Consider the following 114,897-nt stretch of genomic DNA (forward strand, 5'->3'; position numbering starts at 1 on the left):
GCATGTTCGCCCAGGTGATGACGGATCTGCACACTATGCCGCCGGCGATGCGGCGCTTGGCGTGGGTGCAATTCTTCTCCTGGTTTGCGATGTTTGCCATGTGGATCTACACCACGGCAGGCGTGGCGCAGGTGCACTTCAGCAGCACCGATCCGCACTCGGCGGCCTACAACAATGGCGCGAACTGGGTGGGCGTGCTCTTTGCGGCCTACAACGGTTTTGCGGCGCTGGCCGCGTTGGTGATTCCGTTGATGGTGCGCCGCTGGGGCCTTCGCATCAGCCATCTGATCAACCTGTGGCTGGGTGGCGCGGGCCTGGTGGCCTTCCTGCTGATCCGCGATCCGGATTGGCTGTTGCTGCCTATGGTGGGTGTGGGTTTTGCCTGGGCTTCCATTCTCTCGCTGCCCTATGCGCTGCTGTCAGACAACTTGCCGGCGGAGAAGATGGGTGTGTACATGGGCATCTTCAATTTCTTCATCGTGATTCCGCAGTTGCTCGCTGCCAGCGTGTTAGGTGTGCTGTTGCGGGTGTTTTTTCATGGGCAGCCGATTTATGCGTTGGTGCTGGGTGGGGTAAGTTTGTTGGTGGCGGGGTTGAGTGTTTTGCGAGTCAGTGAGCCCGCTGGCGAAGGTTGATATACGCATGTGGTGAGTTGAGTTGGCGCAATGTAGCCAGATGTGTTTGGTCGCTTCGTTGTGCATTTCGCAGGCAATGTCCCAACCTACGACATGCAAAACCGAAAGCGGAGCACGCACGAAATGCGCAGCTCGCTCACACCGAGCGAGCCACAACCTAATCATTACGCCGAGTCTGAAGCCTGCGCACAAGCCGCAGCACGTTGCTGCAGTAAATGCCGTTCCCTCGCATTGCGTGCCAGCGACGCAGCACGCTCGAATTCGCTACGTGCCTCGTCATGGCGTTGCAGGCGGCTCAACAAATCGCCACGCACGCTGGGTAGCAAGTGATAGTTGCGTAGCAGCGGTTCGTCGGCGAGTGCATCAACCAACGCGAGACCTTCGGCTGGGCCAGAGGCCATCGCAACAGCGACAGCCCGGTTTAGTTCGACCACGGGCGAAGGCATGATGCTGGCAAGTCCGGCATAGAGCGCGGCGATACGTGCCCAGTCGGTTTCTTCCACGACGCGTGCGCGCGCGTGACAGGCTGCTATGGCTGCTTGCAGGGCATAGGGGCCATTGGCGCCGCCGAGTCGTCCGATGCGATCCAGCGCGGCCAGTCCACGCCGGATCAGCAATGGATCCCAGCGGCTGCGGTCTTGGTCTGGTAACAGGATGGGTTCGCCTGTCGGCGTGGTGCGTGCACGCAGGCGTGAGGCTTGGATTTCCATCAGCGCCAGCAGTCCGAGCACTTCGGGTTCCAGCGGCGCGAGGCCGGCGAGTATGCGTCCAAGACGCATGGCTTCGCTGCATAGCTCAGGCCGCATCCAGTCGTCACCGGATGTAGCGGCGTAGCCTTCGTTGAAGATCAGATAGATGACTTCCAGCACCGACGCGAGCCGTTCGTCGCGTTCTTCGCCGCGCGGTACCTCGAACGGGATCTGCTTGTCGGCCAACATGCGCTTGGCGCGAACGATGCGTTGCGCGATGGTGGGTTCGGGAACGAGAAAGGCGCGCGCGATTTCATCCGTGGTGAGGCCGCCGAGCAGGCGCAGCGTCAACGCCGCGCGTGCTTCGGCAGAAAGTACCGGATGGCAGGCGGTGAAGATCAGTCGCAGCAGATCGTCGCCAATGTCGTCATCGAGCATGGTTTCCAGCTCCAGCCGTTCATCCGTGGCTTCGAACTCCGGTTCGTGGGCAAGGGCTTCATGCTTACGTTCGATCAGTTTCTTGCGGCGCAACTGGTCGATGGCGCGGTGCTTGGCTGCGGTCATCAACCAGGCGCCGGGATTGTCCGGGATGCCGTTCTCGGGCCAGCGCTCCAGGGCGGCGACTAGCGCATCCTGCGCCAGTTCCTCGGCCAGCCCCACGTCGCGCACCATGCGTGCGAGACCAGCGATAAGCCGTGCCGATTCGATGCGCCAGACTGCGTCGATCGCGCGATGGATGTCGGGAGCCGTCATGGCGATCGATCACAGCACTTGCCCGCACGCGACGCAAGCGACAAAGGTCCCATCAGGCGGCCGTCTGCCGCGGATCCTGGAAGCCTTCCGCTGCTTCCTGCACATCGGCCGGAAAATCGGCCATCTCGAACACCTGGCGTATTTCGATGGTGTCGCCTGGCGAGAACGGACAGCGCGATGCCCAGGCGACGGCTTCGTCGCGCGAGCTGACATCGATCATCCAATAGCCGCCGACCACTTCCTTGGCTTCGGCGAAGGGACCATCGGCAACTTTCACCTTGCCTTGCTCCAGATTGACGCGCACCCCGGCTGATGGTGGGTGCAGTCCATCGAGCGCCAGCAAGACGCCAGCTTCCTGCAGCGATTTGTTGAAGCGCATCATTTTTGCAACGGCTTCGGCGCTGGGCCTGGCATCGGGTGCGGCGGTGCATTGGCCGGCAGGCAACATCAACATCATAAATCGCATGGTGGGCTCTCCTGTTCGTGCGCGCGCTGTTACTGCGGAATAATGACCATCCAGTTGATGCCGAATCGATCAGCCACCATGCCAAAATACGGTGAAAAGAACGTCTTGGTCAGCGCGCAATGCACTTGGCCGCCATCGGCCAGCGCCGCAAACACGCGATCGGCCTCAGCGACATCCTTGACGGTGAGCGAGAGCGAAAAGCCCTGGAATTTGACGTCGGGATTAACGCAATCATCCGACGCCATCATCACGGAATCACCGACGGTGAAGTTGCAGTACATGATGTGCTCGCCGTTCGCCTTGGCTGCCATGCTGTCGCCTGGTGGCGCTTCCTTGTAGCGCATCTGCATGTTGAGCTTTGCATCCAGATGCTTCTGGTAATACTGGATAGCTTCTTCGCAGCGACCGTTGAAGAACAGATAAGGCTGAACGTACATGGTCTTCCTCCATGAGGGTGATGACGGTGTGAATTCGGATGGAGAACGTGCTTTTCTGGTTCTCTGATGGGACGACGAAGCACATGTCCGTAAATCGACACATGGTAGAGATGTCAGCCGGGCGGGTTAGTTTCCTAGGGCGGGTCATCGGTGTCGCCCGCACAATGGTTCGACCCCCGCCGGTCATGACGAAGGGGCTTCCGTGAAGGAACTGGCGCGAACCAAAGGTTCGATCGAATCGAGGCCGCGGGAAGCTGCAAGGGGCGGCGGGCTAGCGCGGCTCTCTAAACGTGGTCGGCAGGCTGGGAGAACTGGCTGGAACGCCGCACCACCAGCTTCACCGGCAGCAGGTGCGTTTCCACGGGTTCGTTGCGGATCAGGCACAGCAGGTTGTCGACCAGAGTCTCGCCGGCCAGTTTGGTGTCTTGCAGCACCGTGGTCAGCGGTGGATTGAGGAAGCGGGCCATCGGGATATCGTCGAAGCCTGCTACGGCGACTTGCTCGGGCACCTTGATGTTGTGGTCGGCCAATGCGCGCATGGCGCCGATGGCGATCAAGTCGCTGGCAGCGAAGACGGCGTCGAAAGGTTCGGCACGTTCGAGCAACGTTTCCAGCGCGTTATAACCTGCTTGTTCGGTGCTTTCGGCAGCATCCACCTGCAGCGCGGGATCCATGGTGATGCCGGCCTGTTGCAGCGTCGCGGCGTAACCACGGTAGCGTTCGAAGAATTCCGGGTAATGGCTGGACGCGTCGCCAAGGAACGCGATGCGTCTGCATCCTTGCTCCAGCAGATGCGTGGCGATGGCCTGGCCGCCCTGATAGTTGTCACAGCCGATGGACACGTCCGGCTGGTCCGGCAGTACGGCGCCCCAGCGGATGGACCGCGTGCCCTGGGCCACCAGTTTCTGCAGCTTGTCCAGGTAGGCCAGGTAGTCGCCGTAGCCAAGCAGGATGATGCCGTCCGCCTTCTTGGTATCGGCGTAGTCGGCATGCCAGTCGTAGGAAAGCTGCTGGAACGAAATCAGCAAGTCGTAGCCGCGCAGGGCGCAGGCCCGGGTGATCGAGCCGAGCATGGACAGGAAGAACGGGTTGATGTGCGAGTCATCTGCCGTGGGATCTTCGAACAGCAGCAGGGCCAGCGTGCCCGAATGCTGAGAACGAAGGTTCGACGCGTTCTTGTCGACTTTATAGTTGAGCTGCTCGGCGGCCTCCCTGATCCGACGACGGGTTTCCTCGCTGACCAGAGGGCTGTCGCGCAAGGCGCGTGACACCGTGGATTGCGAAACCCCGGTCAGGTGGGCGATGTCGAAAGAGGTAGCTTTCCCTTTGATGGACACTGCAGAGGAACTCTTTGCGTGGGTGGCGGGCGGGCAGCGGCCATCCCTATAACGCTATCCTAACGGCTGGGTCGCCCCATGTCCTGACGCAGGGCAAGAAAAGACTTGGGCCGGTGCGTAGGCAAAAAAAAGCCCCGAGAACTTAGGGGGAGTCCTCGGGGCCGGGGAATCGGAACCCAGGGGAGAGGTCCGATTCCGGATTGGCGACCCAGGGAGGTGGGGCGCCGGAGGATGCCGTTGCGTGCATCCGAAGGATTAGAGTGCGCCTGAGCGCAAAAGTTGCACGGTTCGGTATGAAAATTCGGAACTGGTCAGCCACTATTCATCTGCGTGACACGCATGCGTGACCTTTGGCATACGGACGTCTCAGTTTAGACGTCTAAATAACTCAGTCGCCCCAGTGCCAGCCTGGCGGTTCGCCTTTCTTGTAGACCACATAAAGCAGCAAGACAGTGATGGCGCCTGCAAACAGGAAGGCGTCGGGTTTGCCAGCACGCGCCGTTATAAGCGGGATCATCACGGCCAGTCCTGCCACGTAGACCAGCAGAACAGCCCAGCCTTGCCAGCAAGAGGGTAAACCCCAACCCCAGCCATAGCGTTTGGCCGGAAACCAATACTGCGGGCGACGATCATTCATGGCCTTGCTCCTTCAAGCCGTTTTACAGAAAAGTTAGTGCGCCTCGTCCCAATTCTTGCCGACACCGACATCCACAATCAGCGGCACATGCAACTTGGCCGCGCCCGACATGCGTTCGCGCACCGCGTCGCGCACGGTATCGATCGCATCGGCACGCACCTCGAACACCAGTTCATCGTGCACCTGCATCAGCATGTGAGCGTCGTCGCGATCTTTCAGCCAATCGGCTACGGAAATCATGGCGCGCTTGATGATGTCGGCAGCGGTGCCTTGCATCGGGGCGTTGACAGCCGCGCGCTCGGCGCCGGCACGCAACGCCTGATTGCGTGCACTGAGGTTCTCCAGATACAAACGGCGGCCAAATAGCGTTTCGACATAGCCGTCGCGATGTGCGCGTTCACGCGTGGCTTCCATAAACGCATGCACGCCCGGATAGCGCGAGAAGTAACGCGCCATGTAATCACTGGCTTCACCACGATCAACACCCAGCTGGCGCGCGAGCCCGAATGCGCTCATGCCGTACATCAGGCCAAAGTTGATCGCTTTCGCGGCGCGACGCTGATTGCTGGTGACGTCAGCGGGATCGAGGCCGAACACTTCCGCAGCGGTGGCGCGATGGATATCGCCGCCTTCCTGGAAGGCGCGCACCAGGCCTTCATCACCGGATAGGTGCGCCATGATACGCAGCTCGATCTGCGAATAGTCCGCGGCCATCACCATCCAGCCTTTCGGCGCGACGAACGCCTGGCGGATGCGACGGCCTTCCTCGGTGCGCACGGGAATGTTTTGCAGGTTCGGATCGGTGGAGGAAATACGTCCGGTGGCGACTGCACCCTGGTGATAGCTGGTGTGCACACGGCCGGTGCGCGGATTGACGATCTCGGCCAGTTTCTCGGTATAGGTCGAGCGCAACTTGGCGAGGCCGCGATAATCGAGGATCAGACGCGGCAACGCATGATCGTCAGCGATCGCTTCCATTGCTTCTTCGTTGGTGGAGGGCTGGCCAGTGGGTGTTTTCAGTTTCGCTGGCAGGCCGAGTTCGTCGAACAGGATGACTTGCAACTGCTTGGGCGAGTCGAGATTGAACTCGCGTCCGGCCGACCGCCACGCTTCCTGTTGCAATTCGTGCATGCGCTTGCCCAGGTGCTGGCTTTGCCGGCGTAGTTCGTCTACGTCGATCAGCACGCCATGTTGTTCCATGCTGGCCAGCACAGGTATCAGCGGAATTTCGATGTCTTCATAGACCTTCAGCAGTTTCGGCTCGCCTTCCAGCAACGGCCAGAGTGCGTGGTGCAGGCGCAAGGTGACGTCGGCATCCTCGGCGGCATAGCGGCAAGCGGTGTCGAGATCGACCTGCGAGAACGAAATCTGCTTGGCGCCCTTGCCGGCGACTTCCTCGTATTTCACGGTTTCGTAGCCGAGGTATTTCCTGGCCAGCGAATCCATGTCATGACGCGTGGCGGTTGCGTTCCACACGTAGGATTCCAACATGGTGTCATGCTTCAGACCCTGCACGGCGATGCCGTAGTGCGACAGGATGTTCATGTCGTACTTGGCATGTTGCCCCACCTTCGGACGCCGGGGATCTTCAAGCATCGGCTTCAACGCCGCGAGCACCTTGTCGCGCGGCAATTGCGCCGGCACGCCTGGATAGTCGTGCGTAAGAGGGATGTAGCAGGCGTAGCCCGGTTGAATCGAAAGGCTAAGGCCGACGATGTCCGCCTGCATGGAATCAACGCTGGTGGTTTCGGTGTCGAAAGCGATCAGCGGTGCGTCGTGAAGGCGTGCAAGCCAGCTATCGAATTGCGCCTGGGTGGTGACGAGTTCGTATTGGCCTTCACCGCTGAGTTCCACCGACGCCGCGGAGGTATCGGTGTGGGCAGGGGGCGCCGGTGTGGTGTTTGTGGATGTGGGTGCGGGCGCGACAGTGTTCGCGACAGCATTATCCATTTCCTTCAGCGCCGCCTTGAATTCGTAGCGTGTGAACAAATCGCGCAAGGTGTCCGTATCGCGTGAGCGCAGCGTGAGGTCTGTGACGGTCTTGTCTAGCGGTACATCGGTCTTGATGGTGACGAGCTCGCGTGACAGCGGCAAGGAAGGCAGCGCCTCGCGCAGATATTCGCCAATCTTGCCGCCGATCTTGTCGGCGTGAGCGATCACGCCATCCAGCGAATGGTATTCGGCCAGCCACTTGGCGGCGGTCTTGGGTCCGCATTTGGTGACGCCGGGAACGTTGTCGACGGTGTCGCCGGTGAGGCTGAGGAAATCGATGATCTGCTCCGGCTTCACGCCGAATTTTTCCATCACACCGGCGGGATCCATGGTGCTGTTGGTCATCGTATTGATCAGCGTGATACCGGGACGCACCAGCTGTGCCAGATCCTTGTCACCGGTGGAGATCAGCACATCGATACCTTGTTCGTGTGCTTGCGTCGCCAATGTGCCGATCACGTCATCGGCTTCCACGCCGCTGACTCGCAGGATGGGAAAACCCAGTGCGCTGACGATCGCCAGCATCGGCTCGATCTGCGCGCGCAGTTCGTCCGGCATTGGTGGACGGTTCGCCTTGTACTTGTCGTACAGCACGTTGCGGAACGTCGGCCCCGAGGCATCGCTGACAAATGCGACGTAATCAGGCTTGGCCTTGAGTGTGGAGCGCAGCATGTTGACCACACCGAACAGGGCACCGGTGGGTTCGCCCTGGGCGTTGCTCAATGGCGGCAGCGCGTGGAAGGCGCGGAAGAGATAGGAGGAGCCGTCGATCAGCGTAAGGTTTGGCATGCCGGGGATTCTAAGGGAACGCAGCGTACGGGGCGGGAAATACAACATCTGGCGTTCGTGAGACAGTGCTTCAACCATTCACCGCCCGGCGAACCTTGCGCTGTTATGCTTTGAGGCCCTGATGAGGTGTCTGACATGAAACACGCTGCCTGTCTCTATGCCCTTGCTGTCCTGGCCGTGGCGCCGGTTTTTGCGCAGACCTCTTCCTCCTCCTCATCCGCGCCGCCGCATTTCGCTCCCGCCCCACCGCCGCCCGGCATGAATGACCCGGGTGTGGACCCCTCCAAGGCGCCGCCGCCCGCGCCAGAGTCGAGCACCGCTTTGCCGGCGTCGAGCCCCGCCGAACTGGAACCCAGTCATATGGCCGGCAAGCCGATCCCGATGCCCAGCGTGCCGGGCGCACCGGCGAGTAAGGACGCCAATGGTGACGACGCGCCCGATGTGAGCGTGCGCAAGGAGGGCGATAACACCATTCAGGAGTACCGGTCGAACGGCAAGGTCTACATGGTGGTGGTGACCCCGAAGTTTGGTCCGCAACAGATCTACAACGTGGATCCGGACGGTCGTGTCACGGGTCAGAATGGGCAGCCTCCGATCAAGCCGGTGATGTACAAGATCATGCAGTGGGGTGGCAGCAAGCCGGCCTCGGCATCCTCGTCGGAAGACAGCGGTTCCTGATCCCTTTCTGCCTGCCTCCCGGGAGCGTGCATGAACCTGCGCGAAAGCTGGTTGCTGTTCGCCCTGGGGTCGGCGTTCTTCGCAGCGCTTACGGCGCTGTTCGGCAAGCTTGGTGTGGCGGGCATCAATTCCAATCTCGCCACCTTCATTCGCACCGTGGTGATCCTCGCGGTGACGGCGGGCATCCTCAGTCTGCGTGCCGAGTGGGCTAAGCCTTCGGGCTTGCCGTGGCATAGCTGGATGTTTCTGGTGTTGTCCGGTGTGGCAACCGGACTTTCGTGGCTGTGCTACTACCGGGCGCTGCAGCTTGGGCCGATCACCAAGGTGGCGCCGATCGACAAATTGAGCGTGGCCATCGCGATTGTGCTGGGCTTGCTCGTGCTGGGCGAAAAGCCGAGCTGGCCCGTGCTGATTGGTGGTGTGTTGATCGTGGCGGGCTCGCTGGTGATCGCCTTCTTTTAGGTTTACGTGCTGGTTGTGATGATTGCCTTTGCCTCACCGTCATTCCGGCGAAGCAAGATGAAGCTTCGCGTGCGAGTCACCATTTGACTCGCAGTTCTTCCGTTGAAAGCCGTTCTAACGCGCAGGATCAAGCTCCGGATAATGACGAAATACTCCGTCTTCATTGAACGGAATCCGTCGCGGCGATGCGAGATAGGCAGCGATATTCGGACGTTCCGCAATACGCTCGGCCAGCGCACGCAAATGGGGAATGCGGCTTTGCATGCGTTTCATCGCGTTGGGGAAAGCGTAGTCGAGTCCGCTGACCAGTTGGAATAACGAAAGATCGACATACGAGTGACGCGATAGAGCCTGTCTGCCATTGCCGCGCGTAAGCACATTTTCGAAGTAGCCGAGAAATTTCGGCAGGCGTTCTTCGCGGAAAGCTTGTGTGCGTTTACGTGCAGCAGGGCGCTGCTCTTCGTAGTACAGATTTGCTGCGACCGGATGATGCGTATCGTGGATCTCGGCCATGAAGTCGGTGACCGTGGCTTGTAATTGCTGTGCGTAGATTTCTGCTGAAAGGCCGCCGAGGACCAGGCCAAGACGCGGTCCCAGGTAAGCGAGAATGGTGGCAGTTTGCGCGATCACCATGCGACCGGCCTTGAGAAACGGTGGTGCGAAGGGCAGTGCGCCCTCCTGCTTGCCGCGCAGAAACGGCATCATGGCGTTGTCACCGCGTTTGCGGGCAACGTCAACGTAATCGGCGCCGGCATCTTCCAGCGCCAGGCGCACGAATTCACCGCGGCCCTGGACACCGCTCCAGTAGTAAAGCTCGTAACGCATGACGGGTTCTCCTCATGAGCAGGGCGATATTAACGATGCTGCGCTCAATACGAAGTGAGCTGATTGTTGGTGCTGAGTTCGCGCAGTCGATTCCAAACCAGGCTGGCCAACGGCGACAGTGAGCGTTGCCGGCGGTGGATCAGCATGACGGTGCGGTGCTCCATCGGCGTGAGAGGGCGCACGGCCAATGAAGATGGCGGTGAGGAGAGTACGGGCGTGATAGTGATGCCGAGTCCAGCCTCGACCATGCGAAATGCGGTATGCGTGTGGCCGGTTTGCTGCACGACCATCGCGTTGACGCCATGCTTGTGCAAAGCCAGATCGATCAGACGTCGGCTGCCCGAGGAGTAGTCCAGCAACACCAGCGGCTGGTCCTGCAGTTTTTTCCACGGGACCGTTTTCAATGCGGCCAACGGATGATCGGGCGGGCAGACCAGGCAGAACGGATCCCGCATGATGGTCTCGCAATCGAAGTCGCCCGCTTCCGGCGGGTCGATGGCGATGCCGAAATCCACTTCGCCGCCGCGCACGCTGTCCAGTACCAGCGTCTGCGCCTGATCGTGCAATTGGATAGTCAGTTCCGGGTATTCGCGCGCGCAATCGGCAATACAAAGCGGCATCAGGCTGGCCGACAAGGTTGGTACCGAGGCAATCCGCACCTTGCCGCGCCGCCGCTCGCCTTCCGAATGCACGTGGCCGAGCACGCCTTCGAGTTCATCCAGCACCCGTTCGATGGCGCTCTCCAGATAACGACCTGTCTCGGTGGGGACGACTTCGCGGGTGGTGCGATCGAATAAGCGCACGCCCAGTTCAGCCTCCAGTTCGGCGATATGACGGCTCACGGCGGGCTGGCTGAGATGCAGGTATTCGGCGGCACGGCGGAAATGGCGCTGCCGTGCCACAGCCAGGAAGGCACGCAGTTGGCGCAGGCTGATATTCATGCTCATATTGAATCAATCTATTAAATAAAACTATTTGAATTATCAATAGAGTAGCAGTGAAATACGCCCATCCCAACTGTCTGATCGCCGCCTGCCGGCCTATACGCCATGCCACTGCGCCGCTTCCTGCCTGACAACTTCACGCTCTGCCTGATCGCGACGGTGATCACGGCCAGCCTGTTGCCATGCCGCGGTTCGGTTGCTCATGTGTTCGACGGGCTGACCGATCTGGCCATCGCCCTGTTGTTCTTCCTGCACGGGGCGAAGCTCTCGCGCGAAGCGGTGGTCTCCGGTCTCACCAATTGGCGCCTGCATCTCACCGTACTGGCCAGCACCTTTGTGTTGTTCCCCATCCTGGGAATGCTGCTGAAGCCGGTGCTGGTGCCCTTGGTGACCCCATCGCTGTATGTGGGCATCCTGTTCCTGTGCACCTTGCCTTCGACGGTGCAGTCATCGATTGCGTTTACGTCGATCGCGCGTGGCAACGTTTCCGCAGCGGTGTGTTCGGCCTCTGCCTCCAGCCTGCTTGGCATCGTCATCACGCCGTTATTGACGGGGCTGGTGTTGCAGGCGCATGGCGCAGGCGCGATGTCATGGCGTTCGGTGGGCGAGATCGTATTGCAGCTGTTCGTGCCGTTCGTGCTGGGCCAGGTCGCACAGCGCTGGATTGGCGGCTGGGTGCAGCGTCATCGTCCGCTGGTCGGCCTGGTGGATCAGGGTTCGATCTTGCTGGTGGTGTACACCGCTTTCAGTGCGGCGGTGCTGCAAGGTTTGTGGAAGCAGTTGCCGCTGTCGGTGCTGGGTGGTCTGCTGGTCATCAATGCAGTGTTGCTGGCCTGCATCTTGCTGATCACGCGCTATGGATCAAGGGCGCTCGGCTTTGATCACGAAGATGAAATCACCATCGTGTTCTGCGGCTCGAAGAAGAGCCTTGCCAGTGGTGTGCCGATGGCGAACGTTCTGTTTCCGGCGCATGCGATCGGCATGATCGTGTTGCCACTGATGCTGTTCCATCAGATGCAGTTGATGACGTGTGCAGTGCTGGCGCGACGTTATGCGCAGCGTGCGGGCGTCAACAAGCGCAAGGCCGCATCGACGGCGGCGGAGATCGCTGCGGCTGATTGATGCTGCTGAAACCTTCTTCCGTGTTTCAACGTCCGTCATCCCGGCCTTCGCCGGGAAGACGGTACACAGGGCTGAAGTTAAGCGCTGATCAGCGGCTGCACAGGATCGGCATCAATGACGGAAGTGACGCATCCCGGTGAACACCATGGCCATATCGTGCTCATCGGCAGCCGCAATCACCTCGGCATCACGCATCGAGCCACCAGGCTGAATCACTGCACGAATACCCGCCGCCGCAGCTGCATCGATGCCATCGCGGAATGGGAAGAACGCATCGGATGCCATCACCGAACCACGCACTTCCAGCTTTTCATCCGCAGCCTTGATGCCTGCAATGCGCGCGCTGTAGACGCGACTCATCTGGCCGGCGCCGATGCCAATGGTCTGGCGATCGCGGGCGTAGACGATGGCGTTGCTTTTGACGTACTTGGCGACTTTCCAGGCGAAGATCAAATCGTTGATCTCTGCTTCGGTCGGTGCGCGGCGCGTAACGATCTTCAGATCCTGTGCGGTGACCATGCCGCGGTCGGCCGTCTGGATCAGCAGGCCTGAGCCCACGCGGCGACTGTCGTTGCCAGGATGCGCCTTGCCGAGTTCGCCATCGGCGGGCAACGGGATTTCCAGCACGCGCACATTGGTCTTCTTGGCGAAAGCTTTCAGTGCATCATCGGCATAACCCGGAGCCAGTACCACTTCCACAAACTGGCGTTCGACGATGGCGCGTGCGGTCGCGCCGTCGACCTCGCGATTGAAGGCGATGATGCCGCCAAACGCGGAGGTGGGGTCGGTCTGGTAAGCAAGATCGTAAGCACGGCCGATGCCGTCCAGGCTTACCGCGACGCCGCACGGATTGGCATGCTTGACGATGACGCATGCCGGCTTGCTAAAGCTGCGCACGCATTCCCAGGCTGCATCGGAATCGGCGATGTTGTTGAACGACAGTTCCTTGCCTTGCAGCTGACGGAACGTGGCGAGCGTGCCCGGTGCCGGATACAGGTCTCGATAGAACGCAGCCTGCTGATGCGGATTTTCGCCGTAGCGCAGATCCATCAGTTTCACGAAGCGGCTGTTCATCTGGCCGGGGAAGGCATCGTGGCCGGCGATGGTGTCCTGCGTGTCGTTGAGCTGCAGGCCCGAGAGGTAATCGCTGATCGCACCGTCGTAGTTCGACACGCGATTGAACGCGGCAACGGCAAGCTTGAAGCGCGTAGCGCGGCTGAGGCCACCGCTTTGTTCGATTTCGGCAAGCGCTTCGTCGTATTGATCGGGCGAGGTGAGTACGCCGACATCATTCCAGTTCTTCGCCGCGGAGCGCAGCATCGCCGGGCCGCCGATGTCGATATTTTCGATGGCCTGTTCCAGCGTGCAGTCCGGCTTGGCGACGGTCGCTTCGAATGGATAGAGATTCAGCACCAGCAGATCGATCGGCGCGATGTCCAGCTCGGCCATCACCTTGTCGTCGGTGCCGCGACGGCCCAGCAGGCCGCCGTGGACCTTGGGATGCAGGGTTTTGACGCGGCCATCCATGATTTCCGGGAAACCCGTGACATCACTGACATCTTTGACCGCGATACCGGCCTCCCGCAGGGCCTTGGCACTGCCGCCGGTGGAAAGCAGCTCCACCTTCGCGGCCGCCAGCCGGCGTCCCAGTTCAATCAGCCCGGTTTTGTCCGAAACGCTGATCAGGGCGCGGCGGACAGGGGTGAGGACAGGTGCGGGCATGGCGGCTTCCAGAGCTGTAAAGCCGCATATTATAACGCGCCCGGGCCTGCATGGCCGGGCGCGTCATGACGTGGTGTTTGGACGGCTAAATGAAGCGAAGTGCGTGGCGCTTCAGAGCAGGCCGTGAGCGGCGAGCTTCTTGCGCAAGGTGGCGCGATTGATGCCGAGCACCGCGGCAGCGCGGCTCTGGTTGCCGTCGTGGAATGCGAGTACTTCGCGCAACAGCGGTCCTTCGACTTCGCGAATGACAAGCGCATGCAGACCTTCGTCGCATGACGTATCACCGATGTCCGCAAGGTAGCGGCGTACGGTGCGGCTGACGCATTCACTCAGTGCGCTCTGCGACGAGGTTTCGCGAACAGCCTCGTTGACAGGCAATCTGACGGCGTTCAAGGACATTTCCCCTCACGTACTCACGCAACGGCTGCATGGGCCGTCGCCATGTTTATGGCAGTTACCGCTTTCGCGGCGGATCGGCAGTCGCGCCATCTTTCTTTTGCGCGAGGGACCGAGTGTACTCGCGACGCGCGACAAAATTAAGAGCCTTCGGACAAGAAAAATCATAAGCCTATGCCGAACAGGCACTAAGCGAGTCTATCTACGATGAGTCCGTAGCTGGGCCGGCCTTATTCGAAACCAAGATCGAAGGCAACGGCCTGATGCCCCGGATCTTCCACTTCGAAGACAAGGGCTGAATTGGCACCGGGCGCAAGGCCGCGATGGAATGTGTCAGCGTCGTCCAGGTACTCGTCAGGATTCAAACGCCGCATGGCAATCACTTTGCCATTCCCATCGGACAGGCGGATGGTGACAACCGGCCATGGCTGTGTGAAGGCAGCATCATTGCGCAAGGTGGCGCTGATCAGCAGGGCCCCGGGCACGGTTGGGTGCGTTTGCACATCACGTGCCAGCAAGCGCAGCTTTCCAACGTCGCGTACAGGTGGCAGTTGACATTGCAACATGGCGCAAGCCTCGCGTAATAGCGGCCCTGTGCTGGGATCGGAAATCAATGGCTCGCGTAATGCCCAGGCAAGCTGCGCAGCCAAGCCGAGCAGCAACAGCGAGCAAGCCAGCACCCATGGCCAACGCCGGGGCCTGTCGACGTCGCGATCACGTGCGAAGCGTGGCGTGACGACGAGACTGGCGAATTCGTCCTCGATGGATCGCTGGGGCTCGTCTTGCGGGGTGGCTTGCGGCGCGTCTGGCTGTGGCCGGTAGACGACCGACTCAAGGCGCGGTGGTTCTACGCCCGGTTCGTGTGATGGCAGTTCGTTGAAGGGCTCAGGCGGCAGTTGCTCGGCCAGCGTACTGATGCAGTCGAAGCCCGCGCCGCAGTGCCCGCACATGACAAAGCCGTGTGCCTGCGCAATGGTGCGCGCATCGACTGAAAAGACGGAGAGACATTCAGGGCATTGCGTATACATGTGGTGCGCTTGGGCAGCTCTTCAGCAAGCTTAGCAGGGCTGCAGCATTCGCCGGATCACTTGCGGCGACAGCCACTGATACGTACCCAATCTTCGCGCGTATCCACCCGCAATGCTTCGAACCATTCGCCATAACGCGCCACCAATTCATCCTGCTGGCCTTGCAGGATGCCGGAGATCGCAAACGGCGCACCGGGTTTTGTGGCGGATGCAAACGTGGGTGCAAGCTCGCCCAGCGGCCCTGCGAGGATGTTGGCGACGAAGACATCAGCGGGCGACGCGCATGGATGCGCTAGTGCCGCGGGCGCAGGATGCGCAGGAGCGGCTTCAAGCATGAAATCCTCGGGCAGGAACAGCGCCAGTCGGTCGGCAACGTTGTTGCGCTCGGCATTGTCTGCGGAAGCCGTAAGGGCTTGCGGATCGTTGTCTACGCCGATGGCCGAGGCGGCCCCCAGCTTGAGCGCAGCAATTGCCAGGATGCCAGAGCCGCAGCCATAGTCGACGACGCGCTTACCGGAAAGGTTCTGGCCGTCCAGCCATTCCAGGCATAGCGCGGTCGTGGGATGGGTGCCGCTGCCGAAGGCCAGGCCCGGATCAAGGCGCACCACGACGCTGTCATCATCGGGTGGCTCGATGTTCCACGGATAGATCCACAGCCTCTGCCCGAACGGCATCGGCTTGAATTGGTCCATCCATGCGCGTTCCCAGTCTTCGTCGGCGACGTCGCGGAAGTTGATCTGATCGGGCTCGAGCCAGGGCAGGAGTTCGCTCAAGGCCTCGGTCAGTCCGCGGCGATCGGTGTCAGCGTCAAACAGCGCGTTCAAGGTGATCGTTGGCCACAACGGCAGCTCGCCCACACCGGGTTCGAAGATGGCCTGCTCATCCGGCGTTTCCGCATCGGCATCCTGCAGCGTGATCGATAGTGCGCCCAGATCGTCCAGCGCTTCTTCCACACGAGGTTGCTGTTCGGCGCGTGCGATTAGGGAGAGTTCGAGCCAGGGCATCGGCGTTCCGGGAAGTAGCGTGATACGGCGATTTTCTCTCGCCTCTTGGGGAGAGGGTAGGGTGATGGGTCAATCTTGCGATGACGTTCACTCAATGCCACGCCGTCATTCCGGCGAAGGCCGGAATCCATGCTTCGCTTTGACGATGGATTCCGGCCTTCGCCGGAATGACGATGAGGCCTTATTTAGCATCGTGAAAGGTGCTGATGCTGATGATTCTAGTGCCCGCTATGCGGATGCTCTTTATGCTCCGCCATGCGCTTTTCCAGATAGTGGATGTTCTGTCCACCCTGCTGGAAACCCACATCCGACATGATGCGTTGCTGCAACGGGATATTGCACTTCACGCCTTCGATCACCGTTTCGGCCAGCGCCAGACGCATGCGTGCGATGGCTGTTTCGCGATCCGGACCGTGCACAATCAGCTTGCCGATCATCGAGTCATAGTTCGGCGGAATCTTGTAACCGTCGTACAGATGCGTATCCACGCGCACGCCAGGGCCGCCTGGTGCTTCGAAGCGCTTCACTGTGCCAGGTGAAGGCATGAAGGTATCGGGATCTTCAGCGTTGATGCGGCATTCGATCGCGTGGCCCTGGATCTTGATGTTTTCCTGCTTGATCGAGAGCTTTTCGCCAGCGGCGATGAGCAATTGCTCGCGCACCAGATCCACGCCGGTGATCAGTTCCGTCACCGGGTGTTCCACCTGGATGCGCGTGTTCATTTCGATGAAGTAGAACTGACCGTTCTCGAACAGGAACTCGAACGTGCCGGCGCCGCGATAACCGATACGCAGACAGGCATCCACGCACACCTTGCCGATCTGCGCGCGCAGTTCCGGGGTGATGCCGGGAGCGGGCGCTTCTTCCACCACTTTCTGATGGCGGCGCTGCATCGAGCAATCGCGTTCGCCCAGGTGAATGGCGTTGCCCTGGCCATCAGCCAGTACCTGGATTTCCACGTGGCGCGGATTCTCCAGAAACTTCTCCATGTACACCTGATCGTTGCCGAATGCCGCTTTGGCTTCCTGCTTGGTCATGGTGATGGCATTGCCCAGATGCGCTTCGGTGCGCACCACGCGCATGCCGCGGCCACCGCCGCCGCCAGAGGCTTTGATGATGACCGGATAGCCGATCTCGCGCGCAATGCGCATGTTTTCTTCGACGTTGTCGCCGAGTGGACCGCCCGAGCCAGGCACGCACGGCACACCTGCGGACTTCATCGCGCGAATCGCCTGGACCTTGTCGCCCATCATGCGAATCACATCGGCGGTCGGGCCGATGAAAATGAAGCCCGATTGCTCCACCTGTTCGGCAAAATCCGCGCGTTCGGCAAGGAAGCCGTAACCCGGATGAATCGCATTGGCGTCGGTGATTTCGGCCGCCGCAATGATGCGCGGAATGTTGAGATAACTGTCGGTCGACGGCGCGGGACCGATGCAGATGGATTCATCTGCCAGTCCCACGTGCTTGAGATTGCGATCCGCGGTCGAATGCACAGCAACGGTTTTGATGCCGAGGCTGTTACATGCGCGCAGGATACGCAACGCGATTTCGCCGCGATTGGCGATAACGACCTTTTCGAGCTTCTGCATAGTCGTCAGGCCGTTCAGGCGATCACGAACATCGGTTGATCAAATTCCACCGGTTGACCGTTGTCGATCAGGATGGCCTGTACGGTGCCGCCTACGTCGGCCTCGATTTGATTGAACATCTTCATCGCTTCGATGATGCCCAGCGTCTCGCCGGCCTTTACCTGCTGGCCGACCTTCACGAATGCCGGTGCGCCCGGGCTGGCCGAGGCATAGAAGGTGCCGACCATCGGCGCCTTGACCACGTGGCCGGCCGGCAGGCTGCTGACGGCTTCGGTGGGCGCTGCCACCGGAGCCGCCGCTGGTGCGGCGACGGGTGCCGGCACATGTACGGCGGCCGGCGCGGCGACCGTAACGGTCCCCTTGGGAACGCGCGACAGGCGGACGACTTCTTCGCCCTCCTTGATTTCCAGTTCGGCGAGGTTGGACTCCTCGAGCAGGTCGATCAGTTTTTTGATCTTGCGCAGATCCATAAGTCTTGCCTTCTCAGGGTCTGAGGCCGCAGCTTGGCGACCGGAAAGTGAAAGAAAGGGGTATGGGCGAACTAGCCGGCAGGCTTTGGTTCAAGTTTGGCCATCGCGGCGTCCAGCCCTAAGCGGTAGCTGTCGCTGCCGAAGCCGCAGATCACGCCCACCGCCAGATCGGACAGGTAGGAGTGCCGGCGGAAGGGCTCGCGGGCATGCACATTGCTCATGTGCGCTTCGATGAACGGAATGGCCACCGCAGCCAGCGCATCGCGCAGGGCGACGCTGGTATGCGTAAACGCGCCCGGGTTGATCAGAATGTAAGCGACCTGCTCATCACGGGCCTGGTGGATGCGCCCGATCAGCTCGTGCTCGGCATTGGACTGATACCAGGTCAGCTCGTGACCCGCAGCCTGCGCACGTTGCGCCAACTGGTTGTTGATATCGGCCAGCGTTTCCCGGCCATAGATCTCCGGTTCGCGCACGCCAAGCAGGTTGAGATTGGGTCCATGCAGGACCAACAGCTTTGCCATGATGGGCTCTAGGGGTGATCTGACCAATTCTGCGCAGGTGTCACCAGTTCTGTCCGTCCGCAGGCCACAGGACCATCGGCGAAGGCAGACTGGCCGTCTGTCGAGGCGATGGGCCGAAGGGATGCGGGCGGACAGAACTGGCCCCAACGTATTACTTTCAAATGATGGGGTGATGTCCAGAAGGCTCTCAGCCTGCGCCGCGCGGCTTGAACAGACGGCCGGTCTGCCCTGTGCCGCGCAACACATCCTGAGAGCCTTCTGGACATCATGCCACCTACGCAGAATTGGTCAGAGCACCCCTACCCCCAGGCGCCTCGGAATGCGCGCAGTGTGCGCGTTGCCGTGGATGTTGTCCAGTTCGACGCAGTTCGGCGATGTTTGAAGGAGAAGCGCCGACTAAACCGTGCGTGGACGTATGTGGCCCGGAAACCGCATCAGGGCGCGGCTGCCGCGGACAGCCACTTGTTCAGTTGTCCGGCGTCGAGAGGGCCGCGATGGATAACCAGCACTTGCCCATGTTCGTCCAGCAATACGCTGAAGGGCAGAACCTCGTCCAGGTCGCCGAAGCGCAGCGAGGTGCTGGGTGAGCTTAATTCCCCCAGCAGGATCGGGTAATCGACGGGGTGGGCTGCCAGAAACGCCTGTGTCCGGGATGGATCATCCATGGCAATACCCAGCACGATGGCACCCTGATCGGCGAACTTCCGTTGTGCATCGTTCAAAGCCGGCATTTCTTTCAGACAGGGCACACACCAGCTTGCCCAGAAATTGATCAGCACCCGCTTGCCGTGAAATTTGGAAAGCCGATGTTCCTTCCCTTGCAGATCAAGAAGGGCAAGGTCCGGACGAAGATCGCCGACGTTCACGACATGTACGCCATCAGGCGCCCGCACTTGCTGGCTTCGATGCTGCAGCCAGCCGCCCGCCACCGCTGCAAGCACCGCCAAACCCAGGATGAAAAGATTGCCGCGACTCAGCATGTTGTTGCGCGCACCGCTCTCTCCCCTGCGAGCAGGGTGAGGGGAGGATAGGGCTGCGCCAGAAAGATCACTTCGACGCCTCGGTCAGCGCTTCTTCGACCAACGACGAGGTCAGCACTGTCGGCAACTGCTTCCCTGGGCCGCCGTTCTTTGGGAAAACCACATAAAGCGGTACGCCCGGCGAGTGATATTCCTGCAGGAAGGCGGAGATGGTGGGGTTCACGTCGGTCCAGTCCCCTTTCATATAGACAGTGCCGGTGCGCTTGAGCAGGGCCTGGAACGTTTCGCCGTCGAGCACGGCATGCTCGTTTGCCTTGCAGGTCACGCACCAGTCGGCGGTCATGTCGACGAAAACGGGTGTGCCGGCCTTTCGTAGTTCAGCGAGCTTCTCTGGCGAATAGGCGACCGTGCCCCCGTCTTCCCTGGCCACTTGTGCAGTGGCCGGCAACGTCGTGAGGTAGTACAGCGGAGCCAGCGTGATGGCGGCCAGCAGCACAACCAGCAGGCGGCTAAAGACGCCGCGCCCGCGACTCCGCTCAAACCACCAGAGCGTCATCGCAAGCAGTACGGCTGCAATCAGCAGCAATCCCACCGCATCGGCGTCGCGCTGATGCGCCAGCACCCATGCCAGCCACGCAGCGGTCAGATACATCGGGAACGCCAGCACCTCCTTGAGCGTTTCCATCCAGCGTCCCGGGCGTGGCAGCAGGCGCGACACTGCCGGGATAAATCCTACGGCCAGGAACGGCAGCGCCAGGCCGAGGCCCAGGGCTACGAAAACCAGCAAGGCATCCAGCATCGGCGCAACGAACGCATACGCCAGCGCGGTGCCCATGAAAGGTGCGGTGCATGGACTGGCGACGACGACAGCCAGCACGCCAGTAAAGAAGTCGCCTGCGGCTCCTGAGCGGTTCGCCAGCGAGCTACCGGTGTTGCCCAGCGAAGCCCCGAATTGCACAACACCCGACATCGACAGCGCCACGGCCAGCATCAACAGCGCCAGCACGGCGACCACCAGTGGACTTTGCAGATGAGCGCCCCACGCGGTTTTGAGCGCGATGATGATCGAGCCCAGCACGATAAAACTGACCAGCACGCCCGCGGTATACATCAAGGCATGGGTGCGGCGGCGCTCAGGATTCTCACCACTTTCCAGCAGACCGATGGCCTTGATCGAAAGCACCGGCAGCACGCAGGGCATCAAATTGAGAATCAGACCGCCACCAAGGGCGAGCAGTAGCGCATACCACAGGCTCGTACCCATCCCGCTAGCTTTTGCATCGGCAGGCGGCATCTCGGGAGCCGGACTTTGCGCAGGCTCGCCGGTCGCAGTACCGCCATGGACGACATCGATGTTCGCCTGGCGCGTCATCAGCGGATAGCACAGGCCGGCATCCTGGCAACCCTGGAAACTGGCCACCAACGTCAGCGTTTTCAGTCCCGACGCATCGCCATGCACCGATACGGGTACATCCACTTCATTGAAGTACACCGTGGTGTTGCCGAAGTGTGCATCCTGATGCAGCGTGCCAGCGGGCCACGACGGCGTCAGCGAAAGCTGCGGTGCATCTTTGACAGATAGCGTGGTCTGGTCGCGATACAGGTAGTAACCCTTGGGCATCGTCCAGCGCAGCAGCAAATGTTGCGCGTCCTGTGCGATGGCGCTGAACTGGAAAGCCTGTTCGGCCGGCAGCGGCGTGCCGTTGTTATCCAGCGACTGTGGGCGCGCGCTCAGCAGATCGTTGAGTTTGTTGCTTGGCCCGGCAGCAGGAGCAGGTAAGTCGAGGTGCGCAGTCTGTGGCGGATAGCAGATCTTGGGATCCGTCTCATGGCAGCCCTGATAGCGCACGGTAAGCGCAATCGTGGCCGTGCCGGGCGCCAGCGTGTAGGGAATCGTGGCGTCGACGCTGTGATGGTAGGTCTCTACCGGGCCCAGATACGGATCGTCGTGCTTTTCGCCATCGGGCAGCTGCGCCGTCCCCAGCGTGACGCCATCGCCACCCTTGAAGTTCATGCGGCCGCGATAGAGGTAGTAATCCTGTGCGATAGCCCAGTGCAGCTTGATCACGCCGGGCGTGCTGCTGTCGGCCGTGAGCTTGTAGGCCTCGTTCACCGGTAGCAGGTTTTGGGTGTCCTGGGCAAAGGCTGCAGAGACACCCGACAGCAACGTCATCAGAACCAGCAAAGTGGCGGCGACCCCGCCAAAACGAAACGAACGCATTCCAACTCCAGCGTCATGGGTCGCGCCTTGGCGCGGCATAAGGGGATTATGGCGCAGCTTTCGCTGCGGCCCTTATGCCTTTTCGACGGTACCCCATGCTCGGGTTACACCACGCAGGCGGAGCATGCCGGTCGTCAGGGCGATACCCAGCAGGATCACCACACAGCCGCCCGCCATCGCCAGGGTGACCGGCTCACGCAGGAAGGTGGCGCCCCAGATCACCCCGAACACCGGAATCAGATAGAGCACGGCCATTGCCCGCGCGGAGCCAACGTGGGCCAGCAGGCGGTAGAACAGGACATAAGCCAACGAGGTGCAGCCGGCAGCAAGCCCGAGCATGGCGATCCATGCCTGCGCGTCGGGCGCTTTGGCAGGCCAAAACCAAAGGGTGAAGGGCAGCAGCATGATTGCCGCGGCGAACTGGCTGCCGATCGCGACTGTCAGTGGTGTCACGGTCTGCATGCGACGGTGGCTGTAATGGGTTCCGAAGGTGTAGCAGACATTGGCGCCCACACACGCCGCCATCGCCCAACCCACCGGCGCGCCACCATGTCCAAACCCCATGCTGCCGCCGATCAGCCACACCACGCCCGCAAGGCCGATCACCAGCCCGCAGGCGCGTGATGCATTGAGCTTCTCGCCCAGCCAGAGCCAGCCGGATGCAGCGACCAGCAACGGCGCGATGGCGTCAAAGATGGCAGACAAGCCCGCTGGCAAGCTTTGGGCAGCGTACGAGAACAGCACGAACGGCAGTGCCGAATTGCTCAACCCGATCAGCGTGACCGGCCACCAATTGGCGCGCAATTCCGCCAGGCGTTCGCGCGAAGCCAGCAGCGGAATCGAGCAAATTGCTGCGCCGATGGCCCGCATGCCGGCCAGCGCCATGCTGCCGAACTGGCTTGCGCCCATGCGCATGAACAGAAACGATGCACCCCACAGGGCACCCAGCAGGACCAGGATGGCGAAGTCGGATTTCTTCATGGTCGTGTGATCCTGAAAGCGATGCTTGAATGTAGATCGGGGCAGTGACAGAACCTGTCAGTAGCTTTGCTTTTGCTCGTCACTCCGGCGAAGGCCGGAATCCATCGTCAGCACGAAGCATGGATTCCGGTCTTCGCCGGAATGACGGGCCATGGAACTAAACGCGAGAATTGCTGCTCGCGCTCTGTCCAAACAGCACGCGCCGTTCTTCCTCTGATAGCGCTGGTTGTTTAGGCGCATACACGTTCTCGACATCCTGATAAACGCGTAACGTCGCCGGGCGCGCTGCCATCGTTTCGAACCAGCGTTTGAGGTGGGGAAACGCCTGCAGTTCCTGGCCGTGCGCTTCATGCGGCACGATCCACGGATAGCAGGCGATATCGGCAATCGAAAAGTCGCCTGCGATAAAGACGCGATCAGCCAGTTGCTGGTTGAGCACCCCGTAGAGTCGGCTGGTCTCGCGGGTATAGCGATCGATCGCGTACGGCACTTTTTCCGGCGCGTAGATATTGAAGTGGCCGATCTGCCCAGCCATCGGCCCCAGTCCAGCCATTTGCCAGAACAGCCACTGCAACACCTCGGCGCGGCCGCGTGCGTCGGCAGGAATCAGGCGGCCGGTTTTCTCGGCCAGATAAAGCATGATCGCGCCCGACTCGAACATCATGATCGGCTCCCCGCCGCCGGCAGGCTCATGATCGACGATGGCCGGAATCTTGTTGTTCGGCGAAATGGCCAGGAATTCCGGCTTGAATTGCTCGCCTTTGCTCAGGCTCACGGTGATCAGGCGATAGGGCAGTTGCGCTTCTTCCATGAACAGCCGGGCCTTCAGGCCGTTCGGGGTGGCTGCAAAGTACAGGTCGATCATGGGGGCGTCCTGGTTCTTCGTTGACCACAGGCTAGAGGCTGGCGTGGTCGTATGAAATGGCCACATTAGGACAAATTTGCATGACCACTTTGCGCTGCGTTTCGATCAGTCCTCACCCGCTGCGCGCACCCAATCCAGATAGGCGGTATGGCCACGCTCCACCGGCACGGCAATCAATTCCGGCAGCTCATAGGGGTGCAGCGCGAGCAGGCGTTCCTTCAATGCTTCGAATCGCTCGGCAGTAGTCTTGATCAATAGCAACTCTTCCGTATCGGTCGTGACCTCGCCCTTCCAGCGATAAGTGGACTGAATCCCGGGAATGCGATTCACGCAGGCAGCCAGCGATTCGCCAACTAGCGCTTCAGCCAGACGCTGCGCACTTGCTGCGTTGGGGCAGGTGCAGTAGCAGAGCAGCACGCGGTTGGATTCGGTCATGGCATTGACTCAGTGGGAAGAGGCGGCCTGCCTATACATCAGTGCTGCGAACTTAAACCTGCGAGAAGCATCCAGCTGCCTCACCGTCATCCCGGCTTTCGCCGGGATGACGGTCGGTTTGATGGACGTTAGAAGCAAGCACGCGATGTATTCAGATGCGGAAATACTATGTCCGCGGTGTTGGTCGGGACATCAACCCGTAATTACCGAATTTTTCCAGCGCTTGAATGACTTCCGCATTGGTCAGCAGCACGGGATCGCCGATCTGCAGGGCCAGCGTGTACTGCCGGGCCAGCGTTTCCACTTCAACGGCGCGCCACATGGCCTGTTCCATGGTCGCGCCGGTGGCGATCATGCCGTGATTGGCCATCAGGCAGGCCAGGCGTCCTTCCAGCGCCCGAACCACAGCGTCGGAGAGCTCCTGCGTGCCGTAGGTGTAGTAGTCGGAACAGCGGATCGAGTCGCCGCCGCTCACCGCGATCATGTAGTGGATCGCGGGGATGGCTTTCCGGCACATCGCCAGCGCGGTGCTATAGGGCGGATGGGCATGGACCACGGCATGGGCATCCGGGCGTGCGGCATAGATATCCCGATGGAAGCGCCATTCGCTGGATGGGCGGCGTGCATGCTCATAGTGGCCGTCCATCGCCACGTAAACGACGTCATCCGGGGTAACTTCGCCGTAGGGCACGCCGCTGGGCGTGACCAGGAATCCCTCTCCAAAGCGGATGCTCAGGTTGCCCGAGGTGCCCTGGCTCAGGCCGGACGGGGTCAGTTTCAAACCGTTGGCGACGATTTCCTCGCGAAGCGAGCGCTCGTTACTCACTGCCGATAGCCTTTGTGGTTCATGCAATGGGTAATCGTTGACGTTTCGGGCGCCGGTGTCGATAGGGGGGATTCCGTCGCCAGGGGCTAATCCCTAGATCCAGCCACTCAAAGACCCCGGACCCCGGACCCCGGCCGGTGCCGGGGCGATGGCGATGAACGTATTTGTTCATCAAAGCCCTTGAAAGCCGCCAAGCCACCCTTATCCAATCCCTTAGTCCCGACCGCCCCCTGTTGCAGGGGTTTTTTTGGTGGCTAGAATTGGCACTCACCCTCCCCGAGTGCTAACAGCTCACCACAGCAGGCCGGTCGGGGGCAAAACTTTATCCATCCCAAGCCATAGCTGGAGTTCATCCCATGAGCAAACTGCGTCCGCTGCACGATCGCATCATCGTCAAGCGCCTGGAAGAGGAGCGTGTCTCCGCCGGCGGCATCGTCATTCCTGATAGCGCCACTGAAAAGCAGACCCGCGGCAAGGTCATCGCCGCCGGTGAAGGCCGCATCCTCGAAGACGGCAAGGTCCGTCCGATGTCGGTGAAGGTCGGCGAAGTGGTGTTGTTCGGCAAGTACTCGGGCCAGGACATCAAGATCGATGGCGAAGAGCTGGTCTTCCTGAAGGAAGACGACATCGTGGCTGTTATCGAAGGCTGATTTGACGCGACACGTGCGAAAAACAAAATCGCACCTCGTCGCCTTCGGCTCCTTCCGCAGTTTCTCGCAAGATTTTCCGTATTCAATTTAAATTTTTTGAGGCAAAAAATTTATGGCCGCTAAAGAAGTCCGCTTCGGCGAAGACGCCCGCGCTCGCATCCTCAAGGGTGTGAACACTCTCGCGAACGCCGTCAAAGTCACCCTCGGCCCGAAGGGCCGCAACGTCGTGCTCCAGAAGAGCTTCGGCGCCCCGACCGTCACCAAGGACGGCGTGTCTGTCGCCAAGGAAATCGAACTGGCCGACGCCTACGAGAACATGGGCGCCCAGATCGTCAAGGAAGCCGCTTCCAAGACTTCCGACAACGCCGGTGACGGCACCACCACCGCCACCGTGCTGGCCCAGGCGTTCGTGCGCGAAGGCCTGAAGGCGGTTGCCGCCGGCATGAACCCGATGGACCTCAAGCGCGGCATCGACAAGGCCGTGACGGCTGCTGTGGAAGAGCTCAAGAAGCTCTCCAAGCCCACCGCTGACGACAAGGCGATTGCCCAGGTCGGCACCATCTCCGCCAACTCCGACGTCGCCATCGGCGACATCATTGCCACCGCCATGAAGAAGGTCGGCAAGGAAGGCGTGATCACGGTGGAAGAAGGTTCGGGTCTGGAAAACGAACTCGACGTGGTTGAAGGCATGCAGTTCGATCGCGGCTACCTGTCGCCGTACTTCATCAACAACCAGCAGAGCCAGCAGGTCGAGTTGGAAGATCCCTTCATCCTGCTGTACGACAAGAAGATCTCCAACGTCCGCGAAATGCTGCCGATCCTCGAAGGCGTCGCAAAGGCTGGCAAGCCGCTGCTGATCGTCGCCGAAGAAGTGGAAGGCGAAGCGCTGGCCACCCTGGTGGTCAACACCATCCGCGGCATCGTGAAGGTTGCTGCTGTGAAGGCCCCGGGCTTCGGCGATCGCCGCAAGGCGATGCTGGAAGACATGGCCATCCTCACCAACGGCCAGGTCATTTCCGAAGAAGTCGGCCTGCAGCTTGAGAAGGCCACGATCCAGGATCTGGGTCGCGCCAAGAAGGTCGTCGTGACCAAGGAAAACACCACCCTCATCGACGGTGCTGGTGAAGCCGCGAAGATCCAGTCGCGCATCGGCCAGATCAAAGCACAGATCGAAGAGACCTCGTCCGACTACGATCGCGAGAAACTGCAGGAACGCGTGGCCAAGCTGGCCGGCGGTGTTGCCGTGATCAAGGTTGGCGCTGCGACCGAAATCGAAATGAAGGAAAAGAAGGCCCGCGTCGAAGACGCCCTGCACGCCACGCGCGCAGCCGTTGAAGAAGGCGTGGTCCCCGGTGGTGGCGTGGCGCTGATCCGCACGCTGGCTGCGATCGAAAAGCTGAAAGGCGAGAACGAAGACCAGAACCACGGCATCGCCATCACTCGTCGTGCGCTGGAAGCTCCGTTGCGCGAAATCGTCTTCAACTCTGGCGACGAGCCGTCCGTGGTCGTTAACAAGGTCAAGGAAGGCAAGGGCAACTACGGCTACAACGCTGCTACCAGCGAGTTCGGCGACATGATCGAATTCGGCATCCTGGATCCGACCAAGGTCACTCGTTCGGCTCTGCAGTACGCCTCTTCCGTGGCTGGTCTGTTGATCACCACCGAAGCGATGGTGGCCGAGCTGCCGAAGAAGGAAGAGCACAACCATGGTGGCGCCCCGGGCGGCGGCATGGGCGGTATGGGCGGCATGGACTTCTAAGTCCTGCTTTCCAACGCAACGTGTTACGAGAAAACCCCGCGCAAGCGGGGTTTTCTTTTGCCTGGATGGGCGGCGAATCCTTTATAGGCTTACGCAAGAACCAAAGCGTCGACTAGCAGACTTGCCTCATCGTTATCGCCGCCTTGTCAGCGATGAATCCCCATCGCCGCCGACGACGGAATACCTTGGCTCTCGTCATCATCCTGCTTGGCCACCGCGGTATTGGTGGGCAGAAAACTTGCCGGCAACAGCTTGTCCAGTTTGCCCTTCATTTGCAGCAGGGCAACGCTGGCCATGTCGTTGTCGAATTGCTTCTGCTGCGCGCTCTCGGCCACCGGTGTTGCGCCGGGAGCGCGAGTGAGCATGGCCAGTGATGGCGCAAGCACCTGGGTCAGCGCGAAATAGGCGTTGTCATGGATGCCGGCGCGTTCAAGCAGAAGTCCGGGCAGCATCCAGGAGGCCATGTCGACACGCTGTGCGCTACCCGGATTGCGCGGATCGATCAGCAGCCACGTGCCGGCCTGGCCAAGCATGTTCTGGCCATCGACGAAACCGGTCGCCTGATAAGCGCCCGTCAGGCCCGGAAGGTGATCGCCATAAAACAGCAGCAGGGTCGGGCGGCTGCGCTTGGCCAGCAGTGCAGCAAGCCGCCCCAGTTCCTGGTCGGCGTGCTGCATGTGATAGATGTAGTTTTGTACTTCGACTTTATCTTTCGCGCTGATGGCGGCAGGCACGGCAATGGCATCGCGCGCGGCGACGTCCTTCGGCGTCACGTCATACGGGCCGTGCGCTTCCAGGCTGATGGCGAAGAGGAACTGCGGCGCACCGGAATCTTTCAGCTGCGCCATGATTTCGTCGGTCATCGCGCTGTCGGCCATGTACTTGCCGTCCATCGCCGCATTGGCTGGGAAGCTGGACTGCGAGACGAAGCGATCGAAGCCCAATGCCTTGAACGCCGTGTTGCGGTTCCAGAAGGTTGGGTCGTTGCCATGGATCGCGACGGTTTCATAGCCGTGCGAGCGCAGGACGCGCACCATGCTCGGTACGACTTTGTCGTTCAACTGCAAATACGGGAACTGCATGTTGCCGAAATAGCGCAGGGACAGACCGGTCAACACTTCGAATTCGGTGCGGATCGTGCCGCCGCCATACGTAGGCACGTGCAATGGACCACTCATGCCGCCCGCGGCAAGACGTGTCAGGTTGGGTGTGAGATGGGCGTTTTCGTAACCGCGCACGATGCTCGGATCGAAGAACGACTCACTCTGGATCACCACGATATCGGGTAATGCTGTGCTGTCACCGACGGGTGTTTGCATGCGCGTGCGCACCGCATCACCGGTCGATTGCAGCAGATTGCTTACGGCGTTGGGATCGGCCTTCTGTTTGGTGCGACGATCCTGCAAATGGAACATCACCAGCGAACTGACCAAGCCCGAATGGCTGGTGGTTGCAGCGGCTGACCACGGTTCCAGCCACAGCTTGTGGCCGTTATACAGGTTGCCCCAGCCAGGCACACCAACCAACAAGGTGGCAAGCGTGATGCTGAGCAAGCCGCCTGCAACGACGCGCTTGCCGCCAGTGCGACGCGCGAACAGCGGTGGTTCGAAACACCACATCGCAACGACCAGCGCGATGCCGGCGATGATCGCCAGATACGGCCAGGGGCTGTGTGGCAAATAGCTGCCAAGCACATGCATGCCGCCTTTGCGCAACTGCCCGACCATGCGGAAATCGGCCGGCAGCAGCGGTGTGCCCAGGTTGGCGACTTTCAGCGCGTTCACGCCATACATCACGGCCTGCGCCAGATAAGCTACCCCGAACGACAGCAGCGTGCGGCGCGTCAGTATCAGCAGCAACAGGGCCAGCAGCACGCCGGGCATTGCATTGGCCAGCGGATAGGCAGGCTGGGCAAGCAAACGCGAGGCGGAAACGCCGTCGTTGCCGTCCAGGAATCCGGTCAGCAAGACAAACACCGTCGTCATCGCGGCTACCAGGGCAAACCGGAGAGCAGCGCTGCGTGTTGAAGTCGTCGTTGTCGATGCGAGGGTCATGCAGTCCAGCGACCTGTCATCTCAGGGGATGTGGACTGTAACGTGGCTGACATGAATCGGTTGTCGGCCCCCTCTTTGTTGTCAGGGCGGGTTCAGGCCGTTTCGCATATAACTAACGGAAAACGCACAGGAAAAAGAACTGGCTTGGACCGTTGCTCATGTCTTCTCGAGGCAGGTCAGGGACTTGCCTGACTTTGTTCAAGCTGGCGCCGGGCTGAACCGCGCCACGCTCCCAGTTCAGGCCGCGTTGGCCAAATTTGCAGCCACCGCGCCGTGGCGGGGAAGGGCGCCAAGCCATTCTCCATGCCAATGCGAAGCGCCGGCCAGTGCGGCTACTTCACCCAGGATCAGTAGTGCGGGTGCTTGAATCGCGTGCTGTGCAGCCAGCACCGGCAGCGCGGCCAGCGTGCCGGCCAACGTGCGCTGGGTAGGTAGCGAACCATTTTCGATCAAGGCGAAAGGTGTATCGGGGGCGCGTCCGTGCGCCAGAAGTTGTCGGGTGATGTCATCGAGCTTGCTGACGCCCATGTAAAACACCAAGGTCTGGTGTTCGCGTGCAAGCTCACTCCAATCCAGCGTGTTCAGAGAATGCTGGCAGTGCGCCGTAACCAGCCGTACGGATTGCGCATGATCGCGGTGCGTCAGCGGTACACCGCTATAAGCCGCGCAAGCCAATGCAGCGGTAATCCCGGGCACCACTTCGCAGGCGATCCCGTGTTCACGCAAAAATGCGAGTTCTTCACCACCTCGCCCAAACACGAAAGGATCGCCGCCTTTCAGTCGCACGACACGATGACCTGCCTGAGCATGCTCAAGTAGCAACGCGTGGATGGACTGCTGCGATGTGTGAATGCCGCCACCGCGTTTGCCCACCGCAATCTGGATGGCATCGCGTCGTGCAAGATCCAATACCTCGGGGCTGACCAATTCGTCATGCAAGATAACGTCAGCTTCGTTGAGTGCACGCAACGCACGCAACGTCAGCAAACCCGGATCACCCGGACCGGCGCCAACCAACGCTACCGATCCTTGTATGTTTGGCGCCTCGCGTCTGGACAAGGCGGTGACCAACTGCTGCTCCGCGTGCGTCGGCTGCGATACGCGCAGCAGTGCATGCACCGGACCGTCATGAAGCCAGTCATAAAAGCGGCGGCGGGATGCCAGATCGGTGTGGCGTGCGCGGATGCGCGCACGATAGCGCTGGGCCAGTTGCAGCAAGGAACCTAATGCCGGATCAAGCAAGCTCTCAATGCGCTCGCGCAAGCGGCGGGCCAGCACCGGCGCTGCACCGCTGCTGGAGATAGCCACAAGCAAGGGCGATCGATCGATCACCGCCGGTACCTGGAAGCTTGATAGCGCCGGATCATCGACCACATTCACCAACCGCTGCTGTGCATGTCCTTCCGTCGCGATACGAATGTTGAGCGGGCGTGAACGCGTTGCTGCGACAACCAGCCACATGCCGTCTTGCCAGTCGGATTGATAAGCGCCGGCCCGATAAATGATACGGCCCTGCTGCGCCAGTTCACGCAATTCGGGCACCAGTACCGGTGCGCCTACCGTGACCTTTGCGCCGGCCCGCAACAGCATCGCCGACTTTCTGGCCGCTACGTCGCCACCACCCACCACCAGCACAGGGCGATCGGTCAGGTCGGCGAATAAGGGATACAGCTGCATGGATCGCATCCGGCGGAGAAATGAGCAAGGTGTTGCGAAAGTGTTTTCCTGCACTCTCTCAACTTGCCGAGTTCGGTATATGCCCGAACTCAGCTCTGACAAATCAAGCACTTGAAGTGCTTGATTCTCTGCGGGCTTTCCTTGGCCCGCCCCAACAGGTTGTTTCTCAATAGCCGGCTGGGAGCGTCGTCTACGGTAGCGCTGCGATTTAGACGTGAGAAATGGCGACAGCGACCGAGGATATGGCGGCAGGGCATAGCCAAAACGCGTAAATTCGGAGACTGATAGATGTATAGACGTCCAAATAACGCTGTGTTAAGGTCCGGAGACCAGCGAAATAGGACTAGTCCGGAGATCGTGATGAAACGCCATCCAGGGTGGTGCGTGAGCTGTATGTGTTGCGCCATGCGCAACGCACAGCCCTGCACGCAACCCATCCTGGAGCCGATCTCATGACCCTCACGCAACTTCGCTATATCGTCGCCATCGCCGACGCCGGCCTTAACATCACCCTGGCCGCCGATAACGTGCACGCCACCCAGTCGGGGATCAGCAAGCAGCTCAAGCAGCTGGAAGGCGAATTGGGCTTTCAGGTATTCACGCGCCGTGGCAAGAGCCTCGACGCCATCACGCCGGCCGGCAGCCAGGTGTTGGAACGGGCGCGCAGCATCCTGCACGAGGCGCGCAACATCCGCGCACTGGCCGCCAACCTGCGCGAAGAGGCGCACGGCGAGCTGTCCCTGGCCACCACGCATACGCAGGCGCGCTTCGTGTTGCCCGAGGCGATCGCTAAGCTCAAGCAGCAATATCCCGACCTTGGCGTGCACATCCGTCCGCAGGGTGAGGGGCGCATCATCGGCCTGTTCGAAAGCGGCGAAGTCGATCTGGTAATCGTCAGCACCAGCGGTCAGGCGCCCGAAGGCGGCATTGCCGTGCCGCTGTTCCGCTGGTACCGGCGTGCCGTCGTGCCGAGCGGTCACCCACTGGCCAAGCTGGGCCGACCGTTGCGGATTCAGGATCTGGCCGAATATCCGCTGGTCAGCTACGAATCGTCACTTCAGCCGGAATCATCCCTGCGCCGTGCCTTCACTGCGGCGAACCTGTCGCCACGCATCGCCTGCACCTCTGCCGATGCCGACCTGATCAAGACCTATGTACTGGCTGGTCTGGGCGTAGGCATTCTTGCCGAGATGGCCATCAGCGCTGCGGATGCTCGCGAGCTGGTGACGCTCGATATCGACGACCTGCTGCCGGTGTGCACCAGTTGGCTGGTGTTGCGGCGGGATCACGTGCTGCGCAGTTATGTCGCCCAGTTGGCGCGATTGGTTGCGCCGCAGATCGATGAGGCGGAACTGCGTCGCGTGGTGGCAGGCCATGCCGAAGCCAACTGGCCCAAGGCGCCGCTTTGGGGCGAACTGCAGCAAAGAAGCGTTCGCCGTGCGACCACCCGAGCGGCCTGAGTTTGCGATCCTTTTTGAAGTCCACCCCTTCCCTCGGCATGAGAGAAGGGGATCTGTGGTGCTGCTTGTCAGGCTAGCTCCTGGCTGTGCAACCAGGCCAGCACACGCTCAGCGGCGTCGTTGACGCTTACCTCGCTGGTGTCGATCCTTAGTTCTGGCGATGCAGGTGTTTCGTAAGGATCGTCGATACCCGTGAAACCTTTGATCTTGCCGGCACGTGCCGCTGCATAAAGGCCTTTTCGGTCGCGCGCTTCGCACACTTCCAAAGGCGTGGCGATGTGGATTTCCACGAAATGTCCGTGCGACTGCACCAGTTGCCGGGCTTCATCGCGTGCTTCGGCGTAAGGTGCGATGGGGGCGCAGATGGCGATGCCGCCGTGACGCACTACCTCGCTGGCGACGTAGCCGATGCGCGTGATGTTGGCGTTGCGATCCTCACGCGAAAAGCCCAGTCCCTTGGACAGATGCCGGCGCACTTCATCGCCGTCCAGCATCGTGACTGGCCGACTGCCCGTTTCCAGCAGGCGCGCAAGTACGGCTTGGGCAAGGGTGGATTTGCCGGAGCCGGAAAGTCCGGTGAAGAACAACGCAAAACCCTGCCGCGCATTGGCTGGATGGCGTTCGCGCAAAATCTTCACCACCTCGGGGAACGTGAACCACTCCGGGATGGCTTCGCCCTGATGCAAGCGTCGCCGTAACTCGGTGCCGGAGATGTCGCGCACTTCGTCTTGCGAGCCCACTTCGGTTTGCGGCAGATACACATCGCGGTTGGCGGCGTAGACCATCGCCGGGAACGGAACGATCTGTATACCCAGTTCGTCCTCGTGCTCGGAAAGCAGTTCCTGTGCAGCGTAGGGATCGTAAAAAGGTTTGCCCTCCGCATCCTTGCCTGGGCCGGCGTGATCGCGGCCAACGATGAAATGGCTGGCGCCATAGTTCTTGCGGATGATCGCGTGCCACAGCGCTTCGCGCGGTCCGCCCATGCGCATGGCCAGCGGCAGTAGCGATAGCGTTGCGTGATCTCTGGGGTAGTGTTCGAGCAAGGCGTGATAGCAACGCACGCGTGTGTAGTGATCGACATCGCCGGGCTTGGTGCGGCCTACCGACGGCTGGATCAACAGCTTGGCACCCACTTGTTCGGCAGCACGCAACGTCAGCTCGCGGTGTGCGCGGTGCATGGGATTGCGTGTCTGAAACGCCACAATGCGATGCCAGCCGTGCTGCCGGAACCAATCACGCAGCTGACGCGGGCTGTGACGAAGCGCGGTGAAGTCGTAATGGGGCGGAGGCTGGATGCCCTGCAGCTTTCCACCCAGGTAAACCGGGCCGGTACGATCAAGCAATTCCGCAACGCCCGGATGCGTGCGGTCGGTCGTGCCGAACACCGATCGCGCTTCGGCGATGCGATCGGGAAAGTAGACATCCTCAACCGTCAGCACGGCCAGCGGCGTGCCCTGGGTGTCATTGAGACTGATTTGCGCGTTGTCGGGAAGCTTCGCCGCAAACGCTTCATCCACATCCAGCGTGATCGGAATCGGCCATAGCGTGCCATTCGCCAGCCGCATCTCCGCAAGAACACGATCGTAGTCAGCGCGTCCGAGGAAACCTTGCAGCGGCGAAAAACCGCCGTTGAGCAGTAATTCCAGGTCGCAGAGTTGGCGCTGATTGAGCGTCCACTGTGGCAACCCGGCGCTGTTTCGCTTCAGGATTTCTGCATCGGGGGCGGGGACATAAAGTTCGCGCAATACGCCACCGTGGGGCGCAACCAGCGCGTGATGTTCGGCCGAGACACTCTCGGCAACAACGGCATTCATGGGTTTTCCTTCTCGGGGGCATGCGCAGGTCCCTCTGCGACGAACCCGGCCATCCGTGGCCGGATTTTTCAATGACACAGTTCCTTCTGCGACGGACCCGGCCATCCATGGCCGGACTCTTCAATAGGCGGGTGATCAAACGTCGAGATGCAGTCCGCATTCGCGCTTGATGCCGAAAAAGCGGGTGTCCTCTTCGCGCATGCCGGGTTCCCAGCGGCGCGTGGTATGCGTATCGCCGATCGAGACGTAACCCTTGTCCCACAGTGGGTGATAGGGCAGGTCGTGACGGCGCAGATACAGACCGACATCGCGATCGGTCCAATCGATGATCGGATGCACCTTCCAGCGTCCATGCCGATGATCGAGTACAGGTGCGTCGGCACGGCTCAACGATTGCTGGCGACGCAGACCGGCGAACCAGGTGCCGGCGCCGAGATCGGTCAGCGCCTGTTGCATCGGCTCCACTTTGGCGAGACGGTTGTAGTGATCCAATCCATCACGCCCTTGATTCCAAAGCTCGCCATGCCGCGCCTCCAGCCATGCCGGTGACAGCGTGGGGCGAACGATGCGCAGATTGAGCGACAGGCGTCGCGTGAGTTCGTCGATAAAGTGATAGGTCTCGGCGAACAGATAGCCGGTGTCGACCACAATGACCGGAATATCCGGGCGCTGCTGCGTAAGCAGATGCAGCGATACTGCCGACTGGGCGCCAAAGCTGGAGGAAAGTACATGCTCTCCAGGTAACTGCCGCAGTGCCCATTCCACGCGTTCTTCAGCCGTGCGGCTGAGCAGCCATGCATCGAGCTTCTTCAGCGCCAGCGTATCGCTGGCTGCGAAATCAGGAGTCGGCAGGCTCATGCGAAGACCTCTGCATCGATGGCGTGGCGAGCGGCTGGCAACACGCCGCTACGAACCAGAAAATCGCCGAACCGTTCCTGTTCTGTGCGTTCCGCGGCGTAGCGTGCGAACAGGCTGTCGAGCTCACGCAAGATTTCCGCTTCGTCGATATTTTCGCGCACAGTGCGATTAAGGCGTTGGCCTGCGAAGTCGGCGCCAAGGCGCAAATCGTAGCGGCCGATCGCACGGCCAATCAGTGCGATCTCGCCGAGATAAGGACGTGAGCAGCCATTCGGGCAACCTGACAGACGCAGCAGGATCGGCTCGTCGCGCAAGCCATGCTGCTCCAGCAACATTTCCAGCTTCGGCAACAACTGCGGCAGATAGCGTTCGCTTTCGGCCATGGCCAGCCCGCAGGTTGGCAAGGCCACGCAAGCGACCGCATGGCGACGAATGCCGCTTAGCCGGCGATAGCCATCCAGCTTGTGCTCCGCGACCAGCGCGTCAATGTGCGCGCGTTGTGAAGTGGGAACATTGGCGATGATCAGATTCTGATTGCAGGTAAGGCGAAAATCGCCCTGGTGCGCTTCGGCAATGGCTCGCAAGCCGCTCAAATGCGGTTGATCAGGCGAGTCGGCGAGGCGGCCCGCTTCGATGTGCAAGGTGAGATGCCAGCGGCCATCGTCGCCTTCGGTCCAGCCATAGCGGTCGCCGTTATGGTCGAAGCGATAGGGCCGCGACGGTTGCAATGCGAAGCCGATGCGTTGCTCCAGCTCCGCCTTGAAAGCAGCCAGGCCCATGCGATCAATCGTGTATTTGAGCCGTGCGTGCTTGCGCTCCTTGCGATCGCCATGATCGCGCTGCACTTCGATCACACCCTCGGCCGTGCGCAGCAGTTGTTCGGGCACGACGAAGCCTGTGACGCTGCCAAGCCGCGGATAGGTGCTGGGGTCACCTTGCGTAGCACCCATGCCGCCACCGATGGCTACGTTGAAGCCGAGCAGCTCGCCGTGCTCGATGATCGCGATAAAGCCAAGATCCTGGGCGAAGACATCGACATCATTGCTGGGCGGAACGGCTACACCGATTTTGAACTTGCGCGGCAGATAGGTGGGTCCGTAGAGCGGCTCGCTTTCTTCCTCACCACCGGCGATCAGTTGCTCATCCAGCCAGATCTCGTGATAGGCACGCGTCTTGGGCTTCAGGTGTTCGGAAAGACGTTCCGCCCAGCGATAAGCCAGCCGGTGCGCTGGCGTAGCGACGGGATTGGCGCTTGCCACCACATTGCGATTCACATCGCCGCAGGCGGCGATGGTGCTGACGAGTGCCTTATTCATCTCGGCAATGGAGCGTTTCAGGTCGCGCTTGAGCACACCATGCAACTGAAAGGTTTGCCGCGTGGTGATGCGTAGTGTGTGATTGGCCCAGGTGCGCGCGATGTGGTCGAAGGCGAGCCATTGCGCGGGACTGAGCACGCCGCCAGCCAGGCGTGCGCGAGCCATGAACTGGTAGGCCGGTTCCAGCTTCTGTTTGCGACGTTCCTCGCGCAGGTCGCGATCGTCCTGCTGATAGCTACCGTGGAATTTCAGCAACTTGTTATCGTCATCACTGATCGCGCCCGTGATCGGGTCGGCCAGGCCTTTCACCAGCGTGCCGCGTAGAAAGCGGCTGTTCGCCTTGATGCGTTCGAATTCAGAAACGGTGCTATCGCTCATCGCGCGCCTCAGTACACATCGCGGGCGTAACGCCCCTGTTGGATCAACTGGTTCAGCCATGTCTCGGCGTCTTCGGCCGTGCGGGCACTGTGTTCGGCGACGATGTCGATAAGCGTCTTGTGCACATCTTTCGCCATGCGGGTGGCATCGCCGCAGACATAGAGATGCGCGCCGCTATCGAGCCATTCATAGAGGTCGCGGCCTTGCTCGCGAAGACGGTGTTGCACGTAGATTTTTTCGGCCTGATCACGCGAAAAGGCGAGATCGATGCGATGCAACTGCGAATTCTTCAACGCTTGCTGCCACTCGGTCTGGTACAGGAAATCCGAGTGAAAATGCGGATTGCCGAACAACAGCCAATTGCGTCCGCTGGCCCCGCGCTCTGCGCGCTCCTGCACGAAGGCGCGGAACGGCGCGACGCCGGTGCCGGGCCCGATCATGATGATGTCGCGTTCATCCGCCGGTAGATGGAATCGTTCGTTGGCTTCGATGAAGACGGGTACGGTTTCGCCTTCGGCACGATGTGCCAGATAGCGGCTGGCCGCACCCCAACGCGCTTCGCCATCCAGGGCGTAGTCGACATGGCTGAGGGTGAGGTGTACTTCATCGCCGACCACCGATTGGCTGGATGCGATCGAATACAGACGTGGCGCGAGTGGTCGTAAAGCGGCGACGAGGCTTTCCGGCGTCCAATCAGCCGGATGGCGGCGAAGCAGGTCGATCACTTGCCAATGTGAGAAGCGTTCGGACAGCGCGTCGCGCGACACCGGCTCGAGCAATGCGCGCAATGCAGCGTCACCACTGCGTTCGGCGTGTGCGGCGAAGAACGGCCGGGTCAACTGTGTCAGCTCGCGCCGCTCGGCAAGCCAGAGGCGCAGCGAACGCTCTTCGCCACCGGCCTGCACGGGTGCGTCGCCATTGAGTTTCGTGGTCGCAAGAATAGCCTCGACCAGTGCAGCTGCTTGCGTCGGCCATACGCCGAGCGCATCGCCCGGTGCATAGCGAAGGCCAGAGCCTTCCAGTGATAGTTCCAGATGCCGTACATCGCGATCGCTGTCACGGCCGGTGATGCGCTGATTGAGCAGTAAAGGTGCCGCGAAGGGCTGCTCGCGATGCCAGGTCGGCGTGTTGCGCGCTGTGCGAAGCGGCGTCACCTTCGCCAGAGGGGTCGCGGTTTTCAGTTGTTCGCGCGCCTGCTGAAGTGCGTGCTCCAGCCAGGGCTGGCTCACGCTCTCCAGGTCCACATCGGCTTCGCCTGCACTAAACAGACGCGCGCCTCCCAGTGCGGCCAACCGTTCGTCGACCTGGCGTCCGATAGCGCAAAACTGCGGGTAGCTGGAATCACCGAGGCCGAGCACGGCGTAGTGCAGCTCGTCCAGTTTCGGCGCACGCGAGCTGCTCAGGAATTCAACGAAGGCGCGCGCGTCGTCCGGCGGCTCGGCATCGCCTTGGGTGCTGATGACGACATAGAGCAAGCGCTCCTGCTTGAGTTCGCGTGTGACGTAAGCGTCCGCGCGGACAATGCGTACGGCCAGGCCTGCGGCGGTCGCGCGACGACCAAGATCCTCCGCAATACGTTTGGCATTTCCGGTCTGGCTACCGTAGAGCACAGTGAGCCGGGTCTGCGTATCCGTTGCGGCGGCCGGTTCGATAGCCGCGCTTTTGCCGCCACCCTGGCGCTGCACGGCCACGCCGGCGAAGTAGCCGGACAGCCAGTGCAGGGCGGGGGTGTCGAGTCCTTCGGCCAGCCGGGTGACGAGGGCTTGCTTATCCTCCGGCAGTGGCGATAGTGTGGCGGCCGTCATCGTTCTTCATCCTTGGACGTATAGACGTCCATCTGATTCGAAGATGTTAGAACTTCGTTTTTTAACGAAGAAATGATGGGGCGGCATATCCGCATGCCATTCCCTCCTTTCCGCTTCGCCGATGCCGCAGGGCAGCATGGATCCTGGAGCGCACCCCTCAGGCGTTCCGTGGGGAATTCTTCTTTCTATCAAAGGGCGCCGTGCCAGCACGGCGTCGGAGGCATCCATGCAGCGAAGATCGACATTCACTTATCCGGTATTCGCATGGGCCGTGGCGGCGGTCTTGTCCATGCTCGTGCCGACCACCGCCAGGGCTGACGATTACGACTGGCTCAACAACTGGCCGACCCATGTGCAGTTCAATGACGGGACGGACTTGGGCCTGGTGCTGCGCTATCAATACGATGTGAACGACTTTTCACACGACGACGGAAAATTCACGGACTCGCACACCAATCGCCGCAAATACCTGGGTTTCTACGTGAAGAAGCCTGGCGTGTACGACGCGACCGTCTATTACGACTTTCAATCGAAGCAATGGCAGGACGCCTTCTTCCGCCTGCAGTCGCAGGCCCTATTTGGCCAGGATTTTGGTGCTATCCGCTTCGGGCAAAGCAAGACGCCGGTGAGCTTCGAGGGAGTGACCACCTCGACCCAGACGACATTCATTGAGCTGGCACTGCCATCGCAGGCGATTTATGAAAATCGCCGTATCGGCATCGACTGGGCCATTCTGCGTACGCATTGGCTGGCCAGCCTGGGGTATTACGGCGAGAACATGGAGGGCAAAAATCCGGGGCATACCGTTGCTGCCCGTGCCGCCTGGGTGCCGATTCATGCGCCGGGCCATGTTCTGCACCTGGGGCTTGCCGCCTCACAAGAGCGCCCCCATGGGCTTGTCGACGCGCTAGGTGTGCAGCAGCCGGCAACGACCAGCTTCAAGACGCCGCCCGAAGCGGGTCTCACCACGGTGACGCTGATCAGCTCAGGCACGCTTACCGGCGTTGACCACATCAATCGTCAGGGTCTGGAGGGACTGTGGATCGATGGTCCGTGGTCTATCCAGAGCGAATACCTGCAAACGCAGACGACGTTCAACAATGGCAAGCCCAATTACGACATCAACGGCTTTTACACCTATGGCACCTGGGTGGTGACCGGTGAGTCGCGCCAGTATCACGACGGCAATGTCAGCAATGTGATCCCCTCGCATCCCTGGGGCGCGGTGGAATTTGCCTTGCGTTACAGCGAACTGGATCTCAACGACGGCCGGGTGTTCGGTGGCAAAGAACACGACTGGACTGCCGGCGCGAACTGGTACCTGGGCACGCATCTGCGCTTGCAGGCGAACTACATCTGGGCATTCAGCGATCGCCGCGGGCTGGTCATCAATCCGCACGTATTCGAATTGCGAGCGGAAGTCTTTATCTGATCGCCCGGGCGGATGTCCGGCATATGGATAGAACGATCCGCGCTTTCAGCCGTTTGGCCATCCAAATCTATAGTCGACGATGGGCGTCTTCGACCTGCCCGAAGGAGATCTGTCCCGTATGAAACGAAACATGTTGATGCTGGTCGCCCTGCTTACGCTGCTCACAGGCTATGTCCACGCAGCGGATACGCAGCTGTTGAATGTGTCCTACGATCCCACCCGTGAGTATTTTCAGGACGTGGATGCAGCCTTCAAGGCGCAATGGGCAAAACAGACAGGGCAGAGTGTCACCGTTACGACCTCCAATGGCGGTTCCGGTAAGCAGGCGCGTGCCGTATTGGATGGGTTGCAGGCCGATATCGTCACGCTGGCGCTCGCCTACGATATCGATGTGCTGGCGGACAAGGGCTTGCTGGCCAAGGACTGGCAAACGCGTTTGCCGGACAACAGCTCGCCCTATACATCGACCATCGTTTTCCTGGTGCGCAAGGGCAATCCGAAGCATGTCCGCGACTGGCCGGATCTGATCCGGTCAGATGTGCAAGTGGTTACACCCAATCCAAAGACGTCCGGCGGTGCACGCTGGAATTTCCTTGCTGCCTGGGGTTGGGCTGAACGTCAACCCGGAGGGAGCGCCGACAAGGCACGTGCCTATGTCACTGCGCTCTACAAGCATGTGCCTGTGCTGGACACGGGTGCACGCGGCGCCACCAACACCTTTGTCCAGCGTGGGATCGGCGATGTGCTGATCGCGTGGGAAAGCGAAGCGTTGCTGAGCCAGCAGGAGTTCGGCAAGGATAAATTTGAAATCGTGGTGCCTTCCTCCACGATTCTGGCCGAGCCGCCAGTCGCTGTCGTCGACACCGTTGCGGCCGCACATGGCACGCAGAAAGTCGCGCAGGCTTATCTGCAATTTCTCTACAGTCCGGAAGGGCAGGCGATTGCCGCCAAGCACTTTTTCAGACCACGTCTGGCATCGGTAGCGACCAGCTATACCGCGCAATTCCCGGCGGTGAAGACGTTCACGCTGGCCCAGCAGTTTGGTGACTGGCGCAAAGCGCAGGCAACGTATTTTGCCGATGGCGGCGTGTTCGACCAGATCACCGAAGGCGAGCATTGAGAACGCTTCCTGATGACACGCCACGTTCTGCCAGGATTTCGCTTGAGCACAGGCTACACGCTGGCTGTGTTGGGCAGTTGCGTGTTGCTGCCGTTGGCAGCGCTGCTTTGGACGGCTGGCGAACTGGGGCCGGCGGGATGGTGGGCGCAGGTCGGTACGCGCCGCGTGCTGGCGTCGTTGCGGCTGAGTTTCGGCGCGGCTGTGCTGGCAGCCACCATCGACGTGCTGCTGGGCCTGCTGGTGGCCTGGGTGTTGGTGCGTTACCGCTTCCCGTTCCGCCGTCTGTGCGATGCACTGGTCGATTTGCCGTTTGCATTGCCGACGGCGGTGGCAGGTATCGCGCTCACGGCGTTGTATGCGCCAAACGGCTGGCTGGGAAGCCGCCTGGCGCCGTACGGAATCGAAGTGGCTTACACGCGGCTGGGCGTGCTGTTGGCGATGGTGTTCGTGGGATTGCCGTTCGTGGTGCGGACTTTGCAGCCGGTGCTTGAGAGCCTGGAGCGTGATCTTGAGGAGGCGGCCTACACCTTGGGCGCATCGCCTGGACAACGCTTCTTCCGCGTGCTCCTGCCGCTATTGTTGCCGACCCTGCTCACAGGTTACGCATTGGCGCTGGCTCGCGCGATTGGCGAATACGGCTCGGTGGTGTTTATTTCCGGCAATCGCCTGTTCAGTACTGAGATTGCGCCGTACCTGATCGTGCAGAAAATCGATTCGCAATACGACTATCGCGGTGCAGCCGCGCTGGGCGTAGTGATGCTCGCTGCGTCCTTGTTGTTGCTGGTGGCGATCGCGGTATTACAGCGGTGGACACGCCGTTGGGCGGTGTCGCGCTGATGGCTGCCCTATCCGCCGTGGTAACGATAGGTGGGCGGCCCGAACGGTCGGTTCGCGTTGCACATGTTGTGCTGGTGCTGACTGCCATCGCGGTGCTTGCCTGGTTGCTGGTGCTTCCGTTGCTGGCGATATTTGCCGAGGCGTTCCGCCAGGGCGCGGCCTTTTATCTGGATGCGATCCGCCAGCCGGACACGCTTGCCGCTGTGCGGCTAACTTTGACGGTGGCGGCGATCGCCGTGCCTTTGAATCTGGTCTTCGGCCTCGCCGCCGCATGGTCGATGACGCACTTCCAGTTTCGCGGCAAGGCACTGCTGGGTGCGTTGATCGATTTGCCGTTTTCCGTGTCGCCGGTAGTGGCAGGCATGATGCTGATCCTGATTTACGGCAAATACGGCTGGCTCGGGCCGTGGCTGGAAGCGCGCGGGTTGCAGGTGATTTTTGCGCTGCCAGGGCTGGTTTTGGCGACAGTGTTCGTGACCTTGCCATTCGTTGCACGCGAGCTGATTCCGCTGATGCAGGCGCAGGGATCGGAGCAGGAAGAAGCGGCGCTCACCCTCGGTGCGAATGGCTGGCAGATCTTCTTCCGCGTGACCTTGCCGCGAGTGCGCTGGGCCCTACTGTACGGCGTCCTGCTGTGCAATGCGCGCGCGATGGGCGAGTTTGGTGCGGTATATGTCGTTTCCGGTCATCTGCGCGGCTTGACCAACACCTTGCCGCTACAGGTCGATCAGCTCTATGACGAAAATTTTTCCGCCGCCTTTGCAGTGGCTTCACTGCTCGCCCTGCTAACTGTGTTCACCCTGGGCATCAAGCGCCTGCTGGAGTGGCGGCAGAGCGGCGGGTTGCACGCAGGGCATTGAGGAACAGCGGCATGGGTATCGAAATTTCGCGTCTGCGTCGCCAATACGGCCAGTTCACGGCGCTGGACGATGTCAGCCTGACGATCGCCGATGGTGAGTTCGTCGCCGTGCTCGGCCCATCAGGATCGGGCAAAACCAGCCTGCTGCGCATCCTTGCCGGGCTTGATCAGCCGGATGCTGGCAGCGTGCAGCGCGATGGGCAGGATTTGCTGGCGCTGGATGCGCGCCGTCGTGGCGTAGGACTGGTGTTTCAGCATTACGCCCTGTTTCCGCATATGACCGTGGCGCAGAACGTGGCATTTGGTCTGCGCGTACGCCCGTGGCGATCCCGGCCGAAGGCTTCCGTGATCAAGGCGCGCGTGGAGGAGTTGCTGCGCCGGGTCGAGCTTGAATCATATGTGGGGCGTTATCCCGCACAGCTTTCGGGCGGTCAACGCCAGCGCGTGGCATTGGCTCGTGCGCTAGCTATCGAGCCTCGACTGCTGTTGCTGGATGAGCCGTTTGGTGCACTCGATGCACAGGTACGTGTGAATCTGCGCCGCTGGCTGCGTGAGTTTCACCGCTCGCTCGGTATCACCACGCTGTTCGTGACACACGATCAGGATGAAGCTCTGGAAATGGCGGATCGCGTGGTAGTGATGAATTGTGGGCGCATCGAGCAGATCGGTACGCCGGAGCAGATCTACCAGCATCCGGCTACGCCATTTGCCTCCGGCTTCATTGCGCGCGGCCAATCGTTGCCGGGGGAACTCGATGATTCGCATCTGCGCCTGTTTGGTCACGCATGGCGATTGGATGATTTCGCAACCGAAGATGTGCATAAGGTCACTGTGCACGCCAGGCCTGAGCATATCGTCCCTGCCTCGCGCCAAGGCGAAGGTCTGGCCGCACGGCTGTTGGGACTAAGGCATGTCGCCGGCACGGTGCGCGCCGGTCTGCAGATGGATGGTTTGGCAGAGCCGTTGGAAGCGGAGTGGAGCGAGCGTGATTGGGCGCGGCATGCTGTTGCAGTGGGTGAATCACTGGGGATCCACTTTCAGTCGCTGACGGTATTCGGCAGCGACAAAGATGGCCGCGTTCGCGCGCGTGCAGAGCTCCATCCACATCAATCCGTGTCGCCGGTAGCCTTTGGACCGTGGCGTCGCCTGGAAGCGTGAGGCGTTTTCGCGATTTCAGCCGCCCATGGCTTGTTCGGAATCGTCTGTCGATGACCTGAAGACGCGATGCGCGTGTTGGGCATGCTTCAGCGCGGCCGAGGTTTTGGGGCCAACCACGCCATCGACGATCAGGCCATAATCGTATTGAAAGGCCTCGACGGCGTAACGCGTACGGTGGCCAAACGCGCCGTCGGCACGCGGGGCGCCATCGATATCGTGGTAACCGATTTTGCTCAGCTGGCGTTGCAGTTCGCGGACCGCTTCGCCTTGTTCGCCGAACTTGAGCATCGCAGGCGAATGGGTGTCATCGCCTGATGGAAGGTCTAGTCCGGATCCATGACGTCCTTGCATGGTGTCGCTCCTTTGCTGGCTATCGCGGCCCAATGCGGGGCCGTCCGACTAAGGTGCCGTCAGCGATAGGGATGCGCTGTCGGTCGATGCCATCGGGTTCTGTCCCGCTGCTGCTGGCACATGGATGCGGATGCAGCCAATACGCGTGGAGGTGAACCGCGATTCGGAGGACGGGGAAGTTCCGGTCATAATGGGCGCATGGCTGTGACTTCCGCTTCGACCGAATCCTCCGCGCTGCGTGCCTTGATCGACGATCGCTACGCGCAGCTGGTTGCCTGTTGCCGCGCTGCCGGCGTGCCGCTGCATGACGATGCAGGCGTGGCCGAACGCATCCGGCGTACTTTGCTGGCCAGCGATTTCGCCTTCGAAACCTGGCGCAGTCAGCCGCAGTTGCTCGCGCCGCAAGGATTGGAGCGCTTGCGCTCAGGCAGCGATGCCGCGGCGCGCATCGATACGCTCAAACTCGATATTGATGAGACGGCCACGATGGCTACGTTGCGCCGCTTTCGTCATGCCGAAGCGTTGCGCCTGGTCTTTCGTGACGTGAATGGCCTCGATGAGCTGCCGGAGGTGTTGTCGGCCACCAGTGTGCTCTATGAAACCTTGCTGGGCAGCGCGCTCGATTGGTCCGAGCGCATGCTGGCCGCCCGCTACGGGCATGCCCGCGGAGAGGATGGAAGCCTGCAGCGGCTGATCGTGATCGGCTTCGGCAAGCTCGGTGGCGCGGAGCTGAATTTCTCATCCGATATCGATTTGGTGCTCGCTTATCCGCACGGCGGCGAAAGCGATGGTGCGCGTTCGTTGGATAACAGCGAATATTTCGTACGCCTCGGTCGGCAGCTGGTGCGCTTGTTGAATGAACCCACCAAGGATGGGATCTGTGCACGCGTAGATCTGCGGCTGCGTCCTTTCGGTAATGCAGGTCGGCTTGCTTTGCCGTTCAGTGCCATGGAGCAGTATTACCAGCGAGAAGGGCGCGATTGGGAGCGTTACGCCTGGATCAAGGCGCGCACGGTGGCGGGTGATCGCACGGCGGGCAAGCAGTTGCAGGAGATGCTGCGGCCTTTCGTTTATCGCAAATATCTCGATTACACCGCTTTCGCTGGTTTGCGAGAGATGAAGGCGCTGATTGACGCGGAAGTCGCACGCAAAGACTTGGCGGACAATCTCAAGCTGGGGCCGGGCGGTATCCGCGAAATCGAATTCATCGTGCAGCTGGTGCAATTGATCCGCGGTGGCCGCGAACCGAGTTTGCGTGTACGCGGCTTGTTGCCGGCGCTTACCGCCTGTGAGGCGCGTGGACATATTCCCGCATCGCGTGCACGCGCTTTGCGCGAAGCGTATGTTTTCTTGCGGCGTCTGGAGAACCGCGTGCAGATGCTGCGCGACGCGCAGACCCATGACTTGCCTGACGATGCATTGACCCGCGAGCGTCTGGCCTTGGGCCTGGATTATCCGGCGTGGGAACCGCTGGCCGAGGAACTGGCCAGACACCGCGAGATCGTCGCTACCGAATTCGCTGCCGTGCTGATGCCCGAAGGCGGCTCCCGTGCGAGTGTGCCGGCGGCCGACGCGGTGCTGTGGCAGCGCGCCTGCGATGAATCGCTGGATGCCGCGCTGATGGAATCATCAGGCTTCGTTCCTGGCGCAGATGCGGTCGACGCCTTGTCGAAGTTGCCGCAAGCAGCGCAGTTGCGTGCGATGTCGGCGCGCACGCGCGAACAGCTCGATCATCTGATGCCGCAATTGCTGTCCGTGGCGCGCGCGACCGCGGCACCCGTACCATGCCTGCTGCGCTTGTGCCGGTTGATCCAGACCGTGGCGCGACGCCCTTCGTATCTGGCATTGCTGGAGGAACAGCCCGCCGCGCGCAAACGGCTTGCCCAACTGTTTGCCGACAGCGCGTTCCTCGCCGAACGCGTGATTGCACAGCCGCTGTTGCTGGACGATGTGCTCGATCCGCGTATCGATCAGCTGCCGCTCAAGCGTGCGGATATCTGCGCCGAGATCGCGCGCGTGCTTACCACGCTGGACGAACGTGAAGCCGAGGCGGAGTTGGAGCGCATCAACGAATTCAAATCCAGCATCGCCTTTCGCTTAGGGTTGGCTTTCAACGATGGGCGTGCCGATGCCGTGTCCACGGCGCGCCGCTTGGCCGCGCTGGCCGAATCGGTGGTCAATGCAGTAGCTGCGCTGGCCGAGCGTGAGGTGATCGCGCAGCATGGCCGACTGCCGGGGCAGGGCTCGGGTTTTTCGGTGCTTGGCTATGGCAGCCTGGGTGGCGAAGAGCTGGGTTTTGCGTCCGATCTGGATCTGGTCTTCGTGTTTGATGGTCAGCGCGCGCAAGAGATGAGCGATGGTCCACGTCCGTTGGAAGGTTCGCGCTGGTATCAGCGCCTGACCCAGCGCGTGATGAACTGGCTGACCGTGCTGACGCGGGCGGGGCGCTTGTACGAAGTGGATACGCGCTTGCGGCCCGACGGTTCGAAAGGACTGCTGGTCGGCAGCCTGGAAGCCTTCGTGACCTATCAGGAGAGCCGCGCCTGGACCTGGGAACATCAAGCCCTGCTGCGCGCCCGTCCTGTCGCCGGTGACGCAGCGTTGAATGCCGAGCTGGCAGAGGTCAGGCGCCGGACGCTGGCCGTGCCGCGCGATCGCGCGGCAGTGCTGGCGGAAGTGAGCAGCATGCGACAACGCTGGCGCGCCGAGCGCGATCGCTCGGATGCCGCGCAGATCGATCTCAAGCAAGGGCACGGTGGCTTGCTGGATATCGAATTTGCCTTGCAAGGTCTGGTGCTGGCGCACGCCGCTCATGCACCGGGCTTGCTGGCGATTACCGCCAACGCCGGCTTGATTGAAGCCTGCCGTGAGGCACGCTTGCTGGATACGGCCCAGGCCAACTGCCTGACCGTGGCGCATGCGGAGCTATTGCGGCGTGCGTTGCTTTGCACGCTGGATTTACGTTCGCGTATTGCACAGCGCGATGAAGAATTGGAGGCACTGACCAGCGACGTTAATGTCGTGACGCGCGCCTTGGGGTTTGCGTTTTAAAACGTGTCCCTGCACTTGTGGATTCGCGACTGCAGGGACTCCTGAAAGGTCCGGATATGAATCATGGTGGCTGCTGCGCTTGCTCGGTGGATTGGGTGCCGCGTATCACGTCTTACAAGGTGGAAACGGGCCGATTTGCTCTGTTCGATTTTTATGCGGATCGATTCTTCTCCGATCCAGGTTTAGTAAGCAGCAGGAAGGTTTATGACTACCGGATAGTTGCTCCATAGCTTTGGATAAGCTGCAGCCAGCACCGGAAGAATATGTTTATGGTAATCGTAGATTTTAAAATTGGCGCGGTATGTTGCGATACTGCTTGTTCTGGGATTGTTGGTGCCTTCCATCAACAGGATAATATCGCCAACGTAATTGATCTTGCCCGCGTCAATCTCGAATTGCTTTGAGCTGATGTGAGCGCCGTAAGAACCTACGCTGAGATTGTTCCATCGATAACTGCCTGCTGGAAGTGGGATGGCAAGATAGGTTTCGGCCGAACTTAGTCGGATATTTACACCCGAACCGTTGTTGATATTGAGCAACGCAACCGATGTTGGCAGGCCAGGTTTCAAAAGATATGGGACAGCCAAGCGGGCTACCAGGACGCCTTTGCCATCCGGCAACTGCGAGGTGTCGTCCATATTGGGTTTGACGTTCATCGTGCAGCTGGCAAGCACGGCAATCAGCAGCACGAATTTAAGCACTCTGGCAAAAATCTTCATGTTGTCCCCTGTTTGCGTCGATGTATAATGTGCTATCGACATATGGGCCATGCGTCTGGCCGCAGCAAAAGCTAGCACAAAACGTTTCGGACGATTCGGCGGATAATGATTGCTCCTTTACCGTTGCTCGACTTTGGCTCGCTGCTAAACGGGGTATTAGGATTAAAGTTCGCAAGACCTGATTAAGCTAGCTCTGGGCGCGTAAGGTACAAGTCATTTCAACAGCACGCGTTGGCGTAAGGTGTCGGCCATCGCAGCTGTTTCGCGCAATGGTATTTGTTGGGAGGGAGCTGCACTGTCCAAATCGTGTAGCAGGCCCGCTTCGTGCAGGTTGCGATGAAAGCGTGCGATCTTCGACGGCAATGGCTCTGCCACCAGCGTCTGTACGGAACAACCCACGGCACAGGCTTCGCTGAGCATATTGACCGAGTCGGGCGTGACTACCAGTCGGTCGGCCCAGCCGAGTACGCCGGGATAAGGATTGCTGCCGTCGTCAGGTCCTGACCAGACCAGGCCTGGAATACCTTTCAATGCGCCGCGCACAACGTCGATCACCGCGGCAGGCGTGCGCCGCGATGCCAGTGCCAGCACGCTACCGCCTTCGCTGCGTCGACGGGCAAGCAGTGTGTCGATGAGCCGCTTGGCGTAGTCGGTATCGATGCGGATCCCCGTGCGTGGTCCGCCGAGTAGCACGCCGACACGCGGGCGCGGCAGATCACCCAGGGTCGAGCACGCCTCGCGGCCGTCTTCCAGCCAGTTGTCGTCAACGGGATTGAGCGATCCGAGTGGTCGCAGCACGTTGTCACCGGCGAGCTGATCGTGGCGGGGGGCGATCACGGTGTCCCAGTGGGCCGGATCGATGCGCGGATCGAGGATCTGCACGGTATGGCAGTGATGTTCCGTCACGCTACGCAGCATGCGGGTGAACAAGGCAGCGCTGCGGCCGCAGCCAATGGCCACGGTCGGCCAGGGCGCCGCGAAAGTGGTGCGCTGGTCGCGTGGCAGCGCCAGCCGTCCGCCGAGCATCATCCGTGGTGACAGCCACGACCACGGCGCACGCGGCGACAGCACCAGGTGGCGCACCGGCATGCCCAGCCGCTCGGCCAGGGCCAGCGCCTGCCGCTGGTTGCCGGCGGCATGGTCAGTGATGGCCCAGCACTCGCCAGGCAGCGCCCTTGTGCTCATGCGCCTGCCGTTTTCATGCCAAAGAATGCCTTGTCTGGGGCGATTGTCGTCGGATTGTGCACAGTTCGTTCGCCCCGTTGACCTCTGATCGATCCTGCTTGCGCTTACACTCTGTAGCCTTGCGCCAAATCGGGCGCGTTGTCATGCAGAGGATACCGATGAGCGAGAAGCTTGCCGAGGCGGCACTGGATCAGTTGTTCCGCAACGCCCGTACCTTTAACGCATTCCTGCCCAAGCCCGTCAACGAGGAGCAGTTGCATGCGCTGTACGAACTTGCGAAATTCGGCCCGACCAGTGCGAACTCCTCACCCATGCGACTGGTGTTCGTGACATCCGCCGCGGCCAAGGAAAAGCTCAAGCCATTCTTGTCCGAGGGCAATCGCGCCAAGACGCTGGCCGCGCCGGTCACGGCCATCGTTGCTAATGATCATGAGTTCTACGAAAAGTTGCCGAAGCTGTTCCCGCACGCCGATGCGCGCAGCTGGTTCGTGGGCAATCAGGTGGCGATCGATACCACGGCGTTCCGCAATGCGACCCTGCAAGGCGCCTACGTGATCATAGCCGCCCGTGCGTTGGGGCTGGATTGTGGCCCGATGTCGGGTTTCGATAATGCCGGCGTGGATCAGGCGTTCTTTGCCGGTACGTCGATCAAGTCCAATTTCCTGATCAACATCGGCTACGGCGACAGCAGCCGCGACTTGTTCCCGCGCAGCCCGCGTCTGTCGTTCGACGAGGCCTGCCGCGTGGAATAAGGTTAGGCGCGCAGCTCCCGGGGCCGGGCGCTGCGCAAACCGCCACCTGGGCTATCCTCCAGCGATGATCGACGCTCCCGAAGTCCTTCTGCGCCTTGCTCTGGCTGCCGTGCTCGGTGCGGTGATCGGGCTCAATCGCAGCCGCAACGAATGGGCTGCCGGCATGCGCACTCACATGTTGGTGAGCGTGGGTTCGGCGTTGGCGATCATCGTCTCTGCATTCGGGTTTCGCGACGTGTTGGGTCATCCTGATGTGGTGCTTGATCCATCGCGTATCGCGGCCCAGGTGGTAAGCGGAATCGGTTTTCTCGGTGCCGGCACGATCATGTTTCTGCAACGTGAGCAGATCGTGCGTGGACTGACTACCGCCGCGGGCCTGTGGGCCACGGCGTCGATCGGTCTGGCGTCGGGCAGTGGCCTGTTCGCCGCAGCGGGTATTGCCACCGGTTTGATCTGGCTGATTCTGGCGCTGCTCAAGCCGCTGGAACGCAAGCTGATGTCGTGGGGCAGGCGTGCCATTCCGCGTTTGCGCTTGCGCCTGACGGATGCGACAGCGCTGGGTTCGGTGGAAGCCATCGTTTCACGCCGCCATTTGCCGCTGCAGAAAATCGTTCTGCGGCGGCAGGAGGATGGTGACGACCAGGTCGATTTGATTTTTGGTCCGGCCTTGCGTAACGACCAGCTGGTGACCCTGGCTGATGAATTGCGTGAGCTGGAAGGTTTGCAGTCTGTGTCATTCGAATCGGCGTCGCAGACGCCTTCTCAACCCCCCACTACTGATTGAAGCAGGAGATTCTTCAATGCGTACTTTTCGTTATGTGATGTTGGCCGGTCTGCTCGGCGCGGCGATGTCGGCCCAGGCAGCTCCGGTGACCTACAAGCTTGATCCCGGCCACACCATGGTGCTGTTCAGCTGGAGCCACTTCGGCTTCTCCAATCCGGTGGCTGATATCGGCCTCGGCGATGGCTCGCTCGTGTTCGACCAGCAAAACCCGTCCAAGTCCTCGGTGGAAGTCACCTTGCCACTGAGCAATCTCGATACCCACGTACCGGCGCTCGACAAGCACCTGAAGGAGCCTGACTTCTTCGACGCCGACAAATTCCCCACCATCACCTTCAAGAGCACCAGCGTACAACCGTTGGGTGGCAAGCATTACAAGGTAACCGGCGACCTCACCGTGCACGGTGTGACCAAGCCGGTGGTGTTGAATGCAACGCTCAATAACGTGGGTCCGCATCCGATGACGGGCGCGCAGTCGATCGGCTTCAATGCCACCGGCACGCTGAAGCGTTCCGATTTTGGCCTGGGCGCCTATGTGCCGAAGGTGAGCGACGAGATCCAGCTCACCATCACCACCGAAGGTTCGGTGCCGAAGGCAGGCCAGTAAGGTCTAGGCAAGGGATAAGAGGGCGTGCGTGTGCGCACGCCCTCGCTACCGGGGGCCTGTCCCTTGCTAAACTAGACAACCCAATCGTTTCATCCCGGAGCAACATCCCATGTCGGGTTCCCCTGCCGCGGCCAAGCCCATCCTGGCGAATGCCGAAAATCGTTACGAAGTGACGCGTTCGGACCTACCGCTGTCATGTCCGATGCCCGGCATGGCGCTGTGGAATTCCCATCCCAAGGTATATTTGCCCATCGTTCAGGACGGCGGCGAGTCCGTATGTCCTTACTGCGGCGCACATTACGTCCTCAACGACTGATTCGCGGCAGACCCCCTGGCGCGCGAGGCGCTACGCGGCACGATTAGTGCTTGTTTTTTAGGATGAAAGTCGCGAACGAGGGAACCATGTCCGTTGCCGCCACACCAGCCAGGGTGCTGACTGTTGTGCAGCTGATTCCTGCGCTGCGCGCGGGCGGGGCGGAGCGTTCGGTGCTGGAGATGGGGCAGGCGCTGGTGCAGGCCGGTCATCGCTCGGTGGTGATTTCCGCCGGTGGCCGTATGACCGCTCAGCTGGAAGCCGAAGGCAGCGAGCACATCACCCTCGATATCGGCCGTAAATCGTTGCTGACCCTCGGCAAGCTGGGCCCGTTGCGACGCATCTTGCGCGAACTGAAGCCGGACATCGTCCATGTCCGTTCGCGCTTGCCAGCCTGGATGGGCTGGTGGGCGCTCAAGGGCATGTCGCCGAGGCCGCATTTCATCACCACGGTGCACGGTTTGAACTCGCCGGGGCGTTACAGCGCCATCATGTTGCGTGGTGAACGCATCGTGGTCGTTTCGCAGACGGTTCGCGATTATCTGCTTAGCCACTATCAAAAGCTGGATCCGGCCCGCATCCGCATCATTCCGCGCGGCATTGATCCGGAAGCCTTTCCTTACGGCCATCGCCCGGATGAGGCGTGGCAGAAAGCGTTCTTTTCCGAATTCCCGGCGTTGGCCGGTGCGCCACTGCTCATCCTGCCTGGGCGCGGTACGCGTCTGAAAGGTCATCATGACGCAATCGAACTGGTTGCCGAACTCAAGCAGCGCGGCATCGAAACGCGCTTGTTGCTGCTGGGTGTGATCGAACCGGGGCGGGAAGCCTACGTGCGAGAGCTACAGGATCTGATCAATGCGCGCGGCATAGCAGGGCAGGTGGTGTTGAGTCCGCCGCGTCATGACGTGCGCGATATCTACGCCATGTCCGCGTTGGTGTTGCAGCTGTCGAACAAACCCGAGGCATTCGGCCGGACCGTGGTGGAAGCGTTGTCGCTGTGCCGCCCCGTGCTCGGCTATGCCCATGGTGGCGTCGGCGAGTTGCTGGCCGAGCTCTATCCGGCAGGCCGGGTGCCGCCCGGTGATCGCGAGCGCCTGGTGGAGCGCGCTGCTGAACTGCTGCGTGTCGCGCCACCGATTCCGCCGCTGCAGCGTTATCGCCTGATTGATATGCAACGCGCAGCCCTGGCGCTGTACGAGGAAGTGGCGGCCTGAGGGTTGAGACATCCTGGGAATTTGTCGGCAGCGTTTACTGAGCAACCTATTGAGCGACTCGCCTACAATGCGTGGATCGTTGTTTCGGATCCAGCATGTATCCGTTCATTCCAGCACTGAAAGACCTGCTGCGTTCACCGCTGTTGCCGTTATGGCTGGTAGTGGCGTTGCTGCCGTTCGGGCGTAGCGCCGAACTGGGCACCGCGCTTTGCGCAATCGGGTTTGTGCTGGCGTGGCGCCGCGATGGCACCGCATTTTGGCAGGATCCTGGCATCCGACTGTTGCTGTTGTTGTTGGCCTGCTACGTCGGCGCGGCGCTGCTGTCGGCTTTTAATGCGGTCATGCCGGGTAAAAGCTGGTCGACAGTGTTGGCTTTGCTGCGTTACCTCCCGCTGGGGGCGTATGCCTGCTACGTCTTGTGTAGCGAACAGCGGCTGCATGGTTTCTATGTCGCGGTCGCGATCGTGATTGCCTTTTGGGTGCTGGATGCGTGGATGCAAATGCTTACCGGCTGGAGCCTGCGCGGGCATGCTGAGCCGGAACGTATTTCCGGCCTGTTCGGCGCGGATGATCCGAAACTGGGGCCGACCCTGGCGGTGCTGTCGCCATTTGTACTATCGGTGGCTCGCGAGCGTTGGCAACGGCGCGGTCTGGTTATCGCGCTATTGCTTCTGCTGGGGCCGGTGTTGCTAAGCGGATCGCGCGCGGCTTGGCTCTGCTTTGCGCTGGTCGTGCTGGTCTTTCTGTGGCGTGAAGCGGGCTCGCCCATGCGGTTTATCGCTGCATGTCTCATGGCGGCCGTGGTTTTGCTGGCAGCTGGCGGTATTGCGTGGAAAACGTCGAGTCGTTTCGATGCGCGCATGCAACGCACGCTCGAAGCATTGGGTGGTCACGAACAGGATCTCAACGAAGCGATGACGGGTCGGTTGGATATCTGGCACAACAGCCTGGCGATGATCGCGGCGCATCCGGTCACCGGCGTGGGCGTGCGTGATTTTCGTTATGCCTATCCACACTTCGCGCTGGCGAATGATCATTTCATGGTGGCGGAAAACTGTGGTGATGGCGTGGGTGCCTGCCATGCGCATCAGATCGTGCTGGAGATTCTTACTGAAACAGGCCTCGTGGGTTTACTGCTATGGCTGGCCGGTATCGGCATAGCTGTACGGGCGTGGCGGCGCGTGAGCACGCGTGCACAGGACGCTGCTTTCCCGGTCACATTGTCGCTCGGCGTCATGTTGTTTCCGATCAATACCCATCTGGCCTTCTATTCGGCATGGTGGGGTCTGCTGTTCGCCTGGCTTTTGGGGCTGTGGTGCGCTGCACTCTATGTAGTGACAAGGGAGTCGCACCATGGCGCGTGAGCCGCTCTCTGTCGTTGTGATCACCTACAACAACGCCGATACGCTTGATCTGTGTCTGCGCGAAGTGGATTGGGTCGACGAAATCATTGTGCTTGATTCCGGCTCTACCGATAGCACTGTGGCCATCGCGCGAATGCATGGTGCGCGGGTGGAAGTGCATCCGTTCGACGATTATGGTCCGCAGAAACAGCGCGCCTACGATCTGGCACGCAACGACTGGATCTTGAACCTCGATGCCGACGAGATCCTCTCGCCCGGCACGCGTACGATTATTGAGCGTGCGCTGGAAGATCCACATCACGCAGGTTTTCGCCTACCGCGCCGTGAGCGCATGTTCTGGACGGTGCAGCATCGCTGGAGCCATCGTAACGGCCATCTGCGATTGTTCAACCGCCAGCGCGGCGGCATGAATGATGTGGAAGTACACGCTGCGGTGGAAGTGCGTGGTCCGGTGAAAACGCTGTGGGGCGCCGATTTCGTCAACGATGGCGATGGCGATATCGCCACGCGTGTGGAAAAGATCAATCGCTACAGCAGTGGCATGGTCGCGCACAAATTGCGCCGCGGGCAGCGCTTTACCGGTGTGCGCATGGTGATCTATCCGCCATTGTTCTTTCTGCGGCAGTTTGTGCTGAAACGTTATTTTCTCAGTGGCTGGGCGGGGTTTATCGCCAGCGTGCTGGGAGCGTTCTATGTGTTCTTGAAATACGCCAAGCTGCACGAGGCACGCAGGGTGAAGCGTAGAGGAAATTGAGATGTCTTCCTCATATTGCGCGTAGCAGAACTTCGGATGAAATGAGCTGACGCTTACAAGAAAATCGGAATATCTCTATTTCCTTTATCGCAGCCTGCGTGCCTGATTACCCGTTCCGGGAATCAGAAACTTTGGCTATCTATAAAGGAACTGCCTTTGGTAAGCGAAATCCTCAGGCCGCTGGTATGTGGTCAAAAGCTCTTTACCAGCCCAGGCCGGTATTTTCCCGCACGTTACGAGCTACAGCCCGGTTATCCCGGTTGGGCCAAGGTACTTTGTGAGAGGACGGAAGATAGCGATGCGATAGCTGCGCATCTCTGGCCCTTCGACGCGATGGCATGCATCCACAAGAATGAAGCCGGGGCATGCCAAGGGCAGGTGTATGTCACCCTGCGCTTTCATGGCGCTGTCAACCACGCGGTGACGTCATGACAGCACTGAAAAAGTTCGCCGTTGCCCTGATGTTCGCGATGGTGAGTACTCTGCTCTCCAGTTGCCAAGCAGCTGATGACACCATGGGTCTGGACGTCGTGGGCTACAACCATACCGATCATTCGATTGGCGACTTCTCCGTCAATGGCGAGGCTGGCTCGTTCCTGGCAAGGCACTCAGGGGGTGGCGGTTTCGCCTGCTGTGTTTCCCTGCCAAGCCAATATACACCCGGCATGAGCGTGACGGTGACCTGGACGGATACGTACAACGCGCATCCGCAGAGCCGCGTTGTCGTCGTTCCGCTCTATACCCCGGAGGATGGTGGCCATTTCGCCGTCCACTTTCTTCGTAACGGTCAGATCAAGGTGTTCGTCACCATGTACTACCCCGAACATCCCAATTATCCGCTGAAGGGCGACGAAGTCCCGATGTAAGCCCTTCCACAACAAGGACGATGCCCATGTCTCACGCCCTAACCCTTCCCGATCCTGCGCCCGCCGACGGCTACCGCAAGCTTTCCCCGCCTGAAGCGATGCAACGAGCCCGCGCGATGAGATGCATTCATGCGAAGGAAACCGTCGAATGCCGAGGGCAGGTGTATGTCACCTTGTTCTTCGATGGCATTGGCAACCGAACGGTGACGTCATGACGCCACTGAAAAAACTTGCCGTTGTCCTGATGCTTGTGCTGTTGAGTGGTCTGCTTGCCGGTTGTCAGGCGGCCGATCACACCATGGGACTGGATGTCGTGGGCTACAACCACACCGATCATGACATCGGCGACTTCTCCGTCAATGGCGAGGCTGGATCGTTCTTGGCAAGGCACGAAGCACACGGCATGGCCTGCTGTGTTTCCCTGCCAAGCCGATACACGCCCGGCATGAGCGTGACGGTGACCTGGACGGATACGTACAACGCGCATCCGCAGAGCCGTGTTGTCGCCGTTCCGCCCTACACCCCGGAGGATAGCGGGGCATTTGCTGTTCATTTTTTACGTAACGGAGATATCAAGGTCTTCGTGACGATGCACTTGCCTTACCCCGATCAGTACCCCGTGACCGCCGACGAAGCCCAGATGTAAGCCTTTCCACAACAAGGACGATGCCCATGCCTTACGCCATAAGCCTCCCTGATCCTGCGCCCGCTGATGGCTACCGAAAGCTTTCCCCGCCTGAAGCGATGCAACGAGCCCGCGCGATGAGATGCATTCATGCGAAGGAAACCGTCGAGTGCCAAGGGCAGGTGTACGTTTCCCTGTTTTTTGACGGCACCGGCAATAACCAGAACTGGATTGAGCCCAGGACCACCGGCGACCAGCGTGCACGCAACAAGCACAGCAACGTCGCCCGACTATTCAATGCAGCACCCTACAGACCAGAGGACGGCTTCTTTCCTTACTACATCTCCGGCGTCGGCACACCCTTCAAAGAGATCGGTGATAACAGTGCCACGTTGGATAGCTGGTTAGGCAATGGTGCCGGCTATATGGGCGCCGACCGCATCAACTGGGGCATCACGCGCATTTTCAACGCGGTTCATCACTATGCCACGGATGGACATTTGTTGATCCAAGACAATGACGCCAGAACCCTGGTTAACACGATCAGCTCCAGTTGGAGCCCAGCCCGGTTGTCGCCCGGCGCCCCCGGATACATGGCGGCGGAATACGAGCCGGAGAAACAGCGCCGCCTTCGTGGCTTGCGTCCATGGGAAGACAAGCTGGCGGCGGTGTTGAAGGGCAGGCAGCGCACCATCACGTCGATCAACGTGGCGGTATTCGGCTTCTCGCGCGGTGTTGCCCAGGCGCGCACGTTTGCGCATTGGTTGAGTGAGCTGCTCAAGGAGGATGCCGGCGCTTGCCGCACCTTGGCGGGCGTGCCACTGCGCCTGTCTTTCATGGGCCTGTTCGATACCGTCGCCTCCGTGGGCAACGCCAACCTGATTCCCGGCTTCGACGGCCATATGGCATGGGCGGATGGTAGCCAGTCCATTGCCGCCGTGGTGGAGCAGTGCGTGCATTACATTGCGTTGCACGAACAGCGAGCCTGCTTTCCGTCGGAGATGGCGAGCAACGTGAGGCAGGTAGGTTACCCGGGCATGCACTCGGATGTGGGTGGCGGTTACCTGCCCACCGAGCAGGGCAAGCTAGGGCAGCTGTCGCAGATTCCGTTGAACGACATGCACCATGAAGCGATGAAGGCGGGGGTGCCGCTGCTGTCACGCAAAGAGATCAATGATAGACCCACGCTGAAAGAAGAGTTCGATATCCCGATGGCGCTCATCGAGGCTTACAACGCCTATTGGCGCGAAAACGGCTTCAGCGCGAACGCCACCGGCAAGGATGGCGTGCTGGATACGATTCAACAGCATACGCGCCAATATCTGCAGTGGCGTCAGGCGGCACCGTCCAGGGTGGATTTGAATAATCGCGACTTCTGTAAGCGTGCCACGGATGAGGATCAGAAGAAATTAGCCGCGGCGCAGGACGATCTCGTGCAGCAGGTGAGGGATCTTCGCTTGCGCATGCAGCCGCAAGCCGCCCACCTAGTCGCCGAGATGCTGCAAGGCGGCTTGCCTGCGACGGCATGGGCCAACCGTGGCGTCAGTGCCTCTACGCGCGAACTGTATTCAGCCGTGACCGGACATGCCGACGTGCGTGGCGCTGTGCATCGCCTGTTTGACGACTATGTGCACGACTCACGCGCGGGGTTCCTGGTGGGAGGGGCGCCGGAGCCACACGGCGTCACGGGTGGCTATCTTCGCTATCGCAACATCTACCAGAACCATCGCGAGCAGTGCGCGATGGCAGTCGCCAACGCCAGCACAGACTTGATCGAGTCCATCGTCTGAAGGAAGATGTATCGCGTTCCCACTCAGCTATCTGAGCGGAGGTTGGAAGTGCTTGTGATCCTCAGGCGGTCTGGCGCTACCCATCGCTGAGAATGCGCACAAACTCATCCGCCACAACCCGCGTGCTGAAATGCCGGTCGACGAAATCGCGCGCGGCGACGCTCATCGGCTCGCGCACTTCCGGATCGCACATACGCAAAATCGCATTGCGCCAAGCGGCGACATTGCCGGGTTGCAGCAGCAGGCCGGTGACATTGGGCGAGAGTGTTTCGGGTACGCCGCCAATATTGCTGCCCAGCACCGGTGCGCCAGCCGCCTGGGCTTCCACTGAGACGCGGCCGAACGTTTCAGGCGCGATGGAAGGAAAGGCCAGCATCGAGATCGCGCTGTAGTACGGATGCACGTCGTCGATCCAGCCCAGCATGTGGTGACGATGCGCAAATGAACCTGCTTCGATACGTTCGCCGAGCAGTTGCGAATCAGGGCCATGGCCGAGCCACATGCAATGCAGCCGCGGTTCCTGGCCCATCGCGCCGTCGAGGGCTTCAAGCAAGGTGAAGATACCCTTGCTGTGATGGATACGGCCGAAGTAGCCGATGACGATGGCATCCTGCGGCATACCAAGCTTGTGCAGGATGTCGCTGCGCTGTTGTGCATCGGGGCGACACCAGGCCATGTTCACCGGGTTGTAGAGCACGCGCACCAGTTGCGGTGGTACGCCGCGATCGAGATACACCTGTCGCGCATGGCTGGAAACGGCGAAAAAGCGTTGTGCAAGCCGTGGCACGAGATAGCCGGACAGCTTTCCCATGGCCGGGGTGCGATGACGGAACAACGCGACCGGCACGCTCAGCAGCCGGCTGATCAGGATCAACGGCCAGTATTCCTTGCCGAAATTGCCTACGAGCCAGTCCGGTTTCAGATCACGTGCGGCCTTGAAGGTGGCAAAGTAACCGCGCAGATCGAAGATGTTGCGAAACTTGGCCGGATACAGCCTCACACCCGAACTGGCCAGATGATTGGCGATCAATCCGTTCGGATAGACCACCGCACTGACCTGATGACCGGCTTCGACCATGGCTTGCGCGAGGGCGATGAAGTGCGTCGCCGCCCCGGTATTTTCCGGGTTGGTCCCCACAAAAAGGAATTTCATGCGCGGCGATTCTCATAATTGGTGAAGGCGCGCATGGCGAACTGCGGCAGCACATGGTGTCGCGCGACTTGCACGCGCGGCAGGCGCCACAGGTCCATACCAGTGGCTGCGCGTCCGCGGTGCGTGGTGGTGGCGGCGTCGTAGCCAGCCGACCGGGTGGCTTCGGCGACGCGGTCATCCATGTCGCCGTAGGGATAGCAGAATTGGGTGACGGGCGAACCGAGATGATCTTCCAGGTCCGCCTTGCTGCCGGCGATTTCGTCGCGCAGTTGCGTGTCATTGCATTGGGTCAGGTGCGGATGGCTGCGGGTGTGCGCGCCGATCTCCATGCCGCCGTCACGCCAGGCGCGCATTTGCTGCGGCGTCATCAGCGGTTTCTGGATGCCGAGTTTTTCCGCGTCCCAGTTGTTGTAGCGGCCAATGCTGCCGCTGACCACGTAGCAGGTGGCCGTGAAGCCGTACCGCTGCAGTATGGGCAGGGCCGATTCGAGATTGTCGACGTAGCCATCGTCCAGCGTGACGACGGCGATGCGACCGCTTTTCTCGCCACGCAGGTAGGGCATGGCGTCGGCCATGGAGAGGCCGGTATAACCGGTCCGCTTAAGCAGCCACATCTGCCGCGCAAAAGCGCCCGGGCTGACGTACAGACTGCGCCAGCGGCGCAGGTTGCGCGGTGCCTGGGCGATGTTGTGGTACATGAAAATCGGGCAAGCCTGGGCTTGCCGTCCCGCGGTCGCGCTCATGCGGACTCCCTGTCAGCCGGACGCAAAATTTTACGGCAAGCGAGGCTGCCGAATGGCGTGGCGGGCAGTATGAGGGAACAGTGGTTAGGCATGGAGACAGGTGCGGGACGAGCCAGCGTGCTTATCTACCGGGCGATGCTGTCGCTAGCCTGTCGTTGTGGGTATTCCCGGTCAGGGATGGCCGAGAGCCGGTCTGTGGTCGCCGCATCGCCCGCAGACGGGAAGGCTAATAAATCTGGGGATAGCCGTCCGGGCGGGTCTTGAAGCGCTTGTGCACCCACAGATATTGCTCCGGCGCCTCGCGCACCATCTGCTCGATGCTCTGGTTGACCTTGAAGGTATCGGCTTCGATGTCGGCGCTGGGTACGCCCTCCAACGGCGCCCCGAGCCGGAGCACATAGCCCTGGCTGCCGGGGAGGCGGCGATGGAAAAAGGGCATCACCACCGAATGGGACATCCGTGCCAGGTGATGGGTGGCGGTGATGGTAGCGGCCGGGACGCCGAAGAAGGGTACGAAGACATTGTCCTTGCTGCGCATGTCCTGGTCCGGTGCGTACCACAGGGTGCCGCCGCCGCGCAGATATTTGACCGTACCGCGGATGTCATCCTTGTCGAACATGGCCCGCGCGTAGCCCAGGCGTGCGCGCAGTACTGCCCATTCGAACACGGGGTTGTCCATGCGCCGGTACATGCCGGCGATGCGAATGCGCTGCGAGACCAGCCGCGCACAGAGTTCCAGATGCGAGAAATGGCCACCGACCAGCAGCACACCGCGTCCTGCTGCGTGAGCGGCTTCGAGATGTTCCAGCCCTTCGAATCGCACCGGAATCTTTGCGATGGCTCGATCTGAGCCCATCCATCCGAGCGCAAACTCGATCAGCATCAGCCCGATGTCGCGCAAATGCGTATCCACCAGTCGGGCCTGTGCCTTGGCATCGAGGTCGGGAAAACACAGCGCGATGTTGGTGGCGGCCACCTTGCGCCGTGGCGAGGGATAACGTTCGATCACTGCGCCCAGCGCACGGCCGATCGCCATGAGCATCTTGAACGGCAGCATGGCGAGCAGTTTCATCACGCCCACACCGATCCAGGCCGGCCAGAGGCGTGGGGTAAGCAGGGAGCGGGTAAAGACGGGTCGAGGTGTTCCGGGCATCCGCTGCATTGTAGCGGCAGCGAAGCGGGGGCAGGGGTTGGCAGCACGCCAGGGTGGGATCCTTTACGAGTATGTCCGAGCCCACACGCTGCGCGCGCCTTGTCATAGGCCCTTTATACTTCCGCGTCCCAAGCAGGAATGTCCGTTGCGCTATCTCTATACGATCCTGATGTACCTCGCGACGCCGATCATCGTGATACGGCTGTTGACGCGTGGCATGCGCTACGGCAATTACCACCAGCGTTGGCCAGAGCGTTTCGGCATCTTCAAGTCGCCCAACCTGCGTGGCAGCATCTGGGTGCATGCCGTATCGGTGGGTGAGGTGAATGCGGCCGAGCCGCTGATCAAGTCGTTACGGGTGGATTATCCGAATGCGCCACTGGTAGTCACCACGGTTACGCCTACCGGTTCGGCGCGCGTGCAACAGTTGTTTGGCGATAGCGTCTTTCACGTGTACCTGCCTTACGACCTTCCGTTCTCTGTGCATCGTTTTCTCACGCAGATCCGGCCGCGTCTGGCCTTGATCGTGGAAACCGAGATCTGGCCGAACCTTTATTTCGGCTGCTATCGGCGCGGCATTCCGCTGATGATCGTCAACGCGCGCTTATCGGGTCGTTCGTTGCGCGGCTACGCGCCCATGCGTGCCTTGCTGCGTTCGGCGCTGCGCTGTGTGCGGCAGATCTCGGCGCAATCACGCACCGATGCGGCGCGTTATCGCCTGCTGGGTGCGGATCCTGCGCTGGTGACCGTTAGTGGCAATCTCAAGTTCGATATGCCGGTGCCAGACGGTGCGCTGGAGGGCGGAGAAATTTTTCGCAAGCAATGGGGCCATCTGCGTCCAGTATGGATTGCGGCCAGCACGCACGAAGGTGAAGAGCTGGCGGTGCTTGAAGCTCATCTGGAAGTGCTCAAGCGTTTGCCGGATGCCTTGTTGCTGATCGCGCCGCGTCATCCGGAACGCTTCCGTGCCGTCGAGCACTCAGTGCGCAGTCTTGGCTTTGTTACGGCGACGCGCAGTAGTGATCGCGTGCCCGGTGCTTCGCACCAGGTTTTCCTGATCGACACCATGGGTGAGCTGATGCCGTTCTTTGCCGCCTCCGATCTCGCATTCGTCGGCGGTAGCCTGGTGCCAATCGGCGGCCACAATGTGCTTGAGCCGGCGGCGCTGGCACGGCCGGTGCTGGTCGGGCCGCATACGTTCAATTTCGAGGAAATCACGCTGACCTTGATTCGCGGCGGCGGCGCCAAGCGCGTACTGCAAAGCGAGACATTGGGTGCGCAGGTACTGGAGCTGTTGCAAGACGAAGCGCAGTGCAAGCAAATGGGACGGCAGGCGCGTGTGGTATTCGACAGTGAGCGCGGTGCAGTGGGCAGGGTGATGAAGTTGATTGACCGCATGTTGCAGGAATAAAAAAAGCCGGGTTACCCCGGCTTTTTTCTGTCTCTCGTACTGGCTTACTGCAGCAGCGAGTTGACGTATTCCATGTCCTTGTAATCGATCGTGCCGGCCGACTGGCGCAGCAACAAGCGGTTCAACACCAGCTGATGACGGTCCGTGGCGTAGGTGCTCTGGTTCTGGGTCAGGGTCTGAATCGCATTCAGCACGTCCAGCATGATCTGTGTGCCGACCTGGAAGCCAGCCTTGGTGGCATCCAGCGCCTCTTGTGCCGAATCGACCGCAGCTTTGCCCGATTTCACTTCGCTGATGCCAGCGATCACCGAGTTGTAGTAGTTGATGGTGTTCTGCACGGTCTGGCGGCGGGTCAGCTCCAACGAATCTTGTGCTTCGTCGCGCTGAGCAATCGATTGACGGACTTTCGACTGGATGGCGCCACCCTGGAACAGCGGCACGGTCAACGTCACACCGATGGTGTTGCCCCAGCGGCCGTTGCCGGCAACGTTATAGCTGCCATTTTCCAGCCATGAGCTGCTCTTGGCGTGACTCAGGCTGGCAGTAATGGTGGGCAGGTGGCCGGCGCGAGCTGCGTTGACATCATGTTCGGCGGCAGTCTCCGAAAACTGTGCCGAAAGCAGCGTGGGATTGTTCTTCAGGGCGCTGTCCACCCAGGCCTGCGAGTCGGCAGGGACCGGGGTATCCATCGGAAGGTCGGGGCGCAGCTTCTTCAATTCGCCGACCGGCTGGCCAGTAATCACCGTAAGCGCCTGGCGATCGTTTTCCAGCGTATTTTCCGTGCTGACCGTCTGGGCCTTGGCCGCTTCGTAGTACGACTTGGCCTGGTAGACGTTGGTGACAGCGGCGATACCTACCTTGTATTGCTGCTCTGCCTGATCGTAGGTGATGCGATAGGCTTCTTCGTTGGCCTTGGCGAAGGTGAGCTGCTCTTCATCGTTGAGGATGGTGAAGTAGGCAGTCGCCACGCGAACGAAAAGATCCTGGGCAGCCGCTTCATACGTCTGCTGCTGCGCGCTGTAAGTCGAATGCGCAGCCTGCAGGTTCGCGATGTCCGCCAGGTTGAGAATGGTCTGATCCAGTTCGACGCCGAACGAGCGGGTGCGCTCGTGACCCGGATTCAGGTTGTTGCCGTTGCCGCTGCTGAATTCGGACGCGGACGAGCCGTTGATGCTCTGCTGCTGCAGGCTCGCGGTGCCGTTGAGCTGTGGCAACAACAGTGCACGCGCCTGCGGAACGTTTTCGTACACGGCACGGGTGGTCGCGTCGGACTGGGCCAGTACAGGGTCGTTTGCACGCGCCTGACGGTATGCATCCAGCAAGTCCTCGCCGTGGCTGGGCAGGGATACTGCCGCCAGGGTCAGGGCAAGGGTCAGAAGCTTCAAGCGCATGGTTCGCCTCGTAGGTATCGGGGTCGGTTGCAGGATCAAAAAACGAAACGACGGGGTGGCTCAGCGTGCGAGAGGTACGGAAGATCCGTCTCAAGCAAGCTTTCTTCTTGGTAACGGGCACTGCCTTCGCTGGTCAGCAGCACAACCTGCTGCACCGGCGACTCGCCACGGATGGCGAGCAGGCGGCCCGCTGGCTTGAGCCAGCCGAGGAAACGATCGGGAATGCGGTAAACGGCGCCAGTCACCACCACGACATCGAACGTGCCTTGCGGCTGCCATGCGTTGATGGCTTCGCCGGTGGCAAGCTGCACGTTGCCGATGCTCGCCGCCTGCAGGCGCTGGCCGGCCGTGGCGGTGAAATCGGCATGGATGTCCACACTGGTGACGCGGGCGGCGAGGCTGGCCAGGCAGGCCGTGAGGAAGCCGGAGCCTGTGCCGATTTCCAGCACATGATCTTCGGGCTTCAACGCCAGCGCCTGGAGCACGCGGCCTTCCATGACCGGCTTCATCATCACTTCGCCGTGGCCGATCGGCAGACACAGATCGGCAAAAGCCAGCTGACGATGTTCGGGTGCGACGAAGTCCTCGCGGCGCACGCGGCTCAGCACTTCGAGCACGCGACCATCCAGCACCTCCCAGGGGCGCACCTGGTTCTCAACCATGTTTTGACGCGCCTGATCGAAGTTCATCGCCATGGAAAACAAGCCTATGTGGATCGAAAAAAGGTCAAAAAGGATAAGCGTTTAGACCCTGTTTCGACAATGGTTAGGGTGCGGGTGGCGCCCTGTGGTACGAAGTGCCGGAAGTCATCGCGATGACCTGACGTAAGTCATGCAAAGAGCCAGTGTCCGCGGACACTTACGCGCTTTTTCGATGTTTGCTCAGCATCTCCCCAACGATGTTGACAGGCAGGCGCGCCAGCGCCAATTCGGTGCTCGCCCCCAGCGCAGGATCCAGTCGCTGGATGCGGGCCAGGATCGACTCGCCCCGGCTGATGGCCGCCACGTGCAGCCATGCCAGCCAGCGCGACAGGCTGTGCCGGTCGGGCGCGGAAAGCGCTGCAATGGTGGCACGCATCATGAATACCTGTCTGCGGGCTGTCCGATCGTGCTCCAGCCACCCGGAAAGCAGGCGCTGGGCCTTGCGATAGCCTGCGCTGAGCGCCATTTCAGGGATAGTTACGCACATCGGATGAATATTCGGTATCATTCAGGAAATAATTAAACCGCCCCGTATAATAAATTGGGTTTTTTGATTTGTGAAGGTGCATCCATGAACTCGATCCCGCTGACCAAACCGCACGGGCCTGGCCGCCCGAAGGACATGGAAAAGCGAGCGGCCATTCTCGACGCGGCCAAGGCTCTGTTCATCCGCAACGCCTTCGCCGGCACCAGCATGGACGCGATTGCCGCCGAAGCGGGCGTATCCAAGCTGACCGTCTATAGTCATTTTGGTGATAAGGACAACCTGTTCCGCGAGGTCATTCGTGCGCGAGTCCAGGACCTGCTCCCTGAAGATATCTACAGCTACGATCCGGCCGCCGACATTGGCGACACGCTTCATCGCATCGCCCAGGTCCATGCCCGGCTTGATTGCGACCCGGAAACCGTGGGCACCTTCCGCGCCATCCTCAGCGACTGCCGCCAGGGTAATCCCCGCTACGGCAAGCTGATGTGGGAAGAAGGCCCGATGCGCAGCCGCGCCTTGTTGGAACGCCTGCTGCAGCAGGCCGTTGACGCCCATAAGCTCGATGTTGAAGATGTTTCCCGCGCCGCCATCCAGTTCATCTCCCTGATCAAGGGCGACATGATGATGCGCCGCATGTTCGGTTGCGCCGAATGCGTGCAGACCTATGCCCGGGAAATCGAGGAAAACGCCCGTGCCGGTGTGGTGATGTTCCTGCGCGCCTACGCGCCGCACTAAGGGCTGTCACGTTTCCGCACTCGTTTCTCTCCCCGCTTCGTGGTCAAATAGCCTCTTGGAAGCGGGGGTGCCGGCGGCAGTCGGCTGAGAGAGTCCCTTCGAACCTGATCCGGTTAGCACCGGTGTAGGGAGCTTCGCCGCACAGAGCACCGTGCGTTGGCGCCATCGCTTCGATCCCAGTGCGGATGTTCCGCACGCTTTCCGCGCAATGCCTGCGGACACTAGAAGGACGAACGCCGATGAATGCCTTGCCCTCCGATCTCGCGCGCGCCGCGCAAGAACTTTCCGAAGCCGTTACGCGCCCGATTCCCGGATCGCGCAAGATCTACGCACAGGGCAGCCGTCCTGACCTGAACGTGCCGATGCGCGAAGTTGAGCAAGCGAAGACGCCGACCCTGTTCGGTGGCGAAAGCAACCCACCGGTCACGCTTTACGACACGTCCGGCCCGTATACCGATCCGAACTACGCCGTCGATCTCGCCGCTGGCCTCCCGGCGCTGCGCGCGCCATGGATCATGGAGCGCGGCGACGTGGAGCAGTTGCCGGGCCTTACCTCTGCATTCGGCCGTGAGCGCGCTGCTGATGCCAATCTCGATACCGTCCGCTTCGGCCACACGCGCACACCGCTGCGCGCCAAGGCGGGTGCCAATGTCACGCAGATGCATTACGCGCGCCGTGGCATCGTCACGCCGGAGATGGAATACATCGCCATCCGCGAAAACCAGCGCATCGAAGCGTTGCGCGAAAGCGCGTTGCGCAATCAGCATCCGGGCGAATCGTTTGGTGCGTCGTTGCCCAAATTGATTACGCCAGAGTTCGTACGCGACGAAGTGGCGCGCGGCCGCGCCATCATTCCTGCCAATATCAACCACCCGGAAAGCGAGCCGATGATCATCGGTCGCAACTTCCTCACCAAGATCAACGCGAACATCGGCAACAGCGCTGTGTCGTCCGGTATCGCGGAAGAGGTGGAGAAGCTGGTGTGGTCGATCCGCTGGGGTGGTGACACCGTGATGGATCTTTCCACCGGCAAGAACATCCACGAAACACGCGAATGGATCATCCGCAACTCGCCAGTGCCGATTGGCACCGTGCCGATCTATCAGGCGCTGGAAAAAGTCGGTGGCGTCGCCGAAGAGCTCACCTGGGAGCTGTTCCGCGATACGCTAATCGAACAGGCCGAGCAGGGCGTGGACTACTTCACCATCCACGCCGGCGTGCTGTTGCGTTTCGTGCCGCTGACTGCAAAGCGCGTCACGGGCATCGTGTCACGCGGCGGTTCGATCATGGCCAAGTGGTGTCTGGCGCATCACAAAGAGAATTTCCTCTATACGCACTTTGAGGACATCTGCGAGATCATGAAGGCCTACGACGTATCCTTCAGTCTCGGCGACGGCCTGCGTCCGGGCAGCATTGCCGACGCGAACGATGCCGCCCAGTTCGGCGAACTGGATACGTTGGGCGAACTCACCCAGATCGCGTGGAAGCACGACGTGCAGGTGATGATCGAAGGCCCTGGCCACGTGCCGATGCAGTTGATCAAGGAGAACATGGAGCGCCAGCTGGAGAAATGCCACGAAGCGCCGTTCTACACCTTGGGGCCGCTGACCACCGATATCGCACCGGGCTACGACCACATCACCAGCGCGATCGGCGCGGCGATGATCGGCTGGTTCGGCACCGCCATGCTTTGCTACGTCACGCCGAAGGAACACCTCGGGCTGCCTAACAAACAGGACGTACGCGACGGCATCATCGCCTACAAGATCGCCGCACATGCCGCCGATCTGGCCAAGGGCCATCCAGGTGCACAGGTGCGTGACAACGCGCTCAGCAAGGCGCGTTTCGAATTCCGGTGGGACGATCAGTTCAACCTGGGTCTTGATCCGGAAAAGGCCAAGGAGTTTCACGACGAAACGCTACCCAAGGACGCACACAAGTCCGCACACTTCTGTTCGATGTGCGGACCGAAGTTCTGTTCGATGAAGATCACACAGGACGTGCGTGATTACGCCGCCGAGCACGGCGTGGATGAAACGGCCGCGCTGGAAGAGGGGATGGCCGAGAAGTCAGCTGAATTCCGTGCGCAGGGTGCCGAGGTTTATCACAAGGCTTGATGATTTTCATCGCGCCAGATTCTGGTGCACACAAGCGGCGACAGGTGCGAGCCTGTCGCCGTTTTTTATGCTTGCGGTAGATGTTGCATCGAAGTGCGGTCGTATGAGTGAGCGTGTCCCTCTTTTTCGTTTGAAATAACGGGACCTGGTTGCGTTATGCGATGAACTTAAGTGTGCGTTGCTTCGCAATTCAAGCGAGTGAACGATGATTTGACGATGGCTTGATGAATGCGAAATGTCTTGGGCGCTATCAACCACGAACAGCTTCGAATCAATACAAGCAACGGAGCGATGAATGTCGCGGCAGTGCCGAATGACTGCATGAAATACGTTGCTTGTGCAATGAAGTTATTTTTCATATGACATTCCAGGATGGCTTTATCTCGTGTTCAAGCCATCAGCGTTCGCAATGTGTGCGTGGTAACGAAATATTCCTTTACGCGCAGGCTTCCTTGCGCTGGAGAGCGTTATGCCGACACTTTGTAGGCCTGCTGTTTTCGTTCCGCCGAATGTCATCGGTCTTGATGAGACACTGGCGCTCGCCAGCAAGATCCATGCGCACCACGAGCAGCTTCCGCTGGTGTTGCGACTCATACGAAATACGAAGATTAACAAGCGCCATATCGTCCAACCCATCGAGGAGACGTTGCGGCACCCTGGCTTCGAGGCGCGCAACCTCGTTTACGTGCGTGAAGCGAAAGCGTGCATACCCAAGGTGGTTCACGATGCGCTGTCGCACGCAAGGCTCGCAGCAAGCCAGGTCGACGCCATTGTTTTCGTTTCCTGCACGGGATTTACGATGCCGTCGTTGATTGCCTGGATGATCAACGAACTCGACTTTCGAAACGACACGCGGCAGTTGCCGATCGCGCAGATGGGATGCGCCGCGGGCGGTGCTGCTATCAATCGCGCGCACGATTTCTGTCTCGCCTACCCCGGTTCGAACGTACTTATCGTCGCCTGCGAGTTTTGCTCGCTCTGCTACCAGCCAACCGATCTCAGCGTGGGAAATCTGCTTTCAAATGGCTTGTTCGGCGATGCGGTGGGTGCTGCGGTGGTGCGTGGCCGTGGGGGAGACGGCATTCTCCTGACCAGCAACGGTTCGCGCCTGGTACTGGGCACCGAGGACTGGATTTCCTATTCGATCAAAGCGACGGGTTTTCATTTCTGCCTGGACAAGCGAGTACCCGGAACCATGGAGCAGCTCGCCCCCGAGCTTCGCTCAGTAGCTGGCGAATATGGATGGGACGCATCGGACTTGGACTTCTACATCATCCATGCGGGCGGTCCACGCATTCTGGACGATCTCTCGCATTTCCTTGGCGTTGCGCCCAGTCGATTTGATGACAGCAGGGCCACGCTCATGAACTACGGGAACGTGGCATCCGTGGTGGTGCTCGATGCTGCGCGGCGCATGTTCGAAGCCGGCGCGGTGCGGGATGGTGCGCGCGGCATGGTTGCCGGCTTCGGGCCAGGCATTACTGCGGAGATCACCCTTGGACAGTGGATAGGGCCGGCTTTGTCGGCTGCAACGACGACGAAAGCTCATATTGAGGAGGTCACGTGATGATTGATACGTATCCCAAACTGGCATCCAAGCAATTTGTGCTTGGCGGCGATCGAGTCGTCAATCGATTTGGTTACGGCGCGATGCATCTGACGGGCTACGGCATGTGGGGGCCCCCGGATGATCCGGAACATGCCGTCCGCATCTTGCGCCATGCTGTGCACAATCTGGGCATTAACTTCATCGATACCGCCGACTCCTATGGCCCCGGCGACAACGAAGAGATCATTCGCAAGGCGCTGCATCCCTATCCGAAGGATCTGGTGATCGCCACCAAGGGAGGCATGTTGCGCAGTGGTCGCAACGACTGGATTCACGGTGCGCCGGGCGCGCCCTATATCGAGCCGATCAATGATCCCAGATACCTGCGGCAACAGGTGGAAATGAGCCTGCGCCGCCTGGGTGTGGAATGCATCGGCCTTTACCAGTTGCACAGCATCGATCCGCTGGTTCCGCTCGCTGAATCCTTGGGTGAGTTGGTCCGCTTGCAGCAGCAGGGAAAGATTCACCACATCGGCTTATCCAATCAGCCAGGCGTAAGCATCGAGCAGTTGGAAGATGCGCGCCGGACCGCAAATATCGTGGCCGTGGAGAATCTCTACAACATCGCCGATCGAGCGGATGAAGAGGTTCTTCAATACACACAGCAACACGGCATTGCCTTCATTCCCTGGTTTCCGCTGGGGCATGGCGGCCTGGTCGGCCAGGACAGTCCGCTTGAACCTATCGCGAAATCTTATGGCGTTACGGTTTCGCAGTTGGCACTCGCATGGCTGTTGCAGCACGCCACCAATACGTTGCTCATTCCAGGCACTACGTCTATTGCGCACCTGGATGAGAACGTGAAGGCGGTGGACGTTGAGCTCAACGCAAAGGACATCGTCACCATTACTGCTGCGACCGATCGCGCCCATGTTCCGACCTGGCGACCGGATCGGCATCTGTCACGTCCGAGCAACGGAGCCGATCACCATGTCAGCCGCCTCTCTTGACGATGATATTGATGCGGGTCGGTCCAGTTCTCTTTCCGGCGGGCAGAGTGCCAAGCCGCTGATGGCGATCGTGACGGGTTTCTGGGCGGCCAAGACCTTGGCCACGGCCCATGAGCTGCGGTTATTCGACTGGTTGTCCGATACAGCGGGCAAAACGATCCAGGAGTGCTCGTCGCATTACCGCATGGAAGAACGTCCCGCCGAAATGTTGCTCACCGCATGCGCTGCACTCGGGCTGTTGGAGCGTGACGATGAGCGTTACCGTAATTCGCCAATGTCAGAGCGGCATCTGGTGCGTGGTCGGCCGCTGTATTTCGGCGGTTGGATCGAGATGGCTGATCGCCGCGAATATCCCGCCTGGATGCACTTGAAGGACGCGCTACAGTCCAATCGGCCCCTCACCTGGAATCCTTCTCGGCAGGCTTCCCTGTTCGATGGCGAAGATCCATTACTGGTCGCCACCTTCTGGGAAGCGATGTATGCGCTGTCCATCACCACCTCGTGGGCATTGGCGGAAGCGGTTGATTTGTCCGGCGTGAAAAAACTGCTTGATGTGGGCGGAGGCGGTGCCGCGCACGACATTACGCTTTGCAGGCGTTACCCGCAGCTTCAGACCACGGTATACGACCTTGGCTTTGTGTGTGAGTTGACCAGGCACAAAATCGAGCAGGCAGGACTTGCTGATCGCATCGGACTTATAGATGGCGATTTCCTGAAGGATGACAAGATGCCTTCAGGTTACGACGCCATCTTGCTGTCGAAGATCCTGCTGGATTGGACGCCGGCTCAGTGTGCCTTGATCATCGCCAAGTGTTATGCGGCGCTGCCATCCGGCGGACGCATCATCATTTCAGATTTGTTTGTCGCTGACACCAAGGACGGACCGATCGATGCGGCGTTGATGAGCCTGAATATGCTGGTCGAGACGTGGGGAAGGAATTACACATCCGCGGAATATGCGGCGTGGCTGACCGATGCGGGATGTGTCGATATCAAAGTCATCCATTTCGATGCGCCAGCCGCCAATGGCGCAGTCGTGGGCTACAAACCGTGAACTGAGATCAGGCGAATGCTGCTTTTGCAAGAGGAGTCAGGAATATGTCCGGTTCTCATCCCAATGTTGCGATGCTTGAGGCTGTCTACGCCGACCTGAGTCAAATAGCGAACCACTGCGATGACGACGTCGTGCTGCATACCGCTGACCGGGGCGCTTCGGGCGGCCCGGCTGAGGTTGTCGGGAAAAAGGCCGTGCTCGAAAAAGAGCTCGATCTGATTCGACTTACCGGTAAAACGCTGCATATGGATGTGCAGCACATTATCGCCAACGACTACTTCGGCGCGGTGATGGGCATATTGCGATCCCGCCGAAATGGGAGTGCCATCGGCATGCCGTTTTGCGGCTTGTGGCGCTTTCGCAACGGACGCATCGTGGAGCATTGGGAGAATGCTTACGACGCTGCAGAATTGGGACGATTCCTGCTAGGCGAAACCGGTTCGGCAAAACCTTGGGTCGCCAGCCACACGAGCGCGTAAGCGCGCTATCCGCGAGCGTCAACGCCTTGAACGAGGGCGTTCGGTGGTCGGAAGGCAGAAGAACAGAAACAGCGATCCGACCATCAGCCCGCGCCACAGATCGACAAGATCATGGTTGGTGGCAGCCGACGGGTGTGCCAGTTGGAAAGCCGACAGCAGGCATAGCAGGACCAGAGCGATCTGCCCGAAGCCACGGGCTGTCCGGGATGCAAAGGGAGCATGCAGGGGTGGCGTTTTCATGGGTGCCATTCTCTGGCGACCCGGCATAAATTTGCGATAACGCGGGCGGCGGGGGGCGTATAGATCCCATAAAAAATTGTGTATGTTTGGATCCGATCACCCACAGGGAACATCACCATGCGTGCGAGCGGACCTTTCGAAGTGAAACTGGCATCACAGTCAGCGGCTCCTGGTATCGAATCGGCACAGCTTGGTCGGCACACCATCGATAAACGATTCAGCGGTGATCTCGAAGCCACCAGCCTGGGTGAGATGTTATCGGCGGGTGGCAACGTGCAAGGTTCGGCGGGATACGTGGCGATCGAACGTGTCACCGGCACGTTGCATGACAAGCGTGGAAGCTTCGTGTTGCAGCACACTGGCACCATGAATCGTGGCGTGCCGAGTCTATCCATCAGCGTGGTGCCCGATTCCGGCACCGAAGAGCTGGCTGGTATCAGCGGCTCGATGCAGATCCAGATCGAACAGGGCAAGCATTCCTATGTCTTCGATTACAGCTTGCCCTGACGACCGGATCTGCCCAGGGCGCTTACCAGCCTGAAAGCACCAGCTTGCCGATCGTCTTGCCCGACTCCAGCCGGCGATGCGCTTCGCGCAGGTTTTCCGCATTGACAGGGCTGAGTGCCTCGCGTTGAATGCCGCGCAATTCGCCTTCGTCGATCAGTGCTGCGACGCGTGCAAGAATGCGCCCTTGCTCAGCCATGTCGGCAGTCTGGAAGCGTGGGCGCGAGAACATCATTTCCCAGTGAATGCCAATGCACTTGGACTTGTAGGGATCGCCGATATTGACTGGTTTTGTCGGCTCGACGATCAAGCCAACATGGCCTTGGGGCGCCAGCAATTCACCCAGTTCTTCCCAATAGTGCGATGTATCGGCGAGATTGACCGCGGCATCGATCTGCGTGAAGCCGAGCGCTTTTAGCTGCGGCGTCAGTGGTTGACGATGATCGATGACATGCTGCGCACCCATGGCGCGGCACCAGGCGATAGTCTCTGCACGGGACGCCGTGGCGATGACGGTGAAGCCGGCGCGTCGTGCGAGCTGGATGGCAATCGAGCCAACGCCACCCGCGCCGGCAATGATCAGTATCGATTTGCCATCGCCGCCTTGCTCCGGCCTGTACGGCATGCGCTCAAACAACAATTCCCACGCCGTGATGGCCGTAAGTGGCAACGCTGCCGCGCCCGCGGCATCAAGCCGGCGCGGACGAAGTGCCGCAATGCGTGCATCGACCGCCTGGTATTGCGCGTTGCTGCCTTGCCGGGTGATGTCGCCGGCGTAATACACCTCATCGCCGGGCTTGAAGCCGGTGACATTGGCGCCAACTGCCTCCACCACGCCGGCAGCGTCGTAACCGAGTACGCGCGGCTGCGATTCTACTTGTGGTTTGGGCGCACGCACTTTGGTGTCCACCGGATTCACCGATACGGCTTCCACGCGCACCAGCAGATCGTTGGGGCCGATCTCCGGCTTGGGTAGTTCCACGTCGATCAGCGATTGCGGATCGTCGATGGGGAGATAGCGGGTCAGAGCGACGGCTTTCATCGTGGGGTCTCCTTCAAGCGTGTGTAGACGATAGCGCCTGGACGGGCGGCGGGTTGCGTTCGGCAAACGGTCCGTTCCAGTACGGGTAATAGGGATAGGGCGGCATGACGGTGCTGGCGTCGTCCAGCCGGGTCATCTGTTCAGCCGTCAGCGTCCAGCCGATGGCGCCGAGGTTCTGGCGAAGTTGCTCTTCATTGCGAGCGCCAATCAGGACGGTCGAGACGGTGGGACGTTGCAGCAACCAGTTCAGGGCAATCTGTGGCACGGATTTACCGGTCTCTTGGGCAATCTCATCGAGCATGTCGATCACGCGGTAAAGGCGCCCGTCATCGACCGGCGGCGCGTAGATGGCGGTTTCGTGCAGGCGGCTGCCTTCCGGCAGCGGTTGGCCGCGGCGGATCTTGCCGGTGAGGCGTCCCCAACCGAGCGGGCTCCACACGACTGCGCCGATACCCTGATCGAGGCCGACTGGCATCAGCTCCCATTCGTAGTCGCGTCCGACCAGTGAGTAATACGTCTGATTGGCGACGAAGCGAGCGTAGCCATAGCGATCGGCAACGGCCTGCGATTTCATCAGATGCCAACCAGAAAAATTCGATGCACCGAGATAGCGCACCTTGCCGGCGCGTACCAGATCGTCCAGTGTGGACATGACGCTTTCCACCGGTGTCATGGCATCGAAGTGATGCAATTGCAGCAAGTCGATGTAATCAGTGCCGAGGCGTTTCAATGCACGCTCGATGCCACTAACAAGGTGATGACGTGATGCACCGACATCGTTCGGTCCGTCGCCGGCACGCAGTGTCAACTTAGTGGAGAGGATGGCTTGGTCGCGACGTCCCTTCAGTGCTTCGCCCAGGATGATCTCCGACGCGCCGTCCGAATAGACATTCGCGGTATCGAACAGATTGACCCCTGCATCGAGGCATATGTCGATCAATCGCCGTGCTTCTTGCGTGTCGGTACGCCCCCATGCGCTGAACAGCGGACCTTTGCCGCCGAAGGTGCCGGCACCGAAGCCGAGCACGGGAACACGGAAGCCGGATGCGCCGAGAAAGCGGTATTCCATAATGAGGATTCCAGTTAGAGGGAGTCGATGACGATCAGGATTCGCCGCTGGTGCAAATAGCGGCGGGCAGGCGCATGACGTTGTTCTCGCGCTGGCGACCCCACAGCGCCACCAGCAATCCGGCAAGCGTGACCAGTGCTGCAACCCAGGTCAGCGCAGCGAGTCCCGGTCCGTGCGCCACCACCACGCCGCCCAGCCACGCACCCAGCGCATTGCCGAGATTGAACGCACCGATATTCAGACTGGAAGCGAGGCTTTGCGCATCGTTGGCCTTATGCAGCACCCACAATTGCAGCGGCGGCACGGTAGCAAACGCGGCGATGCCAAGCAGTCCGACAAAAAGCACAGTAAGCACTTTGCTATGCAGCGCGAACGTCATCACGCCAAGCACCACGATGAGTACGACCAAGGTGAGTAGCAACGCAGGCATCAGTTGGCGATCCGCCAGCTTGCCTCCCAGCAAGTTGCCGGCAATCAATCCCACGCCGAAAACGAGCAGGATCGGCGATACAGAACTTTCCGCGAAGCCGGTGACTTCCGTCAGAATGGGCTGGATGTAAGTGAATACGGTGAACACGCCGGCAAAGCCGAACACGGTCATGAGCAAACCGAGCAGCACCGAAGGCTGAGCGATAGCACGCAACTCATCGCGCACCGCAATCGGTTTGCCATGGCCGTGATCGGCCGGCACCAGGGCGGTGTTCACGATCATGGCAACGATGCCGATGGCGGCCACCGCCCAGAACGTGGAACGCCAGCCGAAATGCAGCCCCAGCCACGCACCTGCGGGCACGCCCAGCAAGGTGGCGATGGTCAGGCCGGTGAACATGATCGAGATCGCCGACGCCCGGCGATCCGGCGCCACCAGGCTGGTAGCTACCACTGCGCCAACGCCAAAGAAGGTGCCGTGAGCGAGGGCCGTGATCACGCGCGCCAGTAACAGCACGGCGTAATTCGGTGCCAACGCGCAGCACAGGTTGCCGATGGTGAAGATCGCCATCAGGGCGATCAGCACGGTCTTGCGCGGCATGCGGCTGGTCGCCACGGTCAGGATCGGCGCGCCGACGAAAACGCCGAGCGCATAGCCCGAAATCAGCAGTCCGGCCGTCGCGATGCTGACCTTGAGGTCGGCCGCCACCTGCATCAGCAGGCCCATGATCACGAATTCGGTGGTGCCGATGCCGAAGGCGCCGGCAGCCAGGGCGTACAGGGCCACCGGCATAGAGCGGGCAGGGGAGGCAGGCATGGTGGGATTCCGTCGAAAGAGGATCGGCACAGCCTAGGCGCTTGCATATTCTATAAAAACCACCAATATCGCTAATCACTTTCAATGAAATATTGAAAATTATGGATCGTGTCGGCGACCTCATCCTGTTCATGCGCGTGCTGGACCAGGGTTCGATCAGCGCGGCGGCGCGCAGCCTGGATCTTTCGGTCGCCGTGGCCAGCCAGCGCCTGAAGCGCCTGGAGCACGATCTGGGGGTGCGCCTGCTGCACCGGACCACCCGCCGCCTGCATCCCACGCCGGAAGGCTTGGCGCTGGCCGAACAGGGGCGTTCGCTGGTTGAAGATCTGGAAGCGCTGACGTCCGGCTTGCGCCAGGGCGCTACGGATGTCTCTGGCACGTTGCGCCTGACCGCATCGGCATCGTTTGGACGTCAATACGTCTCACCGCTGTTGCCAGCTTTCATGGCGCGCTATCCGCGTATTCGACTGAGCGTCAATCTCACCGACGAGCTGCAGGATCTGATCAGCGCCGGCTACGATCTCGCCATCCGCATTGGGGCGCTGCACGACTCCCGGTTGGTGGCGCGCAAGCTTGCCGTCAATCGACGCGTACTATGCGCGTCGCCGGATTACCTGCGCCGCTATGGCGTGCCGCGCACACCGGAAGATCTGGCAACACACGAATGTGTGATGCTGGTGGGCAGCGCCGGTCGTCAGGATGTGTGGCGTTTGCATGATGCGCAGGGGCATCTGCACACGGTGCGCGTCGGCGGGCGGCTTGAATCATCGCTCGGCGAACTGTTGCGCGATGCAGCGCTGGCGGGCTTGGGTATTGCGCAGCATTCCACCTGGCATGTGTGCGATGACTTGCGTACCGGTCGCCTGCAAGTGGTACTGCCGGAGTATTCGATTCCCGATACCGGTATTTATGCAGTGATGCCGCAGCGGCGGCTGGTGCCGTTGCGGGTGAGTGCGTTTGTGAATTTCATGGCGGAGCAGTTTGGCGATGTGCCGCCGTGGGAGCGCGGGTTGGTGGTTTAGAAGCCTTTACAGATACGTACCATTGGGCGTTGGGATCTAGTCCAGCCGTAAAGTCGCCCGTCGTCCCGGCGAAGGCCGGGACCCAGCGTCTTTGGTGTAGGAAAGTCACTGGGTCCCGGCCTTCGCCGGGACGACGGTGAGGCATGGTTTGACTTATAGCTAAGACCAAAAAAGAAACGGCGCATCACCCGAGGTGATGCGCCGTTCCTAATGTGCTGAGCAAGACAGACTCAGTCTTTGTGCTGCTTGTGACGTTCAACGCCAGCAAGAATCTCGGCCTTGGCTTCTTCAGCGCCAACCCAGCCTTCGACTTTCACCCACTTACCCTTCTCCAGATCCTTGTAGTGCTCGAAGAAGTGGCCGATGCGTTCCAGCCAGTGGCCGGAGACACCTTTGATGTCGTTGATGTGGGCGTAGCCGGGGAAGATTTTCGGCGACGGAATCACCACCAGCTTCTCATCGCTGCCGGCTTCGTCAGTCATCTTCAGCATGCCGACCGGATGGCAGCGGATCACCGAGCCCGGCACCAGCGGCAGCGGCAGGATCACCAGCGCGTCCAGCGGATCGCCGTCGCCACCCAACGTGCCCGGCACGTAGCCGTAGTTGCAGGGGTAGCGCATGGGGGTGGAGAGGATGCGGTCGACGAAAATCGCGCCGCTGGCCTTGTCCACTTCATACTTGACGGGCTCGGCATCCTTGGGGATTTCGATGACGACGTTGATTTCGTTCGGCACGTCGCGGCCGGCGCTAACCAGATCCAGGCCCATGGGGCACTCCTTACGTGTAACCAAAGCGGGGAAAGCCGCTCAGCATACGGCAAAGCTTGCCGCGGCGCACCAAGACGGGCTTTTCCGGCCTTTTATGGCGTCCGGGAGGGCGGCGCTTCCCGCCCGAGGCCTTGGGCAGGAACGTGGGGGAAGGCGTCTCAGTGCGATTCAAAATGATCCAGGCATTCGCCGAAAAGCTGCATCGCCTCGCGCAGCTCCGTCACCGACGCGCCACAGTAGCCAAGCATCAATCCCGGCCGGGGCGGTGTATCCAGATAAAGCGGCGCCACTGGATATAAGCCAAGGCCCTTGTCGTGCGCATGGCCGATCAATGCTTCGCACTTCGCCGCGTCGTAATCGCGCAGCCAGACAACCACGTGCATGCCGGCTGGCGTATCGGTCAACTCGACGCGATCGCGCGCGTGCTCCTTCAGTCCGGCGATCAGTGCGTCGCGGCGAAGTTTCAGTTCCTTGCGCGCCAAGCGCAGGTGGCGCTCGAAACCGCCGTCCTCCATGAAGTGTGCGAGAGCGGCCTGTTCGATCACGGGACAGGCCATGTCGCTGAGGTATTTGGCATTACGAAAATCTTGTCGCAAGGCCGCCGGTAGCACCATGTAAGCGAGTCGCAACCCGCCAAACATCACCTTTGAAAACGTACCGACATAGATGACGCGATCACCTTCATCCAGCGATCGAAGCGCGGGCATCGGATGCGATTCGTAACTGAATTCGCCGTCGTAATCGTCTTCCAGGATCCAGCACTGGTGTCGTTCTGCATAGCACAGCAAGGCTTTTCTGCGTTGCAGGGAAAGAATGGAGCCGGAGGGAAACTGGTGGGAAGGTGTGACATAAATCAGACGTGGCGACTGCTCCGGCAATTCGTCGCAGACCAGACCATTCTGGTCCGCGCGCACGGCAACCACCGCCGCGCCGTGCGCGACCAGCGCCTGATGTGCACCGAAATAATGCGGTTCCTCCAGTACCACGCGATCTGCCTCGTTTAGCAATACGCGTGTAGTGAGTTCGATGGCTTGTTGCGTACCGCTGACGATCATCACGTCATCCGGATCGGCTCGCACACCGCGGCGGCGGGCGAGGTAATCACAGGTCTGCTGGCGCAAAGCAGCCAGGCCGGACACGTCGTTGATGTGCAATGGGGTGTATGCGGCAGCGCGCGCCAACTCACGGCCCCAGGCATTGTTGAGCGCAGGATTGACCAGCGGGTTGCCGTACTGCAGGTTGTAACGCACGCCGCGGTGGATGCGCGGTATGTTCCAGTTGCGCACCGCGCGTGCGCGCTCGGCGTAGCGCGATGGCGCAGGAATCGCCGTTTCGGCGTGATGGGCAGCGGGCTTAGCTTGCAGTTTGCTGACGTAACTGCCGGAACCCACCCGTCCGGCGATGAACCCTTCTGCACGCAGCTGCTCGTAGGCAGCCAGCACCGTGGTACGCGAAAGGTCCAGTTCGTCGGCCAGTTCCCGTGTTGGCGGCAATTGCGTGCCCGCCGAGATACGGCCTTCCAGAATGGACGCTTTCAGGGCACGTGTGAGCTGGTCATATAGCGGCCCATGACCGTCGAGTTCTAGGTACACGCCATGCTCTCCAATGAACTGACTGACCCTTGAGGATGCTCCGACGAATTCGCCGGGGGCGATGAATGGCCCAGAGCATCATTTGATTGGCTTTATGAAAATACGTGCAATTGGCTATGGAGGGAATGGGACGGAATACCTAGTCTGAGTGTGTCGCGGGCCCAAACGGGGGCTCATATGCCGGCTCTCCCCATATGCCGGCTGACTTCGGCGGCATGCTCCCTCACTTCCCGCGCCTGCAGAGTGGCTCTCACACAGCCTCCCTGCAGGTTTTCTTGTCAGCTGTCAGTTTCCGCAACTGGGTCGGCGTCGCTGTCGCACATGGCGCGCTGGTCGGCAAAGCAGGGTTGATAGGAAATCCAAAATCGCTCTAACGACGCGACGCGATCTGGAATGGCCATTCGCGCAGCCACTTGGTGGCAATCCACTTTTCACCCTTCTGCACAGGCAACCCTGCGTGCAGGGAGGCATGATCGCCGGTGTCGTAGGCGAAATAGACGGCTGAACCGCGCAAGGCAGTCACCGTCAATCCCACTTCCGGAAACGCGGTGCCGCCACCGGCTTCGGGTGTGTTGAGATACATCACCAGGCTGGCGATGCGTTGGCCGCCTTTGGCCGTGATGGCGGCAAAGCCCGGCTGCTCCGGATCGAACCAGTCGTAGTGCGGCTCGTATTGCTGGCCTGGGAGGTAGTGCAGTATCTGCAGACCTTCGCCATGATCGACGGGAATGCTGAGCAACGATGCGATGCGTTGTTCGATACGCTTGACCAGCGGTGATTCGCCGACCGTGAAGAACATGCCTTCGCTCGTGCGGCGTGCATCGATTTGTTGTTTGCCGGAACTGTCGACCGTTTTGGCGCGTTGCAGGCGAGGACTGGCTTCCTTGATCAGCGCCTCGCATTCTTCCGCCGAAAGCAGGTTATTGAGCACGCGCAGTGCAGGGGATTCGATGCTCAGCGACACATCGATCGCGCGTCCTTCCACGGTCATCTGCGGAGCTTCGGGATGCCGCGTGCGACGGCCTGGCTGGCCCTTGGGTGCTTGCGTATGGGCATCGAGCGCAGTGAGCGGCATGTTGAGCACGCTGGCGACGATGCTGCGGCTTTGCCGCGGGTCGTAGCCGGTTTCCTGCATGAGCTGGAGGACAGCTTCGACGCTGTGGCCGGCGCGGGTCGTGGAGAGGATCCACTCGCGAAGTTCAGGGCGGATCGGTGGGCGCGAGGTCATGGCGGACAGTGGCAGAAAGACAAGCGGCGAAGGACTTATTCTAACCCTTCGCCGCCCGCGGCCTGCTTTATTTCAGCCGGTCCCACAGAAACTCGTAAGCAAGGGCGTGCATATGCGCTGCCTGCTTGTTGTCTGCGCCCGCGCCATGGCCACCTTCCGTGTTTTCGAAGAACCACACATTTTTGTAGCCCATGCCCTGCATTTTGGCCGCCATCTTGCGCGCCTGCACGGGCCCTACGCGATCGTCGCTGGTGGTCGTGTAGAACAGCACGGGCGGATAGCTCACACCGGGTTTGACGTTCTGGTATGGCGAGAACGTCTGGATGAACGTCCACTGCTTGGGATCATCCGGATTGCCATACTCGGCGATCCACGATGCGCCAGCGGAGAGGTGGATGTAGCGCTTCATATCCAGCAGCGGTATTTCGCAGGCGATGGCACCGAAGAGTTGCGGGTACAGCGTGAGCATGTTGCCCATCAACAGACCGCCGTTGCTGCCACCTTCCGCTCCCAGGTGAGCAGGTGAGGTGACGCCACGCTTGATCAGGTCTTCCGCCACCGCGGCGAAGTCTTCATACGCACGCAGACGGTTGGCCTGCAACGCAGCCTGATGCCAGCGAGGGCCGTACTCGCCGCCGCCGCGAATATTGGCGACCACGTAAACGCCGCCGCGTTCCAGCCAGGCACGGCCGATGCTGCCGCTGTAGGCCGGTTGCAGCGATATCTCGAATCCACCGTAACCATAGAGCAGCGTGCGGTTGCTGCCATCGAGCTTGAGGTGCTTGGGTGCGATTTCGAAATAAGGCACCTTGGTGCCGTCTTTCGACGTGACGAAGTGCTGGCTGACTTCGAACTTGGATGCATCGAAGAAGGCCGGACTCTGTTTGATGATTTGCGCCGCGCCTTCACCCAGCACACCGCGTTCGAGCGACGGGGGAACGAGGAATCCCGTAACACTGAGCCAGTATTCGTCGCTGTTGTCCGGATCGGTATCCATCACCTCGACCGTGCTGAATTGCGGTGCGCCCGGCATGGTTTGATGAGCCCATGTGCCATCCGGTTGCGGCGTCAGCACATCCAATCGGCTTTTTACGTCGTCCATGATGTCCAGGATCAGGTGATGCTGGGTCCAGGAATAGCCGGATAGTGCGGTGTGTTCATCCGGCGCAAACAGCGTGACGAATTGCCGCTTGCCGGCCATGAAATCGTCGTACTTCGTCGCGATCAGTGCGCCCGAGGGATAGGTGGCGCCGCCGACAGTCCAGGCGCTGCGCAGTTGTACCAGCAGCCATTCGCGATGCGCAGCTGCATTCGCGTCGGCAGGTACATCCAGATGGATCAGCTTGCCATCCTTGAGTTGATACGTGTCGCTGTGGAAGAAATCGTGTGCCACGGCGACAAAGTCGCGTTCGAAGCCCAGCGTGCGATCGTGCGTCGCGCTGACTGCGAGGTCATCGGCCTTGCCTTCATAAACCGTGGTGGCTGCGCTTAGCGGTGTGCCGCGCGTCCATACCTTGGCGATGCGCGGATAGCTCGATGTGGTCATCGAGCCAGGACCGAAATCGGTGCCGACGTAGATATGGTTTTCATCGATCCAGCCGGCTTCGCTCTTGGCCACAGTCAAGTGGAAGCCATCTTTGACAAAGGATTTGCTGGGGATGTCGAACTCGCGCACTTCCACGGCATCGCCACCGTCCGGCGACAGGCTGAGCAGGCAGCGCTTGTAGTCGGGCTTCATGCAATCGCTGCCCTCAAACACCCAATGCTTGCCTTCGGCCCTGTTCAACGCATCGATGTCCAGTAGTACCTCCCACTTGGGCTCGGGCTTTCGGTATTCATCCAGCGTGGTGCGGCGCCAAAGGCCGCGCGGATGTTCCTTGTCGCGCCAGAAATTGAACAGATAGTCGCCACGGCGCTCGACATAGGGAATGCGTGCATCGGAGTCGAGCACTTCCAGAATGCGGTCACGTGTTTGTGTGAAGGCCGGGCTGTCGGCGAACTGCTTCTGGGTGACGGCGTTCTGGGCTTTCACCCAGTCCATGGCGCGTGCGCCATGGATGTCTTCCAGCCAGAGGTAGGGATCATCGCTGGGCGCTGCCGCGCCGAGGCCGGATGTGTCATGGGCTTGGCTCATACCACTCATTATGACGGCAAGCGTCACGGCTAGCTGGATCGTTGTTTTCAGACGCATGCTTCCACTCCGTGGTGAACGTGCGCCGAGGGGCGCGTGGAACGGCAAGCATGCCGATCTGGCGAGAAAATGCCAGTGAGGGAAGTCAGTGCGCGGATGAGGGTTTCAGGCGCGATCCGGTGGCGGGATGTGTGGCGTAAGAGATCAATGTCATCCGCGGCTCGTTGCACAGAGCTGAAAGGGGGTCAGGGCTGACTTTGCAGCCCTGACCCCAGCGTGCGTGCTCAGAGCAACGGAATGAGCAACAACGCCACGATGTTGATGATCTTGATCAGCGGATTCACAGCAGGACCGGCCGTATCTTTATAAGGATCGCCCACGGTATCGCCAGTGACGGCGGCTTTGTGCGCATCGGAACCCTTGCCACCGAAGTTGCCGTCCTCGATGTACTTCTTGGCGTTGTCCCATGCACCACCACCGGTCGTCATCGAAATGGCGACGAACAAACCGGTGACGATGGTGCCGATCAGCAAGCCGCCGAGTGCGACCGGGCCGAGCAGGAAACCCACCAGAATCGGGATCAATACCGGGAGCAGCGACGGAATCATCATTTCCCTGATCGCCGATTTGGTCAGCATGTCTACCGCACGCGAATAATCAGGCTTGGTGGTGCCTTGCATGATGCCGGCGATTTCACGGAACTGGCGACGTACTTCTTCCACCACCGCGCCCGCCGAGCGGCCGACGGCTTCCATCGCCATCGCACCGAACAGGTACGGAATCAGACCGCCGATCAATAGGCCCACGATCACACGATGATCGGAAAGATCAAAGGTGAAGGTGTGGCCCGGATGATCCAGCGCCAGCTGATGCGTGTAATCGGCGAATAGCACCAGCGCAGCAAGGCCGGCCGAACCGATCGCATAGCCTTTGGTAACCGCTTTGGTGGTGTTGCCGACCGCATCCAGTGGATCGGTGACACCGCGCACTTCCGGCGGCAGTTCGGCCATCTCGGCGATGCCGCCAGCGTTGTCGGTGATCGGGCCATAGGCATCGAGTGCCACGATCATCCCCGTCATCGACAGCATGGCGGTTGCCGCAACGGCGATGCCGTACAGCCCCGCCAATGCAAACGCGCCCCAGATTGCCGCACACACGGCCAGCACTGGGAGCGCCGTCGATTTCATCGAAACGCCGATGCCGGCAATGATGTTGGTGGCATGACCCGTGGTCGACGACTGCGCCACATGACGCACCGGACCATATTCGGTGGCGGTGTAGTACTCGGTAATCACCACGATCACGGCGGTCAGCACCAAACCGATCAATGCACTGCCGTACAGACGTGTGACGCCAAGCGTGGCATCGGCCATCAGTATCGAAGTAATCGGCCAGAACGCCAGCGCCGCGAGGATGCCCGACACGACCACACCCTTGTACAGCGCGTTCATGATCTTGCCGCCACCACCGGTGCGAACGAAGAACGTGCCGATCACCGAGGCGATGATCGAGGCGCCACCAAGCAACAGCGGATACAGCACTGAGTTCGAGCCAGCTTCATCCCCGAGCACGCCGCCCAGCAGCATGCTGGCAATCAGCGTGACTGCGTAAGTCTCAAACAAGTCAGCTGCCATGCCGGCACAGTCGCCGACGTTGTCGCCGACGTTATCGGCAATGACGGCCGGGTTGCGTGGATCATCTTCCGGAATGCCGGCTTCGACCTTGCCGACCAGATCCGCGCCGACGTCCGCGCCCTTGGTAAAGATGCCACCGCCGAGGCGAGCGAAGATCGAAATCAACGAAGAGCCGAACGCCAGGCCAACCATCGCATGCAAGGCACGCTCGGTGTCGTAGCCGAAGTGAGTGAGCACCGCGTAGTAGCCCGCGACGCCCAGCAAGGCCAGACCCACCACCAGCATGCCGGTGATCGCACCGCCACGAAACGCGACATTCAACGCGGAGGCCAAGCCATTGCGTGCCGCTTCGGCCGTACGCACATTGGCGCGTACCGAAACATTCATGCCGATGTAGCCAGTGGCACCCGACAGAATGGCACCGATCGCGAAACCGATCGCCGTGCCCCAGTCCAGTGCAAAGCCGATAATGATCAGCAGTACAACACCTACCAATGCGATCGTGCGGTACTGTCGGTTCAGATAAGCGCGTGCGCCTTCCTGAATCGCGGCGGCAATCTCTTGCATACGCTCATTGCCCGCCGACTGGGCCAGTACCCAACGTACTGAAAATGCCCCGTACAAAATCGCCACGACCGCGCAAGCCAACGCGATCCACAAGCCATACTGCTGCAGCATCGGTGCCTCCCTCGAATGGTGTCGACCGCCCAGACATGGCGGTTCGGGTCGAGTATAGGCAGAGGATGTGTGATGGAACGTTGTGCGCCGCAGCGGCACGATGCTTGCGGCCCTACCCGCGATCCTCAATCGGGCGCGTTGGCAAGGTCTCGCGTGGCCGTCATCCCGGCGAAGGCCGGGATCCAGTGAAATGCGCGTCCAAAGGACACAACATCATTCTGTGTAGAGCGCTTCGCACATCGTGTTTTGACTGGATCCCGGCTTTCGCCGGGATGGCAGGTGCTTCGATTTGGGTTCTGGAAAAGCTTGTTGGCAAGAGTTGAGCGGCTTCAGACAGGCTCAGTGCGCGAAATCAGGAAGCTTCTTCGCCACCGCCACATTCTTTAATTGCACATACTTCGGCAAGCCATCTCGCCCATAGGGCAGTGGTGCCTCGCCTTGAATCAACGGTGCCAGATATTTGCGTGCGGCTGCCGTGATGCCGAAGCCATCGCGGGTCAGAAAGCCCGCTGGCATCTTCTTTTCTCGATTGGCGATCTTGTCCAGCGGGGCGGGCTCGATTTTCCAGCGATACGGCGCATCGGAGGTCCGCACAATCACCGGCATTACGGCGTTCTTATCGGCAAGCGCGTATTCGACGGCGGCTTTGCCCACGGCATAAGCCTGATCCGCATCCGCCTTGGAAGCCATGTGGCGGGCTGAGCGCTGCAAATAATCAGGCAAAGCCCAGTGGTATTTATAGCCGAGCTTTTCCTTCACGAGCGCGGCGAGCACCGGCGCCACGCCACCGAGCTGTGCGTGGCCGAAGGCATCGCGCGTCCCGGCTTCCGCCAGGAACTGGCCTTCGGCATTGCGGATGCCTTCAGAAGCCACCACGGTGCACCAGCCCACGCGTTCCACTGTGGCCTTCACCTTGGCGAGGAAGGCGGCTTCGTCGAACACGCGCTCCGGGAACAGGATGATGTGCGGCGGCGCGTCCGCGCCCTCGCCGGCGAGGCCTGAGGCCGCGGCGATCCAGCCGGCGTGGCGCCCCATTACCTCCAGAATGAAAACCTTGGTCGAGGTATCAGCCATCGACGCCACATCCAGGCTGGCCTCCAGCGTGGAGACAGCCGTGTACTTCGCCACCGAGCCGAAGCCGGGGCAGCAATCGGTGACGGCGAGATCGTTATCCACCGTCTTGGGCACGCCGATGCAGCGGATGTCGTAGCCCGTCGCCTTGCCCAGTTGCGAAATTTTCAGTGCGGTATCGGCCGAATCGTTGCCGCCGTTGTAGAGAAACCAGCGAATGTCGTGTGCGCGCAATACGTCGATCAGCCGCTCGTATTCGGCACGGTTCGCTTCCAGCGATTTCAGCTTGTACCGGCACGAGCCGAAGGCGCCCCCCGGGGTGTGCCGCAGGGCTTCGATCGCGGCGGCGTTTTCCTTGCTGGTGTCGATCAGATCTTCACGCAGCGCACCCAGGATGCCGTTGCGTGCGGCATAGACTTTGATGCCGTGGGCGCGCGCCTTCTGGATCACGCCAGCCGCCGTCGCGTTGATCACGGCAGTCACGCCGCCGGACTGGGCGTACAGCAGGCGGCCGGTGGCAGGGCGGGCTTTGGGTTTCATCAGGCATTCTCCGGGCGATTTTCAGAACACATGTGACAGGATGGCTTCAATCGTAGATGGCATAGATATCAGGGACTTGGCCAAAATTCGAGCGATGCGCGGTTTGACGGCACCCCCTGCAGACGTTACCTTGATCCCTATTCATTTAAGTATCCGTGGAACTGTCGCAGTGTGCGGCAGAACGCGGATCTCGTGGAGTTCTATGCGACTTGTCCTCCTTGGTGCGCCCGGTTCGGGCAAGGGTACCCAGGCAGCCCGGCTCAGGGCCGAACTGGGCGTGCCGCACATCTCGACCGGCGACATGCTGCGTGCCGCCGTCAAAGCCGGTACCCCGCTTGGCCTGAAGGCCAAAGAGGTGATGGACGCGGGCCGGCTGGTGTCGGACGACATCCTGCTTGGCATGCTGGAAGAGCGTCTGGCCGAAGCTGACGCCAAGTCCGGCTTCATCCTCGACGGCTATCCGCGCAACCTAGCGCAGGCCGATGCGCTGGATCACCTGCTCACCAAGATCGGGCAGCCGTTGGATGCGGTGGTGAAGCTCGAAGTGCCGAACGAGATCATCATCAAGCGTTGCGAGATCCGTTTTGCCGCGGAACATCGCAAGGACGATGATCCGGCGGTCGTTCGCGACCGTCTTAAGGTCTACGCAGAGCAGACCGCGCCCGTTGCCGATTTTTATATCCGCCGCGGCAAGCTGCAGGTGGTCGATGGCGTGGGCGAGCTGGATGATGTGACGGCGCGCGTGAAGCGTGCGCTGTCGAACGAGGCGGCAGCGGCTAACGGCTGATTTGCTTTTCTCCCTCTCCCCTCCGGGGAGAGGGTTGGGGTGAGGGGCTGCACTGGCCATGGTCTCCATGTTCATCGCGAAGACATTCCGCAACTTTCGAACGAAAGACTTCGCCTTATCGCAAGATTGACCCCTCACCCCAGCCCTCTCTCCAGAGGGGAGAGGGGGCCTGAATACTTGGACATTGCATGCGTCTTCATATCCTCGGCATCTGCGGCACCTTCATGGGCGGCGTTGCCGCACTGGCGCGCGAACTCGGTGAGACCGTAGAGGGCTCAGACGCCAACGTCTACCCGCCGATGAGCACACAGCTCGAATCGCTCGGCATCGAGTTGATGCAAGGCTACAAGGCAGAGTATCTGCAGCCTGCGCCGGATCTTGTCGTGGTTGGCAATGCGATGGTGCGCGGCAATCCCGCGGTCGAGTACATGCTCGATCAGCGCTTGCGCTACATATCCGGTCCGCAATGGCTGGGCGAGCGGCTGCTGGCCGATCGCGAAGTGCTGGCCGTGGCCGGCACGCATGGCAAGACCACGACGACCAGTTTGCTGGCGCATCTGCTCGATAGCGCGAGACTTGATCCGGGCTTTCTCATCGGCGGCGTGCCGGGCAATTTCGGTATCTCTGCGCGCCTGGGGCAGGGACGGCATTTCGTGATCGAGGCCGATGAGTACGACAGCGCGTTCTTCGATAAACGCTCGAAGTTCGTGCATTACCGACCGCGCATCGCGATCCTCAACAATCTGGAATACGACCACGCGGATATCTTCCCCGACGTGGCTGCCATCCAGCGCCAGTTCCATCATCTGGTGCGTACTGTGCCCGGCAATGGCCGGTTGATCGTCAATGCACACGATGCCTATCTCGCCGAAGTGCTCGCGATGGGATGCTGGACGCCGGTGGAAACCTTCGGTATCGGCAAAGGTGATTGGCAAGCGACGTTAATCGTCGCGGATGGCTCGCATTTCAGTGTGCGGCACAACGGTGAATCGATCGGCGAAGTGCGTTGGTCTCTGCTCGGCGATCACAACGTGATGAATGCGCTTGCCGCGCTGGCGGCTGCAACCGCCGCGGGTGCTGATCCGCGTACACTGCTGCCAGCCTTCGCGAGCTTCGAAAGCGTCAAGCGTCGCATGGAACTGGTGGGTGACATCGGTGGTGTGCGCGTCTATGACGACTTCGCACATCATCCCACCGCGATCGCGACGACCTTGGCCGGTTTGCGCGCCAAGGTCGGCAAGGCGCGCATTCTGGTCGCGTTGGAGCCGCGCTCCAATTCCATGCGGCTTGGGGCGCACGCTGCGGGACTGGCGCCTTCATTGAACGACGCAGATGCCGTGGTGTTTTTGCATCGTCCGGAGTTGCCATGGGATGCCAAGCGCGTCACTGATGCGTTGGATGGCCGCGCCGGCACGGCACCCACCGTCGATGCGCTGTTGGCCGCACTTAAGGCGCAGACGCGCCCGGGTGACCATGTGGTGTTCATGTCCAACGGCGGCTTCGAGAATGCACCGCGCCGCTTCGTTGCTGCGCTGGACGACACAGCGCGCTAACCCATCGGCGCATCGAAACGTGGCGAGCGTTGCTGGTATTCGCGCTGCGCGGCAAACCAAACGCCGAAACCGAAGCTCAGCGTGATCACGGCGAGCACGCTGCCGCCGATCAGATAGCCCGCCGTGCCGACCAGCCAGTAGCCGCCCCAGTACACGGCCATCACGCCCATCACCACCACGAGGTTGGCGATAGTGCGTCCCGTTTTGCCTTCCGGGCCGATCAGGTGCAGCGCAAGCGCAGCCAAGCTGGCTGATGCGGAAACCACGGCGGCCACGAACAGCATGTGCCAGGGATCCGCCGCATGCACCAGCACGATGCCCAGCGAGGTATAGACCAGCGCGGTGAGCATGCTGATGGGAATCAGCACCAGCAGTGCATCCGAGACCGTCTTCTGGTATTCGGCGCGGGTTTCAGGCGCCAGCGTGAGATAGAGGTCAGCCATGTTGGGCCGCATGCGAATCAGCCCGACACTCAACTGCGGGAATCGCGAAATGCTCAGCATGACTGCATACGCGCCAATGATCTGCGGTTCGAAATGCTGGCGATGCATCACGGCGAAGACGTAGAAGCAAACGAACACCGCCACCAGGACGATACGCAGTGCAATCGCCTCTGGATTGTCGTGGGGTAGCAACAGACGGCGCACCAGCACCATCCGCCGCGTAACGCTGGGATGAAGCTTGTACGCATTCAGCGCACGCTGCATCGTGCGCTGCGCTGTCTGGTCATAGAGCTCCAGAATGCGTTTCGCAAAGTTCCCCCTCCGTGAAGGCTCGCCGGGAGCACTTCGCATCTGGCCTCGATCGAGACCGGTGCTTTCCATCGGCGATTGACCCGTTTCGCGATCTTCGATACGAAGCAGTGGCGTGATGCTGAGTTTGAGCAGCAACGCTGTCACCGCGAGTATCAGCAGTGGCGTAAGCGGCGAATCGATAGCCACTTTGATCACCTGCGAAACCAATGCGGGCGCCCAGCCAAGCACGATGAAGGCCGGCCAGATAAATAGGCTTGCGCGCGGGTTGCAGCCCATGATCAGTCCAAGCGTTGCGATCAGCAAAAGTCCGCTGGCGATCAATAGGATGTGCGGCAGTTGTAGCAGTACGGCCAACAGCAGTGGCAGCAGTACCCAGAGCACAGCATCGATGGCGCCGTATTCAAGCAGACGTTGCCGAAAACGCGGCAGCAGGAAGCTCTCCGGAACGCACAAGCCGCGAAGGTTTTGTCCCTGGCCGATGTGCCATGCCCAGGTGGCAATACTAAATAGCGCTACCGCTAACGTGCCAATGCGTGGTTCGCCGTGCAGCCACTGTACGGCGAAATACAACGCAGCCACCCATAGGCCGCAAGCTATCAACACCAAGACCGGCATGCGCAGAAACAACTGCAGCAAAAGTTGCCACCAGGCTTTCATGCCAACTCCACGAACAAATCTTCCAGCGTGGGCGTTTCGATGCGCAGGCCAGCGTTTTCGCGTGCAGCCAAGGCATGCAGGCTTTCCATCACAGGATCTTCCACCAGCAAGACAGCCTGATCTCCCTGCACATGGGTTTTCAGTGCGCCGGCGACGACCGGTGGGTAGGGCCAGCCACTGACGCGATGGAACACGACGCGTTTCATGCGTTCGCGAAGTTCCGCCAGCGGACGCGTGAACTGGATACATCCATCGCGCAGCAAGGCGATATCCGCCTCGGCGCGTTCCAGATCGGCGGTGATGTGAGTGGAGAAAATCACCGTCTTGCCGGGTACGCGCATCAGCGTCAGCAACTCGCTCATGAACGCGCGGCGTGCTTGCGGGTCGAGACTGGCGACAGGTTCGTCCAGCACCAACAGGTCGGGATCGGGCGCGATGGCGCGGACGATCGCCAGTTTCTGGCGCTGGCCTTGCGAGAGCTCGCCGATCTTCTGCTTTGCATCCAGTTCCCAGCTGGACAACAGGCGATCGACTAACGCGTTATCCCAACGCTCGTAAAATGCTGCGGTAAAATCGAGATAGGCGCGTACCTTCATCCACGGAAACAGGTCGAAGGTCTGTGGCACGAAGCCAATGCGATGCATGCGCTCGCCGCCGGGCTCGATCATCGGCTGTCCGAACAGTTCGATCGTTCCACCGTCGATCGGCGAGAGTCCCAACAGGCAACGCAGCAGGGTGGTTTTGCCGGCGCCGTTGCGGCCGAGCAGGCCGATCACACGTCCGCCGGGCACGGACCAGTCCAGCGCCTTGAGCACCTGTCGCTGCTTGAAGGATTTTTCGAGCCCGCGAACCTGTAGCACGGTGGATGCGGTGGTTTCGGAAATAGGCATCGTGCCGGTTGGCGCAGCGGCCAGATTGGAAACAGACATCCTTGCTTTACCCCTTGTGTCGACCGACGCACTCTGCCGCGAGCGGGTGTCGGCCGTCCAGTGACAGGCTTTATCATGCCTGCATGGCTGCCCGGATCCCTGTTAGCGAAGTGCCCTTGTTCCCGCTCAATACGGTGCTTTATCCGGGCGGGCAACTGCAATTGCGCATTTTTGAACCGCGCTACCTGGATCTGGTCCGCGAATGCACGCGCACGGGTTCAGCTTTTGGGGTCTGCCTGATTCTGGAGGGCGCCGAGGCGGGTGCACCGGCGCTTCCCGCCGCGGTTGGGACCCTGGCGCGCATCATCGACTTCCATAACCGGGAAGATGGCCTGCTGGGTATCGCGACCGAGGGGGGCGAACGCTTCCGCGTATTGCGTACTCGTGTGCGTTCGGATGGTTTGCTGCGCGGCGAAGTGCAGGTGTGGCCCGACGAAGTAACACAGCAGGTGCCGGTAGAGTTCGCGCTGTTACAGACGATTCTGGAGCGCCTGGTCGAAACCATGGGCCCGCACTGGCGGCATGCGCCGCGCGACCTGTATGACGATGCCGGCTGGCTCGGCTTCCGTCTCGCCGAGCTGTTGCCGCTTGCGGGTGATGAACAGCAGCAGTTGCTGGAAATGACCGACCCGATACATCGGCTTGCAACATTGCGAGACATCCTGCCGCGTTTTCAGAAAGCCTAGAATGCTCGGAACATCCCTGGTGGAATCCATGATGAGCAACCTGGCTGGAAAGACGCTCTTTATTACCGGCGCTTCGCGCGGCATCGGCTTGGCCATCGCACTGCGCGCGGCGCGGGACGGCGCCAACGTGGTGATCGCCGCCAAGAGTGGTGTGCCGAACCCCAGGCTGCCCGGCACCATTCATACCGCGGCGGCCGAGGTGGAGGCCGCGGGTGGCAAGGCGCTGGCGCTGAAGGTGGATATTCGCGAGGAAGAGGAAGTGCACGCGGCGGTCGCGCAGGCCGTGGAGCGTTTTGGTGGCATCGATATCCTGATCAACAACGCCAGCGCGATCTGGCTCGCCGGCACTGAAGGTACGCCGATGAAACGCTTCGACCTGATGCATCAGGTCAATACGCGCGGCACCTTCATGGTGACTCAGGCCTGTTTGCCGCATTTGAAGAAGGCCAGCAATCCGCATGTGCTGATGCTGGCACCGCCGCCGAACCTCGACCCGAAATGGTTTGCACCGCACACCGCCTACACGATCGCCAAGTACGGCATGAGCTTGTGCGTGCTGGGGATGAGTGCGGAGCTTGCTCCGCTGGGTATTGCGGTGAATGCATTGTGGCCGCGCACGGTAATCGCAACGGCTGCCATCGCGATGATCGATGGCGTAAAGCCGGAACAATGTCGCCGGCCTGAGATCGTCGCCGATGCCGCACACGCTTTGCTGGTCCAGCCCTCGCGGCAGTGCACCGGCCGGTTTGCCATCGACGAAGACGTATTGCACGAAGCGGGTGTCCACGACTTTGACCGCTACGCCTATCAGCCCGGCGCACCGCTGCTGCCCGATCTTTTTCTGAACTAGATAGTTCAATAAATTTCTGCGGACTTTGTCATCACGCCGCCGTCATTTGCGGCGTAATATCCGTCTCCCCGGTGTTGCTTAAAAAATGAGCAATTCTGGCAAATCGGGTGTATATTTCGTGAACTGCGTCACATTTTTGGTGCAGGCTGGTTATGGGGTCGGGGCATAGGTCTGTCCAGGAGGGGCAGGACGAGAAACCAGCGATTCTGGAGGGAGGCGTTACGATGAGTAGCGACACGTCGATCCGGTGTGTGGTGTGGTTCGGCGAGCCGACTGGTGTCGAAAGAACACGTTTGGCACAGGCTGGCTGGCATACACGAGTAGCGAATGCGAGTGCCCAGGGTGGTGGTGTTGGCATTCGGCGCGGCGACATGGTTGTCGCCATGGCCGATCTGCGCAACGCAGACATCGATACCCTGACCCAAATGGCCCGATTGATGGCCGAGCATCCGCGGCTTCCATGGCTGGCGCTGCTGTCGACTGACACAGTGGTGCAGACGCCGGAAGTCGAGCGCGTGCTGCGTGCGAGCATCGATTTCTTCACCGCGCCCATCGATATGCAGCGGCTGATCGAGACGCTCGGCAATCTGGCTGGCGAGGCGCCTCCGCCGATTGTTTATTCCGATGTACCCGGCATTACAGGTACCAGCCCCGCGATGATGTCGGTGGTCGCCAGCCTGCGCAAATATGCGCCGGTCGATTTACCGGTGTTGATTACCGGGGAGACCGGCACCGGCAAGGAAGTTGCAGCACGAGCCTTGCACAAATTATCGCCGCGACGGGACCGTCCTTTCGCGGCGATCAATTGCGGGGCATTGCCACCGAATTTGGTGCAGTCCGAATTGTTCGGTCACGAACGTGGCGCGTTTACCGGTGCCAATGCGCGACGCATCGGTCACTTTGAAGCAGCTGCCGGCGGCACCGTTTTCCTGGATGAAGTGGGCGATCTGCCGGCCGATGCGCAGATGAGTCTGTTGCGATTGTTGCAGGAAGGTTCGCTGGAACGCGTGGGTTCCACGCAGTCGATCAAGCTGGATGTGCGTGTGCTGGCCGCGACGCACGTGGACCTGGAAAAGGCGGTTGCCCAAGGCCGCTTCCGTGAAGATCTCTATTACCGGCTCAACGTGCTGCGCTTGCGCATGCCCGCGTTGCGTGAGCGTGCCGACGATGTGCTGCAGCTTGCGCAGCTGTTTCTGGATGCTTTCCGCAAGCAGCATGACTGCCATGCGCGTACATTCAGCGCCCTGGCGCGCAAGGCATTACGGGACTTCAGCTGGCCCGGCAACGTGCGTGAATTGCTCAATCGTGTGCAGCGTGCGGCCGTGGTGGCGGAGGGCGCGCAGATTAGCGTGCAGGATCTGGATTTGCAGGAAGTTGTGGCGAGCCGCAGCGGGCATTCCAGCCTTGGTCTGACGCGTACTTCAGCCGAACGCGATGCCGTGGTGGCGTGCCTGCGCGAGACGCGTTTCAACATCAGCGAATGCGCGCGTCGCCTGAAAGTATCGCGCGTGACCATTTACCGGCTGTGCAAGAAGCATCAGCTGGTGCTGGAAGACATGCACTAGCACTGGGCGCAGGTCAGATGCCTGCACCCAGTGCGGGCACTCAGAACATGTAGGGGACTTTGAAGGTCAGCGTGAAGTCTGGTGCATCCGGCGTCATGCCCATGCCCAGGATAGTCACGATCGTTGTGTGCGGGCTCAACGCATACGTGAAGCCAAGGTTCAACTGTGCGGCATTGGCCTGGCTGCCAATGATCTTGGTCCAGGGGCCGCCTGTTTCACGCAGCGAGTCCTTGCCATTAATGCGATCGCTGAAAGACAGGCTCAGGCTGGCGCGGTCATTAAAGGCAAAGGCGATGCCTGCACCGTAGTAATAGATATCCGACAGCTTCACGCTGCCCGGTGTGGTGATGGTGGGATCCGTATCGATATCGCTGAAGCTGCGCGTGAAGGAATGGATATAGCCGATGTTGCCGAAGACAATCGCCGGATCCATGGTCTTCACGAAGGATGAGCCGACCGTGGCCTGCCACACGCCGTTGCCCGTGGGTTGCTTGGTCGGCACGGCAAATTCTTCATACTGCGAACTCGCCACATCCACCCACTTGATGCCGTAGGGCGCTTGTCCGGTGGGCGCGGTGACGCCGAGTGTGAGCACCGTATCGGGACGGTTTGCAGTCTCGGTGAGTATTTTGTAATTGACGGAGAGATTGACATCGCCCAGGCCCTTACCGGTAGAGCTGGCTTCATCCAGCGCTGCCGCCGAGCCGCCCGCGCCGCCTTGCTGGTAATCCGTGCTGCGCCCGACGAAGGGCACGTCTAGATTCAGGCTTAGCCGCGAGGTGATGGCATAGCGGCCGATCAGATCGTTGGTCAGCGAATCGGACGTCACACGATCGATGGCGATGTTGCCCAGGAAGATCGAGTTCAACGCCAGGAAGCCGTTGAGCGTCAGTTCTGCGCGATCGTAGTGGTTGTAGGTGAGATCGTCTTCCAGTGTGAACTTGCGGCTGAAATAAGCGTTCTGTTGCTGCTCCAGTACATCCTGGACACTGCGGCTTTGCGTCGATGTGCTTGCCTGCGATGACTGGGTGGTCGACGCGGCCTGCGAGTTTTCCACCGAACTGTTGCCGGAGTTGGGCTCCGCATTTGCACCCTCCGCCGATGCTACGGATTCGGCGGGAATGGGTGCGGTGCCGGTCTTGCCTGCGATGCGTGATTGCAGCGCTTGCACTTCGGCGTCGAGTACCCGAAGCCGCCGGACTTCCTGTGCGTAACTGACCTTCAACATTTGCAGTTGTCGGACCAGCTCCTGCACATCTGCCTGATTCTGTGCGTTGGTCACCTGGCCGGATGAACCGGTCGTGGCAGACGGTGTTTGTTGTGCGAACGCGGCGAAGCTTGCCACGCCTGAAATCCAGCTACATGCCACTGCAGTGGCCAGAAGTGTCTTGTGCATGACGGTATCCCCTGCTTGGGAGCACGCGCTGGGCTAAGGCGCGTGCTCAATGGCCGTTGAGGTGGGACAGATTGAGCGACTGGGCCAGCGAGTGCGCCAGCTGCGCCGTCGAACCCAACTGCTGTGTAACGAGGCTCACGATCATCTGGTTGGTGACCACTGCGTTGTCGGTGGTCAGTGCGATGGTTTGTCCCAGGCTGCCGGCGTGAATCCACTGCGACGTTGAACCCTCGCCAGCCACGGATGTGGTGACTTCGGCGTTGTCATTCGAATACGTGGATGATGCCGACGCATTGCCAACAGTGGCTGTGCGTCCGTTTGACGTGTTGTAGCCAGTGTTGGTGTTCGACCCCGGAGAGGTGTTTGCCGAAGCCGTGGTATTCGTGCTGTTGTCGTTACTTGGTGTGACTGTCGTGGTGGAAGAATTGACGTTAGTCATCGGTCCATTCGCCGCAACACTTGCGGTTGAAGCAGATGATGACGAATTGGTTGAGCTTGTGGACGTGTTGCTGGTTGTGGATCCATTGGACGCGCTGCCACCGCTTTGGATATTCAGGCTGGTGACATTGGCGGTCGCGTTGTTGTCGCCTGCGATCTGCACGGCTTGAACCAGTCCGCCGACGCTGGCGATAGCGCCACTCTGTATGCTCCGGCTGACCGTGGATTGGACCGTCGCGGCGGTCGGCAATGGCGCATCAGGGGTCGTGATGGTGACCGTCGGTACGAAGGTCACCTGCGGGTTATTGGGGTTCTTGCTGAAATTCATGCCCAGGGTCATCGTGCCCTGAACGGTTTGTCCGCTATTGGTCTGGAAGGTGGAAACCATTTCCACGCCAAACCACACAACGGAGTTGTCACCCACGGTGAAGCGGCCGCGCATTGTGGCTAGTTCCGGATCGGTGACGTCGTGAATGCCTGCGCCAAGATGACCGTCGTTGGTGTCATTGGCGAGTACGGAAGCGCATCTCCCCCCGAGAATGAGCGCAACTGCCATGAAGATTAATGAACGCTTATACATAACTGCATCCCTCAGAACATATTCAAATCGGCGTGCGTAAAGCCGAAATCGAGCAGTTCGGCTTCGGTGATGGCACCGCTTCCTTGGCGCGCAAACAGGCTCCGTGCACTGGGCTTGTCGACCGGCTGAAGCAGTACCGTATTGCGGTCGAAATCGCTTCCTATCACCACGAAAAGAACGTGCGAGGGCCAGGCTTTCATAAAGTCATCGAGCTGCATGGTGCGATTGCCCAAGATGGGATCGGCCAGTTCGACATCGGTGTTGTGAATCTGCTTGAGAACGACAAAATGGCGGTAGCCACGCACGTCCATCAGCACGATTGCCGGTACACGCAGTGAGCGAAGCCGCGATATGTCGACGCGATAGCCGCGTCCGCGCAAGCCAAGCAATTCGACGTAATGCTTGATGTCAAGCAAGGAAAAGCCGCGTTGCCTGACCAGCGTCGGGTCGGCGACGCCGAGCATGCCGTCAATCACGGTGTTTTCGTCGACATCCAGGTGATAGCCGTAGCGCAGAATGGTTGCCAGCGCCGCTGCACCGCAGCTGTAGTCGGTGTGCTGCCGCACGATGTTGGCGAAGTGCAGCGCCTGCATGCTGTTGACGTGCGTGGTGTACTGCGCGCCATTGGGCAGCACGCCGGCGAAACTCACATCGCCCGCGTAGACAGGCGTACCGAGACTCACCGCAGCGAGCCCAAGCAGGCCAAGGATGTTCAAGCCAGCACGTTGCACGGTCCCTCTCCCCTCGTCCTTGCGAAGGGAAGACCCCCTGCCCGCAGGGGACGGGCAGGGGGCTTCCACATGGTGCCCGGCAGCATGTTGCCGGGTTACCGCCCTCGTTGCCGTCTCGCGACGGCGCATTGCTCCTGACCAATCACCCCTACTTGGTGTTGGCGACTGCCATCGACAGGCTGTTGCTCTGCAGGTTGCCAGTGCCCGATGCCTGATTCAGACCGATGTTGCCGCTGGCGCCACTAAGCACGTCACCCGACAGGTTGGCGTTGTTGCTGGTGTTCTGCTGATAGAAGCAGCCCTCGTCGTACGGGTCGTTCGAGACCTTGTTGCCCGACCATTCCTGGTCCAGCGTCGAAGTTGCCAGCGCATACACGTTGTTCGACGTGGTCGCAGCGGCCAACTGATTCAGCTGCTCGTTGTTGTCGCCTGCCGCCTGGTTCACACCCACATTGCCTGATGCGCCGTCGAAGGCGTCACCACTGATGTTGGTGTTGTTGGTGGTGCCCTGGTTGGACGTATTGGCATGCGTCAGCGTTTGATTGGCAAAGGTTTCGGCATCTGCCATACCGCCTGCACTACCGGGATCTCCACCGCAGCCGCCCCAATCGCAGCCGAAGGTGAACGATGCGTCATCGCTGCTCGAGGAACCGGCAGCCGAGATGGCGGCGCTGTTGCCCTGGGCGTTGAAGTCGCCAGCGGCCTGGTTCACGCCCACGTTGCCGGAAGCGTTATTGCCGACGTCTCCACTGATGTTGGAGTCGTTGACGACAGCTGCGTTATTCGAGACCGAGTTGTCGCTCGAGTTCTGGGTGGCCTGGGAAAGTGCAACCGCGGCGGCGTTGATATTGATGGTGCCGTTCACATAGGGATTGCCGCTGACGTTGACGTTGGAGGTCAGCGAAATCTTCTTGGTGATCTTCACGCTGGTGCCGCTGCCTTGGTCGTCGCCGGCGTAGGCCATCGAAGCGCCAAAGACGCTCAATACGGTCAGTGCAATCAAAGTCCTTCTAAGATTTGCGTTCATGGTGTCCTCTCCAGATGACTGGGTATTTCAGGGATCAATGCGAGGAAGGCGGCGCGGACAACAAAAGCAAGTTGTCTGATGCGTTGCCGGACCCCGCGACCTGGTTGAGTTGCATCACACCGTTGAAACCCTCCATTGCGGACGGATCCACACTCACGCTCCGTGTGCCGCCAGCCTGTGCATGTGGGTTCGACGATGCTTGCCCCCCTGCCGACGCAGAGACGGCGGCCGACAAAGTGCCGTCTGTCGCCTCGCGTATGCCTTGATTGGCCAGCGCCACCGCAACACCGTTCAACTGGGTGTTGCTATTGCCGCTGACCTGATTGATGGATGCGATGCCTTGACCGTTGTCGTAGGCATGCCCGCCGATGGTGGCGTTGGCGTACAGCGTCCCGCCGGGCGAGTCATTGCGTTCGTGCTGTTGCGCCTGAATCAGCGCCTGCGCCTGGTTACCGATGGCAAACGCGTGCAGGTTGCCCTGCAGATTGGCATTGCCCGCGGCCGTGTTGACCGAGGTGACACCATCGGTGCCTTCCAATGCATTGCCACCGATCGTATTGCTGTCGAGATAGCTGAGAATGGTGGCGTAGCTATCTTGTGGCGTGCTCTGCGCAAAGGCAGCCGGACAGGTTGCGAAGACCAGCGAGCCGGCGGCGCAAACCGCAAAGTAGCGAAGCGTACGAGTCATTGCCGCGCCCTCAGTGACCGCCGAGCATGGGAATCTGCGAAACGGCACTGGTGACTTGCGCGCCAACGTTGCGCGTGCTGTCCGTGATTGATCCGCCCGCACCCTCCGGACCACCGACGAGGTTGCTCACCCCGTTGTTGGCAGCTCCGGCACTGTTGCCACCGCTGTTGACGCCTTGCGCCGTACTCAATGAGCGTTGCGTGCTTTGACCGTTATTGCCATTGCCCGAGATAGCCCCTGCTGTGAGATCGGCGATTTCCGTATCGGTCATTTCTCCGGTGTTGCCGCTGCCGCTGAGCGAGTTGCTGAGTTGCGGGTTGGGTGACGGGTTGACCATCAGCGCGAGTCCCGGCGCGGTCGGATTACGATCGGCCGGGCGCGCGGCGACGTTGCGGATCAGCACGATGTCGCCAGGCTGGGCCTTCTGGGCCACGTGCGCGCCGTCCGCGAAAGACATCGCGGGCATCAGTGTGATTGCGAACGCGGCCGCAGCGGATGCGCAACGGCAAACCTGGCTATGGATAAGTTGGCGTGTGCTGTCCATGGGCGAGCCTCCCCTCATGTCCCTGATGAATGAAGGGCAAACACCGTGCCATTTGCAGAAAACTCAGTAAAACCCTGCAAAACCGCGGTCTCGCGTAAACAGTGTGTGTACGCCGTGTGGGCGGCGTGTAACAGGCTGAGACAGCCGTTGATGGCCCGAAGGCCTCGCAAATGCCGACGTGATGCGGTTTCAGGGCGGTGTAACAGGCGTGATACAAGTCGTGTCTGGATGCACAACGCGTGCGTATGGTACGCAAGGCTGGCGTCAGTCAGGTCTGCTGGCTACGATGCAGGTACCCCACTTCCACCCTCGTGGCACGGTCATTGCCGACCTGCCAGAGGTCTCCCTTGTACTCACTCGCAGGAGTTTTTCGTGTCCTCTCTCGTTGATCTCGGCAAACGCTATTGGCTGCCGGTATACAAGCCGCGCGAACTGGTGCTCGATCACGGCAAGGGCGCACGCGTGTGGGACACGGAACGCCGCGACTACATTGATTTCGGCGCGGGCATCGCCGTCAATGCACTGGGTCATCAGGATCCGGATCTGTTGGACGCATTGACCACTCAAGCCGGCAAGCTCTGGCACAGCAGCAACGTGTTCTATACCGAGCCGCCATTGCATCTGGCGCAGGAGCTGGTCGAAGCATCAGGTTTTGCCGAACGAGTATTCCTGTGCAACTCCGGTGCCGAGGCAAATGAAGCGGCGATCAAGTTGGTGCGCAAATGGGCGGCAGCGCAAGGGCGCTCGCCTGAGCAACGCGTGATCATCACGTTCCGTGGTTCTTTTCATGGGCGCACGCTCGCGACTGTAACCGCTACGGCGCAACCAAAATACCAGGAAGGTTACGAACCACTCCCCGGTGGCTTCCGCTATCTGGATTTCAACGATGCCTCGGCGCTTGAAAAGGCTTTCGCAGCGGGCGATGTTGCGGCGGTGATGCTGGAGCCGGTGCAAGGTGAAGGTGGTGTGCTGCCTGCAGCGCCAGGTTATCTCAAGCGTGTGCGTGAGCTATGCGATATCCACGGCGCGTTGCTGGTGCTGGACGAAATCCAGTGCGGCATGGGGCGCACGGGAACTTTGTTTGCGCATACTCAGGATGAGGTGAAGCCGGATATCGTGACGTTGGCCAAGGCGCTGGGTTGCGGATTCCCGATTGGCGCGATGCTGGCGGGTTCAAAAGTAGCGCAGATCATGCAGTTCGGCGCACACGGCACCACCTTCGGCGGCAATCCGATGGCGGCAGCGGTTGCGCGAGTGGCTTTGCGCAAACTCAGCTCGCACGAGTTGCTGAAGAACGTTGAACATCAGTCCGGCAAATTGCGTGATGCGCTGGCTTCTCTTAGTGCGGAGCTCGGGGTGTTCTCCGAAGTGCGTGGACGCGGGCTGATGCTTGGCGGTGTGTTGTCCGAGGCTTATCGCGGCAAGGCTGGCGAGCTACTGGATTTCGCTGCGGCACATGGTTTGCTGTTGCTGCAGGCGGGGCCGGATGTGCTGCGCTTCGTGCCGCCGCTGAATATCACGGACGAAGAGCTCGCCGAAGGTTTGGCGCGCCTTCGCGCTGCATTAAGTGCGTTTGTTGCACGATAATCGCTGGTGATTGGCAACAACGTACAGGAATATCCGTCATGAAATATCTGCACAGCATGGTTCGCGTGCGCGATCTCGATGCCTCACTGCGGTTCTATTGCGAAGGGCTTGGCCTCAAGCAGGTGCGCCGCATGGATGTGCCGGAAGGCAAGTACACCCTTGTATATCTCGCGGCCCCTGAAAGTCCCGAAGCGGAAGTCGAGCTGACTCACAACTGGGGTTCTGAGGAGGATTACGGCACGGCGCGCAACTTTGGCCACTTGGCATTTCGCGTCAACGATATTTATGCGACATGTGAGCATTTGCAGTCGATGGGTTACATCATCTGCCGCCCTCCGCGTGATGGCCACATGGCCTTCGTGCGTTCGCCGGATCTGATTTCGATTGAGTTGCTGCAGGATGGTCATCTGCCGCCGCGCGAGCCTTGGGCGTCGATGTCCAACACCGGCTCCTGGTAATCGCCAGGGTTCCACGCGACGTCAGTGGTTCTCGGCAGGGAGTTCCATTCCGCAGACCCTGCAATAACGGGCGTCGCCCTCGTGATCGGCCTGGCCACACTGCGTGCAAGGCCGGTATTTGCGCTTGGAGCGCATGCCGGCTGCCAGTTCTGCTGTGAAGATGCCTGTCGGCACGGCAATGATGCTGTAGCCGATCAGGATGATCAGCGACGTCAGCATCTTGCCCAATACGGTCTTCGGCGTGATATCACCGAAGCCCACGGTGGTCATGGTGACGATCGCCCAGTACATCGAGGTGGGGATCGAGGTGAAGCCATCCTCGGGCCCCTCGATGAGATACATCAGCGCGCCGAAAATCAGCACCAGCGTGAGAATGGCGCTGAAGAACACCAGCACCTTGCGCCGTGCGCGGATCAGCGTTGACCACAGCAGATCCGCTTCGCCTACATAGCGCGTTAGCTTCAATATTCGGAAAATGCGCAGGATACGTAGTGCGCGCACGACCAGCAAATACTGGCTGCCGGCCGCGATCAGGCTGATCCAGGTCGGCAACACGGCCAACACGTCGACCACGCCGAAAAAACTTCGGATGTAACGCCAGGGCCGGTCGACCACGAGAATGCGCATCACGTATTCGAGCGTAAAGGCGACGGTGAATACCCATTCCAGCGTGTAGAAAAATTTGCCGTACTGCGCGTGCGCGTGCGCCACGCTGTCGAATACCGCGACAGCGATGCTGCCGAGGATCGCGATGATCAACAGAACATCGAAGCGACGTCCGGCGGCATCCTCATGTCCAAAGATGATATGGAACCAGTGTGCACGCCATCCCGTTTGCGAGGCGGGACTGAGTTCGTTGGCGAATGGCGTGCGGCGGCTCGTCACGGTAGTCGTCAGCTTGCCTTGGCCAGGCGCATGGCGATGCGTGCAGCGTCCAGCGTGGCAGCGAGGTCTTCGTCGCCGTGTGCCGAGGAAAGGAAGCCCGCCTCGAAAGCGCTGGGAGCCAGATAAACCCCGTGTTCCAGCATGGCATGGAAGAAGCGGTTGAACATCGCGGTATCCGCACTCGTGGCCTGTGCGTAGCTGTTCACTTTTTCATGCGTGAAGAAGAGGCCAAACATGCCGCCCACCCGATTGGTGCTGAAAGGAACCCCTTCGCCGTCGGCTACAGCCTGCAATCCATCTGTCAGCAAGCGCGTCCGTGCTGCCAGTGTGTCGTAGAAGCCGGGGGCTTGCACCAGTTCCAACATGGCCAACCCGGCGGCCATCGCGACCGGGTTACCGCTAAGCGTGCCTGCCTGGTAAATCGGTCCTGCTGGGGCGATTTGCTCCATCAGGTCGCGGCGTCCACCATAGGCCCCCACCGGCATGCCACCGCCGATGACCTTGCCGAAAGTGGTCAAATCAGGCGTGATGCCGTAAAGCGCCTGTGCGCCGCCGAGCGCAACGCGGAAGCCGGTCATTACTTCATCGAAAATCAGCAATGCACCGTGGCAGGTGCAAAGCTCACGCAGCCCTTGTAGATAGCCTTCCTTTGGTGGAATGCAGTTCATGTTGCCGGCGACCGGCTCGATGATCAGGCCGGCGATGTCTCCACCATGTTCGGCAAACAGCGCCTGCGCTGCGGCAAGATCGTTGTAGGGCAGCGTCAGCGTGAGATCGGCATTGGCCTTGGGCACGCCTGGCGAGGTGGGAACGCCAAACGTCAGGGCGCCCGAACCGGCCTTCACCAGAAAGCTGTCGCCATGGCCGTGGTAGCAACCCTCGAACTTCACGATCTTGCTGCGGCCTGTTGCACCACGTGCAAGGCGAATCGCGGACATCGTCGCCTCGGTGCCGGAATTCACCATGCGAACCATATCCACGGAAGGCACCAGTTTCACGATGGTTTCCGCCATGGTGACTTCAGCCGGGCAAGGGGTGCCGAAGGAGAGGCCATCAAGAACCGCGCGTTGGACCGCTTCGCGCACCTGCGGATGGTTGTGCCCCACGATCATCGGGCCCCACGAGCCGACATAGTCGATATAACGCTTGCCTTCCACATCCCACAAATAAGCACCATCGGCACGCGCGGTGAAAAATGGCTCGCCGCCGACAGATTTGAAGGCGCGTACCGGTGAATTCACGCCGCCGGGCATCAGTTGCTGGGCGCGTTGGAACAATTCGTGATTCGTCATGGGGAGCTCAATCGGGAAAACCAAAGTAGGGAATGATGCGGTGCTTGCGGGCGTGGCCGTGGCGGGCATCGAGCCGGGAGCATGGTCGCTCCCTGCCTGCTTGCGAAGATGCGCCATTGTCCGGCGTGGTGATGTTGATCGCCAGCGTGACGTGGCGCTGTGCCGCAGCGCGGGCATGGCAGGATCGGTTTTTTACGACATTCCGCTTTCGCATCGGCGGGGGAGTTGCGAGAATGCGCCATTAACTTCACTTGGTAACGCAATCCATGAACCAAACCTCCACCGACACCACACTTCGCAAATGGATGTGTGTAGTTTGCGGTTTCATCTATGACGAGGCGCTGGGGCTGCCGGAAGAGGGTATCGAGCCCGGCACCCGCTGGAACGATGTGCCCGATACGTGGACCTGCCCGGATTGTGGCGCGACCAAAGATGATTTCGAGATGATCGAAATCGACTGATTCGCCGCGCGCCGCCTGCAAATCGCCCGATTTCGCCAGCGCGCCGGCCGTTTCACCTGCTGAAATGATCCTCGCGCGAACTCCGCCCCCGAGGAATGGCCATGCAGCAATTCATCCCCTTTGAAGACGACTGGGACGCACTGGAACAGCTGCGCCCCGATGCCTTGATCCCTTATCGCGTGGGCCTTGTGCCAGTGCATACGCCGATGGCTGACCGGCCCGGCGTGGTGCCAGCGCCTGTCCCAGGTCAGTCTTCAGCCATTTCTGGCGGAAAGTCCGCAGCGTACTGATCGCCGGCCCAGTTGGGGGTCATCGGCCCCCAAAGCCTGGTTTAACCGCCTTCGTGCTGAAGGCGGTCATGGATCTGTCACTAATTGTGTTCTGCCCCCTTCCCAGGGCCTCGGGCAGGCGCTATTATTTCAACCCCTTCGACGAGAAAGCCGTCAGTTGAAGGTTCCCCCTCTCCCAAGCAACTTTCCAAAAATTGGGTGTTGACGGAAGGGAAAAGAGATGTAATATGGGCGGCTCACCCGGAACGAAACGTTCACGGGACGACCTAAAGAAAGGGTCGTAAGTGATTGATCTTTGACAGTGTGCGCAGGTGACTTGTGTGGGCGTCTTGCGTTGGAAGGGAAACCTGTCCAATAAATGCAAGCGTCTAACCTAAGAGTCAATTCAAAAGCTTGACGTTTTAAGGTTAGGGTAAACGCTTCAGAAAGATAGATGACTTCGGTCATCGAAAACTTAAGTGAAGAGTTTGATCCTGGCTCAGATTGAACGCTGGCGGCATGCCTAACACATGCAAGTCGAACGGCAGCACAGTCGTAGCAATACGATGGGTGGCGAGTGGCGGACGGGTGAGGAATACATCGGGATTTGCCCAGACGTGGGGGATAACGTAGGGAAACTTACGCTAATACCGCATACGTCCTACGGGAGAAAGCGGGGGATCAGCAATGACCTCGCGCGGTTGGATGAACCGATGTCTGATTAGCTAGTTGGTGAGGTAATGGCTCACCAAGGCGACGATCAGTAGCTGGTCTGAGAGGATGATCAGCCACACTGGGACTGAGACACGGCCCAGACTCCTACGGGAGGCAGCAGTGGGGAATATTGGACAATGGGCGCAAGCCTGATCCAGCAATGCCGCGTGTGTGAAGAAGGCCTTCGGGTTGTAAAGCACTTTTATCAGGAGCGAAATACCACGGGCTAATACCCTATGGGGCTGACGGTACCTGAGGAATAAGCACCGGCTAACTTCGTGCCAGCAGCCGCGGTAATACGAAGGGTGCAAGCGTTAATCGGAATTACTGGGCGTAAAGCGTGCGTAGGCGGTGATTTAAGTCTGCTGTGAAATCCCCGGGCTCAACCTGGGAATGGCAGTGGATACTGGATCGCTAGAGTGTGATAGAGGATGGTGGAATTCCCGGTGTAGCGGTGAAATGCGTAGAGATCGGGAGGAACATCAGTGGCGAAGGCGGCCATCTGGATCAACACTGACGCTGAGGCACGAAAGCGTGGGGAGCAAACAGGATTAGATACCCTGGTAGTCCACGCCCTAAACGATGCGAACTGGATGTTGGTCTCAACTCGGAGATCAGTGTCGAAGCTAACGCGTTAAGTTCGCCGCCTGGGGAGTACGGTCGCAAGACTGAAACTCAAAGGAATTGACGGGGGCCCGCACAAGCGGTGGAGTATGTGGTTTAATTCGATGCAACGCGAAGAACCTTACCTGGCCTTGACATGTCTGGAATTCTGCAGAGATGCGGAAGTGCCTTCGGGAACCAGAACACAGGTGCTGCATGGCTGTCGTCAGCTCGTGTCGTGAGATGTTGGGTTAAGTCCCGCAACGAGCGCAACCCTTGTCCTTAGTTGCCAGCACGTAATGGTGGGAACTCTAAGGAGACTGCCGGTGACAAACCGGAGGAAGGTGGGGATGACGTCAAGTCATCATGGCCCTTACGGCCAGGGCTACACACGTACTACAATGGTCGGTACAGAGGGTTGCAATACCGCGAGGTGGAGCCAATCCCAGAAAGCCGATCCCAGTCCGGATCGAAGTCTGCAACTCGACTTCGTGAAGTCGGAATCGCTAGTAATCGCAGATCAGCTATGCTGCGGTGAATACGTTCCCGGGCCTTGTACACACCGCCCGTCACACCATGGGAGTGAGTTGCTCCAGAAGCCGTTAGCCTAACCGCAAGGAGGGCGACGACCACGGAGTGGTTCATGACTGGGGTGAAGTCGTAACAAGGTAGCCGTATCGGAAGGTGCGGCTGGATCACCTCCTTTCGAGAACGACAGATCCTCCTCCGCAAGACGTCCACACAAGACACCTGCACATCCGCACGCTTACGGCGTGAAAAAGCGACCTCCGCAAGGAGGGCGTTTTAATAGCTTTATGGGTCTGTAGCTCAGGTGGTTAGAGCGCACCCCTGATAAGGGTGAGGCCGGTGGTTCGAGTCCACCTAGACCCACCACTATTGGGAAGCCGACCCGGACTTACGGGGCCATAGCTCAGCTGGGAGAGCACCTGCTTTGCAAGCAGGGGGTCGTCGGTTCGATCCCGACTGGCTCCACCAGTATGACCAAGCGGATGTGTAGCGCACACAAAGAGATTAGAAACGAGCTGGCGCTGAGGCCAGTATCGTGTTCTTTGAAAATGTAAACGAGTGACAAGCGTCTTGGTTTGAAACCAAACCGAGATGTGTCGTTGAGGCAACGACGAATGCGTTGTTTGGCGAAATCCCAAGGTTCCTGAGGAGGAACGGGAATAGCCCTGAGGCGACTTGGGGTTATATGGTCAAGCGACTAAGCGTATACGGTGGATGCCTTGGCAGTCAGAGGCGATGAAGGACGTGGCAGCCTGCGAAAAGTGTCGGGGAGCTGGCAACAAGCTTTGATCCGGCAATGTCCGAATGGGGAAACCCACTCCGTAAGGAGTATCGCTACGTGAATACATAGCGTAGCGAAGCGAACCCGGGGAACTGAAATATCTAAGTACCCGGAGGAAAAGAAATCAACCGAGATTCCCTGAGTAGCGACGAGCGAACGGGGAGCAGCCCAAAAGTGCTGTATGTGTTAGCCGAATGGTCTGGAAAGGCCGGCCGTAGCGGGTGATAGCCCCGTAGGCGAAAATGCACATGGCATGAAATTGAGTAAGGCGAGGCACGAGAAACCTTGTCTGAACATGGGGGGACCATCCTCCAAGGCTAAATACTCCTGACTGACCGATAGCGAACTAGTACCGTGAGGGAAAGGCGAAAAGAACCCCGGAGAGGGGAGTGAAATAGACCCTGAAACCGTATACGTACAAGCAGTGGAAGCCCGCAAGGGTGACTGCGTACCTTTTGTATAATGGGTCAGCGACTTACTGTCAGTGGCAAGCTTAACCGTCTAGGGGAGGCGAAGGGAAACCGAGTCTGAATAGGGCGCATAGTCTCTGGCAGTAGACCCGAAACCACGTGATCTATCCTTGGCCAGGTTGAAGGTGCGGTAACACGCACTGGAGGACCGAACCCACATCTGTTGCAATAGATGGGGATGAGCTGAGGATAGGAGTGAAAGGCTAAACAAACGTGGAGATAGCTGGTTCTCCTCGAAAGCTATTTAGGTAGCGCCTCGGACGAATCTTCCTGGGGGTAGAGCACTGTTATGGCTAGCGGGTCATCGCGACTTAGCAAACCATGGCAAACTCCGAATACCAGGACAGACTATCCGGGAGACACACGGCGGGTGCTAACGTCCGTCGTGAAAAGGGAAACAACCCAGACCCGCAGCTAAGGTCCCCAAGTTATAGCTAAGTGGAAAACGATGTGGAAAGGCATAGACAGCCAGGAGGTTGGCTTAGAAGCAGCCACCCTTTAAAGAAAGCGTAATAGCTCACTGGTCGAGTCGGTCTGCGCGGAAGATTTAACGGGGCTAAGCTATACACCGAAGCTCGGGGTGCACACTTTGTGTGCGCGGTAGAGGAGCGTTCTGTACGCCTGTGAAGGTGGGTTGAGAAGCCTGCTGGAGGTATCAGAAGTGCGAATGCTGACATGAGTAACGATAATGCGGGTGAAAAGCCCGCACGCCGAAAGCCCAAGGTTTCCTCGCGCAACGTTCATCGGCGCAGGGTGAGTCGGCCCCTAAGGCGAGGCAGAAATGCGTAGTCGATGGGAAGCTGGTTAATATTCCAGCACTTGACTGTAGTGCGATGTGGGGACGGAGAAGGTTAGGTCTACCGGGCGTTGGTTGTCCCGGGGAAAGGAGGTAGGCGGTGATCTTAGGCAAATCCGGGATCACATACGCCGAGCACTGAGACGAGCCCTTATTGGGCGAAGTGACTGAGACCACGCTTCCAGGAAAAGCCACTAAGCTTCAGCTACAGCAAACCGTACCGTAAACCGACACTGGTAGGCAGGGTGAGAATCCCAAGGCGCTTGAGAGAACTCGGGTGAAGGAACTAGGCAAAATGGCACCGTAACTTCGGGAGAAGGTGCGCCCGCCGGTGTGGTCACATGCGTGACTGAGCACTAGCGGGTCGCAGTAACCTGGCCGCTGCGACTGTTTATCAAAAACACAGCACTCTGCAAACACGAAAGTGGACGTATAGGGTGTGACGCCTGCCCGGTGCTGGAAGGTTAATTGATGGGGTCAGCCGCAAGGCGAAGCTCTTGATCGAAGCCCCAGTAAACGGCGGCCGTAACTATAACGGTCCTAAGGTAGCGAAATTCCTTGTCGGGTAAGTTCCGACCTGCACGAATGGCGTAACGACAGCGGCGCTGTCTCCACCCGAGACTCAGTGAAATTGAAATCGCTGTGAAGATGCAGCGTTCCCGCGGCAAGACGGAAAGACCCCGTGAACCTTTACTATAGCTTTACACTGAACGTTGAGTTCTTCTGTGTAGGATAGGTGGGAGGCTATGAAACCGAGACGCTAGTTTCGGTGGAGCCAACCTTGAAATACCACCCTGAAGTGCTTGACGTTCTAACCTAGGTCCGTAATCCGGATCGGGGACCGTGTATGGTGGGTAGTTTGACTGGGGCGGTCTCCTCCCAAAGCGTAACGGAGGAGCACGAAGGTACGCTCAGCGCGGTCGGACATCGCGCACTGTGTGCAAAGGCATAAGCGTGCTTGACTGCGAGATCGACGGATCAAGCAGGTACGAAAGTAGGTCTTAGTGATCCGGTGGTTCTGTATGGAAGGGCCATCGCTCAACGGATAAAAGGTACTCCGGGGATAACAGGCTGATACCGCCCAAGAGTTCATATCGACGGCGGTGTTTGGCACCTCGATGTCGGCTCATCACATCCTGGGGCTGTAGTCGGTCCCAAGGGTATGGCTGTTCGCCATTTAAAGTGGTACGCGAGCTGGGTTCAGAACGTCGTGAGACAGTTCGGTCCCTATCTGTCGTGGGCGTTGGAGATTTGAGGGGGGCTGCTCCTAGTACGAGAGGACCGGAGTGGACGTTCCGCTGGTGTTCGGGTTGTCATGCCAATGGCATTGCCCGGTAGCTATGAACGGAAGTGATAACCGCTGAAAGCATCTAAGCGGGAAGCACGCCCCAAGATGAGATCTCCCGAGAATTTAATTCTCCTAAAGGCCCCATCTAGACTAGGTGGTTGATAGGTGCGGTGTGGACGTGCAGCAATGCATTGAGCTAACGCATACTAATGAGCCGTGCGGCTTGACCATATAACCCCAAGACGCTTCGTGGCATTGTCCAACGAACCATCTCGAGACATTTCACCAGACGCTTGTCACTCGTTTACCCCTCTTGAAGCCGGCGCTGCCAGCGCTGCTTCAACCCTTTCCCTGGCGGCTATAGCGCTGTGGCCCCACCCGATCCCATCCCGAACTCGGAAGTGAAACGCAGCTGCGCCGATGGTAGTGTGGATTTCCATGCAAGAGTAGGTCACCGCCAGGGGCTTTATCCTAAAACGCCTTCCCACCCGGGAAGGCGTTTTGCTTTGGGCGTCGCCGCGCATCCGCACCTGCAACACCTCGACAACACCGCATCCCATCGTCCCGGCGCAGGCCGGGACCCTGTGCCTTCGACGCTATCCTTTAAGTCGCTAGGTCCCGGCCTGCGCCGGGACGACGGGATGGCGAAGCACGCCGCAGTCATCGGTCATGCCAGCGCCTGCTCACCATCGCGTAATGCATCAGCTATCGCACTTATGAAGTTGGGCTGCAAGGCACCTTGCATTAATCGCTTACTCGGCACCAGCGTGGTTACTGTACTTACTGCCTCAAACGGCAAACGCCTTATCCAGCCAATCAGGAACCGGAATGTTCTTTTCCCGCAGAAATGCGGGATTGAACAACTTGCCCTGATAGCGTGTACCCGCATCGCTGAGTACGGTAACGATCGTGTGCCCAGGGCCCAACTGCTTGGCGAGGCGAATCGCTCCGGCGAGATTCACGCCACTGGAACCGCCCACACACCACCCCTCTTCGCGTAGCAGCTGATGCAACAACGGGACGGACTCCTGATCCGGGATCGACCACGCCAAGTCGATCGGTGCACCCTGGAAGTTGGCTGTGATCCGACTGGAGCCAATGCCTTCGCTGATGGAAGTGCCTTCGGCCAGCAGTTCGCCCCGATTGACGTAGTTGGCCAGCGCTGAGCCGGTCGGGTCGGAAAGCGCGATCTTCACGCCGGGTTTGCGTGCCTTCAGCGCACGGCCGACGCCAGCGAGGGTGCCACCTGTGCCGGCGGAGCAGACAAAGCCATCGACCCTGCCCTCTGTCTGCTCCCAGATCTCCAAGGCCGTAGTGGCTGCGTGCCAATCACGATTGGCAGTGTTATCGAATTGATTGCCGAACCAGGCGCTTCCAGGCCTGACGTCATTCAGGCTCTCGCAATAGGCGCTGGCGATATGCACATAGTGCCGTGGATCCTTGAAGGGAACCGCCGCAACCAGGCGGACTTCCGCCCCAGCCACCCGTAAGGCATCGATTTTCTCCCGACTCTGCGTTTCGGGCATGAAGATCACCGACCGATAGCCACGGCTGGCTCCGATCAGGGCCAGGCCGATGCCCGTATTTCCCGCCGTTCCCTCCACGATGATGCTGCCCGGGCGAAGCAGGCCTTTCTGTTCGGCATCGAGGATTAGACCCAGCGCCGTCCGGTCCTTGATAGATCCGCCGGGATTGAGGAACTCGGCCTTGCCCAGCACTTCGCAGCCCGTGAGGGCGGAAGCATGGCGCAGGCGCAGGAGCGGGGTGTGCCCAACGGCGGCGGAAAGGTCGGCTCTGATCGTCATCCGGGAATCGATTGGGAGACAGAAACGGCATGAGATTAGCGCCCGGCCGGGGGGGCGTCACCTACAAGTTGGCCGGTGGCTACGTAACATATGGTCATTTCCCATATGTCATGAAACACGGTTATTTTTGGGCTGTTTTTACGTATAGACGTCTAAACGTCCATTGACGCACTAAAAAGGCATGGGTATAGTCGGTTCCACTCATCGAGACCGGCTGAGGGACAGGCCCTTTGAAGCCGGGGCAACCTGCAGGATCAACCCTGCAACGGTGCTAACTCCTGCGGGGCGCCCTTGGCGTCGACCGGAAGATGGGATGTCGTCAAGGCATGCGTCAGCATGATTGATAGGGCGGCAACTCTCTCAAGGTTCTCCGTAGGGCGATGCAAACGGAGAACCAAGATGCCGCAACTCGCCAACTCATCCCTCGACGACCGCCATACGGCCGTGATTGTGCCTTTGCATCCACGCTCGACGCTCACGGAGCAGCGCAGTACTCGTCGTCTCAGCTTGCAGCCCAAGTACGGCACGCGCGCAAGTAGCGTAGATGTACGTTACCAATGGACGGGCGCGGCTGATGCGCCGACGGTCATCATCCAGGGCGGCATTTCTGCCGACCGTCATGTGGCGAGCACTGAGCAGGGCAAAGCCGGTTGGTGGTCGGAGTTAGTGGGTGACGGCCAGGCTATCGATCTTGCTCATTGGCGTGTGCTGAGCATCGACTGGCTGACGCCTGGCGATTTCGAAGAACATCCTCGCGCGATCTCCAGCGAAGATCAGGCTGACGCATTGGCTGCGCTGGTGGATGCGCTGGGTATCGTGAAAGTTACGGCCTTTATCGGTTCGTCATACGGTGCGATGGTTGCGCTGGCTTTTGCGGCTCGTCATCCAAACAAGGCCGACAAGCTCGTATTGCTGGCCGGTGCGCATCGCGCCCATCCGCTGTCCACTGCGCAGCGCGCCATCCAACGGCAGATTCTGCGTCTGGGCCAAAGCACCGGGCAGGTGGAGCAGGCGCTTTCGCTCGCTCGTCAGCTTGCGATGACCACCTATCGTGGCAGCGATGAATTTGCACGTCGCTTTGCCAGCACGCCAGATTATCGCGATGGCCGTTTCCACTTCCCGGTGGAAGATTATTTGGAACATGCAGGCCGCAGTTTTGTACAGCGCTTCGATCTCGAACGCTTCCTGGCCTTGTCCGAATCGATCGATTTGCACGAGGTTGCGCCGGAAGAGATCAACGTTCCCGCCACACTGATCGGCTTCCCCTCTGATCGCTTGGTGCCGTTGGCGGATTTGTGCGAATTGCAGCGCCGTCTGTGTGGCTCGGCCACGCTTGAAGTCATCGATTCGCCCTATGGGCACGATGCCTTCCTCAAAGAAACCCATCAACTGGCGCCATTGCTGCGCCAGGCTATTCCTTGTCGTTGTGGAGCCTGAATCATGTGCGCCGATGTTGTAAACGGAACTGCTGCCAGCACTCGCGCCGTGCGCGCAGGCATTGAATCGGATACGCAGCACGGGGCCGTCGTGCCACCGCTGCATCTGTCTACCAATTACGCTTTTACAGGATTGGGCGGCAAGCGCGCGTACGACTATTCGCGCAGCGGCAATCCTACGCGTGATCTGCTCGGCAACGCTTTGGCAGAGTTGGAGCAGGGGGCAGGTGCTGTCGTAACCGCAAGTGGCATGGCTGCCGTAGCATTGGCGCTGGAGTTGGTGCCTGCTGGTTCCACTGTTCTTGCCGCGCACGATTGCTACGGCGGTACATGGCGTCTACTCGATGCGTGGGCAAAGAAGGGACGCTTCAACGTCCGCTTCGCTGACCTCACCGACAATCAGTCATTAGCCGAAGGTCTGGCGAGCAAGCCCTTCCTGGTTTGGGTGGAAACACCTTCCAATCCTCTGTTGCGTATTACGGATGTTCGTCATGTTGCGCATGCGGCGCATGCCGTGGGTGCGCTCGTCGTGGTCGATAACACCTTCCTTTCGCCAGCGCTTCAGCAGCCGCTGACACTCGGTGCGGATGTGGTGGTGCATTCGACGACCAAGTACATCAATGGTCATAGCGATGTCGTAGGCGGCGCTGTTGTCGCGCGCGATCCTGAGGTAGCGGAGCAACTGAAGTGGTGGGGCAACTGCAACGGCCTTACCGGTGCGCCGTTCGACAGCTTTCTCACCTTGCGCGGCCTTCGCACCCTCGGCGTGCGTCTGCGCCAGCACCAGGAAAACGCGGAGCGTATCGCGGCACATCTGGATCGCCATGCTGCTGTCCGCAAAGTCTACTATCCGGGACTCGATCACCATGCCGGGCACGCGTTAGCCGCACGTCAGCAGCAAGGCTTTGGTGCCATGCTGAGTTTTGAGCTGCATGGCGATGTGCCGCAGATCGAAGCCTTTGTGGATGGTTTGCACTTCTTCTCGCTGGCCGAGTCGCTGGGTGGTGTGGAGAGTCTGATTGCGCACCCCGCTTCCATGACGCATGCGGCCATGGCGCCGGAAGCACGCCGTACCGCCGGTATCGCCGACACCTTGCTGCGCCTGTCCATCGGCATCGAAGATGGCGACGATCTGCTGCGTGATCTGGATGCAGCGCTGCAGCGCGCGCAGGCCGTTACCGACGGCGTTTCGAAACGGCGGGTGACTGCATGAGCGCAGTATTGGTCGAGGC

General features: G+C 60.3%; 102 protein-coding genes, 2 tRNA genes, 3 rRNA genes and 2 riboswitches (2 of these 109 only partly in view). Of the genes, 50 read left to right on the plus strand and 57 right to left on the minus strand.

Going from position 1 to position 114,897, the window contains the following annotated elements; all coding sequences use genetic code 11:
- Window positions 1-635: the end of an MFS transporter gene (locus ISN74_RS01695; protein WP_188796771.1), read on the plus strand. It extends 838 nt beyond the left edge of the window; 635 of the gene's 1,473 nt are visible here — the last part of the coding sequence; its start codon lies beyond the left edge, outside the window; the stop codon is at window positions 633-635.
- A gap of 164 nt (window positions 636-799) precedes the next feature.
- Here the strand turns inward: ISN74_RS01695 and ISN74_RS01700 are convergent, their stop codons facing one another.
- From ISN74_RS01700 to polA, 6 genes are all read right to left on the minus strand, one after another.
- Entirely contained in the window at window positions 800-2,077 is a 1,278-nt protein-coding gene (locus ISN74_RS01700) for an RNA polymerase sigma factor (protein WP_188796772.1), read from the minus strand.
- 52 nt (window positions 2,078-2,129) lie between these two features.
- The gene (locus ISN74_RS01705) at window positions 2,130-2,543 is read right to left on the minus strand and encodes a YciI family protein (RefSeq protein WP_188796774.1); all 414 of its coding nucleotides are present in this window, start codon (window positions 2,541-2,543) and stop codon (window positions 2,130-2,132) included.
- Between the two features lie 29 nt (window positions 2,544-2,572).
- Entirely contained in the window at window positions 2,573-2,980 is a 408-nt protein-coding gene (locus tag ISN74_RS01710) for a VOC family protein (protein WP_188796776.1), read from the minus strand.
- 284 nt (window positions 2,981-3,264) lie between these two features.
- Entirely contained in the window at window positions 3,265-4,317 is a 1,053-nt protein-coding gene (locus ISN74_RS01715) for a LacI family DNA-binding transcriptional regulator (protein WP_203546684.1), read from the minus strand.
- A gap of 388 nt (window positions 4,318-4,705) precedes the next feature.
- Complete coding sequence (locus ISN74_RS01720) at window positions 4,706-4,954, minus strand: hypothetical protein (protein ID WP_188796778.1); 249 nt, start codon at window positions 4,952-4,954, stop codon at window positions 4,706-4,708.
- Between the two features lie 33 nt (window positions 4,955-4,987).
- A complete protein-coding gene (polA, locus tag ISN74_RS01725; RefSeq protein ID WP_188796780.1) occupies window positions 4,988-7,735 on the minus strand; it encodes a DNA polymerase I in 2,748 nt (915 codons plus the stop codon).
- A gap of 135 nt (window positions 7,736-7,870) precedes the next feature.
- Between polA and ISN74_RS01730 the strand changes: the two genes are divergently transcribed.
- Together ISN74_RS01730 and ISN74_RS01735 are read left to right on the plus strand one after the other, a co-directional pair.
- Window positions 7,871-8,413 (plus strand): DUF2782 domain-containing protein, encoded by a 543-nt coding sequence (locus tag ISN74_RS01730; protein ID WP_229678935.1) that lies wholly within the window; start codon window positions 7,871-7,873, stop codon window positions 8,411-8,413.
- 30 nt (window positions 8,414-8,443) lie between these two features.
- The gene (locus tag ISN74_RS01735; protein WP_188796782.1) at window positions 8,444-8,875 is read left to right on the plus strand and encodes an EamA family transporter; all 432 of its coding nucleotides are present in this window, start codon (window positions 8,444-8,446) and stop codon (window positions 8,873-8,875) included.
- Window positions 8,876-8,989: 114 nt separating this feature from the next.
- Here the strand turns inward: ISN74_RS01735 and ISN74_RS01740 are convergent, their stop codons facing one another.
- Entirely contained in the window at window positions 8,990-9,700 is a 711-nt protein-coding gene (locus ISN74_RS01740) for a glutathione S-transferase (RefSeq protein WP_188796784.1), read from the minus strand.
- Between the two features lie 44 nt (window positions 9,701-9,744).
- Entirely contained in the window at window positions 9,745-10,647 is a 903-nt protein-coding gene (locus tag ISN74_RS01745) for a LysR family transcriptional regulator (RefSeq protein WP_229678937.1), read from the minus strand.
- Window positions 10,648-10,749: 102 nt separating this feature from the next.
- Here ISN74_RS01745 and ISN74_RS01750 point away from each other — a divergent pair, with 102 nt between their 5' ends.
- The gene (locus ISN74_RS01750; RefSeq protein WP_188796786.1) at window positions 10,750-11,766 is read left to right on the plus strand and encodes a bile acid:sodium symporter family protein; all 1,017 of its coding nucleotides are present in this window, start codon (window positions 10,750-10,752) and stop codon (window positions 11,764-11,766) included.
- Between the two features lie 111 nt (window positions 11,767-11,877).
- Here ISN74_RS01750 and purH read toward each other — a convergent pair whose 3' ends face one another.
- The 13 genes from purH to ISN74_RS01815 all read right to left on the minus strand — a co-directional run bounded on the left by purH (window position 11,878) and on the right by ISN74_RS01815 (window position 24,810).
- On the minus strand, window positions 11,878-13,488 hold the full coding sequence (gene purH / locus ISN74_RS01755) for a bifunctional phosphoribosylaminoimidazolecarboxamide formyltransferase/IMP cyclohydrolase (protein WP_188796787.1): 1,611 nt from the start codon (window positions 13,486-13,488) through the stop codon (window positions 11,878-11,880).
- 111 nt (window positions 13,489-13,599) lie between these two features.
- The gene (locus tag ISN74_RS01760; protein WP_188796789.1) at window positions 13,600-13,887 is read right to left on the minus strand and encodes a helix-turn-helix domain-containing protein; all 288 of its coding nucleotides are present in this window, start codon (window positions 13,885-13,887) and stop codon (window positions 13,600-13,602) included.
- A gap of 227 nt (window positions 13,888-14,114) precedes the next feature.
- Window positions 14,115-14,912: a zinc-ribbon and DUF3426 domain-containing protein gene (locus ISN74_RS01765; protein ID WP_188796791.1), complete on the minus strand. Its 798-nt coding sequence runs from the start codon at window positions 14,910-14,912 to the stop codon at window positions 14,115-14,117.
- Window positions 14,913-14,968: 56 nt separating this feature from the next.
- Entirely contained in the window at window positions 14,969-15,916 is a 948-nt protein-coding gene (gene prmA, locus ISN74_RS01770) for a 50S ribosomal protein L11 methyltransferase (protein WP_188796793.1), read from the minus strand.
- A gap of 218 nt (window positions 15,917-16,134) precedes the next feature.
- Window positions 16,135-17,508, minus strand: coding sequence for an acetyl-CoA carboxylase biotin carboxylase subunit (gene accC / locus ISN74_RS01775; protein WP_188796794.1), 1,374 nt, complete (start codon window positions 17,506-17,508; stop codon window positions 16,135-16,137).
- Between the two features lie 14 nt (window positions 17,509-17,522).
- Window positions 17,523-17,978, minus strand: a complete 456-nt coding sequence (accB, locus tag ISN74_RS01780) for an acetyl-CoA carboxylase biotin carboxyl carrier protein (RefSeq protein ID WP_188796796.1) — start codon at window positions 17,976-17,978, stop codon at window positions 17,523-17,525.
- 71 nt (window positions 17,979-18,049) lie between these two features.
- Window positions 18,050-18,502, minus strand: a complete 453-nt coding sequence (gene aroQ, locus ISN74_RS01785; RefSeq protein ID WP_188796798.1) for a type II 3-dehydroquinate dehydratase — start codon at window positions 18,500-18,502, stop codon at window positions 18,050-18,052.
- Between the two features lie 434 nt (window positions 18,503-18,936).
- The gene (locus tag ISN74_RS01790) at window positions 18,937-19,368 is read right to left on the minus strand and encodes a TlpA disulfide reductase family protein (RefSeq protein ID WP_338032607.1); all 432 of its coding nucleotides are present in this window, start codon (window positions 19,366-19,368) and stop codon (window positions 18,937-18,939) included.
- 181 nt (window positions 19,369-19,549) lie between these two features.
- Window positions 19,550-21,703 (minus strand): protein-disulfide reductase DsbD family protein, encoded by a 2,154-nt coding sequence (locus ISN74_RS01795; protein WP_188796802.1) that lies wholly within the window; start codon window positions 21,701-21,703, stop codon window positions 19,550-19,552.
- Window positions 21,704-21,775: 72 nt separating this feature from the next.
- On the minus strand, window positions 21,776-22,684 hold the full coding sequence (locus tag ISN74_RS01800) for a DMT family transporter (RefSeq protein ID WP_188796804.1): 909 nt from the start codon (window positions 22,682-22,684) through the stop codon (window positions 21,776-21,778).
- 157 nt (window positions 22,685-22,841) lie between these two features.
- Window positions 22,842-23,549: a glutathione binding-like protein gene (locus ISN74_RS01805; protein WP_188796807.1), complete on the minus strand. Its 708-nt coding sequence runs from the start codon at window positions 23,547-23,549 to the stop codon at window positions 22,842-22,844.
- A 105-nt stretch (window positions 23,550-23,654) separates the two neighbouring features.
- A complete protein-coding gene (gene cutA / locus ISN74_RS01810) occupies window positions 23,655-23,984 on the minus strand; it encodes a divalent-cation tolerance protein CutA (protein WP_188796809.1) in 330 nt (109 codons plus the stop codon).
- 166 nt (window positions 23,985-24,150) lie between these two features.
- Complete coding sequence (locus ISN74_RS01815) at window positions 24,151-24,810, minus strand: class II aldolase/adducin family protein (protein ID WP_188796811.1); 660 nt, start codon at window positions 24,808-24,810, stop codon at window positions 24,151-24,153.
- A gap of 356 nt (window positions 24,811-25,166) precedes the next feature.
- Here ISN74_RS01815 and ISN74_RS01820 point away from each other — a divergent pair, with 356 nt between their 5' ends.
- Complete coding sequence (locus ISN74_RS01820; protein WP_188796813.1) at window positions 25,167-25,460, plus strand: co-chaperone GroES; 294 nt, start codon at window positions 25,167-25,169, stop codon at window positions 25,458-25,460.
- Window positions 25,461-25,572: 112 nt separating this feature from the next.
- Window positions 25,573-27,219, plus strand: a complete 1,647-nt coding sequence (groL, locus tag ISN74_RS01825; protein ID WP_188796815.1) for a chaperonin GroEL — start codon at window positions 25,573-25,575, stop codon at window positions 27,217-27,219.
- Window positions 27,220-27,365: 146 nt separating this feature from the next.
- Here groL and ISN74_RS01830 read toward each other — a convergent pair whose 3' ends face one another.
- Both ISN74_RS01830 and cysG read right to left on the minus strand, forming a co-directional pair.
- Window positions 27,366-29,273 carry an LTA synthase family protein gene (locus ISN74_RS01830; RefSeq protein ID WP_188796817.1) on the minus strand — a complete coding sequence of 636 codons (1,908 nt, stop codon included), beginning with the start codon at window positions 29,271-29,273 and terminating at the stop codon, window positions 27,366-27,368.
- 237 nt (window positions 29,274-29,510) lie between these two features.
- A complete protein-coding gene (gene cysG / locus ISN74_RS01835) occupies window positions 29,511-30,959 on the minus strand; it encodes a siroheme synthase CysG (protein WP_425488824.1) in 1,449 nt (482 codons plus the stop codon).
- A 443-nt stretch (window positions 30,960-31,402) separates the two neighbouring features.
- Here cysG and ISN74_RS01840 point away from each other — a divergent pair, with 443 nt between their 5' ends.
- A complete protein-coding gene (locus ISN74_RS01840) occupies window positions 31,403-32,410 on the plus strand; it encodes a LysR substrate-binding domain-containing protein (protein WP_188796821.1) in 1,008 nt (335 codons plus the stop codon).
- A gap of 68 nt (window positions 32,411-32,478) precedes the next feature.
- On the opposite strand, the gene ISN74_RS01845 is transcribed toward ISN74_RS01840, so the two are convergent.
- The 4 genes from ISN74_RS01845 to ISN74_RS01860 form a co-directional block, all read right to left on the minus strand.
- Window positions 32,479-34,224, minus strand: coding sequence for a bifunctional sulfate adenylyltransferase/adenylylsulfate kinase (locus ISN74_RS01845; protein ID WP_188796823.1), 1,746 nt, complete (start codon window positions 34,222-34,224; stop codon window positions 32,479-32,481).
- Between the two features lie 135 nt (window positions 34,225-34,359).
- Window positions 34,360-35,082 carry a phosphoadenylyl-sulfate reductase gene (locus ISN74_RS01850; RefSeq protein ID WP_188796824.1) on the minus strand — a complete coding sequence of 241 codons (723 nt, stop codon included), beginning with the start codon at window positions 35,080-35,082 and terminating at the stop codon, window positions 34,360-34,362.
- On the minus strand, window positions 35,079-36,776 hold the full coding sequence (cysI, locus tag ISN74_RS01855) for an assimilatory sulfite reductase (NADPH) hemoprotein subunit (RefSeq protein WP_188796826.1): 1,698 nt from the start codon (window positions 36,774-36,776) through the stop codon (window positions 35,079-35,081). The genes ISN74_RS01850 and cysI overlap by 4 nt, the downstream gene beginning before the upstream one ends.
- An 8-nt stretch (window positions 36,777-36,784) precedes the next feature.
- A complete protein-coding gene (locus ISN74_RS01860) occupies window positions 36,785-38,581 on the minus strand; it encodes an assimilatory sulfite reductase (NADPH) flavoprotein subunit (RefSeq protein ID WP_188796828.1) in 1,797 nt (598 codons plus the stop codon).
- A 226-nt stretch (window positions 38,582-38,807) separates the two neighbouring features.
- Between ISN74_RS01860 and ISN74_RS01865 the strand changes: the two genes are divergently transcribed.
- From ISN74_RS01865 to ISN74_RS21270, 5 genes are all read left to right on the plus strand, one after another.
- Window positions 38,808-40,013: an OprO/OprP family phosphate-selective porin gene (locus ISN74_RS01865; RefSeq protein WP_229678939.1), complete on the plus strand. Its 1,206-nt coding sequence runs from the start codon at window positions 38,808-38,810 to the stop codon at window positions 40,011-40,013.
- Window positions 40,014-40,131: 118 nt separating this feature from the next.
- The gene (locus tag ISN74_RS01870) at window positions 40,132-41,133 is read left to right on the plus strand and encodes a sulfate ABC transporter substrate-binding protein (protein ID WP_188796830.1); all 1,002 of its coding nucleotides are present in this window, start codon (window positions 40,132-40,134) and stop codon (window positions 41,131-41,133) included.
- A gap of 12 nt (window positions 41,134-41,145) precedes the next feature.
- Window positions 41,146-41,970, plus strand: a complete 825-nt coding sequence (cysT, locus tag ISN74_RS01875; RefSeq protein ID WP_188796832.1) for a sulfate ABC transporter permease subunit CysT — start codon at window positions 41,146-41,148, stop codon at window positions 41,968-41,970.
- On the plus strand, window positions 41,970-42,830 hold the full coding sequence (cysW, locus tag ISN74_RS01880; protein ID WP_188796834.1) for a sulfate ABC transporter permease subunit CysW: 861 nt from the start codon (window positions 41,970-41,972) through the stop codon (window positions 42,828-42,830). Before cysT ends, cysW begins: the two co-directional genes overlap by 1 nt.
- 11 nt (window positions 42,831-42,841) lie before the next feature.
- Window positions 42,842-43,987 carry a sulfate/molybdate ABC transporter ATP-binding protein gene (locus tag ISN74_RS21270; protein ID WP_188796836.1) on the plus strand — a complete coding sequence of 382 codons (1,146 nt, stop codon included), beginning with the start codon at window positions 42,842-42,844 and terminating at the stop codon, window positions 43,985-43,987.
- Window positions 43,988-44,002: 15 nt separating this feature from the next.
- Here the strand turns inward: ISN74_RS21270 and ISN74_RS01890 are convergent, their stop codons facing one another.
- Window positions 44,003-44,338, minus strand: a complete 336-nt coding sequence (locus ISN74_RS01890; RefSeq protein WP_188796839.1) for a peptidoglycan-binding domain-containing protein — start codon at window positions 44,336-44,338, stop codon at window positions 44,003-44,005.
- Between the two features lie 198 nt (window positions 44,339-44,536).
- On the opposite strand from ISN74_RS01890, the gene glnE reads away from it, so the two are divergent.
- Entirely contained in the window at window positions 44,537-47,389 is a 2,853-nt protein-coding gene (gene glnE, locus ISN74_RS01895; protein WP_188796841.1) for a bifunctional [glutamate--ammonia ligase]-adenylyl-L-tyrosine phosphorylase/[glutamate--ammonia-ligase] adenylyltransferase, read from the plus strand.
- A 182-nt stretch (window positions 47,390-47,571) separates the two neighbouring features.
- Here the strand turns inward: glnE and ISN74_RS01900 are convergent, their stop codons facing one another.
- Window positions 47,572-48,108: a hypothetical protein gene (locus ISN74_RS01900; protein ID WP_188796843.1), complete on the minus strand. Its 537-nt coding sequence runs from the start codon at window positions 48,106-48,108 to the stop codon at window positions 47,572-47,574.
- A 213-nt stretch (window positions 48,109-48,321) separates the two neighbouring features.
- Window positions 48,322-49,293 (minus strand): mitochondrial fission ELM1 family protein, encoded by a 972-nt coding sequence (locus tag ISN74_RS01905; protein WP_188796845.1) that lies wholly within the window; start codon window positions 49,291-49,293, stop codon window positions 48,322-48,324.
- Between the two features lie 158 nt (window positions 49,294-49,451).
- Here ISN74_RS01905 and ISN74_RS01910 point away from each other — a divergent pair, with 158 nt between their 5' ends.
- The 11 genes from ISN74_RS01910 to ISN74_RS01960 all read left to right on the plus strand — a co-directional run bounded on the left by ISN74_RS01910 (window position 49,452) and on the right by ISN74_RS01960 (window position 58,359).
- Entirely contained in the window at window positions 49,452-50,045 is a 594-nt protein-coding gene (locus tag ISN74_RS01910) for a malonic semialdehyde reductase (RefSeq protein WP_188796848.1), read from the plus strand.
- Window positions 50,046-50,109: 64 nt separating this feature from the next.
- Window positions 50,110-50,829: an MgtC/SapB family protein gene (locus ISN74_RS01915; protein WP_188796850.1), complete on the plus strand. Its 720-nt coding sequence runs from the start codon at window positions 50,110-50,112 to the stop codon at window positions 50,827-50,829.
- A gap of 16 nt (window positions 50,830-50,845) precedes the next feature.
- The gene (locus ISN74_RS01920) at window positions 50,846-51,433 is read left to right on the plus strand and encodes a YceI family protein (protein WP_188796852.1); all 588 of its coding nucleotides are present in this window, start codon (window positions 50,846-50,848) and stop codon (window positions 51,431-51,433) included.
- 109 nt (window positions 51,434-51,542) lie between these two features.
- Window positions 51,543-51,749 carry a zinc-finger domain-containing protein gene (locus tag ISN74_RS01925; RefSeq protein ID WP_188796854.1) on the plus strand — a complete coding sequence of 69 codons (207 nt, stop codon included), beginning with the start codon at window positions 51,543-51,545 and terminating at the stop codon, window positions 51,747-51,749.
- Window positions 51,750-51,835: 86 nt separating this feature from the next.
- Window positions 51,836-52,960, plus strand: coding sequence for a glycosyltransferase (locus tag ISN74_RS01930; protein ID WP_188796856.1), 1,125 nt, complete (start codon window positions 51,836-51,838; stop codon window positions 52,958-52,960).
- 95 nt (window positions 52,961-53,055) lie between these two features.
- Window positions 53,056-54,324, plus strand: a complete 1,269-nt coding sequence (locus tag ISN74_RS01935) for an O-antigen ligase family protein (RefSeq protein WP_188796858.1) — start codon at window positions 53,056-53,058, stop codon at window positions 54,322-54,324.
- Window positions 54,314-55,078, plus strand: a complete 765-nt coding sequence (locus ISN74_RS01940) for a glycosyltransferase family 2 protein (RefSeq protein WP_188796860.1) — start codon at window positions 54,314-54,316, stop codon at window positions 55,076-55,078. The genes ISN74_RS01935 and ISN74_RS01940 overlap by 11 nt, the downstream gene beginning before the upstream one ends.
- Before the next feature lie 428 nt (window positions 55,079-55,506).
- Window positions 55,507-55,944: a DUF3304 domain-containing protein gene (locus ISN74_RS01945; protein ID WP_188796862.1), complete on the plus strand. Its 438-nt coding sequence runs from the start codon at window positions 55,507-55,509 to the stop codon at window positions 55,942-55,944.
- Window positions 55,945-55,970: 26 nt separating this feature from the next.
- On the plus strand, window positions 55,971-56,159 hold the full coding sequence (locus ISN74_RS01950) for a hypothetical protein (RefSeq protein WP_188796864.1): 189 nt from the start codon (window positions 55,971-55,973) through the stop codon (window positions 56,157-56,159).
- Window positions 56,156-56,590, plus strand: coding sequence for a DUF3304 domain-containing protein (locus tag ISN74_RS01955; protein WP_188796866.1), 435 nt, complete (start codon window positions 56,156-56,158; stop codon window positions 56,588-56,590). Before ISN74_RS01950 ends, ISN74_RS01955 begins: the two co-directional genes overlap by 4 nt.
- Before the next feature lie 116 nt (window positions 56,591-56,706).
- On the plus strand, window positions 56,707-58,359 hold the full coding sequence (locus ISN74_RS01960) for a T6SS phospholipase effector Tle1-like catalytic domain-containing protein (RefSeq protein WP_188796868.1): 1,653 nt from the start codon (window positions 56,707-56,709) through the stop codon (window positions 58,357-58,359).
- A gap of 76 nt (window positions 58,360-58,435) precedes the next feature.
- Here the strand turns inward: ISN74_RS01960 and ISN74_RS01965 are convergent, their stop codons facing one another.
- The 3 genes from ISN74_RS01965 to lpxL form a co-directional block, all read right to left on the minus strand.
- The gene (locus ISN74_RS01965; protein WP_188796870.1) at window positions 58,436-59,512 is read right to left on the minus strand and encodes a glycosyltransferase family 4 protein; all 1,077 of its coding nucleotides are present in this window, start codon (window positions 59,510-59,512) and stop codon (window positions 58,436-58,438) included.
- The gene (locus tag ISN74_RS01970) at window positions 59,509-60,255 is read right to left on the minus strand and encodes a polysaccharide deacetylase family protein (RefSeq protein ID WP_229678941.1); all 747 of its coding nucleotides are present in this window, start codon (window positions 60,253-60,255) and stop codon (window positions 59,509-59,511) included. Before ISN74_RS01970 ends, ISN74_RS01965 begins: the two co-directional genes overlap by 4 nt.
- Window positions 60,256-60,481: 226 nt before the next feature.
- Window positions 60,482-61,417, minus strand: coding sequence for an LpxL/LpxP family Kdo(2)-lipid IV(A) lauroyl/palmitoleoyl acyltransferase (lpxL, locus tag ISN74_RS01975; protein WP_188796872.1), 936 nt, complete (start codon window positions 61,415-61,417; stop codon window positions 60,482-60,484).
- 136 nt (window positions 61,418-61,553) lie between these two features.
- Here lpxL and waaA point away from each other — a divergent pair, with 136 nt between their 5' ends.
- Window positions 61,554-62,819 (plus strand): lipid IV(A) 3-deoxy-D-manno-octulosonic acid transferase, encoded by a 1,266-nt coding sequence (gene waaA / locus ISN74_RS01980; RefSeq protein ID WP_229678943.1) that lies wholly within the window; start codon window positions 61,554-61,556, stop codon window positions 62,817-62,819.
- Between the two features lie 44 nt (window positions 62,820-62,863).
- On the opposite strand, the gene ISN74_RS01985 is transcribed toward waaA, so the two are convergent.
- The 3 genes from ISN74_RS01985 to ISN74_RS01995 all read right to left on the minus strand — a co-directional run bounded on the left by ISN74_RS01985 (window position 62,864) and on the right by ISN74_RS01995 (window position 65,398).
- Window positions 62,864-64,210, minus strand: coding sequence for a TolC family outer membrane protein (locus ISN74_RS01985; RefSeq protein ID WP_188796876.1), 1,347 nt, complete (start codon window positions 64,208-64,210; stop codon window positions 62,864-62,866).
- Between the two features lie 35 nt (window positions 64,211-64,245).
- On the minus strand, window positions 64,246-64,905 hold the full coding sequence (locus ISN74_RS01990) for a protein-L-isoaspartate O-methyltransferase family protein (RefSeq protein ID WP_188796877.1): 660 nt from the start codon (window positions 64,903-64,905) through the stop codon (window positions 64,246-64,248).
- Between the two features lie 163 nt (window positions 64,906-65,068).
- Complete coding sequence (locus ISN74_RS01995) at window positions 65,069-65,398, minus strand: hypothetical protein (RefSeq protein ID WP_188796879.1); 330 nt, start codon at window positions 65,396-65,398, stop codon at window positions 65,069-65,071.
- Window positions 65,399-65,482: 84 nt separating this feature from the next.
- Here ISN74_RS01995 and ISN74_RS02000 point away from each other — a divergent pair, with 84 nt between their 5' ends.
- The 6 genes from ISN74_RS02000 to ISN74_RS02025 all read left to right on the plus strand — a co-directional run bounded on the left by ISN74_RS02000 (window position 65,483) and on the right by ISN74_RS02025 (window position 72,342).
- Entirely contained in the window at window positions 65,483-66,133 is a 651-nt protein-coding gene (locus ISN74_RS02000) for a TetR/AcrR family transcriptional regulator (RefSeq protein WP_188796881.1), read from the plus strand.
- 53 nt (window positions 66,134-66,186) lie between these two features.
- Window positions 66,187-66,281: riboswitch (TPP riboswitch) on the plus strand.
- Window positions 66,282-66,372: 91 nt separating this feature from the next.
- On the plus strand, window positions 66,373-68,250 hold the full coding sequence (gene thiC / locus ISN74_RS02005) for a phosphomethylpyrimidine synthase ThiC (RefSeq protein ID WP_188796883.1): 1,878 nt from the start codon (window positions 66,373-66,375) through the stop codon (window positions 68,248-68,250).
- Between the two features lie 469 nt (window positions 68,251-68,719).
- Window positions 68,720-69,817: a type III polyketide synthase gene (locus ISN74_RS02010; RefSeq protein WP_188796885.1), complete on the plus strand. Its 1,098-nt coding sequence runs from the start codon at window positions 68,720-68,722 to the stop codon at window positions 69,815-69,817.
- Complete coding sequence (locus ISN74_RS02015) at window positions 69,817-70,809, plus strand: aldo/keto reductase (RefSeq protein WP_188799453.1); 993 nt, start codon at window positions 69,817-69,819, stop codon at window positions 70,807-70,809. The genes ISN74_RS02010 and ISN74_RS02015 overlap by 1 nt, the downstream gene beginning before the upstream one ends.
- On the plus strand, window positions 70,790-71,863 hold the full coding sequence (locus ISN74_RS02020; RefSeq protein WP_203546686.1) for a methyltransferase: 1,074 nt from the start codon (window positions 70,790-70,792) through the stop codon (window positions 71,861-71,863). The genes ISN74_RS02015 and ISN74_RS02020 overlap by 20 nt, the downstream gene beginning before the upstream one ends.
- Window positions 71,864-71,907: 44 nt before the next feature.
- Window positions 71,908-72,342 (plus strand): nuclear transport factor 2 family protein, encoded by a 435-nt coding sequence (locus tag ISN74_RS02025; protein WP_188796888.1) that lies wholly within the window; start codon window positions 71,908-71,910, stop codon window positions 72,340-72,342.
- An 18-nt stretch (window positions 72,343-72,360) separates the two neighbouring features.
- On the opposite strand, the gene ISN74_RS02030 is transcribed toward ISN74_RS02025, so the two are convergent.
- Window positions 72,361-72,582, minus strand: a complete 222-nt coding sequence (locus tag ISN74_RS02030) for a hypothetical protein (RefSeq protein WP_188796890.1) — start codon at window positions 72,580-72,582, stop codon at window positions 72,361-72,363.
- A gap of 117 nt (window positions 72,583-72,699) precedes the next feature.
- Between ISN74_RS02030 and ISN74_RS02035 the strand changes: the two genes are divergently transcribed.
- Window positions 72,700-73,089: a DUF3224 domain-containing protein gene (locus tag ISN74_RS02035; RefSeq protein ID WP_203546687.1), complete on the plus strand. Its 390-nt coding sequence runs from the start codon at window positions 72,700-72,702 to the stop codon at window positions 73,087-73,089.
- A gap of 22 nt (window positions 73,090-73,111) precedes the next feature.
- Here ISN74_RS02035 and ISN74_RS02040 read toward each other — a convergent pair whose 3' ends face one another.
- Genes ISN74_RS02040 through ISN74_RS02050 form a run of 3 tightly spaced genes read right to left on the minus strand, consistent with a single transcriptional unit; the run spans window position 73,112 to window position 76,443 of the window.
- Window positions 73,112-74,128, minus strand: coding sequence for a zinc-binding alcohol dehydrogenase family protein (locus ISN74_RS02040; RefSeq protein ID WP_188796892.1), 1,017 nt, complete (start codon window positions 74,126-74,128; stop codon window positions 73,112-73,114).
- Window positions 74,129-74,141: 13 nt separating this feature from the next.
- Complete coding sequence (locus tag ISN74_RS02045) at window positions 74,142-75,197, minus strand: aldo/keto reductase (RefSeq protein WP_188796894.1); 1,056 nt, start codon at window positions 75,195-75,197, stop codon at window positions 74,142-74,144.
- A 34-nt stretch (window positions 75,198-75,231) separates the two neighbouring features.
- Window positions 75,232-76,443, minus strand: coding sequence for an MFS transporter (locus tag ISN74_RS02050; protein WP_229678945.1), 1,212 nt, complete (start codon window positions 76,441-76,443; stop codon window positions 75,232-75,234).
- Window positions 76,444-76,544: 101 nt separating this feature from the next.
- Between ISN74_RS02050 and ISN74_RS02055 the strand changes: the two genes are divergently transcribed.
- The gene (locus tag ISN74_RS02055) at window positions 76,545-77,465 is read left to right on the plus strand and encodes a LysR family transcriptional regulator (protein WP_188796896.1); all 921 of its coding nucleotides are present in this window, start codon (window positions 76,545-76,547) and stop codon (window positions 77,463-77,465) included.
- Window positions 77,466-77,695: 230 nt separating this feature from the next.
- On the opposite strand, the gene ppa is transcribed toward ISN74_RS02055, so the two are convergent.
- The 6 genes from ppa to ISN74_RS02085 form a co-directional block, all read right to left on the minus strand.
- Complete coding sequence (gene ppa / locus ISN74_RS02060; protein ID WP_188796898.1) at window positions 77,696-78,232, minus strand: inorganic diphosphatase; 537 nt, start codon at window positions 78,230-78,232, stop codon at window positions 77,696-77,698.
- Window positions 78,233-78,390: 158 nt separating this feature from the next.
- Window positions 78,391-79,824, minus strand: coding sequence for a MocR-like pyridoxine biosynthesis transcription factor PdxR (gene pdxR / locus ISN74_RS02065; RefSeq protein WP_188796900.1), 1,434 nt, complete (start codon window positions 79,822-79,824; stop codon window positions 78,391-78,393).
- A gap of 370 nt (window positions 79,825-80,194) precedes the next feature.
- Window positions 80,195-81,052, minus strand: coding sequence for a 2OG-Fe(II) oxygenase (locus ISN74_RS02070; RefSeq protein ID WP_188796902.1), 858 nt, complete (start codon window positions 81,050-81,052; stop codon window positions 80,195-80,197).
- A 67-nt stretch (window positions 81,053-81,119) separates the two neighbouring features.
- Window positions 81,120-83,237 carry a prolyl oligopeptidase family serine peptidase gene (locus ISN74_RS02075; RefSeq protein WP_425488843.1) on the minus strand — a complete coding sequence of 706 codons (2,118 nt, stop codon included), beginning with the start codon at window positions 83,235-83,237 and terminating at the stop codon, window positions 81,120-81,122.
- A 230-nt stretch (window positions 83,238-83,467) separates the two neighbouring features.
- Window positions 83,468-85,495, minus strand: a complete 2,028-nt coding sequence (locus ISN74_RS02080; RefSeq protein ID WP_188796906.1) for a sodium-translocating pyrophosphatase — start codon at window positions 85,493-85,495, stop codon at window positions 83,468-83,470.
- 339 nt (window positions 85,496-85,834) lie between these two features.
- Entirely contained in the window at window positions 85,835-87,106 is a 1,272-nt protein-coding gene (locus ISN74_RS02085; protein WP_188796908.1) for a 6-phosphofructokinase, read from the minus strand.
- 202 nt (window positions 87,107-87,308) lie between these two features.
- Here ISN74_RS02085 and ISN74_RS02090 point away from each other — a divergent pair, with 202 nt between their 5' ends.
- Both ISN74_RS02090 and mpl read left to right on the plus strand, forming a co-directional pair.
- A complete protein-coding gene (locus tag ISN74_RS02090) occupies window positions 87,309-87,893 on the plus strand; it encodes an adenylate kinase (protein ID WP_188796911.1) in 585 nt (194 codons plus the stop codon).
- A 188-nt stretch (window positions 87,894-88,081) separates the two neighbouring features.
- Window positions 88,082-89,446: a UDP-N-acetylmuramate:L-alanyl-gamma-D-glutamyl-meso-diaminopimelate ligase gene (mpl, locus tag ISN74_RS02095; RefSeq protein ID WP_188796913.1), complete on the plus strand. Its 1,365-nt coding sequence runs from the start codon at window positions 88,082-88,084 to the stop codon at window positions 89,444-89,446.
- On the opposite strand, the gene ISN74_RS02100 is transcribed toward mpl, so the two are convergent.
- On the minus strand, window positions 89,443-90,858 hold the full coding sequence (locus ISN74_RS02100; protein WP_188796915.1) for a hypothetical protein: 1,416 nt from the start codon (window positions 90,856-90,858) through the stop codon (window positions 89,443-89,445). The two genes, mpl and ISN74_RS02100, sit on opposite strands and share 4 nt — an antisense overlap.
- A complete protein-coding gene (locus ISN74_RS02105; protein WP_229678948.1) occupies window positions 90,855-91,787 on the minus strand; it encodes an ABC transporter ATP-binding protein in 933 nt (310 codons plus the stop codon). The genes ISN74_RS02100 and ISN74_RS02105 overlap by 4 nt, the downstream gene beginning before the upstream one ends.
- Window positions 91,788-91,870: 83 nt before the next feature.
- Here ISN74_RS02105 and ISN74_RS02110 point away from each other — a divergent pair, with 83 nt between their 5' ends.
- The 3 genes from ISN74_RS02110 to ISN74_RS02120 all read left to right on the plus strand — a co-directional run bounded on the left by ISN74_RS02110 (window position 91,871) and on the right by ISN74_RS02120 (window position 94,888).
- A complete protein-coding gene (locus tag ISN74_RS02110) occupies window positions 91,871-92,473 on the plus strand; it encodes an LON peptidase substrate-binding domain-containing protein (protein WP_188796924.1) in 603 nt (200 codons plus the stop codon).
- Window positions 92,474-92,504: 31 nt separating this feature from the next.
- Window positions 92,505-93,323 (plus strand): SDR family oxidoreductase, encoded by an 819-nt coding sequence (locus ISN74_RS02115; RefSeq protein ID WP_188799458.1) that lies wholly within the window; start codon window positions 92,505-92,507, stop codon window positions 93,321-93,323.
- A 224-nt stretch (window positions 93,324-93,547) separates the two neighbouring features.
- Complete coding sequence (locus ISN74_RS02120; RefSeq protein ID WP_188796926.1) at window positions 93,548-94,888, plus strand: sigma-54 dependent transcriptional regulator; 1,341 nt, start codon at window positions 93,548-93,550, stop codon at window positions 94,886-94,888.
- 40 nt (window positions 94,889-94,928) lie between these two features.
- Here the strand turns inward: ISN74_RS02120 and ISN74_RS02125 are convergent, their stop codons facing one another.
- From ISN74_RS02125 to ISN74_RS02150, 6 genes are all read right to left on the minus strand, one after another.
- On the minus strand, window positions 94,929-96,284 hold the full coding sequence (locus ISN74_RS02125) for a hypothetical protein (RefSeq protein WP_188796928.1): 1,356 nt from the start codon (window positions 96,282-96,284) through the stop codon (window positions 94,929-94,931).
- A gap of 46 nt (window positions 96,285-96,330) precedes the next feature.
- Window positions 96,331-97,278, minus strand: a complete 948-nt coding sequence (locus tag ISN74_RS02130) for a hypothetical protein (protein ID WP_188796930.1) — start codon at window positions 97,276-97,278, stop codon at window positions 96,331-96,333.
- Window positions 97,279-97,313: 35 nt separating this feature from the next.
- Window positions 97,314-98,033, minus strand: a complete 720-nt coding sequence (locus ISN74_RS02135) for a C39 family peptidase (protein WP_425488825.1) — start codon at window positions 98,031-98,033, stop codon at window positions 97,314-97,316.
- A 148-nt stretch (window positions 98,034-98,181) separates the two neighbouring features.
- The gene (locus ISN74_RS02140) at window positions 98,182-99,060 is read right to left on the minus strand and encodes a hypothetical protein (RefSeq protein ID WP_188796934.1); all 879 of its coding nucleotides are present in this window, start codon (window positions 99,058-99,060) and stop codon (window positions 98,182-98,184) included.
- A gap of 34 nt (window positions 99,061-99,094) precedes the next feature.
- Complete coding sequence (locus ISN74_RS02145; RefSeq protein ID WP_188796935.1) at window positions 99,095-99,748, minus strand: hypothetical protein; 654 nt, start codon at window positions 99,746-99,748, stop codon at window positions 99,095-99,097.
- A gap of 10 nt (window positions 99,749-99,758) precedes the next feature.
- A complete protein-coding gene (locus tag ISN74_RS02150; RefSeq protein ID WP_188796937.1) occupies window positions 99,759-100,292 on the minus strand; it encodes a hypothetical protein in 534 nt (177 codons plus the stop codon).
- A 372-nt stretch (window positions 100,293-100,664) separates the two neighbouring features.
- On the opposite strand from ISN74_RS02150, the gene ISN74_RS02155 reads away from it, so the two are divergent.
- The gene (locus ISN74_RS02155; RefSeq protein WP_229678949.1) at window positions 100,665-101,879 is read left to right on the plus strand and encodes an acetylornithine transaminase; all 1,215 of its coding nucleotides are present in this window, start codon (window positions 100,665-100,667) and stop codon (window positions 101,877-101,879) included.
- A 38-nt stretch (window positions 101,880-101,917) separates the two neighbouring features.
- Entirely contained in the window at window positions 101,918-102,337 is a 420-nt protein-coding gene (locus ISN74_RS02160; RefSeq protein ID WP_188796946.1) for a lactoylglutathione lyase, read from the plus strand.
- A gap of 21 nt (window positions 102,338-102,358) precedes the next feature.
- Here ISN74_RS02160 and ISN74_RS02165 read toward each other — a convergent pair whose 3' ends face one another.
- Both ISN74_RS02165 and hemL read right to left on the minus strand, forming a co-directional pair.
- On the minus strand, window positions 102,359-103,222 hold the full coding sequence (locus tag ISN74_RS02165; RefSeq protein ID WP_188796948.1) for an ion transporter: 864 nt from the start codon (window positions 103,220-103,222) through the stop codon (window positions 102,359-102,361).
- 8 nt (window positions 103,223-103,230) lie between these two features.
- Entirely contained in the window at window positions 103,231-104,514 is a 1,284-nt protein-coding gene (gene hemL, locus ISN74_RS02170; protein WP_188796950.1) for a glutamate-1-semialdehyde 2,1-aminomutase, read from the minus strand.
- Between the two features lie 266 nt (window positions 104,515-104,780).
- Here hemL and ISN74_RS02175 point away from each other — a divergent pair, with 266 nt between their 5' ends.
- The 7 genes from ISN74_RS02175 (at window position 104,781) to rrf (ending at window position 110,887) form a co-directional block, all read left to right on the plus strand.
- Window positions 104,781-104,975, plus strand: a complete 195-nt coding sequence (locus tag ISN74_RS02175) for a rubredoxin (RefSeq protein WP_188796952.1) — start codon at window positions 104,781-104,783, stop codon at window positions 104,973-104,975.
- Window positions 104,976-105,076: 101 nt separating this feature from the next.
- The gene (locus ISN74_RS02180) at window positions 105,077-105,265 is read left to right on the plus strand and encodes a hypothetical protein (RefSeq protein ID WP_188796954.1); all 189 of its coding nucleotides are present in this window, start codon (window positions 105,077-105,079) and stop codon (window positions 105,263-105,265) included.
- A 455-nt stretch (window positions 105,266-105,720) separates the two neighbouring features.
- A 16S ribosomal RNA gene (locus tag ISN74_RS02185) occupies window positions 105,721-107,267 on the plus strand.
- A 111-nt stretch (window positions 107,268-107,378) separates the two neighbouring features.
- Window positions 107,379-107,455, plus strand: a tRNA-Ile gene (locus ISN74_RS02190).
- Window positions 107,456-107,481: 26 nt separating this feature from the next.
- Window positions 107,482-107,557 (plus strand) — tRNA-Ala (locus ISN74_RS02195).
- Between the two features lie 219 nt (window positions 107,558-107,776).
- Window positions 107,777-110,655: ribosomal RNA gene (locus tag ISN74_RS02200) — 23S ribosomal RNA — on the plus strand.
- A 119-nt stretch (window positions 110,656-110,774) separates the two neighbouring features.
- Window positions 110,775-110,887 (plus strand): 5S ribosomal RNA (gene rrf / locus ISN74_RS02205).
- The 16S, 23S and 5S rRNA genes sit together here with 2 tRNA genes alongside, the layout of an rRNA operon.
- Window positions 110,888-111,212: 325 nt before the next feature.
- Here rrf and ISN74_RS02210 read toward each other — a convergent pair.
- Window positions 111,213-112,229, minus strand: a complete 1,017-nt coding sequence (locus ISN74_RS02210) for a cysteine synthase A (RefSeq protein WP_188796956.1) — start codon at window positions 112,227-112,229, stop codon at window positions 111,213-111,215.
- A gap of 198 nt (window positions 112,230-112,427) precedes the next feature.
- A riboswitch (SAM riboswitch) is annotated at window positions 112,428-112,544 on the plus strand.
- Window positions 112,545-112,628: 84 nt separating this feature from the next.
- Here ISN74_RS02210 and metX point away from each other — a divergent pair.
- The 3 genes in view from metX to ISN74_RS02225 are tightly spaced (at most 3 nt apart) and all read left to right on the plus strand, a layout consistent with a single transcriptional unit that may run on beyond the window.
- The gene (gene metX, locus ISN74_RS02215; protein ID WP_188796958.1) at window positions 112,629-113,666 is read left to right on the plus strand and encodes a homoserine O-succinyltransferase MetX; all 1,038 of its coding nucleotides are present in this window, start codon (window positions 112,629-112,631) and stop codon (window positions 113,664-113,666) included.
- 3 nt (window positions 113,667-113,669) lie between these two features.
- Window positions 113,670-114,878 (plus strand): cystathionine gamma-synthase, encoded by a 1,209-nt coding sequence (gene metB / locus ISN74_RS02220; protein ID WP_188796960.1) that lies wholly within the window; start codon window positions 113,670-113,672, stop codon window positions 114,876-114,878.
- Window positions 114,875-114,897 carry the start of a homoserine dehydrogenase family protein gene (locus ISN74_RS02225; RefSeq protein WP_188796962.1) on the plus strand. The gene runs 1,063 nt beyond the window's last position, so only the first 23 of its 1,086 coding nucleotides appear in the window; the start codon lies at window positions 114,875-114,877; its stop codon lies off the right edge, out of view. The genes metB and ISN74_RS02225 overlap by 4 nt, the downstream gene beginning before the upstream one ends.

It is taken from the genome of Dyella caseinilytica, from assembly GCF_016865235.1.
GTDB classification, from domain to species: Bacteria; Pseudomonadota; Gammaproteobacteria; order Xanthomonadales; family Rhodanobacteraceae; genus Dyella_B; species Dyella_B caseinilytica.

Bases quoted from the DNA above. Each gene is read 5' to 3' on its own strand.
- ISN74_RS01700 (WP_188796772.1), bottom strand. From the start codon at position 2,077: ATGACGGCTCCCGACATCCATCGCGCGATCGACGCAGTCTGGCGCATC.
- ISN74_RS01705 (WP_188796774.1), bottom strand. From the start codon at position 2,543: ATGCGATTTATGATGTTGATGTTGCCTGCCGGCCAATGCACCGCCGCA.
- ISN74_RS01710 (WP_188796776.1), bottom strand. From the start codon at position 2,980: ATGTACGTTCAGCCTTATCTGTTCTTCAACGGTCGCTGCGAAGAAGCT.
- ISN74_RS01720 (WP_188796778.1), bottom strand. From the start codon at position 4,954: ATGAATGATCGTCGCCCGCAGTATTGGTTTCCGGCCAAACGCTATGGC.
- polA (WP_188796780.1), bottom strand. From the start codon at position 7,735: ATGCCAAACCTTACGCTGATCGACGGCTCCTCCTATCTCTTCCGCGCC.
- ISN74_RS01730 (WP_229678935.1), top strand. From the start codon at position 7,871: ATGAAACACGCTGCCTGTCTCTATGCCCTTGCTGTCCTGGCCGTGGCG.
- ISN74_RS01735 (WP_188796782.1), top strand. From the start codon at position 8,444: ATGAACCTGCGCGAAAGCTGGTTGCTGTTCGCCCTGGGGTCGGCGTTC.
- ISN74_RS01740 (WP_188796784.1), bottom strand. From the start codon at position 9,700: ATGCGTTACGAGCTTTACTACTGGAGCGGTGTCCAGGGCCGCGGTGAA.
- ISN74_RS01745 (WP_229678937.1), bottom strand. From the start codon at position 10,647: ATGAGCATGAATATCAGCCTGCGCCAACTGCGTGCCTTCCTGGCTGTG.
- ISN74_RS01750 (WP_188796786.1), top strand. From the start codon at position 10,750: ATGCCACTGCGCCGCTTCCTGCCTGACAACTTCACGCTCTGCCTGATC.
- purH (WP_188796787.1), bottom strand. From the start codon at position 13,488: ATGCCCGCACCTGTCCTCACCCCTGTCCGCCGCGCCCTGATCAGCGTT.
- ISN74_RS01760 (WP_188796789.1), bottom strand. From the start codon at position 13,887: ATGTCCTTGAACGCCGTCAGATTGCCTGTCAACGAGGCTGTTCGCGAA.
- ISN74_RS01765 (WP_188796791.1), bottom strand. From the start codon at position 14,912: ATGTATACGCAATGCCCTGAATGTCTCTCCGTCTTTTCAGTCGATGCG.
- prmA (WP_188796793.1), bottom strand. From the start codon at position 15,916: ATGCCCTGGCTCGAACTCTCCCTAATCGCACGCGCCGAACAGCAACCT.
- accC (WP_188796794.1), bottom strand. From the start codon at position 17,508: ATGCAGAAGCTCGAAAAGGTCGTTATCGCCAATCGCGGCGAAATCGCG.
- accB (WP_188796796.1), bottom strand. From the start codon at position 17,978: ATGGATCTGCGCAAGATCAAAAAACTGATCGACCTGCTCGAGGAGTCC.
- aroQ (WP_188796798.1), bottom strand. From the start codon at position 18,502: ATGGCAAAGCTGTTGGTCCTGCATGGACCCAATCTCAACCTGCTTGGC.
- ISN74_RS01795 (WP_188796802.1), bottom strand. From the start codon at position 21,703: ATGCGTTCGTTTCGTTTTGGCGGGGTCGCCGCCACTTTGCTGGTTCTG.
- ISN74_RS01800 (WP_188796804.1), bottom strand. From the start codon at position 22,684: ATGAAGAAATCCGACTTCGCCATCCTGGTCCTGCTGGGTGCCCTGTGG.
- ISN74_RS01805 (WP_188796807.1), bottom strand. From the start codon at position 23,549: ATGATCGACCTGTACTTTGCAGCCACCCCGAACGGCCTGAAGGCCCGG.
- cutA (WP_188796809.1), bottom strand. From the start codon at position 23,984: ATGACCGAATCCAACCGCGTGCTGCTCTGCTACTGCACCTGCCCCAAC.
- ISN74_RS01820 (WP_188796813.1), top strand. From the start codon at position 25,167: ATGAGCAAACTGCGTCCGCTGCACGATCGCATCATCGTCAAGCGCCTG.
- groL (WP_188796815.1), top strand. From the start codon at position 25,573: ATGGCCGCTAAAGAAGTCCGCTTCGGCGAAGACGCCCGCGCTCGCATC.
- ISN74_RS01830 (WP_188796817.1), bottom strand. From the start codon at position 29,273: ATGACCCTCGCATCGACAACGACGACTTCAACACGCAGCGCTGCTCTC.
- cysG (WP_425488824.1), bottom strand. From the start codon at position 30,959: ATGCGATCCATGCAGCTGTATCCCTTATTCGCCGACCTGACCGATCGC.
- ISN74_RS01840 (WP_188796821.1), top strand. From the start codon at position 31,403: ATGACCCTCACGCAACTTCGCTATATCGTCGCCATCGCCGACGCCGGC.
- ISN74_RS01845 (WP_188796823.1), bottom strand. From the start codon at position 34,224: ATGAATGCCGTTGTTGCCGAGAGTGTCTCGGCCGAACATCACGCGCTG.
- ISN74_RS01850 (WP_188796824.1), bottom strand. From the start codon at position 35,082: ATGAGCCTGCCGACTCCTGATTTCGCAGCCAGCGATACGCTGGCGCTG.
- cysI (WP_188796826.1), bottom strand. From the start codon at position 36,776: ATGAGCGATAGCACCGTTTCTGAATTCGAACGCATCAAGGCGAACAGC.
- ISN74_RS01860 (WP_188796828.1), bottom strand. From the start codon at position 38,581: ATGACGGCCGCCACACTATCGCCACTGCCGGAGGATAAGCAAGCCCTC.
- ISN74_RS01865 (WP_229678939.1), top strand. From the start codon at position 38,808: ATGCAGCGAAGATCGACATTCACTTATCCGGTATTCGCATGGGCCGTG.
- ISN74_RS01870 (WP_188796830.1), top strand. From the start codon at position 40,132: ATGAAACGAAACATGTTGATGCTGGTCGCCCTGCTTACGCTGCTCACA.
- cysT (WP_188796832.1), top strand. From the start codon at position 41,146: ATGACACGCCACGTTCTGCCAGGATTTCGCTTGAGCACAGGCTACACG.
- cysW (WP_188796834.1), top strand. From the start codon at position 41,970: ATGGCTGCCCTATCCGCCGTGGTAACGATAGGTGGGCGGCCCGAACGG.
- ISN74_RS21270 (WP_188796836.1), top strand. From the start codon at position 42,842: ATGGGTATCGAAATTTCGCGTCTGCGTCGCCAATACGGCCAGTTCACG.
- ISN74_RS01890 (WP_188796839.1), bottom strand. From the start codon at position 44,338: ATGCAAGGACGTCATGGATCCGGACTAGACCTTCCATCAGGCGATGAC.
- glnE (WP_188796841.1), top strand. From the start codon at position 44,537: ATGGCTGTGACTTCCGCTTCGACCGAATCCTCCGCGCTGCGTGCCTTG.
- ISN74_RS01900 (WP_188796843.1), bottom strand. From the start codon at position 48,108: ATGAAGATTTTTGCCAGAGTGCTTAAATTCGTGCTGCTGATTGCCGTG.
- ISN74_RS01905 (WP_188796845.1), bottom strand. From the start codon at position 49,293: ATGAGCACAAGGGCGCTGCCTGGCGAGTGCTGGGCCATCACTGACCAT.
- ISN74_RS01910 (WP_188796848.1), top strand. From the start codon at position 49,452: ATGAGCGAGAAGCTTGCCGAGGCGGCACTGGATCAGTTGTTCCGCAAC.
- ISN74_RS01915 (WP_188796850.1), top strand. From the start codon at position 50,110: ATGATCGACGCTCCCGAAGTCCTTCTGCGCCTTGCTCTGGCTGCCGTG.
- ISN74_RS01920 (WP_188796852.1), top strand. From the start codon at position 50,846: ATGCGTACTTTTCGTTATGTGATGTTGGCCGGTCTGCTCGGCGCGGCG.
- ISN74_RS01925 (WP_188796854.1), top strand. From the start codon at position 51,543: ATGTCGGGTTCCCCTGCCGCGGCCAAGCCCATCCTGGCGAATGCCGAA.
- ISN74_RS01930 (WP_188796856.1), top strand. From the start codon at position 51,836: ATGTCCGTTGCCGCCACACCAGCCAGGGTGCTGACTGTTGTGCAGCTG.
- ISN74_RS01935 (WP_188796858.1), top strand. From the start codon at position 53,056: ATGTATCCGTTCATTCCAGCACTGAAAGACCTGCTGCGTTCACCGCTG.
- ISN74_RS01940 (WP_188796860.1), top strand. From the start codon at position 54,314: ATGGCGCGTGAGCCGCTCTCTGTCGTTGTGATCACCTACAACAACGCC.
- ISN74_RS01945 (WP_188796862.1), top strand. From the start codon at position 55,507: ATGACAGCACTGAAAAAGTTCGCCGTTGCCCTGATGTTCGCGATGGTG.
- ISN74_RS01950 (WP_188796864.1), top strand. From the start codon at position 55,971: ATGTCTCACGCCCTAACCCTTCCCGATCCTGCGCCCGCCGACGGCTAC.
- ISN74_RS01955 (WP_188796866.1), top strand. From the start codon at position 56,156: ATGACGCCACTGAAAAAACTTGCCGTTGTCCTGATGCTTGTGCTGTTG.
- ISN74_RS01960 (WP_188796868.1), top strand. From the start codon at position 56,707: ATGAGATGCATTCATGCGAAGGAAACCGTCGAGTGCCAAGGGCAGGTG.
- ISN74_RS01965 (WP_188796870.1), bottom strand. From the start codon at position 59,512: ATGAAATTCCTTTTTGTGGGGACCAACCCGGAAAATACCGGGGCGGCG.
- ISN74_RS01970 (WP_229678941.1), bottom strand. From the start codon at position 60,255: ATGAGCGCGACCGCGGGACGGCAAGCCCAGGCTTGCCCGATTTTCATG.
- lpxL (WP_188796872.1), bottom strand. From the start codon at position 61,417: ATGCAGCGGATGCCCGGAACACCTCGACCCGTCTTTACCCGCTCCCTG.
- ISN74_RS01985 (WP_188796876.1), bottom strand. From the start codon at position 64,210: ATGCGCTTGAAGCTTCTGACCCTTGCCCTGACCCTGGCGGCAGTATCC.
- ISN74_RS01990 (WP_188796877.1), bottom strand. From the start codon at position 64,905: ATGGCGATGAACTTCGATCAGGCGCGTCAAAACATGGTTGAGAACCAG.
- ISN74_RS01995 (WP_188796879.1), bottom strand. From the start codon at position 65,398: ATGTGCGTAACTATCCCTGAAATGGCGCTCAGCGCAGGCTATCGCAAG.
- ISN74_RS02000 (WP_188796881.1), top strand. From the start codon at position 65,483: ATGAACTCGATCCCGCTGACCAAACCGCACGGGCCTGGCCGCCCGAAG.
- thiC (WP_188796883.1), top strand. From the start codon at position 66,373: ATGAATGCCTTGCCCTCCGATCTCGCGCGCGCCGCGCAAGAACTTTCC.
- ISN74_RS02010 (WP_188796885.1), top strand. From the start codon at position 68,720: ATGCCGACACTTTGTAGGCCTGCTGTTTTCGTTCCGCCGAATGTCATC.
- ISN74_RS02015 (WP_188799453.1), top strand. From the start codon at position 69,817: ATGATTGATACGTATCCCAAACTGGCATCCAAGCAATTTGTGCTTGGC.
- ISN74_RS02020 (WP_203546686.1), top strand. From the start codon at position 70,790: ATGTCAGCCGCCTCTCTTGACGATGATATTGATGCGGGTCGGTCCAGT.
- ISN74_RS02025 (WP_188796888.1), top strand. From the start codon at position 71,908: ATGTCCGGTTCTCATCCCAATGTTGCGATGCTTGAGGCTGTCTACGCC.
- ISN74_RS02030 (WP_188796890.1), bottom strand. From the start codon at position 72,582: ATGAAAACGCCACCCCTGCATGCTCCCTTTGCATCCCGGACAGCCCGT.
- ISN74_RS02035 (WP_203546687.1), top strand. From the start codon at position 72,700: ATGCGTGCGAGCGGACCTTTCGAAGTGAAACTGGCATCACAGTCAGCG.
- ISN74_RS02040 (WP_188796892.1), bottom strand. From the start codon at position 74,128: ATGAAAGCCGTCGCTCTGACCCGCTATCTCCCCATCGACGATCCGCAA.
- ISN74_RS02045 (WP_188796894.1), bottom strand. From the start codon at position 75,197: ATGGAATACCGCTTTCTCGGCGCATCCGGCTTCCGTGTTCCCGTGCTC.
- ISN74_RS02050 (WP_229678945.1), bottom strand. From the start codon at position 76,443: ATGCCTGCCTCCCCTGCCCGCTCTATGCCGGTGGCCCTGTACGCCCTG.
- ISN74_RS02055 (WP_188796896.1), top strand. From the start codon at position 76,545: ATGGATCGTGTCGGCGACCTCATCCTGTTCATGCGCGTGCTGGACCAG.
- ppa (WP_188796898.1), bottom strand. From the start codon at position 78,232: ATGGGCCTGGATCTGGTTAGCGCCGGCCGCGACGTGCCGAACGAAATC.
- ISN74_RS02070 (WP_188796902.1), bottom strand. From the start codon at position 81,052: ATGACCTCGCGCCCACCGATCCGCCCTGAACTTCGCGAGTGGATCCTC.
- ISN74_RS02080 (WP_188796906.1), bottom strand. From the start codon at position 85,495: ATGCTGCAGCAGTATGGCTTGTGGATCGCGTTGGCTTGCGCGGTCGTG.
- ISN74_RS02085 (WP_188796908.1), bottom strand. From the start codon at position 87,106: ATGAAACCCAAAGCCCGCCCTGCCACCGGCCGCCTGCTGTACGCCCAG.
- ISN74_RS02090 (WP_188796911.1), top strand. From the start codon at position 87,309: ATGCGACTTGTCCTCCTTGGTGCGCCCGGTTCGGGCAAGGGTACCCAG.
- mpl (WP_188796913.1), top strand. From the start codon at position 88,082: ATGCGTCTTCATATCCTCGGCATCTGCGGCACCTTCATGGGCGGCGTT.
- ISN74_RS02100 (WP_188796915.1), bottom strand. From the start codon at position 90,858: ATGAAAGCCTGGTGGCAACTTTTGCTGCAGTTGTTTCTGCGCATGCCG.
- ISN74_RS02105 (WP_229678948.1), bottom strand. From the start codon at position 91,787: ATGTCTGTTTCCAATCTGGCCGCTGCGCCAACCGGCACGATGCCTATT.
- ISN74_RS02110 (WP_188796924.1), top strand. From the start codon at position 91,871: ATGGCTGCCCGGATCCCTGTTAGCGAAGTGCCCTTGTTCCCGCTCAAT.
- ISN74_RS02115 (WP_188799458.1), top strand. From the start codon at position 92,505: ATGAGCAACCTGGCTGGAAAGACGCTCTTTATTACCGGCGCTTCGCGC.
- ISN74_RS02120 (WP_188796926.1), top strand. From the start codon at position 93,548: ATGAGTAGCGACACGTCGATCCGGTGTGTGGTGTGGTTCGGCGAGCCG.
- ISN74_RS02125 (WP_188796928.1), bottom strand. From the start codon at position 96,284: ATGCACAAGACACTTCTGGCCACTGCAGTGGCATGTAGCTGGATTTCA.
- ISN74_RS02130 (WP_188796930.1), bottom strand. From the start codon at position 97,278: ATGGCAGTTGCGCTCATTCTCGGGGGGAGATGCGCTTCCGTACTCGCC.
- ISN74_RS02140 (WP_188796934.1), bottom strand. From the start codon at position 99,060: ATGAACGCAAATCTTAGAAGGACTTTGATTGCACTGACCGTATTGAGC.
- ISN74_RS02145 (WP_188796935.1), bottom strand. From the start codon at position 99,748: ATGACTCGTACGCTTCGCTACTTTGCGGTTTGCGCCGCCGGCTCGCTG.
- ISN74_RS02150 (WP_188796937.1), bottom strand. From the start codon at position 100,292: ATGGACAGCACACGCCAACTTATCCATAGCCAGGTTTGCCGTTGCGCA.
- ISN74_RS02160 (WP_188796946.1), top strand. From the start codon at position 101,918: ATGAAATATCTGCACAGCATGGTTCGCGTGCGCGATCTCGATGCCTCA.
- hemL (WP_188796950.1), bottom strand. From the start codon at position 104,514: ATGACGAATCACGAATTGTTCCAACGCGCCCAGCAACTGATGCCCGGC.
- ISN74_RS02175 (WP_188796952.1), top strand. From the start codon at position 104,781: ATGAACCAAACCTCCACCGACACCACACTTCGCAAATGGATGTGTGTA.
- ISN74_RS02180 (WP_188796954.1), top strand. From the start codon at position 105,077: ATGCAGCAATTCATCCCCTTTGAAGACGACTGGGACGCACTGGAACAG.
- ISN74_RS02210 (WP_188796956.1), bottom strand. From the start codon at position 112,229: ATGACGATCAGAGCCGACCTTTCCGCCGCCGTTGGGCACACCCCGCTC.
- metX (WP_188796958.1), top strand. From the start codon at position 112,629: ATGCCGCAACTCGCCAACTCATCCCTCGACGACCGCCATACGGCCGTG.
- metB (WP_188796960.1), top strand. From the start codon at position 113,670: ATGTGCGCCGATGTTGTAAACGGAACTGCTGCCAGCACTCGCGCCGTG.